Here is a 115,343-nt window from a genome sequence, read left to right as displayed (position 1 = left end):
GCCGTCACCGCGGTTTTTTTCCTCGGGCTTTCGGCGATCGTTTTCCGTGGCAGCCGCACGATTCGTTCCCAGAGTCGCTCATTGAAGCAACGCATTGCCGAGCTTTCCGATCTGCTCGCTCAAAACAGAATGCTGAGATTGCGGGTGCAGCGGGCTTCGCAGCGCGCCACGGCGCTTAACGAACGCTACCTCAGGCGGATCGGCGCGGACCTGCATGACGGGCCGGCGCAACTGGTAGCCCTGGCTGCGTTGGGGATCGATAGCCCCGTGCTTTCCGATCCTGCCACGCCGGCTGCGGCGCGTGCACGCGAATTGCAGGCCGTCAAAGCCAATTTGGACGACGCGATGCGAGAAATCAGAAACGTCAGCAAGGGCCTTGTGCTACCGCATGTCGAGAATGCCGAGCTGACCGAAATCCTCGAGCTTGCCGTGCGAGCGCACGAAGAGCGGACCGGCGTCAAAGTGATGCTGTCCATGACCGGGGGGCACACATCCTTGTCGCCAGCGGCCAAGATCTGCATCTTTCGCTTCATCCAGGAGGCTCTGAACAACGGCTTCCGTCACGCCGGAGGTGCCGGCCAATCGGTGGCGAAACATTTCGACGGGGAGCGCGTTTTTATCGAGGTTTCCGATACCGGCCTCGGTTTCGACCCGAAGATCGTCCACCCTGAAGGCTTGGGGCTCGTCGGGTTGCGTGAGCGGGTAGAAAGCCTCGGCGGCCAGTTTGCCGTAACATCTTCACAAAATGGCACGATGGTGAAAATGGTTCTCAACACAGTCGAAATGGGACAGGCGTGATGCCAGCAGCCATAAAACTCGCCGTTATCGACGACCACCCGCTGTTCAGGGAAGGCGTCGTGCGCACTCTCGAGCAGATCGGCGGCTTCGAGATCGTTGCGCAAGGCAGCAGCAGAGATGACGCCTTGCGGATATCGGAAGACCAGCAGCTCGATATTCTCCTGATGGACATCTCGGTGCCTGGAGGGGGCCTGAGCGCGATCGAGCCGGCTCTGCAGCGACACCCGGATCTGAAAATCGTGATGCTGACGGTTTCGGAGGAGAACCAGGACGTCGTGACCGCCTTGCAGAGCGGGGCACGAGGCTATGTCCTGAAAGGTGTCGGGTCGAGAACCCTGGCCGCCATTCTGCGTACAGTGGCGCTAGGCGAAAGATATGTTTGCCCGCAATTGTCGGCGCGCGTGCTGGTCGACCTGTCTACCCAATCAACTCCGACCGCCAAGGCTGACGTGCTGGCCGAACTCACCAGTCGCGAAAGAGAGATCCTGACGTTCGTTGCCGCAGGATTGAGCAACAAGCGGATTGGTCTTCAGCTGAACCTGCACGAGAAAACCATAAAGCATCACATGACGCGCATTCTCTCCAAGCTCAACGTGAGCAACCGGACCGAAGCCGCGATGACATTGCGCGACGCGACCGAGCGTCAGCATTCGCCTGTCCGCCATTCTGCATGAGGCAACGTGGCCTTGCGGCTTGTGGCTTATGAACGCGTCGTCACTCGATCATGGCGAGCAGCCTTGCCCGATCGGAGTTCGTTGCCTGGCGCCGGATGATGGTGCGGCCCCTGGCATCTCGCATTTCATAATGGCCACCGTCGATGCGCTCGCTGAGCCCGTTGGAATGCACCACACCTACGCTTGGCCCGTGCACCTCGATCCGGTCCCCAGTGGCCGCGTTGATATACAATCTTGGCTTATTGCCAGGGTTTACCGCGGTGACCGCATCTTCAGGGGTGGTGGCCGCATTTTCGGGGGGGGTGCCCTTCGGCGATTTTGATTTGCCCTTGCCCGCGTTACCACTGGAGTTGGATTTCCCGGAATTCCCAGCATTTCCGGAATTACCATCGTTTCCAGAATTCCCCGAGTTTCCAGAATTCCCGCCGTTTCCAGAGCTTCCGGAACTCCCGTTGCCATCGTTCTTTGCCCAGGCGGCGTGCTGACTGAGCGTCAGCGACAGACCGTTTAGCGCCAGGCGGTAGGGGCTCACGACGAGAATCAAGGTCGATGCAGCGAGGCATATGGCGATGCGAAGCCGTCGTGGCGACTTGGCGGGAACTCTTGTCTTACGAAGCCTCAAGCGTTGCAGCCATGTCTGTTGCGGCCATGTCTGTTGCGGCCGTGTCGCTTCTATGATCGATGAGCTTGCCAATAGCACGTTAGAATATCCTCTAACCGTAACGGCCTGGACGGCATTATGCCCTGCTGTTTCGATTCGCCCGAGCCAATCCCAAGCCAATCTTTTGTATCTGCACCGTTTATCACGCTTCCGTCATCAGCAGGCGGTGTCAAGACCCACCAGTCTCAGGGGAGAAACTGATGGGTCTCGCTAGCGCAGGAAGGGACTCATTACTGCGCAAGTGCGTTGCCTTCATCGATCGGCTCATCAGCCGAGAACAAGCCCGACGGCTGCGGCCCCGAATGCCAAGCCAAATACCGGAATAAGCAGCCAACGTGCCTGATGGATGCTGGGGTCCATTGCAGCCTCCTGTCACGGGGTCGGCACCGTAACGGCGCCTGCGGGAACTCGGTTCCTGGAAACGCCTCCACCTCAGGCTTTTGCGATAGTAGTTCCGGACCAAAGCACTGCCTGCGCCAGCCCATGGTCGGCCAGCGGGCAGACCGAAGTCCTATTCTCGGGCCTTTTGGGACATGAAGGGCAGTCCTCGCACTAGAAGCCCCGCCGGCTCGACACAGCGGCGTGCCGGCGACGTAAATGGCCGTCGCCGTTCGATGAATGGGGACTGCTCTCCAACTTTGATCGATGACTATTGAAGGGGTCCGCACAGCGGCGGACCCCCTCGCGCCGAACGAGCGCGTTAGGTCAGAATAAGGACAATCTTGAGCGTGTCCGGGTCGACGATGACGATCCGGCCATCAGCCAGCATGAAATACTCATAGGATTCGTAAGCCGGGACGATCTCGACGATACGCGGTGGCAGACGACGCAATCTGACCCTCTCCCGCGGGACCTCGATGCCCACCGAGATGTCAAAATCGACGTCGGAAACCGGTTCGACCTTCTCCTCCTTCAGAATCTGAGTGATTTCCGTTTTCTGTTCAACGGTCACATTCTCGATCGAGCCGGTCGAGGTTTCATCCTGCTGAGTGGAGGTCTTGCCCTGGGTTTGCTGCTCGGTGGTGGTGCCGGCCTCGCCTTGGGTCTGCTGCTCGGTCCGGCTCTTCGCCTTGTCCTGGGCCTGCTGCTCGGTTGTGGCGCCAGTCTCGCCCTGGGTCTGCTGCTCGGTCTGGACCTTGGCCTTATCCTGTGCCTGTTGCTCGGTGGTGGTGCCGGCCTTGCCTTCGGCCTGATCCTCGGGCTTGACCTTCATCTCGTCTTGCGCCTGCTGATCGGTGGTGGTGCCAGCCTCGCCCTGGGCTTGCTCGTCGGTCCGCATCTTCGCCTTGCCTTGAGCCTGCTCCTCGGTGGCGGTACCGGTCTCGCCCTGGGTCTGTTTGCCCATCGACGAACCGCTAGGACAATCGGCTGAGCCGGGTGCGCAACTGGTGCCGGCGCCCGATTGGCTTTCGGCCGGCTGCTGCTGTTCCTGAGCGAGTGCTGCTCCACAGCCAACGCCGATGGCCAGCATACTGGTGATCAGAACTTTTTTCACGAGGCATCTCCTTCGAAAAGTCTGTCCCTTCAGGAGGGAAACCACCTCCAGGAAATTTAGTTCCAGGCGAATTGACCGGGCGGGGCAGGGTGCACGTTCCCTGGTTGAGGGGAATTTATCGCGGCCAATCTCGAACCTGAGGCCGCGATTTTTTCCCCTCAGGATGGAACACTGTCCTGCGACAAAAGTTTAACGCGAGCAGCATGGTATTGTCCCCTCATACAGATGCTGCAAGATCGGTGGCGCCGATCAGCCCGCGTCCTCTCCCGGAGGGCGCGGGCTTTCTGCTGTTGTCGGGCACGCCAAGAATGATGCCGAGGGGTGGTCTTCGAAAGTCGCGCTTCGTTCCCGAATTGACCGTCTTCCTTGACAGCAAAAAGTGCTCTTCACATATTTCCCGCAGCCGTCGCTCACGGCTCTCATAAAAGCTCAAACACTCGTTCAGTTGAATGGAGGTTCTAATGAACGACAGGACTTTCGACCGGCCTGTTTTCGTCAGAAATGGCGAGTTTATGGTGGAGGAAATCGGATGCTTGGCTGATGCTTTCGAGTTTCTGGAGGAATGGCCGAGGAATCGCAGAGGGCCAATCTTTGACACGGCGTTGCGAGCTTGCCAGCGCGCCTATGATGGCCAAGTTCCCATCTCAGTTGCCCGCGAAGCTTTCGCGGGCTTCGCCAGATCGGCCAGGATTTTCGAGGATGTCTCTGCAGCTATGCCATGGATGACGGCACCGAAAGCCGGCCGCGGAGGTCTGTCGGCCTAACCGAGGTACCCAGCGAACGATGGCCGGCGCCACAGGGGGCGGGGAAGTGGGTTGCCCAAGGCTGGCGCCGGCAAAGCGGCATGGAACTAGCCAATAAAAAGGAGTTCGCCGGATTGATGAGGTGATCGCGGAAATTCGCCGCTCCTGTCCGCAGTAGCCGCAGATCGACATGTCCTGTCGGCGCGCTAGCCTATCGCCTGGCGGCTGTAGTGCCGGACGAGAGGTCGTGCATTACGAGGCTATAGTAAAGTGGATTAAATCGCGATTGACCATACTCGCCACTTTATCAAGGTTAAGCTATTTTCGCGGTTTTTGTCTTTGAAAAATTGGGCCGAAATAGTACGGTAACCTGCAACATTCGCTTTAGGGAACTGAGTCTCAACTTTCGATGACGGAGAAATCATGAACAAGATCATGTCGGGTTTGCTGGCGGCCGCGTTGTCGGTATCGTTCGCGGCCACCACAGCAGTGCCTGCGGACGCAGCTCAGGTATTCTTTCCGCAAGCCCCGTCCGTTTCGACTGATGTGCAGAAAGTTGACAATAATCGGTGGGTGAAGCGTCACAACCGCAAAAACCGCAGGTTTTCGCGCCACGATGGCTCGCACTGGAACGGCCATCGCGGCCATCGTAAATACCGTCGCGGCTATCGCCGTCATGGCGACTACTGGTTCCCGCTGGCTGCTTTCGCGACCGGCGCGGTGATCGGCAGTGCGATCGCCAACAACAACCAGAACCGTGTCAATCGAGGCGACGCCCATGTGGAGTGGTGCTACGACCGCTACCGGAGCTATCGCGCTTCAGACAATACGTTCCAGCCCAACTACGGACCTCGTCAGCAGTGCAATTCGCCCTACTGATCTGGCGCGCTGAAGTGTTGAAAAGTCCGTGCCGACGACGGCGTGGGCTTTTTCATATTGACGGGACCGCATCTCTGGAACCGTGCCACGTCGAGATCCTCCCGGTGACGAGTGCCCGAGGCGAGTGCCGCAACAGGAAGATTGTTGAAGCGCGTGGCCGCCCAATGCTGCGACGACAGCGCCGCCCAGAGCAATTTCAGGAAAAGCGTGAGACGGTTTTCTCGGAAAAACCCGTAGCGCCTAGGCTGTAGCGGCACGATAATCCGAACCAGACTTCGACAGTGATTTCCATCCGAGGAGCAACGAGATCAAGCAGGGACGTAGGTCAACCTGATCACGTCCTCGCCAATCCGATCATTAGTCATAAGGCGGAGCGGCGGCCGGGGTCCGGCGAAATACGGCGTGCCGTGGCCAAGCACAACGGGATGCAGGTAGATGCGATACTCATCGATCAGGCCGAGTTCGGTGAGGCTTCGCGCCAAGTCCGGGCCGGCAACTTCGATCTCGCCGGCGCGCTCGGCCTTCAGCTCGCGGATCGCGCCCTCGAGATCACCGGCAACAAGCGTAGCGTTGGGCCCCACGGATTTCAACGAGCGCGAGACGACCCATTTCGGCTGGCTCCGCCACGCTGCCGCGAACGCGTGTCGATCTGCATCCCACTCAGGATGATCGTCGTCCCAATACCGCATGATCTCATACATTTGACGACCGTACACACTGCCTGCCTGCCCCTGAGCCTCCTCGATGAAGTGGCGGAAGAGCAGGGGGCTTGGCGCAAACGCCATATGGTCGACGTAGCCGTCCAGGGACTGGTTCATTCCGAACACGAGCTTAGCCATACCCACTTCCTTTCCTTATGCGGCATATCCGTGCAGTTCTGATTGCCTTATGCAATCGGTCGCAAGCTAGATCGACTGATTTTATATCGCAATTGGTTTTTAGAGTGCGCATGAACGCCATCAGGCCACGCCGAGTTCGCCATCAGAAATCGCGCCGCTTTGATGATCTCGCCACTTAGGTCTTCGCGCAGGACTCCACTTTTTCGCGTAGACGCCTGAAGGTTTGCTGCCCGCTGCAGGGTAATGCTGCGCTAATTCGGGTTCTCCAAGCGGTTTGTTTTGCTCCACTCCTCGTACTCCCCGCGGGCATCGTCATGCAGCGGATAATAGCGCTGCAACGACCCGCCCCCCATGAGCTTCACTCGCGAGAACTCCTCCCAGTCGTGATGCTTCTGTGATTCTTCGATTACTTTTGCGGCCATTGCGACGGGTAGCACCACCACGCCATCATCGTCGGCGACGATGATGTCGCCGGGGATCACCGTGACACCGCCGCAGGCAATCGGAACGTTGACGGCATTGGGATAGATGCTGGTCTGCACATGATAATTTGGCGTCCAGCCGCGCAGCCATAGAGGCAGATCGAGCTTTTCAACATTGGGCCGGTCGCGCATGCACCCGTCGATGACGATACCCGCGCCGCCTCTGCCTTTGAAATACGTCGACATCATATCGCCGAAGACGCCCGAGCTCATGTCACCGCGCGCGTCGACTACGACCACATCGCCCTCCTGCGCGTGATAAAGCACGTGCCGGTGCAGTTGCGTCTCCGGATCGGCATATTCTCCCTCGCTGAAGAGGTCCGGCCGCTGCGGCAGGAACTGCAGCGTCAGCGCCGGCCCGACGATCGACTTCCCGTGGTTCTGCGCCACCGGTCCGACCATGTGCGGATTGCGAAAACCCATGTGGCCAAGCGTGCCGGCAACCGTCGCGGCGCCGATCTCCCTTAGCGCGTCGATCAGATTTTTTGGTGGCCGCGTGATGTCAGGAGCATGTGTCATCGTGGACTCCGGTTGAAAGAAAACTACCAGTTCGTAACAGAACCGTCGCGGCGCTTAAGGTGAGGCGCTTCCCAGAAACGGAAGCTCTCCGCCTGGATCGCCTTTTCGTCGACCTCGACGCCTAGCCCCGGCAGGTCACCGATCGGATAATCGGCGCCATCGAGTTGTGGCTGCACCGGGAAGAAGTCGGAATTGTCGAAGCCCAGCTTTCTTTCGGGCGCCCTGGTCTCCAGCCACGCGAAGTTGGCGACCGCGGCGGCGAGATGAATGGTCGCGGCCGTGCACACCGGGCCAAGGGGATTGTGCGGCATCAGGTCGACGTAGTGCGCTTCGCTCCAGCCAGCGACTTTCATTGCCTCGGTGAGCCCGCCGACATTGCAAACATCGAGCCGGTTGAACTGGTGAATGCCGCGTTCGATGTAGGGCAGGAACTGCCACTTGCTGGCAAATTCCTCGCCGATGGCAAAGGGGACGTCGGTCATCGTGCGCAGGGATTCATAGGCCTCCGGTGTCTCGTCCCGTATTGGCTCTTCGAGGAAATCGAGCACGCCGCGGCCGAGCTTGTTGCAGAAGCTCGCCGCCTCTGCCACCGAGAGCCGATGATGATAGTCGATGCCAAGGACGACGTCGTCGCCCAGCGCCTCGCGCGCCTTGTTCAGCATACTCGCGGTAGCGCCGATCGACTCGCGCGCCTCGAAGATGTCCCTGCGGTTTTGCCCGATGGGGAAGAAGCGGATCGCCTGCCACCCCTGCGCGCGGAGTTCGCGGGCTCGTTCTATGGCAACATCTCCCTCGGCCTCGTCTCCGGTCGAGGCGAAGGTGGGGACGCGGTCGCGCTGCTTGCCGCCTAGCAACTCGTAGACAGGCACCCCCAGCGCCTTGCCCTTGATGTCGTGAAGGGCGATGTCGATGGCGGAAATCGCCGCCTGCAGAACTCGCCCGCCCTCGAAGTATTGGCTGCGATAAACCTCCTGCCAGATCCGGCCAATCTGCATCGGATCGCGGCCGATGAGGAACTCGCGATAGTGCTCGACCGCGCCGGCCACGGCCTTCTCGCGGCCGCTCAGGCCGCTCTCGCCCCAGCCGAAGATGCCTTGGTCGGTCTCGACCTTGACGAGCATCTGGTTGCGCGTTCCTACCCACACTGGATAGGGCTTGATCGCGGTGATCTTAAGCTTCTCAGTCATGCACGCCCACGTTCCACACCCGCCGCCGTAACTCAGCTCGCCTTGAGGGCCATTTCAGTTTCGCCGTCGAACAGATGCATCCGCTCCTGATCGAACTCGAGCCAGATCTGTTCGTCAGGTGCGACGGCGATGTTGGGGGGCACGCTGATGTTGACGATGGCGCCGGAGAGGAACGCCTGCACGAAGGTCACGTCTCCGGTTGGTTCCACCGTAAAGGCCTTGGCCGGAATGGCGCCGGGGACCGCGCTGTTGTGCAGCTTGATCGTCGAGTGTCGTGCTCCGAGGACGACCTTCTTGGTCGTCGCCCTCTGGACCTTAAGCGCGTTGAGTTGCGACAGCTCGAGGCGCCAGCCTTCCGCGCTGGTCAACACGGCGTTGCCGTTTGCCGTCGATGCCTCCAGCGGAATAAGGCTCATCGCCGGGCTGCCTATGAAGCTCGCGACAAACATGTTCACGGGATGGGCGAAAACCTGCGCCGGCGAATCGTACTGCTGCAGGTAGCCGCCGTTCATCACCGCCATCCTGTCTGCCATGGTCACGGCCTCGAGCTGGTCGTGCGTTACATAGATGATCGTCGCCTTCAGGTCCTGATGGAACCGCTTTATTTCGGACCGCATCTGCACGCGCAGTTTGGCATCGAGGTTAGAGAGCGGCTCGTCCATCAGGAACACGGCGGGGTCGCGGACGAGGGCACGGCCCAGGGCCACACGCTGCTGCTGCCCGCCCGAAAGTTCGCGCGGCTTGCGCTCGAGCAAGTGCGTCATGTCGAGCACTCGCGCCGCTTCCTTGACCTTCTTGTCAATCTCGTCCCTGGGGAGTTTGCGCATCTGCAACGGGAACGCCAGGTTCTTGTAGACCGATTTCTGCGGGTAGAGCGCGTAGTTCTGGAACACCATTGCGATGTCGCGATCCTTGGGGTCGAGGTCGTTGACCACTCGTTCCCCGATGACGATGTCGCCCGATGTGATCGGGATCAGCCCCGCGACGAGATTAAGCGTGGTCGTCTTGCCGCAGCCTGAAGGGCCGACGAGCGCAACGAATTCGCCGTCATTGACCGTCAACGAAACGTCGTTCACGGCTTTGAAGCTGCCATAGGTCTTGACGAGATCTTTGAGGACCACGTGGGCCATCGGCAACTCCCTAATGCTTGACCGCGCCTTCCGTGAGGGCGCGTACGAAGTATCGTTGCAGGACGAGGAACAGCACCACGACGGGCACGCTCATCATGAAGCTGGCCGCCATCAGGCCCGGAAAGTCCGTCGTGTTTTCCGAGAAGAAGCGCTGGATGCCGACCGGCAGGGTCAGCTGTTCGTTCTTGGAGAGGAAGGTGTAAGCGTAAATGTACTCGTTCCACGCGCCGATGAAGGAATAGATCGCGGTGGCGATGATCCCCGGCGTCGAGAGCGGCATCACGATCAGGATGAAGGCCTGGAATCGCGTTGCGCCATCGATGCGCGCCGCCTGCTCGAGCTGCACCGGGATGTTGTCGTAGAAGCCCTTGAGCAGCCAGATCGCCAGCGGCAGGCCGAAGGTGAGATAGGTGAGGATCAGCGAGCCATGCGTGTTCACCAGCCCCAGCACGCGCATCAAGATGAAGAGCGGCACGAGAAAGATCACCGCCGGGAACATGTTGCGCAGCAGCACCGAGAAGAACAGGAAGTTTCGGCCGGGAAAACTGAAGCGCGAAAACGCGTAGGCCGCAGGGACAGCCACGATCACCGAAAGGATTGTCGTGACTGTCGACACGAAAAGGCTGTTCCAGAAGAAGCGGAGGAAGTCCTGACCGACGCTGTTCTGCGGATCGAGCAGCTTTTGATAGCTGGCGAGGGTAGGCTGGTCCGGCCACCATTGTGGCGGGAACTGCATCGCCGCGAACCCGGACTTGATCGAAGTGATCAGCATCCAGATCATCGGCAATGCCGTGTAAAGCAGCATGAAAACGAGGAAGATGCGCCCGGCCCACCGCCATCCGTCGATGCGCATGCGGCGCCGGGTCTGGCCTCGAGGGGCTGTCTCGGCAATCGTGCTCATGCGCTCCCTTCTTTCCGCTCGTTGCCGCTAAGCGCACGGACGTAGAAGTAGCCCAGCGTCATCAGGATGAGGAACAGGAGCACCGAATAGGCCGATGCCACGCCCCAGAGCTGTCGGCCGAAGGCGAGCTCATAAATGTGGGTGATCCAGATATGCGATGCGTTCGACGGCCCGCCGCCGGTCATGATCCAGGGGATAATGAAGGAATTGAAGTTGGCCACCGCGAGCAGCAGGATCGTCACTGTCGAGACGTTGCGCAAATGCGGGAAGGTGACGTGCCAGAAGCGCTGCCATGCACTGGCCCCGTCGACTTTCGCGGCGCTCAGCAACTGTTCGGGGACTGTCTGCAGGCCGGCCATCATCATGATCATGGCAAACGGAAATTCGCGCCAGATATTGACGACGATCAGGGAGGGCAGCACCGTGCTGACGCTGTCGATGAAATTCGGCGGCCGGTCGGCCAATCCGAGACCGACCAGCACTGCGCCGATGATCCCGAAGTCCGAATGGTAGATCCACCTCCAGATATAAGAGGCGGCGACCGCGCTGATGACCCAGGGAATGATCAGGATGGCGCGCAGGACACCACGGCCGATAAAATCGCGGTGGAGCGCCAGCGCGGCGGCAAACCCCAGGACAAAGGAGATGAGGGTGGATCCCAGTGTCCAGATCAGAGTGTTCCAGGTGACTTTCCAGAACACGCGACTGGCGAGGATGGTCGTGTAGTTGTCGAAGCCGATAAAGGTTTTGTCGCGGAGCTGTAGGCCGGGCGGCGTCTTAAAGAACGACAGTTCGATCGTGTAGTAAATCGGATAGGCGATGACGATGAGCATCACGGCGATCGCAGGGAGCACGTACGCGTAGTCGGCGCGATGCTCCCATATCTTCCGCAACAGGCCGGATTTACCGGGTTGCAATATTCGGCGAGCCTCGGCCTTGCCGGTCACGATCGTCACTGTGGCGTGCCCTCGTTCTTCGGAACGAGCCGGCTGCATTATCGGCGCAGCCGGCCAGATCGCAGGTCAGGCTTGGACTAGAGTCCGCCCATCAGATCTTTGACCCTTTGGGCCGCGTCGTCTGCTGCCTGGTCGACGGTCATCGCCCCGGTTAGGGCATTCTGCAGCATGTCCGGGACGATGATGTTCATGATCTCGGGGGATTGCGGCAGCGCTGGGAACGGGATGCCATATGGCAGCATCGAGGTCGTGACATCGAGGAACTCGATGTTGTCGAGGCGTTCCTTCATCCATTTGGTCTTGAAGCCGTTAAGGTTGCCCGGGTTCGAGCCGGCGTAGGCCATTTTCAGCGACCATTCAGGGCTCGTCCACATGCAGATGATAGCTTTTGCGGCCGGCTCGTCTACCTTGCCGCCCTCGACATATTCGGGCTTCAGGATGTGAATGTTCGAGCCGCCGAACACGACGGCGCGCTTGCCGTCGGGGCCAGTCGGAATTAGGCCGTAGCGCATGTTGTCGATGACGGTCTGCGCCTTGTCCTTGTCGGCGCCCGTCGCCTTCTTCTGCAGGTCGAGCATCACGTCGTAGTCCGATGGGTGCGAGATCATCATGCCAAGCTGGCCGGCGACGAACAGGGGCTGGTTATCGGCCTGCTGGTTGGTGAGTGCCGAAACCGGAACCGACTTGTCGCGAACGTACATGTCGTACGAGGCTTGCAGCGCTGCCTTGCTCTGCGGGCTGCCGAGCTGGACCTCCTCATAGGTCGGGTTCGCGGTGGCTTCGTCGAAGACGCCGCCGCCATAAGCCCATAGCTGTGGCATGAAACGGTACGGCGTATTGCCGGCATTCTTGCGAGCCACGAGGCCGTAGCCGGCAATGCCGAGCTTGTCATGGATCTGCTTGGAATATTTGACGACCTCGTCCCAAGTTGCCGGCGGCTTGTCCGGATCGAGGCCCGCCCGCTTGAAGATGTCGGCGTTCCAGATGAACGCCATCGTCTCGTTGTTGGTCGGAATGCCGTAGGTTACGTCCTCCCAGGTTACGGCCTTCATGGCACCGGGCCAGAAATCATCGGTCGAATAGCCGACATCCTCGGGTTTGAGCGGTTCCAGATAGCCCTTTGACGCGAACTCGGTACCACCCAGGATTTGCAGGCGGACCGCCATCGGCGCGGCATTGCCCAGGAGCGCAGTGCGGAACTTGTCGAGAAGGTCGTTATAGGTGAGGGCTTGTTCCTCGAGTTGGATGTTCGGATAGGTTTTGCGGAAGGTCTCGAAGAACTCCTTGTAGTACTGGCGCAGGAGGTCGGGGTCGCCCTCGAACACGCCCTGATACCAGAAAGTCAGTCGCCCCTTGTAGTCGAGCGGGGTAACCTTGCCGCAATCGGCTGCCGTGTCAAAATCCTGTGTGCCGGCAATGGAGCGCACATATTCCGGCGACCACTTGCTTAGGTCGACCGGCGGCGCAGCGAGTGCCGATGTCGACATCAGCGATGCCATCAAAGCAGTGGCGACAGTGCCGCGCAGGACCGCACTGCCGAGCGTAATCCTCGTCATAGGTATCCTCCCTGGTTCTCCACGCCGCCGTGCGCCGAGGCAAAGCGGCCTAGCTCGTTCGACCGCGGGACGCCTCCCCATATTCTATGTATCCCTTCGATCATCTTGTACGTTTTCAGATCATGGATTGCCTGTCAACGCATGGGATCGTACATTGTTTGTGGAAACCGTGTGTGATATCGGGCAGAGTATGTACTGCATAGGGGAACCGGCATTGGCCGAAACAAGTGATTTTAAAGCCAAGCCACCGGCAGAGATTGACCCCATAGGGGCCTCCAGCGAGGGCGCCTCAGTTTACGAACTGATTAGGGAAGACATCATCGAAGGACGGCTCGCCGCCAACGAACGGCTTGTGGTCACCGATCTCGCCCGGCGTCACGGCACCTCGACCAACCCCGTGCGCGAGGCCCTGCAGCTCTTGCGCGGGGAGGGGTTTGTCATCTTTCTCCCCAACCGCGGGGCGCGCGTCCGACCCATAGATCAGGATTTTGTCCGGGATATCTATGAGATCGGTGTTCTGATCGAGCCGGCCCTGACGCGATGGTTTGTGAATATGGCGACCGGCGAGGACATCGCCGAGCTCGAACGTCTCCAAGGCCTGATCGAAGAGAACAACTTCGCCGATACGTTCAGACACAGCGAGCTGGATACGGCTTTCCACACCGTGATGTACCAGCGGCACTATAACCGCCATGCCGCCGAACTTTGGTGGAAGCATCGCGAAGTGCTGCGAGCCGTGAGCCGGCGTTTCAACTTCACGCTTGCACGGCGGGCCGCGATCATTCGCGAGCACCGCGAACTCATCGCGCTCGTAAAGGCGGGAGAGGCCGACAAGGCGGCCGAACTCGTTTCTCGCCATGTCGAGGGTTCGGGCCGGCATATTCTCGAACAGATGCGAGCGCGCAACGCCGCTCGGGCCGGATAGAATGTCCAGTCCAGAACATCGTTAGGCCGACCATTTCGAAAAAGGTAGTTGAGATGAAAATCACGAGCATTCGGCCGTGGCTGATCAAGTCCGATGCTTCCTATTGGGGAGAGTTCCTGTTCGTCGAGGTGACGACCGATGAGGGAGTAAGTGGCTGGGGAGAGATCACGACCACCACAAGGCTCGCCAACCGCGCGCTCTGTACGATCCTGCGGCAGATCGGCGTCGCCGTGACAGGCGAGAATCCAGCTCATATCGAGCATCTCTGGCACAAGGTTTTCCGCAGCTTCACCTACATGGGCAGCCGCGGCGCCGCCGTCGAATGCGTAAGCGCCATCGATATAGCCCTGTGGGATATCCGGGGCAAAGTCTTGGGTAAACCGATCTACGAGCTGCTGGGCGGACCGGTACGGGATGAAATCGCACTCTATACCCATCCTAACCAGGCCAAATTCACCAGCAAGGAGGCTGTGGTCCGCGAAATTTTGGACATCGTCGAGTCCGGACACACTGCGCTCAAGTTCGATCCTTTCCCCCACCAGGGCCGTACCTCCGATGGCTTGTCCCGCGAACAGCGGGACGGTTACCTCGATGGCAGCATGACCCGCAAGGACGAGCGCGAAGCGGCCGAACTCACGACGCTGATCCGCGAAACGGCGGGGCCTGACATCGACATTCTCATCGATGCGCATGGCCGCTTCGACGTTCCCACCGCCATTCGCCTCTGTCGGAGCCTCGAGGAAGCCGGCCAGATCGACTGGTTTGAGGAGCCCTGTCCGCCCGAGAGCCTTAACGCACTCAAGCAGGTGCGTGAGAAGGTCAGTGCCGCTATCTCGTGGGGCGAGCGCGGCCACACGAAATGGGATTTCGTCCCGGTACTCGAGAACAAGCTCGCTGACTACATCATGCCTGATGTGACCTGGACCGGCGGCATTACCGAACTCAAGAAGATTTCGGCCCTATGCGAAGCCTACTACATCCCGGTCTCACCGCATGATGCCGCGGGGCCGATCAACGTGGTTGCGGGAGCGCAGGTGATGATGACCGTTCCCAACTTCTACAAGCTCGAAACGTCGGAGTGGAACCTGGGCAAGTACGATCACCTCATTGACAGACCTCTCGACATTTCGAATGGCACCCTGAAGCTGACGTCGAGGCACGGTCTCGGCATTGAAATGGACCGCGACTACCTGCAGGCCCACGAGATCGAGCTGGACTAGCAACTCGATGCCCAGAGTGCGGGGCGGCAAGCCCCGCCGACCTAGAACGAGGATGAGTCATGCCAAAGACGGGTAGTGCCGACGAGGCACTCAATCGGGTGAACACCAACTCCAAGCCGTCCGACCTTCGCATCACCGACATGCGGGTAGCCGAAATCGTCGGCGCGCCGTTCACCTCGGCGCTGCTCAAGATTTACACCAACCAGGGTATCGTCGGGCTTGGTGAGGTGCGCGACGGTGCCAGCGCCACTTATGCGCTGATGCTGAAAAGCCGGCTGCTTGGCGAGAACCCTTGCGACATCGATCGCCTGTTTCGCCGTATCAAGCAGTTCGGCGGGCACGGCCGGCAAGGCGGCGGCGTCTCCGCGGTGGAAATCGCATTGTGGGATCTCGCCGGCAAGGCCTATGGCGTCCCGATCTACCAGATGCTCGGCGGCAAGTTTCGCGACAAGGTGCGCGTCTATTGCGATACCGACGCCGAAAAACCGAGCGGCACCGAAACCGGAAAGCGCCTCAAGGAGCGCATGGACCGCGGTTTCACCTTCCTCAAGATGGACCTTGGTTTGATGCAGATCGCCCATGTTCCGGGCGTCGTGGCCGCGCCCGCCGGCGCGCTCGAAGGGTTTCACGCCAATCCACGCGGCCGTGGCGGCGCGCTCGATGAGCGCAAGGCGCGCAATCTCGCCTACGATGCGCAGAACGTGCCGCATCCCTTTACCGGCCTTCACTTCACCGAAAAGGGCATCGACCTGCTCGATCAATATATCCACGAGGTCCGCGAGGTGATCGGCTACGAGATCCCGCTTGCCATCGACCATGTCGGCCACATCTCGCTGCAGGATGGCATCCGTCTCGCCCGGCGGATCGAGAAATACGCCCCAGCCTGGCTTGAGGACGTGATCCCCTGGCAATACACCGAGCAGTATCGCCAGCTGCAGCAGGCGACGTCCGTGCCGATCTGCACCGGCGAGGACATCTACCTCAAGGAAGGTTTCGAGCCGCTGCTCAAGAGCGGCGGCCTCTCCGTCATCCACCCGGACCTGCTCACCAGCGGCGGCATCCTCGAGACCAAGAAGATCGGCGACATGGCGCAGGACCACGGCGTCGCCATGGCCATCCATATGGCGGAAAGCCCGATCGCCGCAATGGCCGCCGCACATGTCGCCACTGCGACCGAAAACTTCACGGCGCTCGAATACCACTCCGCCGATGTCGACTGGTGGGACGATATCGTCACCGGCGTTCCCAAGCCGCTCGTGCAGGACGGCTTTATCACTGTTCCGGACAAGCCGGGCCTGGGGATCGACGACGTCGTCGACGAGGTGATCTCGCGGCATCTGCAGCCGGGTGTCACGGGGATATGGCAATCCACCGAGCATTGGGACAATGAATATAGCTGGGACCGGACTTGGAGTTAGCCCTGACCCCCTTCCCTCATTCCCCACGCTCACAGGGCCAACGACCGACCATTCGTGTCGACCTCTCCCGATGGAGAGGCGAAGAAAGAAACGGACGAAACCATGATCTACGAACTGCGTATCTATGACTGCCTGCCGGGCAGGCTGCCGGCTTTGCTCAAGCGCTTTTCCGACCAAACGCTGGCCATCTGGGAGAGGCATGGCATCCGCCAAGCAGGGTTTTTCACCACGGCGATCGGCGAAAACAGCAATCGCCTCACCTATTTCCTCGCCTGGGAATCGCTGGCCGAGCGTGAGGCGAAATGGGCGGCTTTCGTCACCGATCCGGCATGGCACAGAGCCCGGGACGAGTCTGAGCGCGACGGGCAGATCATTGCCAATATCAGCAGCCAGCTGCTCACGCCGACAGCTTTCTCGTCTGTGAAATAGGACTGCCTCGTCTGTGAAATAGGACTGCGCCATGAAGATCACCGACCTGCGCTGCGCTGTGATAGGCAAGCACCCCATCGTTCGCATCGTGACCGACGAGGGCCTCTATGGCCTGGGCGAGGTCGAGTACACCAAGCCCTATCTCAAGCCCTGGGTGCTGCATTTCCGCGAGGCCTTGATCGGCGAGGACCCGACCGACGTCGAGCGGGTGATGCTGAAGATCCGCCAACGCGGCTCTTTCAAGCCCTATGGGGCGGCGGTGAGCGCTATCGAGCATGCGCTATGGGACATTGCCGGCAAGGCTGCAGGCGTGCCGGCCTACAAACTGCTCGGCGGCAAGGTGCGCGACAAGGTGCGCGTCTACAACGGCTCGATCCGTCAGAAACGCACCGGCGACCGGCCGGAGGACTACGCCGCTGATGTCAAATGGATGATGGAGCAGCCTCAGAACTTCTTCATGGTCAAGCAAGGGATCTCGTTCCACTCCAACATGAAGGACACTATCGAGGGCTTCCATTACGGCGTGACGCAGAAGAAGGCAGGCTATCACGGCGCCATGGATCAGGGCATGATCAGCGAGCGCGGTTTCAATCACATGCTCGACTGCGTGATCGCGATGAAGGAAGTGCTGGGCGACAAGGTCAGCCTGGCACTCGACTGCGGCCCGGGCTGGATGCTGCCGGATGCGATCAAGTTTGCTCGCGCGGTCGAGAAATACAATTTGATGTGGCTCGAGGACATGCTGACCGGCGACTATGTGCCGTGGGTCAATCCGCAGGCCTATCGGGAGCTGACCACCTCCACCTCAACGCCAATCCATACCGGCGAGCAGATCTACCTCAGGCACAATTTCAAGGAGCTGATCGAGACGCAGGCGGTGCGCGTCATTGGTCCCGATCCTGCCGATATCGGTGGCATAGCCGAGCTCAAATGGGTGGCCGAGCACGCCTATATGCACTCGATCCTGATGGCGCCGCACGGCACGGCGAACGGCCTGCTCGGCCTCGGCGCGCTGATCAATGTGTGTGCCACGTTGCCCGCCAATTACGTGGCATTCGAATATCCCAGCGCTTCGGACCCGTGGTGGAACGACATCGTCATTGGCCTGCCTGAGCAGGTCGTGAAGGATTCGATGATCGATCTACTCGAAGCTCCCGGGCTCGGCCTCGACATCGATGCCCAAGGCGCCAAGAAGTATCTGCTGGAAGAGGACGCCGGGTTCTTCGACTGATTGGGCATCGAGCATCGCGGTCTGCCAGACCGCGGCATCAGCGGTCCAGATGCAATCGTGTCGTGCTTGAGCTCGACATTGCCTGGCCACTTGGTCACGCGGATAAATCGGCGCGGCCCCGGCATTGTCGCTCGGCCGGTGTGGCTTTCCGTTTAGTTCTCGCGAAGCCGACGGGCCGCGATGACATTGTCGAGCCAGCCAGCGGCCATTTCGGGTACCGATGCCAGCAAGAGTTCAGTATAGGGCTTGTGCGGCGGCGCCAGCACCTCGTCCTTGGGTCCCTGTTCGACCACCGTGCCCTTGTGCATGACGACGACATCGTCGGCAATGGCGCGCACCGTGGCGAGATCGTGGGTAATGAAGAGATAGGACACGCCCAATCTCTGCTGCAGGAAGACCAGCATCTTCAAGATTTCAGCCTGTACAATCTGGTCAAGCGCCGATGTGATCTCGTCGCAGACGATCAGTTCCGGCTCGGCAGCCAGCGCCCGCGCGATAGCGATGCGTTGGCGTTGGCCGCCCGACAGCTGAGCGGGCAGCCTGTCAATGTAGGAGGCGTCGAGCTCTACCGTCTTCAGCAGCTCGACGATGCGCTGCGTCCGTGCCGCGCCGGACAGACCATGATAGAATTTCAGCGGCCGGCCGATGATCTTTCGCACTGTTTGACGGGGGTTCAGTGCCGTCTCGGCCGACTGGTAGATGATCTGGATTTTGCGCAGCGTGTCCTTTGACCGCTGGCGCACGAGCGGTGCGCACGGTTCGCCTTTGAACGAAAGTAAACCGCTTTCAGGCGCCATCAGACCTGCGATGATGCGGCCAAGCGTCGACTTGCCGGATCCGGATTCGCCGACCACCGCCACCGTCTGGCCATGGCCGACCACCACGGACACGTCACGCAACACCTGAAATGAACCGTAGGATGCACTAAGACGATCGATCCGCAAAAGCTCCGGCGCCTCGGACCTCGCCGACGTCGGAATGTCGTGAACGGCCCAGAGCGACTTCGTATAGGGATGTTCCGGCTGCGTCAGCATCTTCGAGACTGGACCCTCCTCGACCGCCTCGCCATGGCGCAGAACCATGATCCGGTCTGCCATCTGCGCGACGACCGCCAGATCGTGGGTGATGTAGAGGGCGGCAACGCCGAACTGCTGAATGGCCTCTCTGATCGAGACCAGGACCTCGACCTGGGTGGTCACGTCGAGCGCCGTCGTTGGTTCGTCGAATATGATCAGATCCGGTTTGCAGATCATGGCCATGACGACCATGGCGCGCTGCAGCTGCCCGCCCGAGACCTGATGCGGATAGCGCCTGCCGAAATGGTCGGGGTCCGGCAGTTGCAGCGCTCGAAACAGGGCACGTGCGTTGGTCTCGGCTTCCAGCCGACGCTGGCCGCCACGTGAGACGGCGGCTTCCACGATCTGATCAATCAGGCGGATGGCTGGATTGAAAGAAGCCGCGGCGCTCTGCGCGACATAAGCTATGCGAACGCCTCGAAGGCGGCGTTGGCTGGTCTCCGGCAAGTCCAGGATGTTTTCGCCGTTGAAGACGACGCTGCCCGATTTGATGCGGCATCCCTGACGTACATAAGCAAGGGCGGCAAGCCCGATCGTCGATTTGCCGGCCCCTGACTCTCCGACCAGCCCCAGCACTTCGCCGCGTTTCAAACTAAAACTGATGCCTTTGACGATCTCCGACCAGACGCCGCCAACCTTCGCCTCGATGCGGAGGTCGGAGACCGTCAGGACTCTGCTGTCGGCGCCGGCGGGCCGACTAGCGCTCGTCATCGGAAAGACCACTTGATTCATTCAAAAACCAGTCTGCAACGAAATTGACGGCGACCGTCAGCAGCGCGATGGCCGCCGCCGGGATGAGCGGTGTGATGTCGCCGCTGCTGATCAAAGCGGCGTTGTCGCGCACCATGGAGCCCCACTCGGCCATGGGCGGCTGAAGGCCGACGCCTAGGAAGGACAGCGCGGCAATGGCCAGGAAGACGAAACAGAACCGCATGCCGAATTCGGAGATCAGCACCGGCAATATGTTGGGCAGGATTTCTTGGGTGACGATCCAGGGTAGTTTCTCGCCCCTGGCGTGGGCGGCCTCGACGAATTCCAACGTCACCACGTTGAGTGCCGCCGCGCGTGACAGGCGAAAGACCCGTGTGGAATCGATCACCGCAATGATCAGCACCAGGTTGAGCACGCTGGAGCCGAAGATTGCCAGCAGCATCAGCGTGAAGATGAGGTCGGGGATGGACATGACCGAGTCGACGAAGCGGCTGAGCACCTGGTCCGCCACGCCGCGCAACGCGGCTGCTATGATGCCGAGGCTACCGCCGATGACGAAGGCCAGCAGCGTGGTGACAAAGGCGATACCGATCGAATTGCGCGCGCCGAAAATCAAACGGCTGAACAGGTCGCGTCCTAATTGGTCGGTGCCGAAGATGAACTGGCTGCTCCATGGCTCGAACGGCGTTTCCGACACGACCTGATACTCGCCATAGGGCGCGATCAGCGGCGCGAACACTGCCGCGGCAAGGTAGATGGCGAGCACCGCTATGCCGAACCATGCTGTCGGCGGCGCACGGCGCAGACGGCGCCTGGCCTTGGCGAGAAAGCCTTCTACCCGTTCGGGACGCTGGGTGTCGGACAATGCCATGTCAATCTCAGCGCGGATGGAGGAGCCTTGGATTGCTGACGATCGAGATGATGTCGGCAATCAGGTTGAGCAGAATGTAGGTGACCGAAAAGATCAGCGCGCAGGCCTGGATGACCGGGATATCGCGGTTGCGCACCGCGTCCACCATGGTCTGGCCGATGCCGGGATAGACGAACACCACCTCTATCACCACGACGCCGGCGATCAGATAGGCGAGGTTCAGCGCAACCACGCTGGCGATCGGCCCGACGACGTTGGGGAGCGCGTGCCGCACCACTACGCGAGCGGCGGACTCGCCCTTGAGTTGCGCCATTTCGATGAACGGGCGCGACATCACGCTTATGATCGCGGCGCGCGTGTTGCGCATCATATGCGCCAGGATGACAAGCGTTAGCGTCAGCACGGGCAGCACCATGCGCATGAGCTGGTCACCTAGATGCATCGACGGCCGGATACTCGACAGCGACGGAAACCAGTGCAGGTTGATCGCGAAGACCAGCATGATGATATAGGCGAAGAAGAATTCCGGGATGGAGATCGACGCAAGACTCGATGCGCTGAGAAGGCGGTCGAGGAAGCGATTGCGGTAAAGTGCGGCGACGATGCCAAGGCCAATGGCCAAAGGCACCGCGATCAGCGCTGTCAGTGCCGCCAGGTACAACGTGTTGAGGAGGCGCGGCCCGATGATGCGGCCTACCGGCCGCGACGAGAAGGACTGTCCTAAATCACCGGTCAGAGCGTGACCAAGCCACGACAGATAGCGCTGGTACCACGGCAGATTGAGACCGAGCTGTTCGCGAAACGCCGCCACGGTCTCGGGCGTTGCCGAACGACCGAGAATCGCGGTCGCAAAATCGCCGGGCAGCATGCTGACGGCCAGGAAGATCACCAACGACACGATCACAAGGCTTAGGAAGCCAAGCGCCATCCTTTGCAAAAGCATTCGCGCTACCGGATGTCTGGTCGAATTCACGGTGGTCCTTTCAACGGGGATTTATGCGGCCTTGCGGCCGCATCCGATACGCCCAGACGCCGAAGGCGAGCTGGAAGGCGCCAGCCCGCCTTCGGCACAAGACTAGACCATCCACCAGCGCTCGGTCATGCGCAGATTATCGCACGGGAAGATGCCGCCGATAGTTCCGTGGCCGAGTTTCTTCGACAGGCCGTAGTTCCAGTTGACGAAGGCAAGCGTGATCATGCCGCCATCGTCATGCACGATCTGCTGCATTTCGCCATATTGCGTCGCGCGCTTGGCCTGGTCGGTCTCGGCGCGGGCTGCAATCAGCAGCTCGTTGAAGCGGGGGTTCTTCCAGTGCGTGCTGTTCCAGGGCGCGTCGGCGGCCAGCACAGTCGAGAACAGCCAGTCGCATGTCGCACGGCCATACCAGTCCACGCCGCTGAACGGCTTCTTCAGCCAGACGTTTTCCCAATAGCCATCGTCGGCCTCGCGGATGATGTTGATGTTGATGCCGGCCTTCGCGGCTTGCTCCTTGTAGAGCACGGCTGCGTCTATGCAGCCCGGGAATGCCGCTTCGGAAACCGACAGATCGACGTCGATGGACGTCAGGCCGGCCTTCTTGAGATGTTCCTTGGCTTTCTCGATGTTGTAGTCGAATTGTGGCTGCGGGTCCTTGTAGAACGGCATGGCGGAGGCGACGGGCGTGTCGTTGCCCTTCTTGCCTTCGCCCAAGAACACCTTGCGCAGGATATCGTCGCGATCGAGCGCGTATTTCATCGCCAAGCGCACGTCGACATTGTCGAACGGCGCGACCGAGGTGTCCATGTCGAAGGTGAAGTGACGCAGGCTCGGCACGCGCTGTATTTCCAGATCTGCGTTGCGCTCGACCAGCGGCATATTCTTCACCTCGAGATCGTTCATGAAGTCGACCTCACCGGTGACGAACGCGTTGGTGCGTGCGGTGGGATCGACGATGCTGATGAACTCGAACTCGTCGAGATAAGGTTTGTTGTCCTTGTGGTAGTTAGGATTACGGGTCATCTTGATCGATGTGCCTGGCTCGAAATCCTCCAGCTTGAAGCTGCCGGTACCGACGCCTTTTTGCCAGTCGATGCCGCCCTCCGGCTTCGCCTGCATGATCGACAGATGATAGTCGGCGACCAGATAGGGGAAATCGGCGCTGCCAGATTTCAGCGCGAACACCACGTTGCCATCGCCGTCCTTGTCGATGCTGGCGACCTGCGACAGGATCGACTTGGCGCCGGAGGTGGATTTTTCGCCCATATGATGGCGAAAGGATTCCTGGACGTCCTCGACGGTCAGGCTCTTGCCGTCATGGAAGGTGATGCCCTTGCGTAGCTTGAACAGCCATTTGGTGGCGCCCTCATTTGGCTCGAAGCTTTCGGCGAGATCGCCGATGATGCTGCCGTCGGGCGCGATCTCAGTCAGGTTGTTGCACAGCGAGCCGTTGAAGGCTGCCTGGGCAAAGCTCGCCGGCCAGGTGCCCGGGTCGAGCGTATCGTTCTGCGAGGCGTCGGACATGCCGAAGCGCGCCGATCCGCCTTTCTTGGGCTCCTCTGCGAGCGCAAAATTCGCAAATGACGTGGGGCCCAGCCCGACAGCGGCAGCGAATGCAGCGGAGCGTCCGAGAAATTCACGGCGTGAGATTTGACCCTTCTTGAAGCGCTCGGCCCAATAGCTGAATTCAGACATGGTTTCTCCTCGAAACGCCTGTTCCCCTTTTTGCCGGCCGAAACACAGGCTCTTTCGACCGACGCTTGTGGCAATGCCGCTCTCGAAACGCGGCGATGTCCATTATCGGCCCAACGCTAGCCAGCCATCAAAAGCTTGTCAATGATTTCTGATTGACCAATCAATCATGATTTGTTGATATGCTCTTCCAGGCTACACGGGCTGACTGAAGGGGACATGGCTGGATGACGCTCGAGCTTTGCTATTTGACGGCCAGCGAGGCGCTGCGTCGGTTTCGCGATCGCACCCTATCGCCGGTCGAGATCGTCGAGGCGCAGCTGCAACGCATCCAGGAGACAAGCGGCACCATCAACGCAACAAGTTTCGTCTACGCCGAGGAGGCGCTTGATGCTGCAAGGAACGCGGAGCGCCGGTATGCGATGACCGACGGCCGGCTGCGGCCGTTGGAAGGCGTCGCCACGGCGATCAAGGACGAAAGCAACATCGCCGGCAAGGTCACGACATACGGGTCGTTGATCTACAAGGACAATGTCGCCCAGACCACCAGCACGGTCGTGCAACGTCTGCTCGACGCCGGCGCTGTCGTCCACAGCCGCACCACGACGCCGGAATTTTCCTGCGAGGGCGTCACCCACTCGCGGCTCTGGGGAGTGACCCGCAATCCCTGGAACCTCGACTATACCCCGGGCGGCTCTTCCGGCGGGTCGGGCGCCGCGCTTGCCGCCGGGCTGACGACGCTCGCCAACGGCTCCGACATTGGCGGCTCGATCCGCATTCCGGCTTCGGCCTGCGGGGTCGTCGGCTACAAGCCGCCCTTTGGACGCAACCCATCTTCCGCGCCCTTCAACCTGGACCCGTACAATCATCCGGGCCCGATGGCGCGCTCCGTCGAGGACTGCCTGCTAATGCAAAACGTCATGTGTGGGCCTGATCCGCTTGATATAGCGTCGCTGCGGCCCAAGCTGACGATCACTCCCGACCACAGCGGCATCAGGGGCTGGAAGATCGCGTATTCGCTGGATCTTGGTTATTTCGAGGTCGACGAGGAAGTCAGGCGCAACACTCTTGCGGCACTCGACGTCTTCCGCTCGCTCGGCGCCACTGTCGAGGAAGTCGATCTTGGCTGGACCAAGGAGAGCGAACGCGCCGCGATGAGCCATCTCAGGACCATCTTCGGTTCGTGGCTTGCGGAATATCTGGACACCAGGGGCGAGCTTCTGACCGGCTATGCCCGCCATTTTGCCGAAGGCGCGCGCGAAAACACCTGCCAGGACTTCCTCAAGTCGATGTACACGGCAGGCGACATGTATGCCTCGCTTGGGCCGCTGCTCGAAAGCCACAATGTGTTCATCTGCCCGACGCTGGCGGTCGCTGCGGTCGCCGCCGATCACGATCCGTCGAAAGACAAGGTGACGATAAACGGCAGGGACGTGCACCCCTCCATCGGCTGGCCGATGACCTATCCGTTCAACATGCTGAGCCGCTGTCCGGTGCTGAGCGTCCCATCTGGACGAGCATCGACCGGCGTGCCGACCGGCATCCAGATCGTCGGCCCGACCTACGGCGACGAGTTGGTCTTCACCGCCGGTCTGGCCTATGAGGAGGCGCTTGGCGGATGGTACACCGGGGTGCGCGACCGACCTGCGGTCGCAACCAAACAGCCCCTGCCATCGGAAACCACCCCTGCATGAAAACCGTATACTCCCCGCTACACGCGCTTCAGGACGCCGAGGCGGAATTCATTCGTGGCAAGCGCGTGCCGAGCTTCGAGATGCCGCGCCGCGCCGAACTCGTCCTGGCACGGATCAGGCATGTCTTCGGCGACCAAACGATCGAACCGCGCGACTTCGGAACGGGGCCGCTGGTCAAGGTTCATGACGAGGCGCTGGTCGCGTTTCTGTCGGCCTTCTGGGACCGGTGGTCAGCCGAGAATGGGCCAATCGATGCCTTTCCGAATGCCTGGCCGCCGCCCCGCTCGCACCGTCTGAAGACGCAGCGGATCGGCGCGGAGCTCGGCCGCTTCTGTATCGACATGAGCAGCCCGATCATGGAAGGCACATGGCGGGCCGTATCGGCATCCGCCAACGTCGCGTTAACGGCCCAAGCCCTGGCGGCAGGGCGAGACCGCACCGCTTTCGCGCTCTGCCGACCGCCAGGACACCATGCGGGCCGCGACTATTTCGGCGGCTACTGTTTCATCAACAATGCCGCGGTTGCGGCGCAGGCCTTTCGCGACCATGGCGCCGCCAGGGTCGCAGTGCTGGATGTGGACTATCATCACGGCAACGGCACGCAGGACATCTTCTACGGCCGCGAGGACATCCTGACGGTCTCCATCCATGCCGATCCGACGCTGGAGTACCCATACTATATGGGATATGCCGACGAGACAGGGCGGGGGACCGGCCTCGGCTTCAACCTCAATTTGCCCTTGCCTTGGGGAACCCAGTTCGATGTCTATGGCGAGGCACTCGACGCATCGCTGTCGCGCATTGCAAGGTTCGGCGCCGAAGCGCTCATCGTCTCGCTCGGCGTCGATACATTCGACGGCGATCCGATCTCGAAATTCAAGCTGCAGAGCGACGATTTCTCGAAGATCGGCCGCGCCGTCGCCCGTCTTGGCGTGCCGACCGTGTTCATCATGGAGGGCGGCTATGCGGTGGAAGATCTCGGCATCAATGTCGTCAACACGCTGAGCGGCTTCGAAGATGGTTTCTCCGCCTGATGCGGCTGGAGGGTGCGGGCCAGGACGATCAGAAATCGCCAGGAAAGATCGTCTTTAGATAAAACAGACAGGCCTTCTTGGCCATCTCCCGCGCCGCGGGGCCGCTCGTTCCGAAAACCTGTCCGGAAATCCACAGGCCGTCGATCATAGCGTTTAGGCTGCGCGCCACCATGGCAGCGTCGAGATCCAGACCTCGGCGCTCGGCAAGCGCGGTGATATCGGCCTTCACGACGGCATCGTAGCGCGCTTTCAACTCGGCGCAGCGCCGCTGATACTCCGGATTGCGCACCGATTCCGCCCAGAAGGCGGTGAAGACGGCTATGTGTCCCGGGTTCGACATCTCAGTGTCGAAATCGAGCGCGATCATGCCTAGCAGACGCGCCACCGGCGAATCGAATTCCGGCCGGTTCAGATTGCGGTCATATTCCTCGACCACATGATCGAGGGCGGCCAGTGTGATGCCTTCCTTCGATTTGAAGTGAAAGGACACGACGCCATAGCTGCATCCAGCCTCCCTGGCGATGTCGTTCATGGTGAAGCCGGCCAGGCCCTTGCGTGCAATGACGGTGAGGGCTGCCTCCAGCAGCGAACGACGACGTTCGAGCACCTGATCCTCGCGCGTCGGGGTGCGCCTCGTGTTGGTCCGTTTTTCAGCTTTTGCTGCGGTCTGATTCATAATGTCGCGCGGCTTCAACCGAGAATTGTTGAATCTGGATAGCAGTTTCGGCAAAGCCGGCACAAGGCTTCGTCACTCACCAATTATTGGACCTCACCCAGCCCTAGAAAACACGCTGCGTTGTCATGCAGCCATTTGCGACGCACTGCAGCTTCGATCGGCAACGCCTCTAACTCGCCGAGCGCGCGTTCGGGCGCCAGCATCGGAAAAGCGGTGCCGAAGATGATCTTGTCCTGAAGCAAGGTGCGGCCGTATTGCAAAAGCGGCTCGTAGCCGGAATGGGCCTTCGCCAACAGCGACGGCCGCACCGCGAGCAGCCCTATCCATAAATTCGGATGACGCCAGGCAACGCCGATCAACTCGTTGACCCACGGCCAGCCTGGCGGCGACGCGCAGACTTTCATCCCGGGAAAGTCGATCATAACCTCGTCGAGATATTCCGGCTTGCCAAACCGCATCGGCGTCGCTGTCGAAAAATTGATCCCGCAATGAATGTTGACGGGGATCCCCAGTTCGACGGCCTTCTCGTAAAGCGGGTAGAGCAGCCGGTCGTTGGGACAGAGCTTCAGCTCGAAACATTGCAGGTTGAGCCCGCGCAGGCCAAGTTCGCGCACGGCGCGCTCCAGATCCGCGACCGCCGACTTGCCTTTGTGGGGATCGACGCCGGCAAAGCCGATGTAGCGAGGGCCGTTCGCGGCACAGAACGCGGCAACGGTCTCGTTGGATATCTTGAAGCCGAAAGTCGTCTCCACATCTCTCGCCTTGAGCACGACATGGCTTGCGCCGAGCCTCTCGTATGTTTCGAGATAGCTTTGCAGATCCCGTGCCGCATCGGAGCCGGCGGAGAGCTTCTCGCTGGCTGCATAGACGCGGCGATAGTTCTGCAGATGTGGTGCGGCAGCGGTGAATCCGGGAGATGGTGGCCGGCTTGAGAAATCGATCCACATGATCCTATGTCCAATGCCGTCGTTCGGACAGGATGACACGCGCCGCATTGTGACCGGGTACGCCGGTGACGCCGCCGCCGGGATGGGTGGAGGCACCGCACTGATAGAGTTTGCCGATGGGTGTGCGGTAGTCGGCATATTGCGCGGCGGGGCGCTTGAAGAATATCTGATCGGTGCTGATCTCGCCATGATGGACATGGCCGTTCGGCAGGTCGAAGATACGTTCGAGATCGAGAGGCGTCAGGACCTGGCGATGCACGATCCGCTTCTCCAGGTCCGGCGAATGCAAACGCAGCACCCGCATGGCGCTTTCGTATAAGTCTTCGCCGCGGCTGTCCCAGTCACCTTCACGCAGCGCATAGGGAGCATGCCCGCCGAAGATGTTCATGACGTGATGACCCGGTGGCGCGAGCGACGGATCGACCACACTCGGGGTTTTGACGATCAGGAACGGTCGCTCGGCGATCCTGCCGTAGCGGGCACCGTCGTGCGCCATATCCATGTAATCGACGCTGTCGCCGATGGTCAGCTGGACTGGGTAGTCGAAACCAAGCTCCCTTGCCGTGAGGCGGGGGAAGCTCGGCAGTCCGTTCAGCGCCAGGTTGATGCGGAAGACAGTCGATTGCGTCCGGAAATTCTCGATCTCCTTGACGAACCCTGGCGGAAGCTGGTCCGGCGACAGCAGTTTGAGGAAGGTGGTCTTGGCATTGGCGTTGGCGACCACGATGCGGGCTTCGATCGTCTCGCCGGACATCAGCTGGACACCATGCGCGACGCCGTTCCTGACGAGGATTTTCTTTACCTCGGCGTCGGTGCGCACGGTCATGCCATGCGCCTCGCCGGATCGACGGATCGAGTTGGAGATTTCACCCATACCGCCCTTGATGAAACCGGACGGTCCTGCAGGCGTCGACTGATCGCGCACCACCGAGCGCACCAGCATGTAAGCCGAGCCGGGCGAGCGCAGGCTGGAATTGCCGCCGCCACCGCCCGCGAAGAAGCCCAGCACCAGTTTGACGACATCGGATTCGAACCAGCGGCTCAGCATGTCGTAGGCGCTGAGCGTCAGCAGATCGTATATGTCATAGAATTTCGAGCCGATCTTGCGGAAGCGCCAGGCGAAGCCGATCAGCTTCGCCAGATCCCTGGGAGTCTTGCCGCCAGGATTGATCGGCGTCTCGAACAGAAGCTGCTTGAGGGATGGCGCCACGCCCAGCAGAAATTCGCGATAGGCCGGATAGGCTTCGGCGTCCTTGCTGGAGAACTTGGCGATTTCGGCGCGGAACTTCTCCGGCGACCCCCACATTGTGAACGTCCGGCCGTCGGCGAGCGGAAATACGGTGGGCGGGGGTTCCAGAACCTCGAAGCCGTGCTTCTGCAACTCGAGGTCCAAAATGACCTTGGGCTGCATGAGGCCCATGATGTAGGAGGCGGTCGAGACCTTGTAGCCGGGCCAGACTTCTTCGGTCACCGCCGCGCCGCCGACAAGCCTGCGCCGTTCCAGCACGCAGACCTTGACGCCGGCCCGTGCCAGATAGGCGCCGCACACCAGGCCGTTGTGGCCGGCGCCGACAATGATCGCGTCGAAAGCTGTCGCCATCGTCTTGTCCCTCATAACCAGCGATTTTCGACGCGGTCGAAGCTTCCGGCGCGCAAGTCGTCGGCTTCTTTCACCAACAGCTGCTTGGCAATTTTCAGCGAGACGGTGCGCGGGAACTCGTCGCGGAAGGCGTAGAAGCGTGGCACCTTGAAAGGCGCCAACTGCCGCTTCGCAGCCTCGATGATGGCCGCCAGCGTTTCGGCGCCGGCAACGGCGTCGTCCTTCAGCTTGATGTAGGCCTTGACCTCTTCTCCGCGCAGCGGGTCCGGGACGCCGATGACGGCTGCTTCGGCCACCGCCGGGACGCCGTTCAGCACCGACTCCACTTCGCGAGCGGCGATGTTTTCGGCGCTGCGCCGTATCATGTCCTTTTTCCGGCCGACGATGGTGTGGAAGCCGTTTTCATCGACGCGGAAGAGATCGCCGGTGCGAAACCAGCCGTCGGAAAAAGCGGATGCCGTCGCCTCCGGGTTCTTGTAGTAGCCGAGCATGATGCCCGGGCCGCGCACGAGCAACTCGCCGACCTCGCCTGCCGGCAGCGTGCGGCCTTCCTCGTCGACCACCTTGCACTCGCGGAAGGGGCAGGGAATGCCGCAGGAGCCGGAGCCGACCATGTCGGAGCGTTCGATCGGCATGAACATGGCCGGGCCGATCTCGGTCATGCCGAAGGCCTCGCGCGCGTTCAAATCATACCGTTGCTCCAGGCCGGCATGCAGCTCATGCGGCACGCCGTAGACATTGGCACGGACGATCTCGTTGCGTGTGTCGTCGGGATGTACGGGCTGGCTGTGCAGCACCCAGGGCAGCAGGCAAAAATTGATACGGTGGGTGCGCACCCATTCCATGAAACGGCTGGTGCTTTGGCGGGCGGCGACGAACAGCGTGCCGCGCTGATAGAGCGTCATCAGCAAAAGCCATTGCGGATCCATGTAGAAAAAGGGCGTGGAGGCCAGGATGCGCTCGTAGCGGCGGCCGTCGCGGAAGGCGTTCACCTTGCCGCTGGCGATCCAGTAGCGCTGCGTCAGCATGCAGCCTTTTGGGAAACCGGTGGTGCCGGATGTGTATTGGATGTTGAGAAGATCGTCATGGCCGACCGGCTCCGGCGGCTCGAACGCCTCAAGCGGCCGCGAAGCGAGGTCGGACCATGCAACAGCGCCGGCGGCGTCGCCCTGCACCACGATCGTGCGGTCCAGTGGAATGCCGATCAGGCCCTCCCGGCGGCAGGACTCGATCGTCGCCATGCATTGGCCGTGCGCGATGACGAAGGAAGCGTCGGCGTCGTTGACGACATGGGCGAGCTCGCGCTCGCGATAGCTGACATTGACAGGCACCATCACCGCGCCGATCCGCCCCAGCGCCAGCCAAGTCAGCGGCATTTCCGGGATGTTCGGCAGCATGACGGCGACATGTGTGCCCTTGGTGATGCCAACCGCGATGAAACGCGATGCAAGCCCGTTCACCGCATGGCGCATCTGCTCGTAGGTGATGGCCTGGCCGGTCTCGAAGAAATTCCACAGAAGCCGATCACCGGCGGCCGCGGCCGCTTCGTCGATCAGGGCGCCTATATTGGCAGGCAACGGCTCGGCCTCGATACGCCGCCGTCGCTCGGCGACGTCGGGAACCGTCTCGGCAAGAACGTCCAGCCGGCCCATCAGTGGGCGAACCACATCGCCTTGAGGTCCGTGTACTTCTCCATCGCATGGATCGACTTGTCACGGCCGAAGCCCGATTGCTTGAACCCGCCGAACGGCACCGACATCAGCCCGCGGTCGAAGCAATTGACCCATACCACTCCGGCCTTGATGGCCTTGGCCGCCCGGTGCGCCTTCTTGACATCGTTCGTCCACACCCCGGCGGCGAGCCCATAGATCGTGTCGTTCGCCACGATCATCGCCTCGTCGAAGTTGCGGACCGTGATGGTGGCGAGCACCGGGCCGAAAATCTCCTCGCGTGCGATCTTCATCTGGTTGGACACACCGTCGAAGATCGTCGGCTCGACGAAGTACCCACCGCTGTCCTGGCGCACGCGATTGCCGCCGGCCACGATCCTGGCGCCACCGGCGACGCCGTCCTCGATATAGCCCATGACGCGCGACAGCTGTTCCTCGGTGACGATCGACCCTAGTTTCGTCGAGGCGTCCAGAGGATCGGCCGGCGTCAGCGCCGCTGCCTGCTGAAGCACCTTTTCGAGGAACCTGTCCTTGATCTTGTCCTCGACGATCAGGCGTGAGCCTGCGTTGCAGACCTGGCCGGAGTTGGCGAAGATGCCGGCGGCGACGGCGCGCGCCGCGCCATCGAGGTCTTCGCAGTCGGCCAGCACCACTTGCGGCGACTTTCCGCCGAGCTCCAGCCCGATGCGCTTGATGTTCGACTGGCCGGAATACTGCATGAAATAGCGGCCAACCTCGGTGGAGCCGGTGAAGCCGACGCAGTCGACATCCATGTGAAGCCCGAGTGCCTTGCCGGCGACGTGGCCGAGGCCTGGCACCACATTCAGCACCCCGGCCGGCAAGCCGGCATCGACGGCAAGCTGCGCGATGCGAAGGGCGGTGAACGGCGACTGTTCGGCCGGCTTCAGGATAACGGAATTGCCTGTCGCAAGTGCCGGCCCGAGCTTCCAGGCGGCCATCGAAAGCGGATAGTTCCACGGCACCACGGCGGCCACGACACCGACTGGCTCGCGCACGACGATCGTCGTCACATCGTCGGCCGTCACGGCAACTTCGCCGTAGACCTTATCGATGGCCTCGGCGTACCAGGCGATGCAGTTCGCGGCGCTCGGAATGTCGCCGTTGGTGCTGTTGGCGATCGGCTTGCCGACGTTCAAGGTCTCCAGGAGGCCGAGCTCGTCGCGATTCTGCAACAGCAACTCGGAAAAACGCAGCAGCACTTTCTTGCGTTCGGCGGGGGCGGCACGAGACCACGCGCCCGATTCAAAGGCTTTGCGGGCCGAGATGACGGCGGCGTCGACATCGGCCTCGCCGCAGGCGGCGACTTTCGCGATGATCCTGCCATTGCCCGGATAGATGCAATCAAAAGTCTCGCCCGAGACGGCATCGACATAGGCGCCGCCGATAAAGGCCTTGCTCGGCAGATGCACCTGCTCGGCGCGCTGATGCCAGTCCGGTTTGAGTTCAAGGTTCATGATCGTCTCCTTGGCATCGTTCACGTCGAACGAGATACTTTACTTTTTCGATTGACTGGTCAATCAGAAATTAAGCAGGCAACCTCTATACAAGTTCGCCTCTTTCTACCTCGCCGGCAGTGCGCACGATGCCTTCGTGCAGAATGGCGATCATGTCGTCGATCTGCTCCTTGGTGATGATCAGCGGGGGGGACAACACGCACATATTGCCGAGCGGCCGTACGATCAGGCCGAGTTCAGCGCAATGGGCATCGATGCGCGCGCCGATCCTCTTATCGAAATCGGTGACATGCGGCGACGAGCTGTCGATCAGGCATTCGACGCAGCCGACCAGTCCGGACGACCGGACATCCGCGACAAGAGGAAGGTCGGCAAGGCTGTGGAGACCCGCTGCGAAATAAGCGGAGATCTCTCGCACATGGTCCAGAAGACCATCCTTTTCGATCACGTCGATGTTGGCGAGCGCCGCGGCGCAGCTCACGGGGTGGCCGGTGTAGGTATAGCCGTTCGAATAGTGGCTGCCCTTGGCGTTGTCTCCACTGACCCTTTCCAGCAGGCTCTCGGAGATGGCAAAGCCACCAAGCGGCACATAGCCTGATGTGACGCCTTTGGCGAAGGTGATGATGTCGGGCACGACCCCGAAGACCTTTTCGGACGCGAACCACTCGCCGCAACGGCCGAAACCGGTCACCACCTCGTCGGAGATGTAGACGATATCGTGCTCCTCGCAGACCGCCTTGAAGCGGGCGTGATAGCCCTTAGGCGGAATGATGACACCGCCCGATGCCAGCAATGGCTCGGCCAGGAACACCGCCACCTTGTCGGCGCCGACGCGTGCTATCTCCTGCCGGAATTCGTCCACCAACCAGTCCAGAAACCGGGCTTCGTCCTTGCCGCCGGCAAAGCGGATGTTGGGGCTCGAAATGAACGAGATCCGCTCCGAGACGATGTCGAAATTCGGCCAGTTGCCGGCGCGGCCCGAGCAGGCCGCGGTCAAGGCTGTACTGCCGTGGTAACCCTCGCGCCGTACGATGATGTGCTTTTTTTCCGCTCGCCCGAGCACATTGTTGTAAAATTCGACGAAGCGCAGCGCGGAATCGACCGCGGTCGATCCGCCGGTGGTAAAAAAAACGCGATTGAGATCGCCAGGCGTCAGCGCAGCGATCCGCGCCGCCAGTTCGGCTGCCGGCGAATTCGTCGTGTACCAGGGCGAGTTGTAAGCCAGCCGGAGCGCCTGCTGCGCAATCGCGTCGGCGATCTCGTGACGGTTGTAGCCGATCTGTGTGCACCACATGCCGCCGGGCCCGTCGATCATCCGGCGCCCTTTCGTATCCATCACATAGATTCCCTCGCCGGAGGCGATGACCGGGCGTGAGGATTGTCCGAGTTTTTCCATGGCTTCGGCCGGCGACAGCAGATGCAGTCGGGCGGCGTCTTCGGCTTCGCCGGCATTCCATTGCGAACCAGGTACCTTACTCATAAAACCTCCAGGGCTCCGCAGCCCTGTCCCTGCACTTCGGCCGACAACTGCTCCTGATAAGCTGAGGGCCATCGGGAAGTCAACGAATTGATTGACTGGACAATCAATTTTTTGCCAGGCGGTTCACATCAGCCAGGCCGTTTGTCTGCCTTGGGTCAGCTCACAACGGAGCCGAGCGTGGTATCGCCATCCTGCTCGCGGTGCGCGCCGCGGCGTCGATGCTCTCGCGGTTCTTCTTTGGGCGCGACAGGCTGCTGATTCTGACCTTATGCTTTCCGGCCTTTCCATCGCGGCGTCCGAAGATCGCCAGCAATCGCTGGCGTTGACGAGCAACCCCGCGATCATGGCAGCGATGCTGTTTGTCGCCGGGCTCGGACTCGGGGTGGGCGTGCCGCTCACACTCGCCTGGATAAGCGATATCGTTCCGAACGGGGTGCGGGGAAGCGCGTTATCGTTGCACCTGTCGGCCAATCGAGTGGGCCAGGCGGCGCTGCCGGTTGCCGTCGGCGCTGTTGCCGCAGGCGTCGGCGCCGGCGGCGTCATTCTGACGACGTCCGCAGCCCTCCTGGCAAGCGCGACATTTTCTGCCCACCGTCTGGGCCTGTTGCGTGGAAGGGGCGGGGGCTCCCGTCCTTAGACCTTTGGAGAGCTGAACCAGCTTGTCAGTTCGCGGATTCCCGATGCTGGAAGAACTGCAAAAACAGTTCCCGCTCGGTGGTGATGTCGAGCTTTTCGTAGATGCGCCGGCGATGGTTCTTGACCGTACCGACGGTGATGCCGAGACGCTCGGCGATGTTCGCCGTCGGGTGACCGGCCAGGACCAGCTGGACAAGTTCCCGCTCTCGAAGCGACAGCTCGGGCCACAGGCTTGCCGGGATCGTCGGCTCCTGCCGCGGCGAGGCACCGGGGCCTGTCGGCGCCGACGTGCGGGAGAACTCGGCCCCGCGCGCCTTGATGTCCAGTGCGTGCAACGCCTCGAACACCGGTAGCCGCTCATCCAGCAGGGTGATCTCGCTGTCCTTGAACGACATCTTCGACCGGTCGAGGAAGATACCGAGGCACCAGTCGCCGCCATCCGCCAGCATGATGCCGACTTCATCGCAGATTTCGGACTGCGCCAGGAAGCCGGCAATGTATTGGCCGCGCTTGGCCTCGTCGTCGGCAAGCCGCTTCAGCGGCATGATGCCCAGCCGTCGCTCGCGCCGCCATGAGGCATAGAACGGATCGAAGACATAATAGCTGGTGAGGTAGCGCTGGACCATCTCGTCCGAGAAGCGTCGGTGCTTGACGAATTCCGGCGTTTGGGTCGCCGAGTAGCGCGTCACGGTGACGAGGTCGTGTTCGATGTCCGCGCCGATCAGGTCGATCAGGCAGTCGACATGCCTGTCCGTGCCTGTGGCGGCGATCGCTTTGGCGAGCGGCGCCCAGATATTGCCCATGCGCATGCCCTTTTCTCGGCGATGTCAGTCCAGCCGTCATTGTGTCTTTAGGCATATGGCGCGATGCCGCCGGTCGAATCTAGCCTAGCGTCAACTTAGACCAGATCCCGAGGCGACCGTGACTCAACCCAACCTCACTCCCATTGTTGGCAACCCACCAATCATTGGCAATCCGATCGTCATCGGTATCGACGCCGGCGGCACCATGACCGACACGATCCTTGTCGATCAGGACGGCCACTTCAAGATCGGCAAGTCGGCAACCACTCCGAAGAACGAAGCCGAGGGTTTTCTGGCCTCGGCCGAGGACGCGGCAGACGCCTGGGGCATATCGCTGGAATCGCTGTTTTCCGGCGTTAATGTCGTGCTCTATTCCGGCACCGGCATGCTCAACACGCTGTTGTCGCGCACCGGCCGCCGGCTCGGGCTGATCACCACCAAGGGCCTCGAGGATATGATCCTGATGGGCCGCGGGCTGCAGGCCTGGGCCGACTATTCCTATGCCGACCGGCTGCACGCGGTCACCCATCATCATCCCGATCCGCTGGTGCCGCGCCGCCGCACCCACGGTGTCACGGAGCGCATCGACCAGTTTGGCGACATCGTGTTGCCGCTCTACGACCATGAGGTTTCCGCCGCCGCCAAGAAGCTGATCGCCGACAAGGTCGAAGCGATCTGCATCATGACCATCTTCTCGCACGTCAATCCGGTGCATGAGAAACGCATCGCCGATATCTGCCGCGAGGAGGTCGAGAAGGCCGGCGCCGACATCATCGTCTACACCAGCCACGAGGTCCGCCCGGTCATTCGCGAACAGTCACGGTTGAATTCGGTGCTGATCGAGGCCTACGCGACCTCGCGCGGCCGCAAGCAGCTCAAGGGGATCGAGGACGTCTCGAAGAAATACGGCTTCAAATATGGCGTCCAGACGCTGCTCTCTTTCGGTGGCCTGACCTCGATCAACCATCCGCGCCTGCATGAAACCATGATCTCCGGCCCCATCGGCGGCATCCTCGGTGCTGCCTATGTCGGCAAGCTGATCGGCAACGATTCGCTGATCTGTTCGGATATGGGCGGCACCTCCTTCGACATGGGCGTCATCACGCGCGGCCAGACACGAATCGAGAACGAGCCGTTGATGGACCGTTTCAAGCTCAACGTGCCGACGCTGCATCTGGACACTATCGGCGCCGGCGCCGGCATGATCCTCAAGGTCGATCCGCTGACCAAGAAGATCAGCCTTGGGCCGGAAAGCGCCGGCTCCGACCCCGGCCCGATCTGCTTCGATCGCGGCGGCACGGAGCCGACCATCGCTGACTGCGATGCCATCCTCGGTCGCCTGAACCCGCATTACTTCCTTGGCGGCAAGGTCGTGCTGCAGGTCGAAAAGGCCCGCCGCGCCTTCCAGGAGAAATGCTCCGACATATTGGGGGTCGGGCTGGAGGAGGCCGCCGAAGGCATGATTGACATGCTGGAGTCCGATGCCAACAACGCGCTGCGCCGCGTCATTTCCGGGCAAGGCATCCACCCGTCGGAGTTCACACTGCTGTCCTATGGCGGCTCCGGTCCGCTGCATCTTGCCGGCTGCTCCAGGGGCATCGGTTTCAAGGACATCATCACCTTCCAGTTCGCCGCCGCCTTCTCGGCCTTCGGCTGCACCACCGCCGATTTCATGCGTCGGCATTCCGTGTCGACGCAGCACGACATCCCGTCGCGCGCCGACGAGACGACGCTTGCCAGCTTCGGCGCCAAGGTCACCGCGGTCTGGAACGATCTGACCAAGGCAGCGGTCGACGAAATGATCGCCGACGGCCATGCCCGCGAAAAGATCAGGACCGTGCCGTTCCTGATGATGCGCTACACCGGCCAGCTCGAGGACGTCGAGGTCATGGCGCCGCTCGCCGAAGTCAACTCGGCTGATGATATGCGCAAGGTCCTCGACGAGTTCGAGGCGGTCTACGCCAAGGTCAATCACCGTGTGTCGCGTTATGGCGAGGCCGGGTTCACCATCACCGAACTCGGGCTGATCGCCACCGCCGATAAGGTCAAGCCGGTATTGCTCAAGCGGCCGCTCGGTGCCTCCAATCCGGCGTCCGCTCACAAGGGCGTGCGCGAAGCCTATATTGGCGGGCGCTGGCACAAGGCCGATCTCTTCGAGATGGACCTTCTGCAGCCAGGCCATGAAGTGATCGGCCCGGCTATAATCGAACATCCCGCCACCACGCTCGTCGTTCATCCGCAAGACCGCGTCTTTGTCGATGAATGGACGCTGCTGCACTACACCCACGCTTGAGAGGGCGATCGCTATGTTGGACAAACCTGCTTCGGCCCTGCGCCTTCGCGAAAGACTGCTCGATTCCGAGCGACTGATGGAGGAGACCGGCTGCTATGACGGCATTACGGAACTCACGCTGCGCAACCAGGATCCGCTGAAATTCGAGACGCTGCATACCAAGCTGCGCGCTTATTGCGTCTCGGCGCGCGAAATGGCCCGCCGCATCTCGGCTTCGCCCGGCGTGCGCGAGGTCGGCGAGATGGTGGTCGCCATCTACACCCCCGAAGGCGATGCCATCGCCCTCTCCAACGGCATCATGGTGCATGTCCATACGATGAGCCGCTTCATCAAATGGATGATCAAGAACAACTACGAGGAAAATCCGCGCATCCGCGAAGGCGACATCTTCGCCAACAACGATGCCTTCATCGGCACCGTGCAGGTGCCCGATGTCATGGACGTGGTGCCGATCTTCCATGAAGGTACGCTGGTCGGCTGGGCGGGTGCTGTCTGCCATGAGCTGGAGGCTGGCGGCATAACTCCAGGCGGCGACGTATGTCTTGCTCAGGAGCGCTTCACCGAAGGCCTGTTCGTCTGCGCCGAAAAGATCGGCGAGAACGACGAGATCCGCCGCGACTACGTCATCCGCTGCGAGCGCAATCTGCGCATGCCGATCTACTGGGTGCTCGACGAAAAGGCCAAGGTCGCATCCTGCATCGACATGCGCGAGAGCGTCAAACAGCTCATTTCCGAAATCGGCCTCGACTACTGGATGAAGGTGTCGAAGGAGTTCATCGAGGAAGGCCGCAGGGCCCAACTTGCGCGCACGCGCCAGCTCACCGTGCCGGGCATCTATCGCGGCCACACTTTCTATGGCCATGTCACGGCGGGCAAGCCCGGCTTCCAGCTGCTCGGCGATCCGGACTGGCTCTATAACATCCCGATCGAGATGGAGATCACCACCGACGGCAAGATCACCATGGACTTCGAGGGCACACAGCCCTGGGGCTACCATTCGATGAACTGCACGCCGGCCGGCATGGATGGCGGCATGTTCGTGACCCTGACCCAGCACATGAATTTCGAAGGTCTGGTCAATGACGGTGCCTGGATGGCGACCGAGCTGAAATTGCCGCATGGCACCTGGACCAACCCGGACAATGAGATGGTGGCCACCGCCACCTCATGGGCGCTGCTGCTGCCCGCCTATGGCGTCTTCCAACGGCTGCTGTCGCGCAGCTTCATTGCCCGTGGTTTCGTCGAGGAGGCCTTCGTCGGACAGGTCAACAGCCCGATGATCGAGATGGGCGGCGAAAGCCAGTACGGCACCCCATTCGGCATGGCGCATTTTGAATGCGCCGCCGCCGGCTCCGGCGCGCTGGCCGTCAAGGACGGCCTAGACACCGCCTATGTCGGCTGGAACCCGGAATCCGACATGGGCAATATCGAGGTCTGGGAACAGTCGATGCCGATGGTCTATATCGGCCGCTCGATCGTGCCGAATTCCGGAGGCGCCGGCAAATATCGCGGCGGCTGTTCCTTCGTCTCGACCTGGCTGATCAACAAGACCCCGCATCTCAGGCTCCACACCTCGGAGCACTCGTCGCGCGTGTTCGACAATGGTGGCATGTGCGGCGGCTATCCGGCGCCGACCTGCCAGAAGCACCGCGCGGTGCGCAACTCCAACATCCACGAATTGGCCGCCAGAGGCGAACCGCTCGCGCATGCGCCCGGCATCGACCCGCACGTCTCGGACTATGAAAAGAACATTGGCGGCGACCATGTCGTGGTCGAGGGCCCTTACATCACCTCGCCGCACAAGTCCGGCGATATCTTCAGCCACTCGTACAATGGCGGCGGTGGTTACGGCGACGTGCTGGAGCGTGATCCGATCAAGACGGCCTGGGATGTCGAGAACGGCTTTCTCACCCGAGAGGCGGCGGATCAGGTTTTCGGCATTGTGCTGAAGGATGACGCCGACGGCTATCCGGTTGCCGATATCGACGCCACGGTCGAACGCCGCGCCGCCATGCGCAAGCAACGTCTGGCAAAAGCAATACCAGTGGTGGACTGGATTGCCGCCGAGCGTGGTCGGGTCGAAAAGGCCGACTTCGCGCCGGAGGTGAAGAAAATGTATGCCAGCGCGATCAAGCTGTCGTCGCGCTTCACCAAGGATTTCAGTGATTTCTGGCACGTCGATGCCAGGTCCATATTCGCGCCGGGAGCAAAGCCATGACCTCGTACAGCAAGGAAGTCATTCGCGATCTAGCCAGCGGCCAGCTGCCGTGGCCGCAGACGCGGCGGATCATGAGCACCTACAAGGACGAAGACCGCTTCTTCAAGATGGTCGCCGTCTACCAGGATCGTGTCGCCTGGAAAGACCCGATCCTGCTGCCCGTCTCCGATCATCTGTTCATCTGCCAGCACGGCGATGATCGGATAACTCGCTGCGAATGTGGCCACTCCTTCGGCGACTACCGCAAGAACTGGAAACTCAACGCCGCGATCAACGTGCGTAACACCGAGGAATCGTTGCGCGAGATCTATCCGAACAGCGATCTTCCTGATCCCGAATGGATGGAAATCCGCGAATTCATTTGCCCGCAATGCGGCACGCTGCATGAGGTCGAGGCGGCGGCACCCGGCTATCCGATCGTACATGATTTCGAGCCCGATCTAGAAGGCTTCTACCGCGAATGGCTGGGCAAGCCGCTCGAGGAAGGTTGATGTCGTGAACCGTGTTGAAGGCAAGGTAGCCCTCGTCACCGGGGCCGGAATGGGTCTCGGGCGGGCGGCCGCGATGCTGCTTGCGGCCGAGGGGGCCAGGCTCGTCGTCACCGACATCAATGCGGCAGCCGTCGGAGAGACGGCCGACCTGATCGCGAAGGAAGGCGGCGAAAGCTTCTCGCTTCGCCACGACGTTTCGAACCCCGACGACTGGCCGCCAGTGATGGAGGCGGTGGCAAAAAGATTCGGGCGGCTCGATGTGCTGGTCAACAATGCCGGCATCGCCATCGCCAGGAACATCGAGGACACCTCGCTGCAGGAATGGCGGCGCACCATGGCCGTCAATCTCGACGGCGTCTTCTTCGGCTGCCAGCAGGGCATCGCTCTGATGAAGCAATCTGGCGGCGGCTCAATCATCAACCTGTCCTCCATCGATGGCATCATCGGGGAGGCTGATCTTGCCGCCTATTGCGCCTCCAAGGGCGGTGTGCGCACGCTGACCAAGGCGGTCGCCGTGCACTGCGCCGAGAAGCGCTACGGCATTCGCTGCAACTCCATCCATCCCGGTTACATCTGGACACCGCAGACCGAGAACTATCTGCGCGATCTCGGCACGCTAGAGCAGGAGAGGGCGCGGGCACTCGCTCGCCACCCGATCGGCTTCCTCGGCGAACCCAACGACATCGCCTACATGGTCCTCTACCTCGCCTCGGATGAATCGAAATTCGTCACCGGCTCGGAGATGGTTGTCGACGGAGGCTATCTTGCCGTTTGAAGTTCAAATCCTCTCGGGCCTAGTTGCGCGCACCAAACCGTTCGGAAACCACAGCCGATGAAAAACCTCTCCGGCCGCAGTGCGATCGTAACAGGCGGGTTTTCAGGCATGGGTTTTGCCATCGCCGCGGCATTGGCCGAAGCCGGCGCCAATGTCGCCGTCGGCTCCTACGTCGCGCCCGCCGGTGCCGACAGATCCGATGCCGCCTATTATCCTGGCGCGGAAGAGATCGAGCGCGTGCGTTCGGCCCTTGCTGCGCATGGCACCAGCGTCCACGCCGCTCATCTCGACGTTCGCGACAGCGATGTCACCAATCGTTTCGTAGCGGACGCCGAAGCGGCCGTCGGCCCCGCCGACATTCTGGTCAACGCCGCCGGCACCACGGCCGAACAGCCGGTCTGCGGCCATTCCGACGCGCTGTGGGACAAGATCGTCGACACCAACCTGACCGGCGCCTTCCGCGTCACGCGCGCCGTGCTGCCCGGCATGATCGAGCGCGGCTGGGGCCGCATCGTCAATATCGGCTCGACGGCGGCTTCCGTCGGCTGGAAGGACAATCCGGCCTATTGCGCTTCTTTCTCGGCCTGACCCGCTGCGTGGCGCTGGAAGGGGCAGCACACGGCGTCACCTGCGTGATGATCAGCCCGACCTGGGTCGAGACCGAACTGATGCGCCGCAATGTGGCGCAGGTCGTCGAGCGCGAGGGCAAGGGACGCACTGCAGAGGAGGCCATGGCCGACATTGCCAGGGGCAATCCCCAGCAGCGCATGCTGCAGCCGCAGGAGATCGCGGCTTTGGCCGTCTTCCTGTGCTCGGACCTGGCCAAGGGCATTACCATGGAAAACATACAAATCACCGGCGGAGCACTGTGGTAGCGTTCTTGCGGGATGGTTGCGGCCTCAACGGAGGAGGCCGGCATGACAAAAGGAAAGTCCAACCAACAGGGGAACTGATATGAAAAGGACCATTGCCTTGAAAGGCGCCGGCATCGGGCTGGCGCTTCTGCTTGCAGCCAATGCTCAAGGGGGAGCCGCCGAAATCGGCGCCAAGGATGAGCCGATCAAGCTCGCCATGCTCGAATGGACCGGCGCCCATGTGTCCACTCACATCGCCGGCCAGTTGCTCGAAAAGATTGGCTACAAGGTCGAATACGTCACCGCCGGCAACTTCCCGCAATTCTCCGGCCTTGCCGATGGCTCGCTGAGCGCCTCGGTGGAGATCTGGCTGAACAATGTCGGCGACATCTATCCGAAGGTGCTGGCCGAAAAGAAGATCGAGGACGTCGGCAAGCTCGACCTCGAGACGCGCGAGGGCTGGATTTATCCGAAGTTCATGGAGAAAATCTGCCCGGGCCTGCCCGACTGGTCGGCGTTGACCAAGCCCGAATGCGTGCAGGCGCTGTCGACGCCCGAGACGGCGCCAAATGGCCGCTTCCTTGACTATCCGGCCGATTGGGGCTCGCGCGCAGCGACCATCCTGGCCGACAACGACATGCCTTACACTGCCGTGCCGGCGGGGTCGGAAGGCGCGCTGGTCGCCGAGCTCCGATCCGCGGAGGCCGCCAAGTCGCCGCTGGTCATGATGTTTTGGGGGCCGCACTACGCGCTGGCGGAAAACGACGTCGGCTGGATCAAGATGCCGCCCTGCAAGGACCAGAGCAACGAACATTGCATCACGCCGCCCGACGTCGTCAAGATCGTCTGGTCCGGCTTCGGCGCCAAATGGCCAGCCGCCCTTGCTTTCCTCAAGGCGTTCAAGATGGACGCCACCGAGCAGCAGAAGATGATGCTGGCCGTCGACAAGGACGGCAAGGACCTCGACGCCGTCGTCAAGGAATGGGTCGACAAGAACGAAGCGGTCTGGAAGCCCTGGGTCGACGCGGCCAAGGGGTAAGCACCTCGATGTCGCGCCGCTCGAGCGGTGGTCGATTTACCAACCCGGCTTCGCATCGATGCGTGGTCGGGTTCTGGCCGCATGAGAGCTTCACGCAATGAACGCCGCCGCCCGATCAATCAAGCTGGCCTGCCGCAATGTCTGGAAGGTCTATGGGCGGCGCCCAGCCTACTATTTCGACTCGCGCGGCTACATCATCGAGCCGGACGCGCTGGCCGAGCGGCTGCGCTCGGAAGCGCATCTGCCAGCCGTGGTCGACGCGACGTTCGAGGTTGCGACCGGCGAGATCTTCGTCATCATGGGGCTCTCCGGCTCTGGCAAGTCGACGCTGGTGCGCTGCCTGTCGCGGTTGGTTGAGCCGAGCGCCGGTGAAATCCTGCTCGACGGCCAGGACCTGCTGAAAGCCACCGGCAAGGAACTCATCGAATTGCGCCGTCATGCCATGGGCATGGTGTTCCAGAATTTCGGGCTGCTGCCGCATCTTACCATCCTTGGCAATGTAGCGTTCCCGCTCAAGATCCAGGGCAAGCCGGTGAAGGAGCGCGAAGCCCGTGCTCGCGAGATGATTGCGCTGGTCGGGCTCGAAGGCCGCGAGGCCTCGTTCCCACATCAGCTTTCAGGCGGCCAGCAGCAGCGTGTCGGCATCGCCCGCTCGCTCGCCGTCGGCCCGGAGCTGTGGTTTCTCGACGAGCCGTTCTCCGCACTCGATCCGCTTATCCGCCGGCAGATGCAGGACGAATTCCTGCGCCTGCAACGGATGCTGAAGAAGACCATCGTCTTCATCACCCACGACATGGCCGAAGCCTTCCGGCTGGCCGACCGGCTCGCCATCATGCGGGCCGGCAAGATCGTGCAGATCGGTCGCCCTGCAGACATCGTGCTCAACCCGGCCGACGACTATGTCGCGCAGTTCACCGAGGACATGCCACTGCTGCGCGTCATCAGGGCCGGCGATCTCGCGACGCCGCTGAATGGAGTGGCGGTGCCCGAAGAAGCCATTGCCGCCGATGCCAGCCTGGAGGAGCTCATTCCACGGCTGGCCTCAGGCGTCCGCGCGTTCAGCGTGCCGGGTCACGGTGCTCGCCCGCCGGCGCTGCTGACCGCAAGTGCTGTCCTTGCCGTGCTGGAGCGGGAACAGATAAGGCGAACCCGCTCATGACGGCGCCGGCCGCATCGGTTCGATCTTCGCAGAGGGTCGCAATCGAGCCGGCCCTTCTACCATGGTGCGCGCTGATCGTGCTGACCGTGCTGTGCCTCGCCCTGAAGGCCGATTTCCCCTGGCTGCTGACGTTCCCCAAGCAGTGGACCCTGCCGCTCGCGGCAGCCGTGAACACCGTCACCGACGCCGTCGTCACCGTCGTCCAGCCAGCGTTCCGAGCACTTTCGGCCGCGCTCGAAGCGCCGATGCGCGGCGCGCGTCTCGTCCTGGTCTGGCTGCCATGGCCGGCGGTAATGCTGGCTGTGGCGGCGCTGGCGCTGAAATCGAGCGGGATCCGGCTTGCAGTCTTCGCGCTGCTGGCGCTGACCTATATCCTCTTGGCCGGCTATTGGCCGCAAAGCATGAGCACGCTGTCGCTGGTGTTGCTCGCCGTGCCCATCGCCACAGTGCTCGGCTTCGCGCTTGGCGGGCTCGGCCACATCAGGTCCGGCTTGCGCCCGGTGCTGCTCGGCGCGCTCGATCTGATGCAGACCGTGCCGGCCTTCGCCTATCTCATTCCGCTGCTTCTGCTGTTCGGCTTCGGGCCTGTGGTCGGGCTGATTGCCAGCGCCATTTATGCGACACCGCCAATGGTGCGCAACACCATGCTTGGCCTCGATCGCGTGCCTTCCGATATCAGTGAGGCCGGTTTCATGAGCGGCTGCACGCGCCGCCAGCAATTCTGGCATGTCGAGGTGCCGACAGCGTTGCCTCAGATGCTTGTCGGTTTTAACCAGACGACGATGGCCGCGTTGTCGATGGTGATTGTCGCCGCCATCATTGGTGGGTTCGAAGACATCGGCTGGGAAGTGCTGTCGTCGATGCGCAAGGCCGAGTTCGGCCAGAGCATCCTGTCAGGCCTTGTGATCGCGCTGCTAGCCATCCTCATCGACCGGCTGACAATCGGCTTTGCCAATGAGCGCCGGGCGGGGCCGACACCAGCCATGGCATGGATGACGGCCCGCCGTCTGGCGATGTTCATGGTTCTTGCGCTCGGCCTGGCGATTGCGATCCGTGTTCTGTGGCCGGCTCAGGCACTGCTGCCGAGCACCGGGCTGCGCATGCAAATGGGCGCCGTCAACCAATGGCTGCTGGGGCTCGTGCGCGACTATGCCTGGTTTTTTGACGGAGTCCGCAACAGCGTTCTCTATTGCCTGCTGTTGCCGCTGAGAATCGGCATTTCAGGCTCCGCGACGCCGGCGATCTGGGGTTTTGCGCTGACGCCGCTGGCAAACGCAATCTATGTCGCGCTCGTCTTATCAGTCTCGGCATTGCTGATGAGCCGCTTCGGCTGGCGAACTGCGCTGGCCGTGCTTGTCGCCGGTATCCTCCTCTACACCGGCTTTCTAGGTCTGCCCTGGCCGGTCTTTATCCTCGGCATCGCACTTCTCGCCTGGCAGGTCGCCGGTGTGCGACTTGCATTGTTTGCCCTGGCCGGCTTTTTTCTGATCCTGCTCAACGGATTGTGGGCGCCGCTCGTCCAGTCGCTCTATCTCTGCACCCTCGCGGTTCTGCTCAGCCTTTTGATCGGCGGCATGCTGGGCGTGTGGGCTGCCCATAGCGAGCGCGTGTCGCGTGCGCTGAAGCCGGTCTGCGACGCGCTGCAGACGATGCCGCAATTCGTATTCCTCATTCCGGCACTGATGTTCTTCAAGGTCGGTGAGTTCACCGCGCTGATCGCAATAATGCTTTACGCGATCGTGCCACCCATCCGCTATGTCGAGCACGGGCTTCGGTATGTGCGGTCCGATGTCGTAGAGGCGGTCGAGCAGATGGGGGCGACGCCTGCGCAAGCCCTGCTCCAAGCAAAGCTGCCGCTGGCTTTGCCGGTCGTAATGCTGGGACTCAACCAGACCATCATGGCGGCATTGTCGATGCTCGCCATAGCGGCACTGGTCGGCACACGCGATCTCGGTCAGCAGGTCTATGTCGCGCTGGGCAAGGCGGATGCCGGCATGGGGCTGATTGCCGGGCTATCGATAGCCTTCCTGGCCATTCTCACTGATCGCTTGGTGCAAGCAGCAGTAGCGGGGCGGACATCGGATCTGTGATGCTTGAGACGCTGCTCGCGTCGATGCCGAGCGTGCTGAACGGCGCAGGGAAAGTGCAAAAATCAGGAATACCCCGGAATTGCTTCACCGCTTTGGCATTGAGGCGCGAAAGAAGATTAGAACGGATGGCGGTTTCAGCCATCGCTATGTACGGGCGCTCGTGCAGCGGATTAAGGCGAGCGGTGCCGAAATACGGATCACTGGCTCCAAAATCAAACTATTACACACTCTCGCCACGGATGAAGGCGGCTCTGGAGCGGAACCGCGTGTAAGTGGCGTTCGCAGTTTTGTACTGAAATGGCTCCCCTACCAGCGATGGCGTGATACCCGAGGACGCTGACGTGGAGCGCCTGATCAAGTTCTTGGGCCGTCCGCTGCACTCGTACCGCGACTTCGCAACCGGCGTCGCACCCGCGCCCGACGGCGCCGTTTAATTAACCATGACATCGTTCCGGCAGCCGATCCCGGCGCAACCAAGCGTTTGAGCGGCCGAATAGCGAGCCTGTGTGACATACATTGCAGACACCCCACCTCTGATGTAATTTAGCAATTGATCAGGTGAGGGCTTGTCCGCTGTCGTGGCGGCTTTTCTCCCGGGTCCTATCTCGGCAGGTTGCATGCTCTCTAACGGACCTTCAAACCGCAAGTTGTATTCTTGTGGTCATGAGGTGACAGCGGTTAAGGGATTTGACATGCTCCGACGTTGCGGCTTCGTTGTAGCCCTCATCCTCGCAAGCCTTGCGGCCTTCGACGCGTCCGCGCTCGAACGAAGGGTTGCCTTTGTCATCGGCAATTCCGACTACCGGGAAATCTCGGCCCTCAAGAACCCGGCCAAGGATGTTTTGGACGTATCCGATACGTTTAGGCAGGCAGGCTTCGAGGTGTTCGTTGCGAGCAATCTCACCAAGCTGCAGTTCGAGGACCAGTTCCGCAACTATCTGGCCGCCGTGGACGGCGCCGATATCGCAGTCGTCTACTATTCCGGTCACGGCTTTCAGATTGGCGGCGAAAATTTCCTCATCCCGGTAGACGCCTCGTTGAAACAGGCGGCCGACGTCGAGGTCCAGGCAATCAAGCTGAACGACGTGCTTCAGCAGATGCGTTCGAAGTCGAAAATCCAGGTGATCATTCTCGATGCCTGCCGCAACAATCCATTCCCGCGCAAGGACTATTGGCTAAGGGACCAGCTTGTTGTCGCAAGCGGCACCGGCCTTGCACAGATAAAAAGTTCGCTGAACACGCTGATCGCGTTTGCCACCGAACCCGGTGCGGTTGCCTATGACGGCGCCGGCGACCTCAGTCCTTTTTCGTCAGCGTTTGCCCGTCGTGCGCTGGCCCCCAACCAGGAGATTCGCACCGTTATGTCGGCCGTGCGCCGGGATGTGGTTGAGGCTACAAAGGGCCTGCAGGTCCCCTGGGAGAACTCTTCGCTGATCGACGACGTCGTTCTGATGCGCCGCAGCAGCCGCCCATCACTGCCGCCGGTGCTGGAGAAGGTCGTGCTGTCGGGGGCCGGCCCCGTCGATCTGGATCTCGCGGAACCGGTCGATGTCGACGGCGGGACAATCACCGTCAGCATCGAAAGACCGCCCACGCTCGGCCGCCTGATGCTGGACAGCAAGGTCGTCGAGGCGGGAGAACAGATCCAGGGCAAGGACCTGCCGCGTTTGCAGATGGATGTCCCCAAGGGAATCGGCGAGCCGGAAGAGATGGACATGCTGGCCTATGCCGCACGCGATAATTGGGGCGGCGAAGCCAGGGGCATGCTGGTGTTCCGAATCAAGAGCGGCGAAGGCGCCCAGGGCGAACAGGTAATGGCCTCGCTCGAAGCCGAGCAGAAGCAGCAGGTACTGGAGCGTGGCATTCATATCACCGGCGCCGCCGAGGCGATCGAAAACCGGGAGATCGACATTCCGGTCGGCGTCGGCCCGATTCCGTTGAAGCTGAATTTCCCGACACAGGACCCTGCGGTCAGCCTGAAAGTTGCGAGCTATCCGGCAACGGGAACACTCTCCCTGCCGGATCGGATCCTGTCGCCCGACTCCAGCCTGATGGCCGATGAGGTCGACCGGTTGCGCTATGAGCCACAGATCGGAGCCGGCAAAACGGTCGAGGTCGCCTTCGAAATTCGGGCGGGTAGTGCCGCATCCCAGCCGGCGACGATGAAACTATCACCTACCGTCGATCCGTGCGACTCGGCTGCCGGCGAACCGCTCGACCTGCAAGGCGTCGTCCCCGGTCTGCTGCCAAACGAAATCGGCGCCGACGCGGTGAAGCTCTGCGAGGCTGCGGTCAAGGCATATCCCGATGTCGCCCGCTTCCGCTATGAACTGGGGCGCGCGCTGCTTGCAGCAGGCAAGGTCGACCAGGCCAAGAAAGCCATCCAGCAGGCTGCCGACAGGGGGCACGTGCGCGCCGTGTTCGAACTCGGCTACCTCTACGCGACCGGAACCGGTGTGGATGTCGACCGCAAGCAGGCCAACACCTTCTACGCGGCCGCGGCCGACAAGGGCGATCCCTACGGGATGACGTCGTGGGGCCGTGCCTTGTTCAACGGCTACGGCGTCGAGCGCGACACGGCCAAGGGGCTGGACCTGCTGCTTAAAGCGGCGGCGATGGGGCACACCTATGCCATGAACGATCTCGGCGCGATCTTCACCGAAGGCCGCAACGGCGTGACCGCCGATCAGGCCCGCGCCGTTGCCTTCCTGGAGGCCGGCGTGCAGCGGCAGGACATGTATTCGATGAATCTGCTCGGCCGGAACTATCTGTCGGGCGCGGGCGTCGAGAAAAATCCGGAAACCGCGCTGGCGCTGTTTCAGAAAGCCACCGAACTCGGCCAGCCCTACGCTCCGGGCAGTCTCGCGCGCATGTATCGCGACGGCGTGGGCGTGGAGCGCAACCCGGCGGAAGCGCAAAGACTGTTCGAGATGGCGACCATGCGGGGCGACCCGTCCAGTGCATTCGATCGCGCGGTTCTTGAAATGGAAAAGGGCGAAAATGCCGATCAGGCCACGGCCGTCCGTTTTCTGGCATTCGCGGCCGCACTGGACACCCGCAACGAGATGCCGGAGGCCCGGACGAACCTCGCGAAATTCGGCACGAAGGTGAAAGCGACGGCGTTGAAGCAACTGCGCCAGGAGCTCAAGTCGAAGCTCCCCGCATCCGGTTCTCTGGACAATCAGTTGGTCGGCGTGGCCAGGCGGGTCTGGGAAGAAGCCAACCCGCGTCGGGACGTGTTTTAATCAATCAGGAGGCAAATGGTGCGCAGGACATTCAAGCAAGCAATCGTGGGAACAACCCTGTCCGGCATCCTGGCGGCTGTCGCAGGCTGCACGTCCTTGATGCCACCCGAACCGGCGCCGCTGGTGGAGGAGACGTCACCGCCGAAGGTCGTTCGCAGGGTACCTGTTGAGCAAAGGGTCGTTCGTAGGACACCTGTGCAGCAAAAGGTCGTTAAGGCCGCTCCCAAACGGGTGGTCAAGAAAAACGTGATCAAGCCGATTGCGGAAGAGCCTATCGAGGAGCCTGTTGCCCCACCTCCTGTGATCGTTCCTGCGGGCGGCGGAAACGGCGGGAGCAGCGGAGGAGGCGGCTGGGGATAAAGTTGACGGATATCCTTGACGCACGTCAAGGAGGCGTTGGCCAGATGGCCTCGATGCGGCTGCTACTCGGGCAGGCAATCAGGTTTAATATGCATCCGCTGATTGGCGCAGCGCCTCGATCTCTGCCATCTGGATGCCCATTTCGACAAATGCGGAAAGAACCGAAAAGCGGTCCGCCAACGCAACGCGCGCCAGTCCGGCCAGAACTCCCGCATTGACCGCATGGGCGGCGGGAAATGATCGCAAATGCGATGCCGCGGCCATGTCCGTAGCCGTGGCGTTGCCGCGCCATCCTGCGGCCAGGGCAATCCAGGCAGCCGGCGTTGTCGGCGGCATTGCCGCGGCCTTGCTCACTTCCGCGCCATGGTAAGGACTATCGGGTTGGCTGACCCAGTCGTGAACAAGCGCGAGCAACTCCTGATCCCCGCTGTCGAGCAGATCGGTCAGGTGGCTCAGGCAATCATGCGCCCACCAGACCGCAGCCCGCTCAGGCAGGAGATAGGCACAGAACGTAATCGCCTCCTCGGGCACTCGTCCGGCAAGGAGAGCGCGGCAAAACTCGATTGAAGGCTGTTCGGTTGGAGGGGCTACCATGTCTCCGGCAACAGCGGGACAGGCCATGAAAAGATCCCGCGCCGTTTTGAATCGAAGCTCATAGGCCATGGCCGCCACGCTTTCACCTGGGGAACAATTGGTACTGAAGCGCTGGACGGGGCGCGGGTCAAGCCTCAGTCCTGGGCAAGGTGGCAACCGCCGTTCATCGCCGATATGATCAACGTTTATAACAGACAGTTGCTTCGCAATTTGATATAGTCCGGGCTGGCGAAATCGAATGCTCAAAACAGGAGTAACGTTGTGAAGTTGTGGGGTTCAACCTTCGTGTTGGCGGTCGCGCTTTTTTCGACACATGCTTCCGCCGATCCGCTTCAGAAATCAGAAGACATCGTGAAGTTTTTTGCCGAGGCGAGCGAATTCGGCCCGTCGCGTGGCGTTTGTGTCGGCACCGAAGACGAATGCAAGAGCAACAAGAAGAAGGAAGCGCCCGCCGAAAAAACCAGCCTCGATATGCTGATCAATTTCGGCTTGGATTCCGCGGAACTCGACACGACTGCGCGCGCTGAACTCGGCGAGTTCGCTAAGGCGCTCAATGATAACCGGCTGAGCACATTGAGTTTTGTCGTGGAAGGCTACACCGACGCTTCCGGCTCGGCTCACTACAATGATGGGCTGTCGGAACGAAGAGCACAATCGGTGACCGCCTTCCTGATGTCCAATGGCGTCGACGCTGCCCGCATCAAGGCGATCGGCCTGGGCGAAACGCGTCCACGCAACCCCGACCCCTACAATCCGGCCAACCGCCGGGTGGAAATGCGGATAAGCACCGAGTAGGCGGAGCCGGGTGCGCCAAGCCCCGGCTCAGATGTCGAACACGCTTGAACGCAGGCTTGTCAGTTGTTGTTGAGCACGCCACCCACCGCAACGCCAGTGCCGAAAATCAGCGCCTTGGTCAGGAAGTCGTTGTTGTCTGGTGGCGGAGGGACGTCCCGCCGAACCACCTCGCGGTAGCGCTTTTTCTGCACGACCTGCTGTTGTTTGAGGGGCTTATGTGCCACCGGCTTTTGTGTCCGGGCTTTCTGTGCCACCGGTTTTTGTGTGCGGGCCTTGTGTGCCGCGGGCTTTTGTAGACGGGCCTTCTGCACCTGTTTTTTCGGCTGCACTGCTCGAGCCTGATCGGCAGCATGCCTGGCGCGCACCGGCTCCATCATTGGATCCGTCTGGATCACCAGGAACGCCAGTTGCTCGCGTGTCAAGAAATTGGTCCGCGGCAGACCGTTCTTTGCTTGCCAGATGCGGATCGCCTGGCGGGTCTTCGGACCCATGTTCCCGTCGATACGGCCAAGTTCGTTGCCCAAGGCTTCGATGCGCAACTGCAGATCGATGCGGGCCTCGCGATCGAGACCGATCGCACTTTCTGTCAACTCGGTACCCGGAGTCTGTTTCGCCTCGTCTGAAACACCAACGGAGGTGCGGACGGCTGAGCCGGTGCTGGCATTCGCCTCGTCCTCGTCGACTGCTGCGACCTGCCGGTTTTCGGCTTTCGGTTCTTTCAACTGGTCGATGTTCAGCCGTGCCACCGTGGCGAAGCGACCGTCCGGAAACTGGCCGAGATAGGCTTCGTAGAACGGAACGGAATGGCGCTTCGAAGCTTCATCCCACAGACGCTGCTCGACCTCCCAGGAAGGAGGCTCGCTGGTTGCGGGGGCGGGGATTGCGGTCGCAGCGGCGCCGGATGCGTCGGCGACAGGTTTCGCGGCAGGCACGGCTTGCGCAATGGATTGTCCGATGAACACCTCGCGCCCCAGCGATGCGTTGTGCCAGGGTCTCTGGCGACCCTGCGTCGCTTCGGTGACCTGACCGCGTACACGCGTCAGCGCGCTCTGGATTTCAACGCCGGGTTCAGTCAGGTGCCTCGCGAGCGCCGTGGAATAGGGACTGTTGACGCCGTTGCCGTCGAAAGCGATGGCGCCTGGATCCGTCGCATAGGCAATCAGAATGCCGCCGGTTCCAACGCCGTCCGATTTTGCTTCAACCGGCGCCAGACCGGCGCCGAACGAGGTGGAACGGCTCTTGGGCATCGAGGCCGCCAGTGTTCTTGCCAGCGGATTGTCGCGGCAGGCATCGAGGACAACGACGCCAACCGCCGGCTCGGGCGGTAAGGCTGCCATGAAGTCATCGATCTGAATGGTGCGGGTCTTGAGATAGGCGGGCGATGTCAATTCGGCGTCGACCGGAATCAGGAAATTCTTGCCGTCGACCTGCATGCCGTGGCCGGCATAAAAGATGACGGCGAGATCGGCGTCGTAGGACTGCTCGGTAAACCGACTGATGAGGCTGTGCATGCCTGCATTGTCCTGATCGACTCCCTCGATCACCTGGAAGCCGGCATTGCGCAGGGTGGATGCGATGAGACGCGCATCGTTGGCGGGATTGGGCAGGGCAACGGCATGGATATATTTGCTGTTGCCGATGACCAGTGCCACGCGTTTGGCGGCCGGCGTGGCAGCCTCGGCGCCAAGCGAGGCGATGACGAACAGGATGAACCCGCTCAGAAAGACAGCGAATGCTTTCATGGACCAACCCTCCGCGCTTTTCATCAGCGACATAGTCGCTTCTGCCATAATGGCTCTTAGGCGTATGTGACCCAGGTCATAGTTCTGGTTCACAAAGGCCCGAAAAAATTGGCAACAGTGACCTTTGGCGCGCAACTAAACGGCGAGCCCGCGAGAAGCACGTTCAAAGGGTATTCTGAATCGAGCTTATGAGGGCGGTGATCGCCTGTTTGTACTTTTCGAACTCCGGCGATGTCTGGCGGACTTCCGTCGTCGTCGTCTGCTGGCTTACGGCAGTCGTCGGCGGGCTCAGCTTCCGACCCATTTTCCGTTCGGCCCAACTCACGACATAGCTGGCGGTCTTGCCGGTGAGAAACGGGTTGGCTTGAATGACGGCCGACCCGAGGACGGCGCTCAATTGCGCCGAACCCGGCGCCGACAACGCTTGATGCGCGCCTTCCATTCCCAGGAAATGGCAGAGATAGAGCCGGCCGGCTGTGATCTGGTGGCCGCGCGCCCGAAGATAGGCTTCACCTTCGCGCGCCAGGTTGCTCACCATCTCGCGCGATATCGTGGCGTCGTAGCGCAGGGCGAGCAGGTCGGCGGTCGACAATGTCCGCGCAAGTTCGGGGCGGTATGTGTTCATCATCCTGATCCAGGTCTTTGTTATGAACTGGCCGGCGCCGGTCGCTGAAGAATTGGGGTTCTTGGCACGGGCGCTGCCGCCACTTTCGACATGAACGATACGGTCAGTCAGCGTTTCGACAGCGGAATTGTCCGTGGCGATTGTTGTAACCGTGCCCAGGGGATTGACGGCCTCGCCACTCCGATAGAGTTCGAAATGCAGGTGCGGCCCAGTCGAGAGGCCGGTGGTGCCGATATAGCCAATGATATCGCCTGCCTTCACCTTCGTGCCGACACCGTCCTTGATCGCGAACCTCTGCATGTGCGCATAGCGCGTCTCGCTCCCGTTTCCGTGCGAAATCTTCACCAGATTGCCGTATCCCTTTCCATCATCCTGAAAGACGATTTCGCCGTCGAAAGCGGCTGCAATCGGTGTACCCAGGGGTGCCGCCCAATCCACACCCTTATGGATCCGAACGGTTCCAAGGATCGGGTGTTTGCGTGGACCGAAGGTGGACGTCATGACCCCGTTGACCGGCGTGACCATGCCGTTGGTGACCGTCAGCGAGCGAACCTGATCGTCACCGCTAACGCATGCAAACTGGCCGTCGCTCTGCTGGAAGACGAAACAGTCGAGGCTCTTTTCGCTACCCTGGACGCCTACATACAACACCCGCCCGGCAGTTTCTTCCTTGCCACGTGGCCTTTGGGAATAGATCAGGACCAGACGCTGGTCTTGGCTGGCGAAGGCATCCAGATCCTGTCCTCTGGAGAGGTACATGATCGCCTCTCCGATCACCCCGGTCGGAACATTATTACGTGCCGCCGTGGAATAGATTGCGTCGAGTAGCCGGTATTGCCTCTTGTACGTGCCTTCCACCTGTGCGCCCGAGTAATTGAACAGATCTTCACGGACCCAAGGGTCAACGCCCGACACAAATGCACCGGCGGCATTGCGCGTCAGCGTGCCGACAAATGTGTTCTTGGCGTAGATCGAAACCTGCATGAGGGACATTGTTGTCGTCTCGCGCGCCGGCCTGAAACCGCGCATCGCGACGACATAACCCGGCTCAAGGCTTTCCCGATTGAAAAGCGACCTCAGGGCTTCGCCTGCCAGCTTGGCATCATCGGCGGAGAAATGCGCGTCCAGGGCAACGCTGTCCAAACTGCGGTCGTTGAGAATCTTTACGAACGTGTCTGCGGTAGCCTCGAATCGCTGATATTCGCTCATGACAATTGCGACGCTTGTGTTGTTTTCTATCTGGGTCTTCTGGAACGCGGGAAGGGCTGCCTCGCCTGCAGCGATTGTTTCGCCCCAGCCCGCTTCGGGATCATCGGCGCCCGCCTGCGGACCAGAAGCAAGCGGAGCTTCACCTGGAGCGAGTAGCTGGGGATCGTCTTGCAGATCGCTGGATGGCGCCGCCGCGGTCTGCCGCTGTGCCTGGAAAAATGCGAAATCTTCTTGCGTGGACGGGATCGTCGTCATGAATTTTTCGCTGGCGCTAAGCATCACGTCGGACAGAATCTCGATCTGGGGAGAAACTCCGGCCTGATCGAGTTCCACCGGTCGCGCGACCACTTTGCCTTTCGTTGCGGCGCCCGCGTCGGGCGCGAGGGTGATCCACATAGGATCCCCCGCTAGCTCGATAATGGCAGGTACATAGATCGATGCATCGGCCGGCACATCGTCCGTTCCCTCGACCGCCTGCAACTCCTCGTCTTCATCGCCGAACGACCAATAGTTCGCGGTGAGATAAAAGCCGGTGGCGATCGACAACAGGACAATCGCTGCAAGACCGGCAAGGAGCCTGCGCCACAGCCTGCGTCTGCGAAGGGCAGCGCGCGCCTGCTTTTTCAGCCTGAAGCTCGTATCGATACTGTGCGTCACGGATTGCTTCCGGTCAGGAAAAAGGTCCACCGCACCTGTTCGAGCGTATCGACTTCGAGAAATCGCGCGGCAATGCGGCCGCGTTGCCAGCATTCATCGATGCCGCGTATCGAGAAGCGCCGCCGGTCGATGCACATTTCGGTCGACCCGGTCAGGATCGCGTGACCAAAAACGTCCGTCGCATAGATGTAAATGTAGCGGTTCGTCAGTTCCTCGCGGACGACGTTTACGCACTGATTTGCGCCGATCGTCCACCAGCCGTCGGTCTGGTCCGCATTCTCGACCTTCTGGCCAACGGCGAGATTGACCACGTCGAGCGTCTGATTGCAGACGGTAAATTCGGCACGCGCCTCGGTGGTCGAGAGGAAAGCCAGCAGCGCAGCACCTGGGATAATCGAAATCCTGACATAGTCTCTCAGGGCAAGCAGGGCTCGAACCAAGTCACCCGGCCTTTTGGGCGGGTGAGCGGGCAGGGAGGAAAAACGCGGGCGGCGGAGATCCATGGGCGTCCATGCTATCCGCCGAGCCGGAAGTATTGTCCAGTTGCGGAGAATTCAGATCCGCTGGTCTCGATTTCCTCGAGAATTTTGGGCAGCAGCACCGAGACCGGGGTTGGCCCGGAGAACGCCGCAGCCTGAATATCCTGTCGACCTGTGATGACCATTATGATCTGCGGCACGGGCTTGCCGGCCGCCTTGTCGGCGGGGTCGAGACTGGTCGGGATGTTGAAAATGGCCTTGTCCGATTGCACCACGATACGATCGTCGAGGCTGAATGCCATGCCCTCGTGGTCGATCAGCAGCACGCTGGAAATGAGGCCGCCATGCGTCACCAGCGTACCGCTGATCGGCGAACCGCTCGGCACCGACGTCCGATCGAGAACAAGCCGCGGCTTGTCGGCCGCTGTCTGATCCAGAAAGCGCAAAAAGTTGGTGACTTCGCATTGGGCGGGTTCAATGAGGCGGACGCTGATGTCCGGTTCGACATGGAATCTTGCCTGGAAATCGTACATCATTCGCTCGAATGGCGGGACCTCCGTTCCAAATCCCTCGATCGCGGCAGCCTTGTCGGTTGCCGACGTCAACGCCGCATAGAAACAATCGCCGCCGCTGAAGTCGCGCACCCAGGAGACCCGTTGCGCCATCGCATCGACGGGAGGAGCCGGCGGAGCTTCCGGTCGGGGCACATTCAAGGCGACGGTGCCGTCGTCCGGCGACTCGCCTGCCTGCTGTTGCGGCGCACGCCCCACCTTTAGCGCCTGCTCTGCGGCCCTGCGCGCGGCGTCGAGCTTGGCCCTCTCCGAAGCGAGCCGCGTCGCCTGCTCCGCCTTCTGACGCTCTTCCTCTTCGGCTTGTGTCTTCGCCGCCGCTTCGGCCTCTCGCTCCGCTTTGGTCCTGGCTTCAACATCAGCCTTGGCTTCCTCCGCAGCCTGTCGCTCGGGCTTCCGGCTCTCCACGGCATCGGGCTGGACCGCTGGCGCCTGGGCTTTTTCGGCTGGTGCTACAGGCGCTACCTCGGCGGCCGGCGGAGCTGCCTGCTGGCTGTTGCCGGTCACCGCATCAGGCTGAATTGCCGGCGGAACCGCTTCGGGTGGTATTTGCACCTCGACTGCAGACGGCTCCAAGATTTCCTCGGTGGGCGGGGGGACTTTGGCCGGCTGTATCGGCTCCGGCTGCTGTCTGGCCTCGGCATCGGCCCGATTTTCGACGGGCGGCGCAGCGCCGTCCGGTTTTGGCTGCTGGGCTGGAATCCGCTTTGCCGGCTCATTGCCAGGCGGGCTCGCAGCGTCGTCCGCCGGGGCCGGCTTTGGTGCTTCTGGTGCCAAAAGCGGTGTATCGCCGGCGACCGGCGTGGAAGGTGTCATCAGGCCGCTCAGATAGACGCCTGCGCCGGAGACCACAGCCAGCGCCGCCAAGGCAGCGATTGCGATGTTGCGGGTCTTTGCAGGCTTCTGGGGGGCATCATGCGTGACCGCGCGCGAAGGAGGGGCGACCTTCGAAGGCCGCGGTGCGGACAGATGCGCCGGCCGGACATGCGGGACGAAGCGCTGCTCCCCCGATTTCGCAGCAGTTGGCAAGCCGTGCCCGGCGGCTTTGGAACCGGGCGCGACGGTTTCGCCGGTTCGCGGCAGACCAGTCCGGGCGCGAGGTGTGATGGACGGCGGAGGCGTTGTCTCCTCGCTGTCGTCACGCGTCAGCCTGGCGATGTCTGCCATGCTGACTGGCCGATCCCGCGGGTCCGGTTGCAGCATGGCTTCGACAATGTCGCGAAAATCGGCATCGATGTCGGACAGGTCCGGCACGGTTCGGCGCTTTTCAACGATCTCAAACTGGGAGCCGCCCATATCGATCGGCTTTCCGCGCAACGCAGCGGCCAGCACCAATCCCAGGCTGTAGATGTCGGACTGCTCGCTGACGTCGCCGCCAAACAGCCCGAGCTGTTCGGGAGAAACGTAGCTGTACTTCCCTGCGAACTTTCCGCCGATCAGGGTCTCTCCACCGACGGTCGCCGATCGCGCGATGCCGAAGTCGATGATCTTTGCACGGTCGACCCGGCCTCCTGGCAGGATGATGTTATCCGGGGAAAGGTCGCGGTGTATTGCTCCTGCCTGGTGCACAGCGCTTAGACCGGATGCAAGGCGGTGGCAGAGCTTGCGCACGTCTTCCGTCCGCATCGCGCCACGCCGCATGACGTCGAACAGCGATTCACCGTCGACGAATTCCATGGCAAGGTAGGGCCGGGCGATCCCGGGATCGATCGTGAAGACGTGATATCTGACGACCGCGTCGTGCGACAGGTGGTTGAGGATCGAGGCTTCCTTGCGGAACAGAGACAGGATCGTCTGGTCACGGGCGAACTCGGGCAGGACGATCTTGATCGCGACGTGGTCACCGGTCTGGATGTTGTGGCCACGGTAAACTTCACCCATGCCCCCGGACGCGATCCGCTCGTCAAGTTCGTAGATGCCGCTGAGTTGCGTGCCGACGGCGGTGTTTGCCAGGCCAGGCGATATTCGCGTCTTGTCGTCGGCGCTCATCAGCCTCCAACCTCCGCGGATGGATCAGGACGGGACCCGTTGCTGCCGTCTCCGATCTTCACCAGCACAATCGTGACATTGTCTGTCCCGCCGCGCGCCAGCACCGTCTGCAGCAGGTTTTGGCACGCCGCCTGAGGTGTCGCGGACACCGCTGCCGCCTCGATCTCGGCGTCGGTGACGTGCGCCGTCAGCCCGTCGGTGCTCAACACGAAAATGTCCCCCGTCATGATTTCGCCTTGCTGGAAGTCGATGACGATCTCGTCGCTGACACCAACCGCATGTGTGATGACATTGCGGCGCGGCCAGGTGAGCGCTTCGGCCGCGCTGATCATGCCTCTGTCGAGAAGTTCCTGAACTTCGGTATGGTCCCTCGAAATCTGCGAGATCGAGCCGTTGCGGATCAGATAGACCCGGCTGTCGCCCGCCCATAGGCAGGCAAACCGCCCATTCATAGCCAGCAAGGCAGCGACGGTGGAGCCTATGGTTACGCCGCGGGACTCCGATATCCCGCGGATCTCGGCATTGGCCCGACTCAGCCGGTCCTCGAAGCGCGCGCGAAGATCCGGTGCCGAACTTGCGATGCCGATCGTTGCCAGATGATCGACGATGCTGGCCGAGGCGACTTCTCCGGCATCATGTCCGCCCATTCCGTCGGCCACGACCCAGAGGCCGGTTTCCGGCTCGACCAGATAGCTGTCCTCATTGAGCTCGCGGACACAGCCTCTGTGGCTAACGCCGAAGCTTTCAAAGGGAAGGGCGACATTGTTCATTTGCCACCAAGCGCTTCGCAAGCGTCCTCCGCGGCGCATTTTCCCGCGCTCGCTCGCGCCAGTTTGCCACAGGCGCGGATATTAGAATATCGAAATCAACGTCCGAGCGTCTGCGGCCCCTGGATGGCGTCATCATGCTGGAAAGCCCGAAGGCCATCTCAAAAGGCCTTTGGGCAGCTGAACCCGGAAAGCGCGGGAAGGAGGAGGGGGTTGGGGTCCGAACCGGTCTGGATCCTATAGGCGACATCGCGCCCGCCGATCACGAAGCGGGCTTCCGTATTGCCGCCGGTGCTGGTGATATCAGCCTTGTCCAGCAATCGCTTCAGCGCCCACGGACCGTCGAACTTGATGGCGGACTCGCGGCCTGGCATTTCCGGCGTCAAGCTCAGGCTGGCGGACGCCGAAGTCCCGCTGCTCGGCCAGGTCACAGTGCTTGGCGCGTTGCCTGCCTGGTTGCTTTGGACGATCTGGCCGTCGACGTCGAGATTTGCCGCATCGGCATCGCCATGCAGTGAAACCGGCGTAAAGGTGACGCTTACCGACGGGACAGAACCACCGGAGGGAAAGAAGGCGTTGCGGATTTCGGCAGCAAGCTGGAAGTCCTTCAAGGTCGACTTCGGAAGGTCGCGCCCCAAGCGCGCATCCTGTTTCCAACTCCAGTCCTGGCCGGTCATGTCGATCAGCGATGCGAGATTCTGTGCGAAGAACCGGTCCATCAGCCCGCCCGGAGCGAACAGTTTCGAGAAATCCGCCATTGCGATGTCCTCGGTGCCATTGCCGGCGAAGGGATAATGTCCGTTGACCGCCTCTTCGCAGGCGCGCGTCACCGTCTGGTCGAGCATCTGGTTCAGATTCGCTACCGAGGTTTCGGCGACGTTGCCCTCAAACTCGTCGGCCGTCGCGTTGACCATCCGCGCGAGCTGCTTGGGCAGACGCGAGACATTGGCGCGAAGGGTGGATATCTGCAGTTGCAGATTGATGTTGACGCGTTCCGTCTGCGAAGGAACGTCTGCCGCCAGTTGCAGGCTCTGGTAGATGTCACGGAAATTCTGGGTCAATGCATCTATCGGGCGGCGTCCGGCAGGACCGTTCACCAGCGTCTGGAATGACCTGAACTGCGCTTCGATCTTTGCTCCGGGATGCTGTGCGCTCGAGGACCCTGCGCCGGCGCGGCTTTGCGATTTGCCTGTGGCAATCTGTATGCCGATGCGCGCCAAGCCCTTGGCGATATCTGCAGACGTCTGCGGCTGGTTCTGAACCGCGCCGGATTCTAGCTCGGAGGCTCTGTTGCCTCCGGCTTCCCGCGTCAGGGCTGTCTCGTCCGCTATCGCCGTAAAAAGCTGGTCGATCGGCGAGGTTGGCGACGCGGCGGCGGAAAGCGCGAAATAATGCGGCTTGTCCTTCAGCATCGCTTTGAACCTCAATTCATCGAGAACGGCGTTCCAGGCCGCGGTGAAATCGTTTCCGTACCGATCGAGAAGTTCTGGACCGAGCTTGAGCAGTTCCTGATCGATGCCGCCTTGCTCGCCGCCACCGCCGAGGACCCATTGGTCGTCGACCAGCATCTGCGCGACGCGCGAGAGTTGCCCGAGGTAGAAGTCGTTGAAGCCGGCATGGGTGTAGATGCCGGGAACACCAACATCAGCCAGATCGCTGCCGTCTATGCGCTCGAACAGCAATTTCGCTTCCGGGCCACCTTTCGTTGAAACAGAAAAATCGTCCAGCGCTGCCGCGTATACAGCCGACTTGATCAATGCGGAGGCGCGATCTGCCAGGCTCATCCGCCCGAGCGAGCGCTGGGCGGATTCGACAAGCGGTCGGTTGAGTTCGAAAACCGGATCATAGGCGTCGTCCAATGCAAGCATGGCGCGCAAATGCTTTTCGAGCTGCGCCCGTCCCTCGCGGTTGTTTTCGCCCGGATACCGGTTCTGCTCCCAATCCTGTCTCATCCAGGAAACGATCAGCGCGTCGTCGACCTTTGGCGCCTTGCCGCCAAGCATCAGATAGATTTTCAACGGTTCGTAGAGCGCGGCGGGGTCAGCCATCTTGGCCTGGATCGTCCGCTCGGCCTGTATCAACAGGCGCGCGCGGAACGTGCGCTCCAGCGCTTGGCGGTATGCGGTTTTGGACGCCGAAAGAAGTCTTTCCCGCTGGCTGAGGCCGAACGTCTCCTCGACCGGTGTTGGCAAGTCGCCGGTTTCGAACCCTGCCGGCAGATTGCGCAACTGGTCGAGCGGGCCAATGACGTTTTCGAGATCGACATCGGTGACCTCAGTACTTTTGAGCAGCGGGCCCGCTGTCTCGCGATACTGGTTCATCGCCTGGGTGGTGGCGGCAATCAGCGACCTGTTGGCTGTGTAGCTCATGGCCAGGGTGCCCAGGGCCGCCGCGGCGATCAATGCGATTATGCCAAGGCCGCCATATCTGGCGATCGCCGCACGCCTTTCAGCCGATTTGTCGTGTGAAACCCACCCGGCCTCCGCAAAAATGACGCGGGTGAGAAGGTCGTGCAAAAAGAAGCTCTTGCCGGTGCCGGACAGATGCGTCCCGGGACTGCCGCCGAAACTGCGGCCGATTGCGCCGAGCACCTGGTCAATCGGTGTTCCTTCCTGCGTGCCTGATGAAAAATAAAATCCACGCAGACTGACATTCACCTGGCTGCGGGCCGGATCGAACAGGCTAGCGACGAACGTGGCAATCCGTCCCTTCAGCGCGCCAAATTGCGCCGGAAAGCCGAAGAGGGCTATGCGCGCGACTGGATCAGTCTCTTCCTGCAGGCGGTCGGGGACCTCCTCCGCCAGCCGTCTTGCCAGTGCTTCGAACTCGGCCGGGGCCGCGCCGACCATGTTCTTGCCGCGATCCGTGGTCTGGAATGTCGCGCCCCACACCTTGCGCCGGCGCTGTTCGTCGAACCCGCCGAAATAATCCATGAACCCGGAGACAAGGTCCGCCTTGGTGAAAAGCAGGTAGACCGGGAACTGGACTTTCAGCGTTTCGTATGTTTCCCGCAAGCGGCTGCGTATTTCGACGATATGGGCGTTCAATTGCTGATCATCGAAGCTGATGAGGTCGGCAAGGCTGATGGCCAGGATGACGCCGTTGATCGGTTGCCTGGTGCGGTATCTCTTGAGCAGCGCTAAAAAGGCAAGCCAACTTTTTTTGTCGCTCTCGGCCTGCGAATCCTGCGTTGTGTAGCGTCCGGCGGTGTCGATCAGCACGGCCTCGTCGGTGAACCACCAGTCGCAGGACCGTGTGCCGCCGATACCGGCTACCGGCTGGGCGTCACCCGACCCGGCAAGCGGAAATTTCAGGCCCGAATTAACCAGTGCCGTCGTCTTGCCTGCGCCCGGCGGGCCGATGATGATGTACCAGGGGATCTCATAGAGGAAGTTGCCCCTGCCGCTCGACCGCTTCAGCGTCGCAATGGCCTCCTTCATGCGGGCCTCGAGCATCTGCGGCTCGCCATCTCTGTCGTCGCTGCGGACGATTGCCGCCTCGAGCGCTTTTTGCGCCTTTCGCATTTGCCAGAAACGGAAGCCGTAGAAGAGCGCCGCGATCGCCAGGGTGACCCCTATAATCGTGCCACGCAGCCAGACGGAGCCGAGCGGGCGGGTGTCGGCAAAGCGGATCAATGGCCCGGCAAACCAGACGGCTGCTGCGAAACCGGCCAGCGCGATGACGCTGAATATCTGCAGCAGCCAACGCGTCATGGGCGCTTCCAACCGGCCGCGATCACAACGTCTCCTCCTTTGGGATCATCACGTCGACACGGCGATTCTGAGCGCGGCCTTCCGGGGTCGTATTGTCGGCGATCGGCTCGTCCTCGCCCTTGCCCTCGACCGTGATCCGCGAAGGCTGGCTGAATTGCGGCGCCATCATTGCTTCGACAGCCTTCGCCCGGGCGACGGAAAGGTCGAAGTTGGATTTGAACGCGCTCGATTTTCGCGGTTTTATATTGTCCGTATGGCCGACGATCCGGATCGGTCCGGGCTCGGATTCCAGCGCGGCGGCGATGTCCGCGGCTATCGGTCCAAACTCTGGCTTTATCTCGGCCCTGCCGGATTGGAACAGCAGGAGATTGTTGATCTCCACGACGATGAACCTGCCTTGCGTGCCGACGATCAGCCCGCCGCGCGCGATATCCTTGGCCAGTGCGGTACGGATGCGATCGATCTGGGTGGCGGGGGCGGCGACAGGCGGGGCGACTTTCACCGGTTCGGCCAACGGCGCCACGCTGGCGCGTTCGATGGTGACCGGCGTCGATGGATTGAGGGCCAGCAGTTGGCCGGCAACGGCTTCGCCCTCGTTGGTGATGAAGACCCGCAACGTGAAGAACGCTGCCGTCAGCAGCGCCGATGCAGCTGCCGCAACGGCCCAGAGCGGCAGCCGGGTGGACGATTTCGTCATTGTCGCCACCATGCCCTGCCAGTGCGGCGAGACCTCTTCGTTGGTGCGAGCCCTGAAGTAGCGAAGCGTCTCGTAGACGTCGCGTCGGACGCGTTCGAGGTCGGTGTCCTCGCGCGCCAGGCCTCGATATTGGCCTTCGAACCCCAATGACAGGCAGGCATGCATCAATTCGAGCAAATCGTAGTGTGCCTCCGGCGTGGCCAGCACCTTGTTCAGCGCTTCAAAAAAGCCCGTACCGGTGGGTTCGACGTGAAAGAACCGCGACAGCATGCCGTGCTGCGCCCAGTCGTCACTCTTCGGCCAGGGCAGGTTGCCGATCAGATCGTCAGCGGTTTCGCAAAGGGCGAATATTGCGATCCGGGCATCCTCTTCGGGAACGCCTGACTTCTCCATTGTCCGGTCGAACTTTTCAATCGTATCGGCGACATGCTCCGCCAGTGGCTCCGCCTGTCTTTCGACTGACAGGAGCCTGAGCTGGCCGAGCAGCATCAGCAAGGGCGCGGCCGCGGCGAGGATCGGGTTTGCGGCGGAATAGCTGACGCTGTCCGCGGCATCGAGCAGAACATCCTGCTGCATGGCTGGCGTCGCCGCGGAAGAACCGGTTGCCATCGCGGCATCGGAAGATGCGCCTTGATAGATCACAGTTCCGGATATCCAGCCCGGGGGCGCATGCCGGCCAACACCTGGATCGAAAATTGTTGAATCCTTGACTGGGGAGGGATCGCGCTGCCCGCCGCCAGTAACAGGCCCCTGAGCAGCTGGCGCCGATTTTTGCTCGCGTCGTGGATTTGCGCGAATGACCGTTTTGCCCGCCGGGCCGAAAGGATTGTCCTTCGAGCTCATTGCAGGTATTCCGTCCAGCTGCGATGCCCGCGTTTGCGCCAGATGGGCGCAGAGCGGTTCCTGGTCATATGCAGGAAGTGCAGGCGCTGCTGACGAGGGCAGTGTCTGGAAGAAAGTCGGCTACAAAACACTATCCCGCCGTAACATGACATTTGCCGCAGACCCCTAGGTCAATCAGCCTTACCCGCTGGCGAACTGTCGTATGTGATCGTAATCTCAGAAGCTGTCGATTGGAACCTAAAGCAGTGCTGCCAAAGGATTTTTCTTTGTCAACTTAAGCGCCGCGCGTCCTTTTGGACCGCAAAGGACTTTCCAGTTGCCGCCTAATTCGTTTCGCAACCAAAGGTCAACGCAGCAAACGATCCGATTTCCGGGCATGCGCCCGTTTTAGTCTTCCAGCCTATTTTTGCTTGTCGGCCTTGGCATAGGCTTCGCTGAAATAGGACAGGAATATATCCAGCATGCCGTTTTCGTGGGCTTCCTCCATGGTCCGCCATTTCGCGACAAAGGCATCCCAGGCCAGGCCCTTCTTCGAACTGAACGAGGTCGGCGGTAGCTTTTTGCCGATCGCCTCGGGCGACAAGTCGTCAAGCAGCCGGGAGAGAGCAGCTTGCATGGCTGCGTAGGTGGCAAATTCGTGCGTCTTGAGATCACGGAATGCGTCTTCGATGCTGCGCTTGGCATCGAGATAGCCGGCTCTGCGCCGTGCGAACATGATCTCAAGGATGTCGTCGGTTCCCGGGACGAACTTTAGGGGATTGTTGTCCTCAGCACTTATCATCGTCCGGTGTGTGCTCTTGGCCAGTATCTTCGCAGCCGCCCGTGCTTTCAGCAGCAAGGCCAGCTCCTCGACCATCGTCCGCAGCACCGCGCCGATTTCGGCAGCAACTTCATGCTTGTCACGCGATTGAAGCAATTCCGGTGAAATGCCGGCTGCGATCGCGATTACCCGCAGCACCTCGTCTGCGTCAGGGCGGCGGGGTGCGGACCCCGCCGAGGGCGGAGGAATGGGCTGCAGCAAGGAAGACGTCGATGCTGGCGCCTGCTGCCCGGCCCGTTGCTCCGCCGGACTGAAGAAAGGCTCGTTGCCGAAGTCCAGCGGCCGGCCCGTGGCAACCGGCATTTCCCGTTGCGTCGAACCGCGGTTGCCTTGAGCTTGGCCTGTCGCAGCTCGCTCGTCGTCAATCGCTACGGAGATGACGTAGCGGCCAATCAGCAGCCGGTCGCCATGACCGAGCCGATGCGGGCCGGCCATGCGCTGGCTCGATCCGTTGATGAAAGTTCCATTGCGCGAGACATCGTGCAGCCAGAACGCGCCCGCGTCGTACCTGATCTCGCAGTGCCGGCCGGAGATGAATTTGTCCGGGTCGGACAAGGTCCAGTCACAAGCCTCGCGTCCGATCTCGAAGCTGCGGTCACGGGCTGCATAGCCGGTTGAGATGCCAGCGGGCAGGGCGTCGATATTGTTGATCTGCAGCCTGATGAACATCCAAAATCGCCGTCGATCGCCGATCGATACGCTACCATTCTAGCAGCTTGCAAGTATAACAGGACAGCAGCGTTTCAAGTCGATGAAATCCATAAGGCAAGGTTTAACTGCCGCTCGTTCTTTTTGGTCGGCAGGAAAACTTGTGGTAGGCTCAACATGGCGTGGCGTTCCTGAAGGTGATGCTGATCACATAGCAGGAACTCCAAATCCGCTACACTGGCGGCGGCGTCTAGGAGGGGCACGACCCATGCCGAACGAACGTGCTACGGTTGTGCAGACACCGGTTGGCGCCGAGTTGTTGACCTTCACCCATCTTGTCGGGCGCGACGAGATCAGTCGTTGTTTGGCCTATACTGTCGGGTTCGTCAGTAGCAGCCCCGATATCGACCCGCTCAAGATGCTGGGCGGTGCTGTCTCGATCGAAGGTGAATCCGATCCGAAACGCTGGTTCAGCGGGCTGATCTCGGAATTTCGGCTCACCAGGATCGAGGATAGGCTGGCATATTACGAAGCGGTCATCAGGCCATGGCTCTGGTTCCTCGGCAACACGACTGATTGCCGCATTTTCCAGAACATGAGCGTCATCGAGATCGTCGAGGAGGTTTTCTCGAAATACAGCACGGCAAAATTCGAGAAGCGCCTGCAAGGATCCTATCCGCCGCGCGAATACTGCGTGCAATATGACGAGACCGATCTCGATTTCGTGCAGCGGCTGCTCGAGCACGAAGGCATTCTGTATTTCTTCGAGCATGACGATGGCAAGCATACACTTGTGCTCGCCGATGCGATGAACAAGCTGAAGCCCGCGCCGGGCTATGAGAAAGTACCCTATCACTTTGAAGGGCAAGGCTCCCGGCGCGATGTCGAGTATATAACGGAATGGATACCGGGGAGTTCGGTGCGGCCGGGCGCCTATGCGCATACCGACTATGATTTCCAGAAACCGGGCGCCGACCTGATGGCCAAATCCGCCCAGCCGTTCGGTCACAAATTGGCGGCGGGCGAAAACTACCGCCAGCCCGGCGCGCATCTTGACGTTGGCCGCGGCGATAGCCTGGCTGCGATCCGCCGCGAGGAAATCCAGGCCGTGCACCAGCGTATCGCTGCTGTTGGAACCGTGCGTGGGCTGTATTCGGGCTGCACGTTCCAACTGGACGGCTTCCCGCGTGAGGACCAGAATCAGGAGTACCTGGTGGTCAGCGCCGAATATAGGCTGTTCGATCCGGGCTACAGGGCCCTTGCCGACGTCGGCAGCGAGAACTTCAAGGTGATCCTCGGCGTGGCGCCGGCTGCCTTGCCCTATCGTCCGCCACGGATCACACCACGACCGATCATGCGCGGTCCTCAGACGGCGACGGTGGTTGGCCCATCCGGTGAGGAGATCTTCACCGACAAATATGCCCGGGTGAAGGTCCAGTTCCATTGGGATCGTCTGGGCAAGAAGGACCAGAACAGCTCCTGCTTCGTGCGCGTCTCGCAGACCTGGGCCGGCAGCGGCTGGGGGTTCATCCAGATACCGCGCATCGGCCAGGAGGTCATCATCGATTTCATCGAAGGCGACCCGGATCTGCCGATCATCACCGGCAGGGTTTACAACGCCGCCCAGATGCCGCCGTACGGTCTGCCGGGCAGCGCCACGCAATCCGGCTGGAAGTCGGACTCCTCCAAGGGCGGTGGCGGCTATAACGAGCTGATGTTCGAGGACAAGGCCGGCTCCGAACTGGTCAATTTCCAGGCGCAGAAGGACCACAACCTGCTGATCAAGAACGACCGCACCAAGCTGGTGCAACACGACCAGTCCGACCGCATCGACCACGACGCCAAGCACTCCGTCGGCCACAACCTCGACGAGGACGTCGGCAACAACAAGACGGTCAAGGTCGGGGTCGACCAGACCACCGACATTGGCAACAACGATACCGAGACGGTGGGGGTCGATCGCTCGCTGACGGTGGGGTCGAACGAGACGATCAATATCGGGTCGAACTCGACGGAGACGATCGGCATAGCACATACGCAGACTGTCGGCGCCGTCCAGACGGTGACGGTCGGCGCGGCTCGGGTCGATTCAGTTGGCGCATCCGAGACCCGGACCGTGGGCGGCCCGCAAGCCAATACAATCGGTGCGACACGGTCGGTCACGGTGGGTGCGGCGCAGAGTCACGATATTGGTGCGGACGACAGTTGGCAGATCTCTGCGGCGCAGAGCATTCAGATTGGTGCTGATCAGGGGATTAAGATTGGTGGGGCGCATAACACCGAGATAGGAAAGACACGGACGACCAAGGTCGGCGGCGATCAAACGGGCGAGGTCGGCGGAGGCCACCTGTTGAAGGTGGCCAAAAAGAGCCTGACTCAGGTCGCCGACGACATGACGATTGCCGTCGGCAAGAACATGACGATCGAGGTGAAGGACAGCATCACGCTCAAGTGCGGTAGTGCGATGATCATCATGAAGAAGAATGGTGAGATCTTGATCAAGGGCAAGGATATTTCTGTCACCGCTTCAGGCAAGATCAACGCGAAAGCATCGAATAATATCACCATGAAGGGCTCGAAAATCCTCCAGAACTGAGGCTAGGCATGAGCACTGTTGTAGAACGGATCGACGGCGTGGTTATTGGCGTGTTCCTTGGCTTTGGAGAAAGCGGACCGTTGGTCGTATTTCAGGGCAATCCGGAAGAGGCGGCTTTGTCCGCGCGCAGCTTGGCCGAACTGCATTTCGACATGATTGGCTCGGAAGTGGCGCTGCTGTTTGAGAATGGTGACCCACGCAGACCGCTGATTGTCGGCAGGATTGTAGAGCCGGCGAAGAAGCAGGCGGACACGCATGTAGTCCGCGATGGCGAGACGGTAAAGATTACAGCGAGCGAGCGGCTGGAACTGCGTTGCGGCAAGTCGGTTATCATTATGGAAAAAGACGGTCACCTGACCATCCGGGGAACCTATCTCGTCAGCCATGCCAGCGCGGCCAATCGCATCAGAGGCGGTTCGGTGAACTTGAACTGATGGCGAAGGCTCCCATTATCAAAAACATTGTACGCCAGCACGCGGAAATGGCGGCGCACCTTTGGAATATTTACGATCAACACTTACTTCACCCGGGCGATAACCCGGACATGGACGAGGAGCGCCTGTCGCGGCTGGTCGAGCGTCTGGAGGCGCACCTTGATGGGCTTCGCACTGCGGAAGACGCAGGCCGCGAGATCGCACAGGCGCTTTATGCCGAGTTTCCCGAGGCGGGGGAACTGTTCGTGGTGAGGATGCTGAGCTCAAGCCAGCCGCTCAAGATTGCGAACCTCGATCTGGAGCGGGTTCGAGCGTACTTGGCCACTACTCTACCGCAGCATTCTAGCTAAAGGACAGGCGTCAAACGGCTCCAGGAAGCGCCGTCATACAGTTGGACGGCGCTCCGGTGCATGGCGGCAAGTCCCGCCGCCGAGGGCGAGACACTGAGGCAAGACGTGTCCAGCGCCGGAAGCGGATCAGGAAAATCCACAAGCGCGTTGCCTTGCAGAACGTAGAGGGAGTTATCGTTCAGCACGAGTGGACGCCCATTCCACTGTTTGACGTCACCCCATCCGTCCTGCGGTTGCTCTGTGGCCAAGACTTCGTCGAAAGAGCGAAAATCGCTCGTGCGCCAAATGGTGCCGGTAGAGACGAAGATCAGCCAGCTTGACGCACCTTCGACGAGAATCGGCGCCGCTATGCCCTCAACGTCGAACTCGTTCTCGGTCCATGTTCCATCGAACATGCGAATGGTCAGAGTGTCATCGCCGACTGCAGCCAAGATGAGGTCGGCCAAACGGTCAGAATCACCCTCGTCGTCAGCAGCTTCGATCTCGTCGGTGTCCTCGTACTCGGAAACATTCAAGCCTCCGAAGATGAAGCTGTCGGCGGCAGGGCCCGGAGCCACCGTGAGGAGTGAGGGCGGGCTCGGTGGCGCGTCGGATGACGGAGGCGCGCTAATGTCTTCCCACCCCGAATCGACCCGCCGACGGTAGACTTGGCCGCCGAATCCCATTGCAAAAAGCCAACCGCTCGCCTCCCCCAAAGTGGTCATCCTGCCGAGACCGCGGGAGTCGTTTCGTGAGTATCCGGACCCGGGAACGATCTCGGACTGCGCGCTTGACGGTGTTAAGAAATAGACGAGTCCTTCCGCTGTAAGGCATGCGGCTTGACCCAGTGCTGCCCAGTCGGCGGACAAGCAGATCATGGACGCTATCTCCTCAAGGCCGGTGATTTCCTTCAACACGATCTGGTCGCCCTCGGCGCGTCCAACAGCGACCACGGATTCGTCCTCGTCGGCGTCGTCGGTTTCAACGAGCAGATAAAACGTGCCGCTGTCATGCAGGACACCGCCAATGAGGGGAGCTTTCTCGGTCATTGATTGTTCATCCTTCCGGCAGCGCTGCTGCTTACGTTGGACAGGCTCTTTTCCGCCCTGATATCGGCGTTTTCGATGTCTTTCGTTGCTTTCGTCACTTCCTCGACCGCCAATTTATAGCACTCTTCATCCAGAACGCCCTTCTTCACAAGCTTTGCCAGCGAAGCAAAAGATTGCCGTCGAACTTTTTTGAGTTTGGCGAGGCCGCGATTTCTGGATCCTCTGTTACGGCTGGTTCCAAGCTTGGTGAGCTTGTCGTCCAGGTCTGCGTGAACCGCAAAGTCCCCCGCCGCTTTGCCGGCCTTCGTCCCGCAATGGTTCTGCGGCGGAAGGCAGATACAGATACCTTCGCCGTGCGACGGGAAACCGTTGTCCTGATTCATTCGGACGTCGCGCGGGGTCTTCCGTCCACGGACTTTCTTACGTCCCGAACGGAAGCAGCGATCAGGAATGACATGATGGAACTGCCCGGGTGGTTTCTGTGCGGCACATTCCGCCTGCTTCTCTTCATATTTGCCGACAATGCATTCAATCTGGTTTGGTGCAGCCGGCGCACCTGGTTTTCCGATCTTTACGCTAGGAGCACCACCTGCCGTCGGAGAGGCATGGTCGTTGCTTGAGAGGTCTGAGAACCGACTGATCGGCTCGGCATCCATCTTAACGTTGCCAGACCACGCATGGGCATATTCCTTGCCTTTGTTCACCGATGTGATGAGATTCTTCTTCGGCGCACAGCCGGCTTCATTGCCTGTGCATTGGGTGTAGTAGGACTTGTTCTTCTGCGTGACGGTCTTGCCGCCGATCTTGACCGTACCGGTGCCCTTGTCAGTATCTCCGTCCATGCCGAATGTCGGATAAGGAACAGGAACGCCGGGGGGCGTAGCCGGCGTCTGGGGCGGAGTCATGCAGACATAGGGGAACGCTGCGATCACTTGGTTTGCCTGCGCCTTGCAAGCAATCTCGAGCCCGTTCGCGAACACCGTCATCAGGAAGCTCTCGCCCCCAGCAATGCCGCGCCACAGGCACCGGCATCGTTGGACGCTTCCACAAGAACCGGGTTTCCAGCTTCATAACCTTTCTTGGCTGCCATCCATGCCATGCCAAGCATCAGCGGCACCACGGCCGCACCAATATTCCCAAGAGATTCCGCAGGCGACCATAAGTCCTGGAACTCGTGCCGCTCTCGCAGCAGCCGGATGCTCGCCAGTGCCGTTTGCTTGAACCAGTACTGCTCGCCTATCAGATCCGAGATCCGGTATCCGAGGCGGTTCAACTCTATGCCGGCCTCGCTGAGCGCCGCGCGATAGGCGGTCGTCATTCCGTCCGCGCGGAACGGCAGCTCGTGGGGATCGTAGATAGGGGCCGGATCGCGTGACAGGCCTAGACCATACAGGCTAAAGCCGCGGCCTTGGGCACGCGTGCAAAGCACGGCGGCGGCCGCTTCCCCAGGGATGAAGCCATTCGGATTGTTGGAAATAAGCAGGCGATTCTGGCTGAGGTAATGATCGATTGACAATGATGTCAAATAGCTGTCGACGCCGGCGATCATGACATAGGACGCTTCGCCGGCAGCAATCAGCCGTCGTGCCCGGTCAAGCGCGACATGCCCGGAGGGACGGCCGTAGGCTACGACAGCCGGCCGCGGACCGGCATTGAACTCGGCGATTTCGGTGATTCGGCGCACCAACGCGGAGGGTTCCTTATAGGGGCACCCGGGACGTTCCGTTTCGGGAAGACACAGGATTAGCGCTGTAGCGCCGCGCGCCTCGGGCACCGCCTCGAAGGCTTCACAGATGGCCCCCGCCGCCAGATGTGCGATGCGGTTTTCGCCGATCCAGTTGCGAGGCAGAGGTACCGGTGCTCCGACCAGCCATTCTCCGCCTGCATCGACAAATCTGGTTTCCTGAAATCCGTCCAGCCTTGCCCGCATCGCGGCGCAACTGGACGGCGCGTCCAGTCCGACGGCCGTTACCATTCCGACCGAAACGATGTCGAGGCTGGCGCTCATGCGGCATCGGCCTCCCTATCGTCATCCCGTGCCGGTAGATCGAAGGTGCGGATGTAACGCTTGCCAGTTGCTTTGGCGCGTAGCATTCCCCTGGTCGGTGGGCCGACCCAACCTTCAGAGAAATCGAGGATCGTTCGATGAATCCGCTGCGACACGCGCCACACCAATGAGAAGCGTCTGTTTTCCGGGTCGAACAGGATGGTGTCAGGGTGAATACTCCCTTCGAAAACCTTCGCGCGACGCTTGAACAGAGTCATCGGCAGTGCGGTGTCCGGCAACCTGAAACTCACCCGGCCCTCAGACGTAAGGTTGACCAGTTGTACCTCCTCGCCACCCCTTGGGTGGTCGATCTGCTGGTCGAGCGGCGCCATCTGGAAATAGCGTTCGTCGAAATCGGGCGGCAGGAACGGAAAGGTGTTTTTCGTCCAGTTGTCGTCATAGGTGCCGCCATATTCGATGCGTCCCGGCCAGCCACGCCCCATCGGTCCGAAGCTCATCGGCTTGTAGTCGCCGAAGGGCGAACGGATTTCTTCGCCGACAGCTTGCGTATTCGGCAGCCGCAAGCCGGGAATGAGGCGCTGGTTCTTGGTCCGTGACCAGCCGGTTCCGACCGGATTGTACTTATAGCTGGCGGGAAGCTTGTCCTCCGGGTCCAGTCTGTCGACGCCACCCCAGGCAACGTCATAAGAGATGGGCAGTTTCAGGAAGGGCTGTGGCGACGTGGCGGTAAAGACCGGGCCGATGGAGCGCCATTCGCGGTGACCGACGACCTCGAACAGTTTTGACCAATTGCTGACCTTGATACCGACCGGCACGCGCTCCGCCGGGCGTCCGCCCGGCGCATACGCACAGCCATTGGCAATCACGTCGCAGCGCGGCTTGCGGAAGGCGAAATCGGTTTCCCACAGCGTGGCCGAATAGCCGGGCACGCCGGTTTGCGTGTCGGCCATGACCAGTGGAATCTGCTCCGCCGATTTCTTCACCGGTCCGCCGGGTGATGCGGGAAAGTCGAATGTGCCCTTGACCACCACGACGATCCACTCATGGCCGGCCTTGTCCATGCCCATGGTGAATTGGTGCGGATACCCCATCTGGTTCCAGATCTGCATCAGCTGGTCTCCCAGTTGCCGGCGAAGATTTGTTCAAGCGTCGCTTGCGGCGATTGCGGGTCGACGTCGAAAATGTCCGAGTGGGCGGTCCACATCACCATGTCGTCGATGACATCTCCGTCCTCCTTAATGGATGGCACCGGCAGGGCGGTCAGTGCGGCATCCAGTTCGTCGGGTGTGAGCTCACCGCGTTGGGCGGCGAAGGCCGCAGCCTCGATGCTGTCGAACCAACCGTCGCCATGAGTAAGCTGGAAGGAAGCATCGGAGAGCTGCGCGACGACACTCAGCGGAAACTGCCTCCCGACCCTGTCGGCGCTCTGCAGAACAATGCCTGCCGATGCGCCGAAGCAAGCCGGGCCGGCCAGGAAGCGCAACGCGGTGCTGCCGGGCCACCCATCTCGGCCCATCAGCGGGACGATGTGGAGCGCCAGCCAGCGGTCCCAGACGCGCACAAAGTCCCCCGGCAGCCGCCGCGTGACGAAATCGCCGGTGGCAGGCATTTTGCCGTAGAAGCCGGGCAGGATCATATCTGGGGCGGACATGAGAACTTCTTGAACATCTGAAGATTGTAGGGGTTCTCGACGCTTGCCGCCTTGAGTTCGAAATCGGCGTACATGCCTTGCGTCCCCAATCGCAGGCTATAGACATCGGACAGCGACGTACCGGTGAAGCGGCCGCTGCGCAGCATCCGCAGCCATGCCCAGCTGCCGGTCTCGTTGAGCATGATTTCGGGTGAGCCGTCGATCGGCTGGAAGGCAAGCGAGATGACGCCGGTGCCGTCCTTGCCGGGCCAGGTCATCGGCTGCGGACGCGTCGCGTTGTTGAAGTAGACGAGGTTCTGGCCATCGAGATTGAGCGTGACGCGTGTGACGTTCGGAGACAGATCCTTGGGCTCGAGCGTGAAGTTCATCACCGGGCCGGTACCGCCGGGAAAGAGGTCGTCGCGAATCCGCCTGGCCTGTTCGAACGCCGCCAGAGCCGCCGGGTCCAGGCCGAAGTCGGCACGCCATTTCCATGGTTGGCTCGCGGTGTCGACATAGCTGATCAGGTGGTCATTGATGAAGGCGTCTATCATCCCGGCGGGCCCGAATAGGCGAGAAAAATCGCGGACGTTGACGTCGACCGCGCTTTCAGGACTGAAGGGATAACGGTCGTTCAGCGCCGCCTGGCAGAATGGCAGGATGTCGGCGCGCCAGATGGCGTTAAGCTCCGAGGTGACCGCCTTCTGCGTTAGGCCGCTTGTATCGCCGGCGATGCCGCCGAGCCAGTCGTCGACCGGATCGGGCAGGATCTGCGCTTGCCTGGCGACCGCTCCCGTCAATTCGGCGAGGCCGCCCTGCTTTTTGATGGCGTCCTGGGGGTCGGGATTGGCCGTGACCGTCTGCAGCACGTTGGACAGGGCGGTCAGGGCCACCACCGCTGCGTCGAGTGCCGGCGGCTGGCCGTCAACTTCGGCGATTGCGCCCTTGAGCGGCTTGAAGTGTTCGGCCACAAGATTGCCGGTAAGATCCACTTCGTCGGGGGAGCCGGCGCGTGGCAGCAGTTTTGCGCCCGTCTTGACGATCTTTCCCAGCTTCCCCAGCTTGCCGAGCAGTTTCGAGCCGCCCTTGGCCGCTGCCTTGTTATCGGCGGGTGCTTCGTCGGATCGGGTGAGGTCGGTCTCCTGAATGACTGCCGTAAGCAGGCGTTTCAGCGCGGAATCGGCGCTTGAAAGGTCCTTGAGATTCTCGCTGGCGACATTCAGGTCGGTCAATGGCGCGAGCGTCATATCGCGCAGGAAACTGTCCCATTGGGCGATGTAGTCTTCGTAATAGAGCTTCAGAATATCCTCGGACAGCGCCGAGACAGAGGTTTCGGAATTTTCCGAGCAGCCGCCGGCGAAGACCGCCCGATCCAGCGCCGCCTGGGCGGCGACATCCTCTACCCGGTCGAGAATGGCATCGTGAAAGCCGGAATAGGTGAATGCTCCCGAAATGCCGACGCGAAGCGTCTTGTCGGAACGCCGCGCAAAAACCTTGCCGCCGTTGGGTCCGGCGAAATTCGCGGGGATCCATTCCTTGAGCCCGGCCACCGCCGGGTCGGCCAGCAGCTGCCTGTAGGCACGCGCCGGCAACGAAATCGTGCAGACTGTTTTCAGCGCCTCGGCAACCAGCGCCTGATCCGGCGCGATATAGCTGTCGTCGACCGCCATGCGGCGGATCGCGGCAAGCTGATGCTCCTCCGCGTCGGCGGTCGGGAAGGGCGCCGCCGGTGCGAATTCGGGCAAGTCGTTCACCCACCAGTTCTGGACGAAATCGGGATCCATCTGCGACAGGCCTGTCATCATGCGATAGGTCTTCAGCGCGCCCAGCATGAAATCCGGATCGCGGATCTGCCGCCACATGGTTGCCTCGAGCAGAGCGATCATGTGCGGCTCGAGAACGTTGCGCAGAGCGTGGTCGTAGGTGTCGGCCTGCGCGCGCAGCAGCTCCGCCGAGGCGGACGGTCCGAGCAGATCCTGGGCGCTGCCAGGCGGTGCGGTTCGGGCATTTGCGACCTCGGCCATTGCGTTCAGCGCGCCATCGATGGCCGGCTGCTGCACCGACGCCGGGGTTGCCGCGACCGTGGTCAGAGGCGTCTGCAGCGCCTCGAACTGGCTTGCCTGCGCCGCGATCGCATTGCGATTGTCATAATAGGACCAAGTGAACATTGCGCCGGCCAGCAGCGCCGCGGCGGCACATGCGGCTGCGGCGCCACGCCAGATCCAGGTGCGGCGGCGCTGCGCCAGCGGATCGAATGTCCCCAGGCCCGCTTCCCTGAAGATGACCTCGGTCAGCAGGTTCTTCAGGAAAAAGCTGCGTTTTTCGACGCGCTGCGCCGGCATGGCCCGTCGCGGCGGAAGGCCGAAGGAAGAAGACAGCGCCGCGGCCAGCCGGTCGATGGGCGCCCCTTCCTGTGTCGCTGACGTCAGATAGAGGCCGCGCAGCCAGGCGGCTTCCTCGTACCGGCTTTGGCCGAACATTGCCTCGATCAGCACCTGGATTGGTTCGGACAGGCTCGCGAGCTGGGCGGGAAACCGGAAGATCTCAGCGCGGGCGGCGAGTTTGTCCTCGTCCTCCAGGCGCGGCACCAGCCGCCGCTCGAGTTCCGTCGCCAGCGTGGCGATTTCCCGCTCTATGGTCTTTGCGTCGACACGCGCATCCAGCGCGAAGGTCGTGCCCCAGACCTGCTCGCGCGAGGCCGTCGAAAGGCCGCCGAAGAAAGCCTCGAAACCCTTGATCAGGTCGGCCTTGGTCAGCATCAGATAGACAGGAAGGCGGATTTCGAGCCGGTCGTTGAGCTCAGCCAGCCGACGGCGAATCTTGCGGCCATGTGCCTTGATGGCTTCGTCGCCCTCCGAAAACACGTCGATCGATAGCGCGACGATCACCCCGTTCAGCGCCCGGCGACCCCGGTGTTTCTTCAAAAGGTCGAGGAAACCCAGCCATTCCGCCGCATCGACGTCGGGCTGGCTCTCCTGCTGGACATAGCGGCCAGCCGTGTCGATCAAAACCGCGTTCTCCGAAAAGAACCAGTCGCAGTTACGCGTTCCACCAACCCCCTGCAGGTCGTCGGTGAGGTCTATCGGGAAGTTCAGCCCGGACTGCCGCAGGGCCGTGGTCTTGCCTGTGGCCGGCGGCCCGACGATCAGGTACCAGGGCATCTCGCGCAGGAACTTGCGCCCGCCCAGCTTGCGGCGCTTCAGTTCGGCCATCACTTCGGCGAACTTGGCACCGACGGCGGCGACGTTCTCCTCGCCTGGGCTGAGCGGCTTTTCCACCGCTGGCGCGGCGATCTCGGCGACGAACATGCGGTTGGCGCGGATCGCCCGGCGCTGGGCGACGATCAGCCAGATCAGCCAGAAGATGACCAGCAGCGCAATGATGACGATGCGTACATTTTCCGAGGCGAAGGGTTCGTAGGCGCCAACCCTGACGATCGGACCGAATACCCAGATAACCAGGGAAAGCAGCGTGATGCCGATCAGCGTCCAAAGCCAGCGCGATGTCAGAACCGCCCAGAGAAAGCGCAGGATGAACATCTCACAGCCTCTTTTCGACCAGCACCTCGACCCGGCGGTTGAGGGCTCGGCCTTGGCGTGTGCTGTCTTTGGCTACGGGATCGGTGGCTGCGCGGCCTTCGGAACGAACGCGGTCCCGCGGCACTCCGTTCTGAACCAGCATGTCGGCAATGGTCGCCGCGCGCGCTTCGGACAGCCGCTGGTTGGTGGAGAGCGGATTGGAGCTTTGCAGCGGAACGCTGTCGGTGTGACCGACCACCGTGATGTCGCCGATCAGTTCCTGATTGGCGAGGATCACCTTGGCGATAGAATCGATCAGCGGCTCGAAACCTTCTGTCAGTTGTGCTCGCGACGACTGGAACAGTTCGGGGTTCGAGGCCTGAACGACCAGCTTCGCCAGCGAGACGCTCTCGGTGCCTCTGAGGGCCGACTTGAGGTTGGCCGGCGCCCCGGCCTGAAATTCCGGCAACAGCGCAAAATCCACAGCCTCCGGCGGTGGCGCGTCGACCTGTGGCGACGTGCGACTGATATCACCGCGGGTGGGAGGCGGCAGGGCGCGAACAAGGGCGGAAAGCTCGACCGCCTGGCTGCTCAGTCCCATCGAGAGCCCGATATGGATTGCGGTGGCGACAACGGCGGCGGCGAGCGCCATCACCCAGATCGGAACGATGAAGCGCTGCGGCTCGTCAGAGGCGATCACGCCTTTCCAGTTGGGCGATAGCGGCGCGGCTTCGGCGTCGGTGTCGCGCAGGAAGCGTGCCGCCGCCACGCGAACGGCATTGAGCGAACGGTCGCCCGACCGGCCGGGCACGCGATATTTGCCCCGGAAGCCGAGCGCCAAGCAATGGTATTGCAGTTCCAACAATTCCCGATCTCGGTTCGGGTGACGCTCCAGTTCATCAAGCCGGGTGAAGAACTGCGTGCCGGCATCGACATCGCCACGAAGCATGACCACAAGCGGCTGACGCGGCCATGCGCTTGCACCGCCCCATGGCGTGTTCAACGCCAGATCGTCGAGCAGCGCCGCCACCACCCAGGCTGCCTGATCGGCCCGCTCCAGCGAGGATCCCGCCGCCATTGCCGTATCGCGTGCCCGAACCAGTTCGTCGAGCAGCCGGGTGCGCAGCGCTTCCGGATTCTCCGGCGGCAGCGCGCTTTCAAGTTCGGGCGCGAACTCGAGCAAAGGTGCGAATGCATTCACAAGTGCGTTCGGATGGGTGCGGGACCGTTTTATCGGCGCGCCTGGCAAGAGCGGCGCCATCGGGCGCGGCATCGGCGCGCCGGTCAGCCGTATGCGAGTGCGTTCACGATCCTCCGAAAGCCCGAATGGATCATCCCGACTCATGATTTCACCTGTTCACCGAATAGCAGTCCACCTGCGGCTCGCTCGGCAACACGCCCGAAACGCCGATGACGAAGCCTGGGGCATCGAGCAGCGAGGCCCAGTGCTCGCTCTTCTGGTCCAGCTCAAGGCACAGCCGATCGCCATCGTAGGGGATTTCGCGGGGTTGCGAATGCAGCGGTTTAAGCGGGATGCCGGGCAGGCGGGACTTCCATAAGCCTTCGAACTGATCGGCTGCGCCGACAGTCGCCTGGTTGACGAATATCTTGCGCAGCGCGTCCTCCGACAGCTCGGACCCGACCCGGATGACGATCCGGCTGGCCACCAGAAGCTTCGGGTTGTCGATGCGGATTTTCCAGACATTGGTCGAATGCCGCATGACGGGCAGGGCGCGTGATTTCGGCTCGATGTAGCGCAGGCTCAGGATGAGAGAGCGCAGCGCATCCGCAAGCGCTGAATATGCGGGGCCGGGTGACATGTGATCGTAAGCCGGCAATTCGCCCAGCCGCCGCGCGCTGGAGCCATAGGTCGCCATCGAGCCGGCGAGACCCGCAAGCTCAAGATAAAGTTCGGCCGGATGGAAAACATCCTGCGCCAGCATGTGGGCCAGTCGGGGACGCGCCGCATTGGCGAGATTGAGCATCAACAAATCTTCGACGCTGCGGCCTGGCCCGCCCATAACCATCTTGCCATGCGCCTCGGCGATCTGGTCGAGGCCCGTAACGACTTCCAGAAGCAATTGCCGATACCAGGCCACCGCGCCAGTAACCAAGGTCGGGGGCAGGAACGTCTCATCCAGGGACACCCCACCGTCGGCTCGGACGCCCTTGATATCGGCTATGGGCAAGGCGGTGTAACCGCCAACCGATTTTCCGGGGGCAAGCAGCAATGCTTGAGGACGAGCGATTTCGATCTCTTCAGCGTCCGAACCGCCCTGGACAGCGTCGCGGACCGAAACGATCTTTCCGTGATAGCGCGCGCCCGTGGACGCAGCATGCGCTGGATCGAAGCCGACGCCGCCGGGAGGTTCGAGCGGCAAGGCGACCAGCACCGCTCCGGCGCCCGTATCCGGCGTCACCGGCAGCGGTCGCGGCGCGTCCATCAGGTCCGGGATCGAAAAGGGGGTTCCGTCCGGAAAGATGCCCCGTGCCGACAGGATCGAGACCTGGCCGGCATCGAGCATTGCCTGGTCCAGCGTCAGCTGCTGAAAGCCGAACGTGTGCAACTGCCCGGCCTGCAAAGCGCCGCGCACAGTCGCCTCGAAAAAACGATCCTGCTGCTGGAAATGCTGGGTCCGCAGAAACAGTCCTTCGGACCACAGCACCCTGTTTGCATCGCTCATGCCGCCACTCTCTGCATCGAGCACCCCTTGCCTCGGCCGCTAGGCGGAAATTCCGCCGCTACCGAGCGTTACATTGACGGTAAATTGTGATCCGGGCGAAACGGACTTGGTTGTCCGCCAGTTTCTGCCGCCGGGCTCGCGGATCAGCGCAACGAAGCCCAACGTAGTTGCGTCCGGCTCGACGGTAATGATCTTGGTCGCGGTCTTTCCCGGCGCGACTGACATCTGGTCGGATCCGATGAGATCGCCTGCGAGCGCGGAGCCGGCATCGCCCTGCAGCGCGAAATAATCGGCCGAATTGAATTTACCGGTGCTGCGCAACCGCATCACCAGGACCGTCACCGGCCGGTCGCCGCCACCTGGTCCCGGGTTCATGCCGGCCGCGCCGGTCAGGTTGACCGTGATGGCCGACGGCTTTGGCGGACCGCTCTGGCAAGCGGTAAGCAGCCCCGTCGCGCCCAGGGCAATGACGAATTCGCGTCGATCGATCATGTCTCACTCCTCCTCATATGCATCCCGAAAATCCGCGCCAATTTCACCAAGAAAGCTCGTCTCCGCGCTCTGGGCGATTTCACGATGGCGTTTCTGGTAGAGCTCCCACAGCTTGGCGCCACGTCCGCCTGAAAGCAGGGTGCCGATCGCGGAATTCGATTTCAGCTCTTCCTCGATCGCCGCCGGGTCAAACCGGTCAATCATCCGCCGCAAGGCGGTCTGCACGCCGCGCCAGGCGCGCACGTGATGTTGCGCGAGATCGCGGACCGCGTCGGCGATTGCTGCTTCGCCGGCGAGAAATCCGGGGCTGCGCTCGGCGATAATGGTCACGATGGCATCGTCGACCGTCGGCAGAAACTTGAGCGGATTGACCTCAGAGGCCCCGACCATCGTCTGGGCGACGCGAGCGCTTCCCTTTTCCTCTGCTCGCTTGCGCAGAAGCTGCATCAGGCCTTCCATCATCAGCCGATATTCGCGACCGAACTTCTCCATTTCCGCGGCGGTGTCGCGCCCTGGAAAATCGGCTTCCTCGATCCCCATGCCACGCAGGAACGCCGTGCGAAGTGCCGTGTCATTGAGCCCCGCCGCTTCCGCCCGGGCAACTTTGGCAGCAGCGCCCGTTTTTGGTGGAGGAGGCGCCTTAGCCGGTTGCGCGGGCAGGTCCCACGGATTGGCGGATTGCGGCTTTACGGCGACACGTTCGCGCTGATCGGTCGAGCCGTCGCCGTTTCTCAGATCGGGCGTCGCTGCCGGCCCGAAACCGAAATCATCATCGAATTCGGATGGCTTTCCTGGAAAGGACTCGGTTGCACCGTTGCCGGATGGCGCCGGATCGAGGCTGAATGGGTCAGCGGGGCCCGGCGCACCACGTGGTTCGGGATAGGCTGCGCCGTTCGGCGCCGGCGTTGCTACCGGGTCGAGGCTGAACGGGTCGTCGAAGGCAGGCGAACTGCGCTGGTTGGCACGCTCGAACGCCCCCGGCACCGGTTGCTCGAACGGGTTCGGCAGATCGGCCGGCCTCGGTCGCCGTGGCTCCTCTTCGATCTTGGCTGAAAAAAAGTCGTCGTGGCCGATGCTGATCGGTACACGAGACGCTGGCGGCGAGCGTTCCGCGACCGACTGACTGCTTGCCGGTGCCTGGGCTACCGGCGACTGCAGGTCGACGCATACGACGTAGTCGCCCAGTCTGAGTCGCATGCCGCTTTGCAGCCGCGCGGACTGGCCAGCGCCGAGCGGGCTGTGGGAGTCGTTTATGAACAGCCCGCTGCTCGACGTGTCGGTAACGAAGTATCCATCCCGCCCGCCGGTGATCTTGCAATGGGCGCGCGAAACGAACATGTCGGGATCGTCGATCTGCCAGCCCGCGTCCGCGCTGCGGCCGATCACCAACTCACCCTCGTCCAGCCGGGTCTGCCTAACCGCCTGGGTACGGGGTCCTTGCTCCAGCGTCAGCAGCAGGCTCATGCCGCGACCTCCGCCAATTCCGGCCGCCATCCGACGATCGTCCGCAGCCGCATATCGTCAGCATCTCCCCTTTCGGGGGGCCGCGCAAGCCAGGCGGTCCGGCCAAGCTGTATCGTTCCGATACGCGACGGCGGCACGGCGTCGCGCGCGAGCACGATCCGCAAATCGACGTCGAGCGCTTCCCCGACCATGTCGCGAACGGCCTGCTTGAACAATTTCAGACGCTGACCACCCGGCAGGAACGCCTTGAAGTCCTCATATCCGAGCGGGCCGACGCGGAGTTCGATCCGGCTTTGACGGCTGAAGACGCGCGGGCCGATCGTCGCCCCGCGACCGAGCGCAGCGTAGGCTTTGCCAAGGCCAGTCTGAAGCGTGGCCGGTATGGTTATCCAAGCGGCGACGAACTCCTTTATCTGGACCGGCACTTTGAACGCTTCCGCCAGGAACAGCGTCAGCCGCTCCGGGCCGTCGACTTGGCTAGCGAGCGAAGCGGCCTGGCGAAGCTTCACCGTGTCGAGATCGGGATTCCCAGTACCAGGCAAGCCGATCCCGGCCATGGCTTCAAGCATGGCGCGAACGCGGCCGCCGACCGCGCGTTCCACCTGTACCGCAGGATGAGCATCCGCCCAGGCCCGATAGTACAGGGCGATCATGCGGTGCTGAAGAATATTGACGAAATCCACGAAGGTCGTGTCGCTGGTCTGCCGCGCGTCGGCGCCGGTGAACCAGCGCTGCGACAGGCGATCGAGCACCCAACGCGTCAGATGCAGCGGCAAGGGGCCTTCAGGTCCCATCAGCCCGAGATTTGCAACCGTGACCCGGGCCGGGGCCCTGTCGTTTCCGAAGGACTTGTCCTTCCCCGAGGACTTGTCGTTCCCTGGGGTCTTGTCCTTTGCGTCGCGGAACTCAACCACGTCCTTGGCGGTAAAGCTGAGACGCACATGTTGTCCGAGCCTTGCCGGCTCGCGACCCGGCTGGCCGGAATAGCCGAACAGCCCGCCTCTCCGTTCGAGCCGGCGCAACAGTTCGAAGAAGTCGAACGTTTCAGACAGCTCCTCGGTCCGGTCCGGGTCGAATGTGTCTAGATCAGGTAGCGATTGCCGGGCGTCATCGGCCATGGCACATCCTCCTGTTTCTGCAGCAGCCGCGTGCGGGTCCGCACAAAGCCGTTTATTCCGGCGTGGCGGGCAAACAGCCGCGCGAGCAAGGCCGAAAGCAGCAATGTGCTTTGCCCCGCCAACACAGACTGGTCCACATGCAGCGTCACTTCAGTGCCCCGTCCGAAGCACATCGGCCCATCGATCTGCAGCCGTTCGATGACCGGCCGCGAGTCGATGCGAACGATCGAATGCACGTTGCGGGCGAGGCTTGGATCTCCCCGATCGGCGTAAAGATCGAGCAGCGCATGCAGCGGGTCGACTCCGCGACCTTCCTTGGCAAGGCTGAGAAAGTTGAGCGCGAGTTGCGCCACCAGCCGCCAGGCGAGATTGTCGGCGCGGGACTCGTGCTCGGCGCCTGACGGCAGCGCTGCGGGGATAGCCGGCTGGGGCGGGCGCAACGCGCCGAGAAGCCTGACCGCTTCGACCGGATCGCCTGTCTCCAGCGTCAAGGTAGGGTTGTCGTCGAGTATCGGCAGATCGCGATTGGTGCAAAGCGCCATAACGTCGAGACGTTTCAGCGGCCGGTTTACCGGGCTTGCGACCGGACGTGAAATCGCCAGGAAGACATCATCCCCGGTGTATGAAGTGCGGGTCAGGCCGTCGCGCCGTTCATCTTCGGTGGCCCGGCGAGGGCGCCGTTCGGTTGAATAGACCCAGCCACTGCCGCGGTTTTGCCCGAGGCTGAAGAGTTCGGGAATTTCGGCTTCGTTGCCTTCAGTATCGGCATCCTCGACGCGGGTGACCCGGTAGATTTCGAAATCCCGCGCTCGGGTACGGTCGGCGTGCAGCACCTGGCGCGTCCTGCGGGGGTCGAGCTCGATGACGTTGCACTCACGTTCGAACAGATTGATGATCGGGGTTGCGAAGAGCTCGAAATCGGCCGCCGTCACGTCCGCCAGCTCAGGCACCGGACGCCGGAACATGAAGAGGATCTCGATCCCTGCCTCGCATTTGCGGATGACGGGTCGCAGCCCCGAAACCCGTACGTAGTGGAAGCGCTCGGGCATCATGAAATATTCGCGCAGCAGACGGTACCCTTCGAATGTCGGACGGGTACGAGGCATCAACGCCTCGTCGTCGCCGATGCCAACCATTTCGGGTCCCGGCAGGGCAAATAGCGGGTTGGTCTTGCCTTCGGCGCGTGCGCCAACAGCCGAGCACGCGCCGAAGATTGCGTCAAACAAAAGCGGCGCCTTGGTGCGCCCGGCAAAATAGAGATCGAGCCGGTCGAGCGCCAGTTCGTTGAGCTTGCCTTTTCCGGTTCGAGCCAGCGTGATGCGGAGCGCGGCCTCGCCGCCCACACCGCCGATCGGTGTTATGCCGGCCGCTGCCAACCCGCTGCGATCCTGGAAATAACTGACCGACGTGATTGTTATCGGCCACAGCGTCATTTCCTGCGCGGTGGTGAATGTGCAGCGCGTCGACAGGCCGGGTTGCAGGCTGGAGACCAGCCGCGTGTTCCGCTTGATGACATGGCCGGCAATCATCGACTGGACCTGCTGGCCGGGCTTCAGCACGGCCATCGCCGTTGCCGGCGCCGGCGAAACCAGATCGGGATAGAGGACATCGAGCACGCTGCGTGAAAACCGTGAGCGCTCCGCATCGACTTTCAGCCGGGTGCGCGCGGCAAGGAAAGCAACGCCGTCAAGCAGCCGCTCGACATACGGATCCGGACACGGGACCGTATCGAGCGAAAGATTGCGCGCCACAGCCGGATGCATGTCGGCAAATTCTGCCGCGAGTGCACGGATATGGGTCAGTTCCTCCTCGTAATATTCTACGAAGACCCGATCCATCTCAGGCTTCCCTAAATTCGGTCCGCGCCAAGCCGTTATCGAGATTGATCGTGGTGCGCAGGCGCATGCGTTCCGGCGTCGGCGTCATGATCAGCACAGCGTCTATCTCGATCTTCAGCCCCACGGTTCTGTCGCCAAGGGTCACCGTAACCTTTGTTGCGCCCTCCTTGAGACGTGGTTCGAACGTGGCGAGGATGGAACGGATCTCGCGTGCCAGGGCTTCGCGATCAAAGTCGCGGGAGGATCGGCCTGAAAACGAAGGCACGCCGTAGTTGACCACACTTCGGCGAACCTCCGGAAAATCGGCAAGCGATGGTGGGTTATCGGCGGCCTGTTCGTTTTCGAGATCGGAAAGAAGTGGAACAGCCTCGAAGCGCTCGGTGTTGAACAGCGCCTCGATGTCGCGTCGCACGGCCTCCCTGAGCACGCGGGCGGATACGACCACGCCGCGGCTTTCGATCTCCGCGCGGTGCTGGGTTTGAAAGATCAGGCGGTGCAGACGCTGCTTCTGATCGGATGTGAGCTCGGCGTCGGCGTCGATGATCCGCGGGGTTCCCGCAACAAGGATGTCCAGCCGGTCCGCGCCAAGCTCGTCGTGCAAGACTTGGCGCAGTCCGTCTATTTCCGAGGTCACGCCCGGCAGGTCGTTGACGAGGCGGTCCCAAAGAGAGGGCTGGACCGCTTCGCGTTTCGCTCGCGAACTGCCGGTAACCTGTGGCTTGTCGGCGACGGGCCGCCGGGCCTCACTTGCCGACATAGACATCCATTTCGATTTCGTCGTCCTTGTCATAGACGAACTTGATCTTCTTGTAGGCGAAGCTGACCTCCTCCTGGATCAGGTCTTCCTCGTCCTCGGCCTGCGACATGTCGTATTCCATGATCGAGGCGTCGGTCAGGGTGACGACCAGGTAATCGCTGGTCTCGCCGTCGATTGTCCGGCGGGCGGAGAACACAACTTCGTCCAGCGCCTTGTTGTCGAACAGCGCCTTTTTCAAATAAGGCGACGACTTGTCATAGTGCTTGGTGAACTTGATCATCCCGAGGGACACACGACCGCGACGCGAGAGCGAATTCGGATCGTATGGCGCGACTATCTTGTAATCGACACCGTGGACTTCGATTTCATCTTCATGGCCGTCTCGAACGCTTGGGCCTTTGATGTCCGGAACCTTTAAAAAGCCATCGATCTTCACTGTTGTAGGCATTGTCTTTCTCCACCGCTTTTAATCAAAACAAGATGATGTTGCTGCAAATCAAGACTTCACGGACGGTAGTTCCGACACCAGCCGCAGCGAGGCGTTGATGCCCTCCAGCTGGTAGTGCGGACGCAGATAGAAACGGGCATTGTAGTAGCCCGGCCGCCCCTCGACGCTGTCCACCTGGACCTCCGCGGCGGCAAGCGGGCGCTTGGCGCGCGCCTTGTCGTCGGCAAAGGCCGGGTTGGCCAGCACGTATCGGTTAATCCATTCGGTCAACCAGATCTGCATATCCGAGCGTTCCTTGAACGACCCGATCTTGTCGCGCGCGATCGCTTTGAGGTAATGCGCGAAGCGCGAGACCGGGAACAGGTAGGGCAAGTTCGCGCTCAGCCGCTCGTTCGACTGGGCATCCGGGTCGACCAGCCGCCCGGCGCGTGTCTCGTCATCCTGCAACGAATGCGCGCCGATGAAGGCTGCAAGATCGGTATTCTTCCGGTGCAGGATCGGCATCAGGCCAAGCTTGGCGAGTTCCGCCTCGCGCCGGTCGTCAATGGCGACCTCCGTCGGGCATTTCATCGCGATCGACCCGTCGTCGGTCGGGAAGCTGTGCACCGGCAGGTTGAGCACCGTGCCGCCATTCTCGACGCCGCGGATCTGCGTGCCCCAACCATAGAGCTTATGGCTGCGGTTGATGTTGACGCCCATCGGGAAGGCGGCATTCATCCAGACATACTTGTTGTGATCGCCCTGCACCTCTTCCTCGAAGGTAAAGCCCTTCACCGGAACGGTGTCGGTGCCGTAGGGCAGACGCGCCAGCACACGCGGCATGGTGAGGCCGATATAGCGTGCATCCTCGCTTTCGCGAAGCGATTGCCAGGAGGCATAGGCCGGGTTCGACACGATCATCTGCAGGTCCTGCGGGTTGGGCAGTTCCTGCCAGCTGTCCATGCGGAACAGGCGGGGCGAGGCGGCTGCGATGAACGGCGTATGCGCGGAGGCACACACACCCGACATATTGCGCAGCAGGCCGACGTCGCGCGGATGGTTCGAGAATTCGTAGGCGCCGACCAGGCAGCCGATCGGCTCGCCGCCTAGCATCGAATACTCGTCCGTGTAGACCTTCTTGAAAATCGGGCTCTGGTCCCACATCTGGCCTTCATAGTCTTCGAGCGTGTCGGCCAACTGTTCCTTGGAAATGTTCATCACCCGGATCTTCAGCTTCTGATCCGTCTCGGTGTTGTTGATGAGATACCAGAGGCCACGCCACGTGCCCTCCATCTCGCGCACTTCCGGCGCGTGCAGAATCTCGTTGACCTGCGTCGTCAGCATCTTGTCGATGCCTGCGATCAGCGACTTGATTGACTTGATCGCATTGGACGAAATGGTGGTGGTGTCGGAACGGGCTTGCGCGGCCAGTGCCAGGTTGCGCACGAGTTGCTGCAGCTTCTCGCTGTCGTCCTTCTTGACCTTGAAATCCTTCTCCAGCAGCCCGCTGAATTCTCCGAGGTCTATTGCTTCCGCCTCAGCGGTGACGGCTGCGGTTTTTTGCTGTTCGGCCATGACTTACTCCCCAGCCTTGTCGTCGTCGGATAGTGCCTGGTTGGCGATCTTGCCGAGAAGCGGCTCGTTGTTGAGAAGTTGCGCTATCCGTTTCTCGGCATCGACCCGACCATCCATGAAGCCGAGCAGTTCCTCGAGCTGACGACGCATTTTGAGGATCTCGGCCAGTTGCGGAACCTGCTCCGCGATCTTGTCGGGGGCGAAATCGCCCATCTTGGTGAAGGTGAGGTCGAGCGCCAGTTCCTCGTCGCGCTCCTGGCCTTCGGCTTGCGGCAGCGTGTTTTTCACCCGCGCCTTCACCCGCGGCCCGAGCGCCTCCATGAACTTGGGAAAGCGGTTCGCATCGGTCTCGACGAAGGCGCGGTCGAGCACCGACTTCATCGCTTCCTTGGTCTGCGAGGCGCCGGAAAGATCGGCCATCACCCCCATGACGAACGGCAATTCGATTGTCGTCGGGCTGCCGTAGGTTTCAACGTCGTAGGCGATCTGTACGCGAGGGGCGCGATTTCGTTCGATGACCTTCGCTTTGCTTTCGGCTGGCATGTGTTGTTACCTTTCATCCTTCTGGGCCGCCTTCTTGGCATCGGGAACGCCGGCCAGGAGCCGGAATTCCTTCAACCCCGACGGGGCGAGGTCTTCCATCAGTTCAACGAAATCCATGTGCACCATTCGGCGCACGCGCCGGGCCAGATGCGGGATCGGGCTCGACGGTTCGGTGCGGTCATAAAAGGCGACGACGAGGTCGAGGCATTTGACGACGTCGTCGCGGGACGAGATCCGGTCGGGCAGGCCGCTGCTGCCGGGCTCCGCGTAGCTTGCCACACTTCCCATCGTATCGGCTCCATGACCGTTTCGAACAGACGTTGCCGGTTCTGCAGGTGCCGAAACTGGCTTTGCGGCGCCATTCGGTGTGCCGCCGGCGACCGAGTTTCGTTCGAGGGTCGCCAGCAAACGCTGGAGAAATCGTTTTAATTCCGGAACGGTGGCGCCGCTGCCCTCGATACGGGCATTGAGGGCGATCTCCACCGCCTCCAAGGCCGCGATCGCGGCACGTGCATCGCTGACGAGCGATGTCATCTCCGCGCCGGCCTGGTCGATTTGTGCGGCGCATGCGCTGCGCACCCGGTTCACCAACTGGCTGTGCGCGCCCGCCAGAGCCGCTTTTTCGGTCGCGTTCAGTCCCGAGGACGCCTCCTGAAGCACGACACGCTCGTCGAGCGCGCCCTTCTCCAGGTCCTCGCCGAGGATCGGACCGATTGCACGCGGCGCGAAAAACGTCAGTTTCCGCAGATCCTTGAGCAGGCCATCCTGGCTGTTCTGGAGGTCAGCCAGCGCATTGATGCGGCGCAGGGCAGCGTCGCGCGGGGTAGCACCGAGCCGCAGGGCCGGATGCATGGTTGCCCAATGCTGGTCGAAGGTCTGCGCTATGAGGGTCAGGCCGTCAGCCAGCCCGGCCAGCCGATACTCGTTGGCCAGAGCACGCGTGACGATGACGAGCAGGCGCAGGTCCCGGCCGTGTGGGCGCAGCTCCTCGGCCTTGGCGAGCACGGCCGGCCAGTCGATCGGAACGTCAACTTCTGTGTTCTTGCTTCCTTGAAACTCGACCTTTTTCTGCTGCTCCGTGAGGCGCTCCAGCTCGTGGAAAGCCGGGTCGTTGCGCAAATCCTCCCCGGACGGATTCTCACCGTCGACAGGATTGAGCCAGAGTGCGAGATCAATCACACCAACCCCCAACTAGCGGCCCTTGGACCCCTAAGTGACCCAACGTTATCACACGCCATCACTTTATCACAATTAAGCAGTTGCTCAAAAACTAACAGAAGCTAAACACGGCTGTTTACCTTCGCCGAAACAGTCGCGCGATCGCCGGACCGTGTATGTGAAATGCTTCGCATAGCGGGGAGGCAATCGGGTGTTTGTTGCGCTGGAATACGGCATGTCACCTGACCGGGAGATGCCGGGTGGGTCGGCATCCGGGCGGCTCATCCCATCACATGCTTTGTCAAGCAGCGGCTTATGTGGCAGGGTATCGATAGCCAGATCTCGGGAGCACGTTCAATGGAACAGCGCCGGTCATCGCAGAGCGTCAAACGCAAGGAACTGGTCGGTAAGCTAAATCCTGTCTGTGTGCGCGCCTTCAAGGCCGCGGCCGATACCGCAAAGCTGCGCGGCAATCCTTACGTCGAACTCGTCCATTTCATCGAACAACTGGTGCTTTCCGATCGCTCGGATGTGCAAATGATCCTTGCCCATGCGGGAGTGGACGCAAGCCGGCTTACCGCCGACTTGACCCGCGCCGTCGACAAGCTGCCCTATGGCGCGACTTCGATCGAGGAATTCTCCGACCATATCTTTCATGCCATCCAGGAGGGTTGGAACCTGGCGGGGCTGGAGTTCAACGTTGAGGAGGTCCGCAGCGCCTATATTCTCCTCGCTTGTCTGAAGACGCCTGTGCTGGAAGGCCTGCTGTCGAAGATCAGCGGAGAATTCGACAAGATCGACGCCGACGGGGTTATCGCGCGATTCACCGACGTGGTGGAGGGGTCGCTCGAAGCTGGCGCCCCCTCAGCAGCCCCCGCCGTCGAGACGCCTCGGCGGGCCCCGGGAGGCGACTCGGCGCTGGCGAAATATGCCACCGATCTGACCCAGCGCGCCCGCGACGGCAAGATCGATCCGGTCGTCGGCCGTGATCCGGAGATCAGGCAGATCGTCGATATCCTGATGCGACGCCGGCAAAACAACCCGATCCTGACCGGCGAGGCCGGCGTCGGCAAGACAGCTGTGGTCGAGGGGTTTGCCTTGCGCATTGCCGAGGGCGACGTGCCGCCGACGCTGCAAGGCGTCAGCGTGCGCATGCTCGACGTCGGATTGATGCAGGCAGGCGCAAGCGTAAAGGGCGAGTTCGAAAAGCGGCTGAAGGCGGTCATCGACGAGGTTCAATCTTCCGAGACGCCAGTCATCCTGTTTATCGACGAGGCCCATACCTTGATCGGCGCGGGCGGGGCGGCCGGAACGGGCGATGCTGCCAATCTGCTGAAACCGGCGCTGGCGCGCGGCGAACTTCGCACCATCGCGGCAACGACATGGGCCGAATATAAGCAGCACATCGAGAAAGACCCCGCGCTGACACGCCGCTTCCAGGTGGTCAAGATCGACGAGCCGTCTGAGGCGGTGGCCGTTCTCATGTTGCGCGGTGTGGCCGGCGTGTTGGAGCAACACCACAAGGTGCAGATACTCGATGAGGCGATCGAGGCGGCGGTCGGCCTGTCGCACCGCTATATCCCGGCGCGGCAATTACCGGACAAGGCGGTGAGCCTTCTCGACACTGCCTGCGCCCGTGTCGCGATTTCGCAGCATGCCACCCCGGCCGAGGTCGAGGATATTCTGCGCCGCCGTCAGGCACTGGAGGTCGAGCGCGGCATCATCGGCCGCGAGGCGGCGATTGGTATCGAGGTGACCGACCGGCAGGCTCGGGTCGACGTCGGACTTGCCGAAACCGAAGGCACGCTTGCCGCCGCGCAGGAACGCTGGGATCGGGAAAAGGCGCTGGTTGGCGAGATACTCGAATTGCGCGCCAGGCTGCGCGGCGAGGGTGTGCCGCTCGATGCGGTGGAGACTCCGGAGGCGGTCGTCGAAACAGCAGGCGCCGATGCGCCTGAGATCGGAACACCTGAAACTGATGAGGGTGCAACGGCCACTGCCGGTCCTTCTCCACCCGATCCGGCTGCTGACCTCGCGCGGCTGCGGGAACTGATGGCCGAACTGGCCGAAGCGCAGGGTGAGACGCCGCTGATCCTGCCGTCAGTCGACCGCAACGCTGTGGCTGCCGTGGTCCAGGACTGGACTGGGATTCCCACTGGCAGGATGCTGTCGAGCCAGACCGAAAAGGCGCTACGGCTCGCCGCCACTCTGTCCGAACGCGTGGTCGGCCAGGATCACGCCATGGAGATGATCGCCAGGCGCGTGCAGACCAGCCGCGCCGGGCTCGGCGCGCCCGAAAAACCAGTGGGGGTCTTTCTGCTCTGCGGTCCATCGGGCGTGGGCAAGACCGAGACCGCGCTGGCCTTGGCCGAGACGCTTTACGGCGGCGAGCAGAACCTCATCTCGATCAACATGTCCGAATTCCAGGAGGCGCATACGGTCTCCACCCTGAAAGGCGCACCGCCCGGATATGTCGGCTATGGCAAGGGTGGCATCCTGACCGAGGCGGTGCGACGCAAGCCCTATTCGGTGATCCTGCTCGACGAGGTCGAGAAGGCGCATCCGGACGTGCACGAAATCTTCTTCCAGGTTTTCGACAAGGGAATGATGGACGACAGCGAGGGCCGCCGGATCGATTTCAAGAACACGCTGATCCTGCTCACCTCCAATGTCGGCTCCGAGGTCATCATGGATCGGACCAGGAACGGCACCGTCCGCTCCGGGCTCCAAGATCTCGACACCGCCCTGCGCAGCCCGCTGCTGAAGGTCTTCCCGGCGGCCTTCCTTGGCCGTGTCGTGACTATTCCTTACTACCCGCTTTCGGACACGATGATCGAATCAATCACCCGGCACCAGTTTGCCAAGATCGCCCGCCGGCTGCGGGCAACCAACGATGCCGAGTTGGTGATCGGCGACGGTGTCATGGACCTGGTCAAGGCCCGCTGCACCGAGATCGAATCCGGCGGCCGCATGATCGATGCCATTCTGACGAACACGCTTCTACCGGAATTAAGTCGCGGGGTGCTGAACCGGTCGCTCGAGGGCAAAAAAATGACAAAGGTGACTGTTGGTGCCTCCGAAGGCGGTTTCACCTATTCTTTCGAATAGTTGAGGAGCGACTCTGACAAAACATCTCGACGGCTGCTTCAGCCGACGCGTTGGCGCGCTAGATGCGGGCGTGTGCGGCAGTCAGCCTGTAGAGTTGGGGTTGGCTGGATCTACCCACGGGCGGCCCAATCGTGTCACCATCGCCGCGTATCCAATGGCACCTGCCGCCCAAAGGAAGATCCCAAGCTCTTTAACGGCGTCTTCGGCGATGGCGACCGCCGAACCCGGGGTAGGAAACAGTTCTCCCAGCTGGTCGATCGATGCTGACATCGCGAGTAGGAAGCCTGCAACTACAAATACGATCGTGCCGTCGAATGTCTTCCGTCGCAGCCGAAAGAACCAGAACAACCCGGCGGCGGCGTAGGCAATCATCGCAACGATCTCTGGTACCGCAACAATGGGCAGCACCTCCTCGTGGATCAACAACAGGTCATCAAGGCCCAAGAGCAGGGTAAGGCCGCCGAGAAACGTGCAATCCCATCGGTGCGTGAGCAGGCCAGCAAACAGGGTCGCCGCGCCGGAGCCGATCCATAGTGAAGCGCCTAGGGACGAAATCCACCCCGTATAGAAGGCGACTTCGGCGGCTGCAGATGGATCTCGATAAAAGATCCAAGCGTCCAGACCACGAATTTGCGCGACGAACAGCGCGGCTAAGAGCATCACAACTTTAACCGCCGCCGCCGCCACTATCACCAAGCGCCAGGGTATTGTCCATTCGCCGCCATCCGTTGTGTTCAGCGCGTTCTTGTCTGGCATTATCAATTGTCATTGAAAACTGGAGAGGAATTACATTCTGACCCAAATGATTAAGAAGTACTAAGCTGGCTTTTAAACACGTTCAAGCACGCTCAAACCGTGGAGGCGATGCCCTGTTCCATTAAACTTTAACGACTGGGAAAGCGCACTGGAAAGCACGTGCGGTAACAGTTGGTTGAACCATTGGTGGTATTCTAAAAGGGTAGTGTGGAAGCGGCTCCGGCAGTGAGGCGGGTTGCTGAATTGCCGGAGCCGCCTGCGCAGCCTTTGGGGTTAACCGCGCTGTCCCAGAATAGGACAGCGCGGTCAACGTTTCGTTAAAATTGGAACTAATTAAGCGTCAGCTAATTGAAATCGCGGTTTTGCGAGCCAATGCATGCGCATCAGTCTCAAAGGCGACCAAAGCGCGCGTTTGCTCAGGCCTATCATGCTTCAGCCAGTCACGCGTCTCGTTGAGAGGCCGGATCCAGACTTTGTTTTCCTCGATAGGCGAGATGGGTTGTCCCGAATGGAAGCCCAAAGGCAGCCCGTCTTCTCAGGCCCGTGTCGTCGGCAGCTCCTGCCAGCGTCACAGTGACGGCAAACTGCCCAGCGTGAAACGCAGCAATCGCGGCTTCGATCTGTTGAACAGCCGCTTCGTGCTTGGTGGCGATGAAGACCCGGTAGAACGGCCGATTCCCTCTAGCCATGTTGCCCAGATGCTGCCCCGAAAGGGATGGGCAATTTCTTCGGAAAGCTAAGTCTTTGAAATTGTTGGCTCCCCGGGCCGGATTCGAACCAGCGACCAACCGGTTAACAGCCGGTTGCTCTACCACTGAGCTACCGGGGAACAGAGGCTCTCATGTGAGTGGCGCAGCCTATAGCAAACCCGTTTCGGCTTTGCAAAGAAGCATTTCGTTTTTTTCGGCGCTTTTTCACGCCCCGATTTCTGGCAATCATGTGCGGGCGGCCTCATATGAGCCGTCTGACAGGAAGCGCGGAACCGAAAAGCGGTTGCGGCTTTTGTTAGCTGGTGCTTTTACTTTGCCCGAACGGACCCGCCAACCAGACATGAGCGCAGCAAGCCACAACCATCCACCGGCACGCAAAATATCGATCTTCGGCCGTCAGTTCACGATGCCGCGCTCGCGCGGCCTCAGGATTGCGATCGGCGCCGTGCTGATTTTCGGCGGCATTCTTGGCTTCCTGCCGCTGCTGGGCTTCTGGATGATACCGGTTGGGTTGCTGGTGCTCTCCTACGAGTTTGCCCTGGTGCGCCGTCATCGGCGCCGGCTCGTCGTGTGGTGGGAACGGCGGCGGCGGCGGCCGAACTGACGGTTTGCACCGCGTGGTAAGCCTCCGGGATGGGGCGTCTTTCCGGCTCGACCTAAACCCGGCTAATGCCCGGAGCGCTGTCCCAGCTGGCGCAATTCTCCTTCAGAACGGCGGAACCTTCTGCTTACCCATCGTAAGATCCGGGCACCAGACTTTCCTTTGCCATATTCCGTACTTAACGCTTAACTAATGTACTAGATGCAGCATGTATGTCGACGATTCGACACGTGGCAACATGGCCCAGGGGAAACCGTCCGGAATGCACCATGGCCGCTTGACGGCATTTTCGCCGCAACCTATTGGAACCGGGTGGAACGCCGGGAGCAATGAGGCCTCGTGGCGGAGTGGTTACGCAGAGGACTGCAAATCCTTGCACCCCGGTTCGATTCCGGGCGAGGCCTCCAATTACCCAAGCTCCCGCGCACCAGCGCCAGGGAGCTTGAGTTCCGGTCGAAATGAGCCGCGGTCTTGGCGCGGCAAGCAGATTGGTTTTGGGCGGATTGGTTGGAACATGAGCGCTGATTTTGCCGAACGCCGGGTAAAAATGGTCGATGGCCAGGTCCGCACCACCGACGTGACCAGCGCACCGTTGCTCGACGCAATGCTTGCCGTGCCGCGCGAGGCCTTTGTCGCCCCCGGCCAGCGCGATCTCGCCTATATCGACGAGGACATTCGCATTGCCAATGGAGCGGATGGCCCACGCTATCTCATGGAGCCTTCGCCGCTGGCCAAGCTGATGCAATTGGCCGAAATTGACCCGGGCGATTCGGCGCTCGATGTCGGCTGCGGCACCGGCTATGCTGCGGCGATCCTGTCGCGGCTGGCAAAGTCGGTCGTTGCGCTGGAAAGCGATCCTGCATTGGCCGAGACCGCCATGTCGACGCTTTCGGCGCTGGGCTGCGACAATGTCACCGTGGTCAAGGGATCGCTGCCAGAGGGCCATGCCGCGGGGGCGCCCTACGACGTCATTTTCATTGGCGGCAGTGTCGAAAAGGTGCCGGCGGCGCTGCTCGACCAGCTTGCCGAAGGCGGCCGTCTCATCGCCGTCGAAGGACAGGGGAATTCGGGTGTAGCCCGATTATTTTTTAAGACAGGGGGGGTTGTAACCGGAAGAGGCGCATTTAATGCGGCAATTAAGCCACTACCGGGATTTGAACGTATCCGTGCGTTTGAGTTCTGAATGATTTTGGCTTGCAGCAAAGGCGTTGTCATGTTCGCTTGCGTTTGAACAATCGTTGCTGATCCGCATGACTGGGGTACTCTTGGGGGCTGACAGCAGGGAACCTGAAACACATCGCGCCGGCTGCTCGAATGGCAGGAGCCGGCGCGGTGTGGTTCCCATGCAAAACGAATGAGGGAATAACGTGCCGTCTTTACGCAAGAGTCTTTTTACCGCCGTCCTTGTCTCCGCGACCGCGCTTTCTCCAGTGGCCGCCTCGGCGGAAACCATTCTTGGCGCACTTTCAAAAGCCTACCAGAACAATTCCCAGCTCAATTCAGCCCGCGCCGGCGTCCGCGTTACCGACGAGGGCGTTGCCATCGCCAAATCCGGCTGGCGCCCGACCATCAACGGATCCGCGGACATCGACTTCTCCAGAAGCCATTTCGATGCCCGTAGGGGGTCGAACCGAAACATCTCATTGACCACCGGTAACTTCGGCGTCCAGATCGACCAGACCCTGTTCGATGGCTTTCAGACCAGGAACAATGTCGCCGCCGCCGAATCGCAGGTCCGCGCCTCGGTCGAGAGCCTGCGCAACACCGAAGAGAACATTCTGTTCAACGCGGCAAGCGCCTACATGGACGTGATCCGCGACCGCCAAGTGGCGGTGCTGACGGAGCAGAACCTGCAGTTCCTGACCGAGCAGGCGCGCGCCGCGCGTTCGCGCTTCGAGGTCGGCGAAGGCACCCGCACCGACGTGGCTCAAGCTGATGCCGAGCGTTCCTCCGCCGTGGCGGAACTGGCCGCCGCCCGCGCGCAGGCACTGGCAAGCGCTGCGACCTATCGCCAGATCGTCGGTGACGAGCCGGGCAGGCTCAGGGCCGCTTCGCCGCTGTCGAAGCTGTTGCCGTCGAACCTCGATGCGGCAATCGCGATCGCATCCAGCGAGCACCCGGCCATCCTCGCCACCCAGCATCTGGTCGACGCGGCGGCGTTTTCGGTGAAATCGGCGGAAGGCGCGCTGCTGCCGCAGCTTTCGGCTTCCGCCGGCGTTTCCAGCGCCTTTCGCAGAACGGCTCCGGGCTCTGCCGATACAGGGCAGGATGGTACAACCAATTCGGCCAGCATCGGCGCCACGTTGACTATACCGATCTATTCGGGCGGCCGGACCTCGGCGATAGTGCGTCAGAACAAGGAATCGCTCAGCCAGGCCCGGATAGAGGTCGATGTCAGCCGCGACACTGTGCGGCAAGCCGTGACCTCGGCATGGACGCAATATACTGCCGCTCAGCAGACCGTGGTGGCCAACAGGCAGGTGATCGCCGCCGCGCAGCTTGCCTTGAGCGGCGTCATCGAGGAGCGCAATGTCGGCCAGCGCACCACGCTCGACGTTCTCAACGCCCAGGCCACTCTCATCACCGCCAAGATCAACCAGGCCAGTTCCGAACGCGATTTGGTGGTGGCGAGCTATGCCATCCTGTCGGCGGTCGGTCGTCTGTCTGTCGATCGTCTCGCCCTTAAGGTGGCGAAATACAAGCCCGAAGAACATTACAATGCGGTCAAGGACAAGTGGATCGGCCTGCGCACGCCAGACGGCCGCTGATCGCTCCACCAGTTCCAAATTCCGTCCAATTTCCGGCATTAGAGCCCGCGCGTTCCCAAGGAATGCGCGGGCTCTAATCTGTTGAAATCCGATACGCCCTCAGTTTGGGGATTCTCGTAGGGCGATCCGTGGGTTACGCTGTCGCCATGATTCGAATCCGGCTTGGCCGGACAGGAAATCTGCAACGAGTCACAAGGGCGGCGGATGTGACGATGGCAACGGCAAGCAGCGTGCAGCGCGAACCTTCCATGGAAGAAATACTGGCTTCCATCCGGAGGATTATCGAAGACAACGATACCGGTCGCAAGCAGCCGGACGAGGCGGACGATCTGCTGCAGGATCTTGCGTCGGTTGCGATGCCAGCGTCGGCGACAGGCGGCGCGGCACGGCAGGCAGGCAAGGCGCTGCCGGAGGCAGGCGAGGCGCAGCCGGAGGTGGGTGCGTTTCACGCCGAATTGCGTCCGGGATTTGACGCGAGAAAGCCGGCCACGCTGGCCGAGGTGCAGGCGCTATCGTCGGCCGTCGAGCCCGCCGTCGCGCGCATGCAGCCGCCAATGCGTTCCGATACGGATCCGCTCAAAGCTCCGGTGACGCTTGCCGGGGGCGCCGTCGATCCGGCGCCGGCCGCCAAGCCGGATGCGCCTGCGACAGAGACCGCTGCGGAGACGACCGACAGGATCGTTTCCGACTGGCGGCGTGAGATCGCCGCAGTCGGCGAGGCGATGAGCGTGGCCAAGCCGGACAGGACCCCAGACAGGGCCGAGGCTATTGGGGATGCGGCCGAATCTGCTTTCGAGCCGGAGCCGCCACGAAGCGGGTTGACGCGTCCGGCGGCAAACGAGGCATCGTCCACTCGTCCGGCAATCCTTTCCGAACATACGGGCCGGCAGGTTGCCGCCGCCTTCGGCGAGCTTTCCGATGCGTTCGCCAGCCGCAGCAAGAAAACCTTCGACGAGATGGCCGAAGAGATGCTCAGGCCCATGCTGCAGGATTGGCTGGACAACAATCTGCCAACGCTGGTCGAGCGGCTGGTGCGCGAGGAAATCGAGCGCGTGGCGCGCGGCGCGCAATAATTTCAGAGACCAGTCTAGGACAAAACGCCGCCTCCGGGCGGCGTTTTATTGAACTGCCCTTCATCGCCTGCGGGCTTCTTTCTCCCGTCACTATGCGGGGGAGAGATGCCCGGCGGGCCAAGGAGCAGCGCAAACCTGAAGCGATTGCCCCGCGATGATCACTTCGGTGAGTTGTCTCGAACTATCCAGGCGCTATCTATTAGCCACCGCTGTCTGCCGCTCGCTTGCGGTTGACTTGCCAACTGCCTTCCGATTTACACCGAACCAACATCTCCCGACAGCTCGGACCTCTTTCCATGCTCGAAAAAACCTACGACGCCAAAATCGTCGAGCCGAAGATCGCCAGAATCTGGGAGGAGGCCGACGCCTTTCGCGCCGGCGCAGGCGCCGAAGAGGGCGCGGAAGCCTTCACCATCGTCATCCCGCCGCCGAACGTCACCGGCTCGCTGCATATGGGCCACGCGCTCAACAACACGCTGCAGGACATTCTGGTGCGCTTCGAGCGTATGCGCGGCAAGAACGTGTTGTGGCAGCCCGGCATGGACCATGCCGGCATCGCCACCCAGATGGTGGTCGAGCGCCAGCTCATGGAAAAGCAGATCCACCGCCGCGACCTGACGCGCGATGAGTTCATCGACAACGTCTGGGAGTGGAAGGCTGAATCCGGCGGCGCGATTTTCAACCAGCTGAAGCGGCTCGGCGCCTCGGCCGACTGGAGCCGAGAGCGTTTCACCATGGACGAGGGCCTATCCAAGGCGGTGCTCGAGGTGTTCGTCACGCTCTACAAGGAAGGCCTGATCTACAAGGACAAGCGCCTTGTGAACTGGGACCCAAAGCTGCTCACTGCGATCTCCGACCTTGAGGTCGAGCAGCAGGAGGTCAACGGCAATCTCTGGCATTTCCGCTATCCGGTCGAGGGCGTGGCCTTCGATCCGGAAAACCCTGAGACCTTCATCACTGTGGCGACGACGCGTCCCGAAACGATGCTCGGCGACACCGCTGTGGCGGTGCATCCAGAGGACGAGCGTTTTCGGCATCTGGTCGGCAAGAACCTCGTCTTGCCGATCGTCGGCCGCAAGATTCCGGTGGTGGCGGACGACTATTCCGATCCTGAAAAGGGTAGCGGCGCGGTCAAGATCACGCCGGCGCATGATTTCAACGACTTTGAGGTCGGCAAGCGCCACAGGCTGCCGGCGATCAACATTCTCACCGTCGAGGCGGCGGTGAACCTGACCGACAATGAGGATTTTCTCGCCGGGCTGGAGGTGACGCCCGAGCGCCAGGCCGTTTGGGATGAACTCAACGGCCTCGATCGTTTCGTGGCACGCAAAAAGATCGTCGAGCTGATGGAGGCGGGCGGTTTCCTCGAAAAGGTCGAGCCGCATCGTCACGCCGTGCCGCATGGCGATCGCGGCGGCGTGCCGATCGAGCCGCTGCTGACCGACCAATGGTATGTCAATGCGGCCGAACTCGCCAAGCCGGCGATCGCATCCGTGCGCGAAGGCCGCACCAAGATCATACCCGGCAGCTGGGAGAAGACTTACTTCCAATGGATGGAAAACATCGAACCCTGGTGCATTTCGCGCCAACTCTGGTGGGGACACCAGATTCCGGCCTGGTACGGGCCGGACGGGCATGTCTTCGTCGAGAAGACCGAAGAGGAGGCGCTCGGAGCCGCGGTTGAATATTATCTGGCTTTGGAAGGGCCGTGGAAGGCCTGGGTCGAGGACAAGCTTGAAAACTTCAAGCCGGGCGAGATCCTGACCCGCGACGAGGACGTGCTCGACACATGGTTCTCGTCGGCGCTGTGGCCGTTCTCGACGCTCGGCTGGCCGGAAAAGACGCCGGAGCTGAAGACCTACTACCAAACCGACGTGCTGGTGACCGGCTTCGACCTGATCTTCTTCTGGGTCGCTCGCATGATGATGATGGGCCTGCATTTCATGGACGAGGAGCCGTTCCATACCGTCTATATGCACGCGCTGGTACGCGACAAGAACGGGCAAAAAATGTCGAAGTCGAAAGGCAACGTCATCGACCCGCTCGATCTCATCGACGAATACGGCGCCGACGCGCTGCGCTTCACGCTGACGGTGATGGCGGCGCAAGGGCGCGACGTGAAGCTCGACCCGGCCCGTATCGCCGGCTACCGCAACTTCGGCACCAAGCTGTGGAACGCAACGCGCTTTGCCGAGATGAACGAGGTCGCGAGAAACGACGATTTCTGGCTGAACGATGCCAAGCTGGCGGTCAACCGCTGGATCCTGACCGAACTGACGCGGGCCGCACGCGAGATCACCGATGGCATCACCTCATACCGCTTCAACGAGGCGGCGGGTGCGGCCTATCGCTTCGTCTGGAACCTGTTCTGCGACTGGTACCTGGAACTGCTGAAGCCGGTCTTCATGGGCTCGGACGAGGCTGCCAAGGCCGAGAGCAGAGCTTGCGTCGCCTTCGTGCTTGACGAGATCTACAAGCTGCTGCACCCGATGATGCCGTTCATGACCGAGGAACTTTGGGCTGAGACATCAGGCGAGGGCAAGCAACGGCCGTCGCTGCTTTGCCATGCCGCTTGGCCGTCGCCCGATTTCGAGGACGAGGCAGCGGCCGCCGACATCAACTGGCTGATCGACCTCGTCTCAGGTATCCGCTCCGTGCGCTCGGAGATGAACGTGCCGCCGGCGGCGATCGCGCCCTTGATGGTGATCGGCGCCAATGTCACGACCCGGGAAAGGCTTGAACGCCAGGCATCGGCTATCAAGCGGCTGGCGCGGGTCGGCGACATCTCGCTGGTCGATACGGCGCCCAAGGGCTCCGCGCAGATCGTGCTCAACGAGGCGACAATCTGCTTGCCGCTCGGCAGCCTGATCGACCTTGCTGCCGAGGCAGCACGGCTGCAGAAGGAATTGGCCAAGGTGACCGAAGAGATCGCCCGCCTGCACAAGAAGCTGTCCAACGAGAAGTTCGTCGCCAACGCACCGGAAGATGTGGTGGAAGCCGAGCGCGAAAAGCTCACCGATTATCGCGAAGCGCAAGAAAAACTTTCCGTGGCGCTGACACGAGTGCGCGAAGCCGGTTGATCCTGTCTTTAGGTTCGGGCACCGGATTGTCTGAGCATCGAACTGTCCCAAACCGGCGTTCCGGTTTGGTCCGTTGCTCCGGATTCGCGAGTCCTTTGATCTGCGGATTCGCGAGTCTTTTGATCTGCTTCCGGACAGGGCTTTCTGCCACGAAAATAGGCATTCCGCGGCGTAAATCTTGACGTAAACGGAATCTTTTGGGCCCATTGTTGCCATAATGTAACAATGGGTCTGGTTTTCGCAAAATGGCCCATTTTTGCCTCGTTCTGTGCGAGTTTTCCGAATTTTTTCGTCGATTTATGTCCAAACAGGCCGTTTTCCGGCTTTGCGGCGAAAGCTGCAACTTTGTCGAAAATGCGGTCGGCCAAGGCGTACGTGTACACATCGAGAATTCATTGTTGCGCCGTTAACCTGAATTGGTTCTAGCTTGATCCACTCGTATTCGGGGAGGACATTCATGAACAATTTGCGTCTGAAAGCGCTGCTGGGGGCAGGGTGCTTTTCGCTGGCTTTGATCGGGGCGGCGCATGCCGGCGGCCTCGAGCGCAGCGGCTACAACATCGATCTGCTTTTCGATCCGGCGCCTGTCGCCGGGGAGCTTTCGGGCACTTATGTGATGCCGGAACGGAAGATCAAGAATGCCGTAGACACAGATACTAGCAGTGGTTTTCCACCACCCGGTACTGGTCCTGGCGGTGGCGATTTGAACTCTCGGTCCAGTTCTGCCGATGACTCGGAGAGCTATTTTGTTCCCCGCATGGGAATCAAGGTTGGAGTCGGCCCCCACCTCGATTGCATGGGCGATTATTCTCAGCCTTGGGGGATCCATTCGGCCCCCGGTCTGAATTGGGCAGGCGCCAACAGCAATATCGAAACCAAGATCAAAAGCGAAAATTTTGCAGGCACCTGCTCCTACAAGATGGATGTGGGCAAAGGTCAGTTTCGCTTCATTGGCGGTGTGTTCTACCAGGATATCAGTGGCTTCAAGGAGCGGTTAGTCCAAGATTTTACTGGCCTTCCTGTGCCCCTCTCCGGCGTAGGTCGGATCGACCTCGAAGGCAACGGGGTTGGCTGGCGCATCGGCGCCGCTTATGAGATTCCGGAAATCGCGCTCCGTGCCAGCTTGGTCTACAACAGCGCCGTTGATTTGGGAGACGTGACCGGGGACGTCGATCTTACGCAGGTTGGCCGGGGTGTAATTCCTGTGATCGGTACGGCGAGCATGCCGCAGTCGGTCGAGTTCAAGGTCCAGTCGGGCATTGCTCCGGACTGGCTTGCCTTCGGGTCGGTGAAGTGGGTCGACTGGAGTGTGCTGCAGATTGTCAATTTCTGCGCCGTCGGCGCTCCGGTTCCCTGTACCTACGGGGGGCCGAGCTTCGTCACGTCTCTGGATCTGCTCTATCGCGACGGATGGACCGTCTCCGGCGGTATCGGCCACAAGTTCAACGACCGCTGGAGCGCTGCAGCGACGCTTACCTGGGATCGCGGAACGACCACGGGCTTGAGCACCCAAACCGATACCTGGACGGTTGGTGCCGGCGCGTCCTTTTCGCCCAACAAAAACGTCGAAGTCCGCTTCGGCGGTGCCGTCGGCATACTGACCAGTGGATCGGTCGGCGTGGTCCTTGATAAGGACGGCATTCCTCACGGCACAGACGTCTCATACGATTTCGGCAACGATCTCGTGACCGCCCTTTCAGCTTCCTTCAAGGTCAAGTGGTAGGCTACTAAAATTAAACGATAAAAAGGCCGGGCACTGCCCGGCCTTTTTGGTTGAATGGGCTTTCTGGCTGCCGGTCCCAAGCCGATGGCATCCGTCAATCATTGCAAACACGCGGTATCCCGCTGCCTTCTACCATTGTGACGTTTCGGCAACAGTTCCTGCGCATCGGTCGCGCCACAGTGGTGCCCGGGAACATTGCCTATTTCCCGCCATAAACCCGGCGCACCTCGAATTCGTCTCGGGCCAAAAGGCAAAGGGGCAGGCCGCACCGCCAGCGGCAAGGAAGAGCATGGACGTCAAAGTCATCTCCAAGGCCAAGCTGCCCAGCCGCTATGTGACCGTCGGTCCGGCGCGCGCGCCGCACCGCTCCTATCTCTATGCGATGGGATTATCGGCGGCCGAGATCGCACAGCCGCTGGTCGGCGTCGCGAGTTGCTGGAACGAGGCGGCACCCTGCAACATCTCGCTGATGCGTCAGGCGCAGGTGGTCAAAAAGGGCGTCGCCGCGGCTAACGGCACGCCGCGGGAATTCTGCACCATTACCGTCACGGACGGCATCGCCATGGGCCACCAGGGCATGAAATCGTCGCTGGTGTCGCGCGAGGTCATCGCCGATTCCGTCGAACTCACCATGCGCGGCCACTGTTACGACGCGCTGGTCGGCCTTGCCGGTTGTGACAAGTCGCTGCCCGGCATGATGATGGCCATGGTGCGGCTCAACGTGCCGTCGATCTTCATTTATGGCGGCTCGATCCTGCCCGGTTCCTACAAGGGCCGGCAGATCACCGTGCAGGACGTGTTCGAGGCTGTCGGCCAGCACTCGGTCGGCACGATCGGCGACGCTGAACTGCTCGAAATCGAGCAAGCCGCTTGTCCGTCGGCCGGCTCTTGCGGTGCTCAGTTCACCGCCAACACCATGGCCACCGTCGCCGAGGCTATTGGCCTGGCGCTGCCTTATTCCTGCGGGGCACCGGCGCCCTACGAGATGCGCGACCGTTTCAATTTCGCCTCTGGCGAAAAGATCATGGAGCTGATCGCAAAGAATATCCGTCCGCGCGACATCGTCACGCTGAAGGCGCTGGAGAATGCGGCAACCGTGGTTTCGGCCACCGGCGGCTCGACCAACGCTGCGCTGCATTTGCCGGCGATCGCGCATGAGGCCGGAATAAAGTTCGACCTCTTCGACGTGGCCAGGATCTTCGAGAAGACGCCTTACATCGCCGATCTGAAGCCGGGCGGCAAATATGTCGCCAAGGACATGTTCGAGGCCGGCGGCATTCCGCTTTTGATGAAGACGTTGCTCGACCACGGCTATCTGCATGGCGACTGCCTGACAGTGACCGGCCGCACTTTAGCCGAAAATATGGAGCACGTAGCCTGGAATGATAGCCAGGATGTGGTCCGTCCAGCCAATCGACCAATCACCCAAACGGGTGGTGTCGTGGGTCTGAAGGGAAACCTTGCCCCCGAAGGCGCGATCGTGAAGGTCGCAGGCATGTCGGAGCTGAAATTCTCCGGCCCGGCGCGCTGCTTCGATTCGGAAGAGGAATGTTTCCAGGCGGTTACGGATCGCAGCTACAGCGAGGGCGAAGTCCTCGTCATCCGCTACGAGGGGCCGCGCGGCGGTCCGGGCATGCGGGAAATGCTATCGACGACGGCGGCTCTCTATGGACAGGGCATGGGCGGCAAGGTGGCTCTCATCACCGACGGACGCTTTTCGGGCGCGACACGCGGTTTCTGCATCGGCCATGTCGGGCCGGAAGCCGCCGTGGGTGGTCCCATCGGGCTGCTCAGGGATGGCGATTTGATCTCGATCGACGCGGTGAACGGCACGATCGAGGTTGATCTGTCCGACACCGAACTGGCGACCAGAGCAAAGGCATGGAAGGCGCGCGCAACCGACTATCAGTCGGGCGCGATCTGGAAATATGCACAAACGGTAGGGCCTGCCCGCGACGGCGCGGTTACCCATCCCGGTGGTGCCAAAGAAACACATTGTTATGCGGATATCTGAGTTGCTGAGGTTGTCTGTCTTTTCGGCACTGGTCGCGATCGCCACTTTTGGCGCGACCTTGGGCGCCGCGGGCCAGGCCATGGCCTTCGACGACAAGGTGTTCGACGACAAGACCGGCGTGAAGCCGCAGTCTAGCCCGTGGGCGGTGTTCCAGTTCGGCTTCTCCGCCTACAAGAACGGCCGCAAGGAACAGGCTGCGGAGGCTTATAAATACGCGGCCGAAAACGGCCAGATCGGCGCCACCTGGAAGCTTGCGCGTATGTATGCCGAGGGCGACGGCGTAGAGCGCGATGACTACGCGGCGTTCAAGTTCTTCTCGGAGATCGTCGATCAGGACGTCGAGCCCGGTTCGCCGGAAGAGAGCTATGTATCGGATGCGCTCGTGGCGCTCGGCGATTATCTGAGGAAGGGCATCCCCGGCAGCCCCATCACAGAGAACGAGGTGGCGGCCCAAGAATATTACATGCGCGCCGCCGCCAACTACCGCAACCCGAATGCGCAGTTCGAGATGGGCCAAATCTTCCTGAACGGCAAGGGCGGCGTCAAGGCCAGCATCAAGCAGGCCGGACGTTGGTTCCAGCTCGCTGCGGAAAAGGGCCATGCCGGCGCGCAGGCGACGCTCGGTAACCTGCTCTTCCAGAGCGGCAAGATCGTTCGGGGGCTGGCAATGATGACCGCGGCACTTGAGCGGGCTTCACCTTCGGACCAGCCATGGATTCGCGGCATGCAGGAAGAAGCGTTTGCCGCCGCGGGCGAGGCCGACCGCCGCACCGCGATTTCACTGGCCGATGACATCCTCACCAAAGGTAGCGGCGACCAGTAGGATTGGCGCTCGCTGAGGATTGAACTGGAACTCTTTAAAGTGGCGAGTTTCAGTTTCCGAAGCTTTGCGCCGCGCAAATAATCAGTTCTCGATGGGCTCCGCCGGCACCGGGCTTGGCGCCGGTGTCGAGATTGGCGTCGCGTGCGGACGCGGCGGCGTATTTTCCGGACAATCGTCCCGAATCTTTGTCCACGACGTGTTGTTGAGAACCATGTCGCAACGGGCGAGGTGGCTCTGGCCGGAAAGCGTCAGGCAGGCGACCTGGCCGATCTGGAATGATTTTCCGTTGGCCAGGCATTCCGCATTGGCAAAAGCAGGGGTCGCCGCGAGGACGAGCGCCGCAGCACATGGGCAAAGCGCAAACCTGATCGTCATCCTGAATCCCAGCCGAACCCGAATTGCAGCGGAACCCTGGATTGTGGCGATATGACGGTCTATCGGCCGTAAATCCGGGCGATTCGAACCTCGAAATGATCAGATTGGCGCAAAGGCCAGTTCGACGGCCACCGGCACGTGGTCGGAGGGTTTTTCCCAGGCGCGCACGTGCTTTTCGATCGAGGCTGAGGAAAAGCGGTTGGCAGCTTCGGGCGAAAGCAGCAAGTGATCGATCCGGATGCCGTTGTTCTTCTGCCAGGCGCCGGCCTGATAGTCCCAGAATGTATAGGTGTCCGGCGCGTCGGTGACTGCGCGCACGGCTTCGGTGAAGCCGAGATTCTTCAGCCGTCGGAACGCCTGCCTCGTCTGCGGCTGGAACAGCGCATCGCCCAGCCAGTTCTCCGGAAATTTTGCGTCGGTCGGTTCCGGTATGACATTGTAGTCCCCGGCCAGCACCAGCGCCTCTTCGAGCGCGAGCCGTTCTTCGGCCCAACGCTCCAGCCGCGCCATCCAGGACAGTTTGTAGGAGAATTTCTTCTCGTCTTCGATCGGGTTGCCGTTCGGCAAATAGAGCGAGGCAACGCGTAACGCGCCACTGTCGGTCGAAAACACTCCCTCGATGAAACGCGCCTGCTCGTCGGCATCGTCGCCCGGCAGGCCTCTGATGACTTCGTCGAAGCGCAGCTTTGACAGGATGGCGACGCCGTTGAAACCCTTTTGGCCGTGGGTTTCGACATTGTAGCCAAGCGCTTCGATCTCGGCCCGCGGAAACTGCTCGTCGACCGTCTTGATCTCCTGCAAGCAAGCGATATCGGGCGCGCTTTCGGTCAGCCAATGGGTCAAGTTGCCAAGGCGGGCCCGAACGCCGTTGATGTTCCAAGTGACGATTTTCATGACGGCCTCATTGCTGTTCCGGCTTCCGGCGTTCGACGAGGCCGATCGTATTGCCTGCCGGGTCCTTTAGGAAGGCCATCCATTCGCTTTCCCCTGCCGGCCCGAACAGGCCTTCGGTATCGCGATGGACGAGCATCGGCGGCGCAGTGAAGGGGACACCGGCGGCTTTTGCCGAGGCGTGGAAATCGTCGATACCTGATATGTCGAGATAGACGGTGCCGGCCGGTAGGCCATCGGTGAACAGCAGCCGCACGTCGCCGGCCATGATGAAGGCGATGCCGGGCGGATCGAAGCGCACGTGGACTGCCATGCCGAGCACGTCGTGCCAGAACGCCAGCGTTGCATCGAGGTCGCGCCCGGCTGAAAGCGCGACCTGACGGACCGCGCCAATGGCAGGCATTTCTAGATGCTGAAGCTGGTGCCGCAGCCGCAGGAGGCGACCGCATTCGGGTTCCTGATCTGGAACGACTGGCCCATCAGATCGTCGACGAAATCGATCACCGAGCCGCCCATATAGATCAGCGAGAGGTCGTCGATCAGCACGGTGGCGCCGTCTTTCTCAATGGCGACGTCGTCATCGTTGCGGGTGTCGACCAGGTCGAACTTGTAGGAAAAGCCGGAGCAGCCGCCGCCCTCGACCGAAACGCGCAGCGCCTTCTTGCCGGCTTCGCCAGATACGATCTTGGCGATCCGACTGGCGGCGGCGTCGGTCATCTCGACTTTCATAGCAGTCTTGGCATCAGCGCCCATGGGCGTCACCTTGCTTTCGGTTTCACATGATAGGTATGAAGCGCGAGGGGGCAAGTCAACTGCGGTATCGGCGATGACCAAGGAGTTGGGCGACATCGGGTTCGGCTATCGGCCGCGTGCAGCCTATGCCTGCGATCCGGCAAAGTCGCGCGGGCGGCTGTTCGATGAGGTGGAGAGCCCGACCCGAACGCCGTTCCAGCGCGACCGCGACCGCATCATCCACTCGACGGCGTTCCGCCGGCTGAAACACAAGACGCAGGTGTTCGTCGCGCATGAGGGTGACCATTACCGCACCCGGCTGACCCATTCGATCGAGGTCGCGCAGATTGCGCGCGCCCTGGCGCGGGCGCTACGCGGCGACGAGGACCTGGCTGAGGCGGTGGCGCTGGTGCATGATTTCGGCCACACGCCCTTCGGCCATACCGGCGAAGACGCGCTGAACGAGAAAATGGCCACCTGGGGCGGCTTCGACCACAATGCGCAATCGCTGCGCGTGGTGACGCGGCTGGAGAGCCGCTACGCGGAGTTCGACGGGCTTAACCTCACCTGGGAAACGCTGGAGGGATTGGTCAAGCACAACGGACCGCTGACCGACGCCAGGGGAAAGGGCCTGAAGGGGCCGGTGCCGCAAGCGATCCGCGACTATTCGGAGTTGCACGACCTCGAACTCGACCGCTTCGCCGGCATCGAGGCGCAGTGCGCGGCGATCGCCGACGACATCGCCTACAACACCCATGACATCGATGACGGCCTGAGATCAGGGCTCCTGACGCTGGACATGCTGGAGAAGATCTCGTTGCCGGGGTCGATTCTGGCAGGCGTGCGCCAGCGCTATCCGGCGCTGGACGATGTGAGGACGGGGCACGAACTGATGCGACGGCAGATCACGATGATGGTCGAAGATGTCATCGTGTCGACCACCGCCAACCTCGCGCGCATCAAGCCGGAGAGCGCCGATGCGGTGAGGGCGGCAGGCGAGACGATGGTGACCTTTTCCGCCGAAATGGCCGCCGCGGAAAAGGAATTGAAGGCCTTTCTCTACAAGCATCTCTACCGGCATAGAGAGGTCATGCGCGTGCGCACCGAGGCCGAGCAGATCGTCAGGGACCTGTTCGACGTCTATTTCGCCGATCCGCGCGCCATGCCCGATGGCTGGCGCGAAGGGCTCGACCGGGCCGACGATCGCATCAAGGCGCGCAGCGTTGCCGACTTCCTGGCGGGCATGACGGACACCTACGCTTTGAAGGAACACCGCCGTTTGTTTGACCATACGCCTGAATTGAGCTAGGGCGGGCTCGATTTTGCCGGCCGATGAGCCGGATCCCTGCAAAGCCGCCAGAGCCACACCAATGAACATCTTCGCCGATTTCAACGCGCGAATCATAAAAGCCGTCGAAGCGCTTGATTTGAAAGACAAGGACGGCGGTACGCTGGACCTATCGCGCATCGCCGTCGAGCCGCCGCGCGACGCCAGCCATGGCGACCTGGCGACCAATGCGGCAATGGTGCTGGCCAAGCCGACCGGCCAGTCGCCACGCGTATTGGCTGAAAGGCTGGCGCAGGCGCTGCGCACCGACACCGACATCGCCGCCGCCGAGGTTGCCGGTCCGGGCTTCGTCAACCTCAGGCTCAAGGATGCGTTCTGGCAGGTGCATCTGACCACGCTGCTCGGCGAAGGCCGCAACTACGGCCGCTCGACGGTCGGCGGCGGCAGGAAGGCCAACGTTGAATATGTCTCGGCCAATCCGACCGGACCGATGCATGTCGGCCATTGCCGCGGCGCCGTGGTGGGTGATGCACTCGCCAATCTGATGGCCTTCGCCGGTTATGAGGTGACCAAGGAATATGTCATCAACGACGCTGGTTCGCAGATCGACGTGCTCGGCCGCTCGGTCATGCTGCGTTACCGCGAGGCGCTCGGCGACGAGATCGGCGAGATTCCGGCCGGGCTTTATCCAGGCGATTATCTGATCCCGGTTGGCCAGGCATTGGCAGGCGAATTCGGCCGCTCCTTGCTGCAGATGCCTGATGAGGAAGCGCTTGCCATCGTCAAGGACAGGACGATCGACGCGATGATGGCGATGATTCGCGAGGATTTGGCGCTGCTCAACGTGCATCACGACGTTTTTTTCTCGGAACGCACGCTGCATGCGGACAATGCTCGGAAAATCCGCTCGGCAATCAGCGACCTGACGCTCAAGGGCCATATCTACAAGGGCAAGCTGCCGCCGCCCAAGGGCGAGAAGCCGGACGATTGGGAAGATCGCGAGCAGACGCTGTTCCGCTCGACGGCGGTCGGCGACGATCTCGATCGGCCGCTGGTCAAGTCCGACGGCACCTTCACCTATTTCGCCGCCGACGTCGCCTATCTGAAGGACAAGGTCGATCGCGGCTTCGTTGAGCTGATCTATGTGCTTGGCGCCGATCACGGCGGTTATGTGAAGCGCCTGGAAGCGCTCGCCCGGGCGATTGCCGGCGACGAGGTGAAGCTTACCGTGCTGCTTTGCCAGTTGGTGAAGCTGTTTCGCGACGGCGAACCGGTGCGCATGTCGAAACGGTCGGGCGATTTCGTGACGCTGCGCGAAGTGGTGGAGGAGGTCGGCCGTGATCCGATCCGCTTCATGATGCTCTACCGCAAGAACGATGCGCCGCTCGATTTCGACTTCGCCAAGGTGACCGAGCAGTCGAAGGACAATCCGGTGTTTTACGTGCAGTACGCCTCGGCGCGCTGCCATTCGGTGTTCCGGCAGGCGAGCGAACAGTTGGGCGAGGCCAATTTCGACCGCAATCGGCTGGCCGCCGCCACCGCTTCGCTGACAGACGAAGGCGAGATCGGCCTGATCAGGAAGCTTGCGGAATATCCACGGCTGATCGAATCCGCGGCCCTTGCGCTCGAGCCGCACCGGCTGGCATTCTACCTCTACGACCTCGCCTCCAGCTTCCACGGACATTGGAACCGCGGCACCGAAAATCCTGACTTACGTTTTGTTAAGGTTAACGACCGACAATTGACGCATGCCAGACTAGGGCTGGTGCAGGCTGTTTCGGACGTTTTGACGTCCGGCCTGACGCTGATCGGAGCCGATGCGCCGACCGAAATGCGTTAGGTTTGACTAAAAAACCTGTCACCTTTTGCCCACATTGCGCTGGTAAGGGCCAACCCTACGCGACGTTCATGGCGTCCGAATGAGTGCGAGTTCGGGAACAATAATGGCAGACAGAACCCAGCTGAGAGCAGCCGCCCAAAACGATATCGCCGACGATGATCCGTTCGCGGAATTGACCAGGATCATGGGGTTCGACCCGCGCCAGCCGGTCAAGCCGCAGGCTCAGCCGAAGGCAGCTCCCGGCAGCCAGCCGGTCGACGAGGGCAATTTCGACATCGATCTCGAGAAGGAGTTGATGGGCGAATTCGGCGCCGACGACGATGATCGCGCCGCCGAGGTCCGCGAGCCGGCTTTCGAAGCCGCTGACGCATTGGCTGACGAGCTTGGGGACGACGAGCTTGGGGACGACGAGCTTGCTGCGTCGCTCGAACAGGATTTCCTGCTGGAGGACGATGCGGCGGATGAAGCCGCCCATGCCGTTGCTGCCGACGACCCGCGTTCCGGTGTTGCCGAAACATTCGCGCCGGCTGCCTTCGATGACGATCTCGACGATGCACTCGCGAGTTCGCTCGATGATGTGTCGCCGTTCGAAGACGATTTGGTAATGGACGACAAGTTTGGGGACGACGAGCTTACCGCGTCGCTCGAACAGGATTTCCTGCTCGACGACGATGTGGCGGACGAGGCCGAACAGAAAACCGCCGCCGCCGGTTCGGCGTCGACCGCAGCCCCCATCCTCGACGATGACTTCGATAACGCGGTCGCAAGCTCGCTCGAAGACGAACTGATGCTGGACGAGCACGCGCCGATGGGGCACGCCGCTGCCGTAGCCGCCGCGCCGGCTGCCGAACCCGCTTTCGACGATGGCTTTGACAATGCGGTCGCAAGCTCGTTGGAAGACGAGTTGACGCTCGACGAACATATGGCGACGGACCATGCCGCTGTTGCCGAAGCCGCCGTGCCGGTCGCCGAAATCGCCCTCGACGATGACTTCGATAATGCCGTCGCAAGCTCGCTCGAAGACGAGTTGATGCTCGACGACCATGCGCCGATCGAGCAGGCCGCGGTTGAAACTCCTGCCGCGCCTGTTCAGGCCGTTTCGGAAGAATCCGAAGAGGAATTTGTCGGCCATTTCGAAGACGCCATGGCCGATATCGACATGGATTTCGACGTTCGCACGGCTGAACCAGTCGAAATTGACGCGTCTGACGAACCGGAGGCGATCGCCGCCAATGACGAGCGGTCCGCCGGGATCACGGAAGACGCGTTCGACGACGATTTCGACTTGAATTTCGATGACGCGCTTGCCGAGGAGCCGGTTGCTCAGGCGCCCGTCGTCGCAATCCAGCCGACGGTGCCAGCTGCCGCGGTCCAGCCGGCCGCGCCAACCGCTGTCGCTGACGAGCGGAGCCTTGAAGACGAATTGAACGCGCTGTTGGGCACGATGAGCGCACGGGCTGTCCCCGCGGCGACATCGGCGGCCAGCGGGCCCGCCACGGTTCAGCAGCCTGTGGCCGCCGCTGAAAAGGGCGCCGGCAAACCAGTGGTCGACGAACTGGACTGGAGCCTTGACGAGCAAGAGCTTTCGGAGCAGCCGGCGGATAGCGCGGTTCAGGTAGCCGATGCCGATCTCGACACCGTCCTCTTCGATGAACTCGAGGGCCAGGATTTCAGCGCTGAAGATTCCACCGGACCGGCCGATGTCGATTTCGACGACGATGCATTGCATGCTGCCTTTGCCAAGGACATCGGTCTGGATCATGGCGACGACGATAGTGCTGCGGTGGCCGCTCCCAGGGACGACGCGCTCGACTGGCTGGCGGCACGCTCCGCCACGCCGGAGCCGGCCCGTTCGTGGAGCCGCGTAACGCCAGTCGCACAGTCGCAGCCTACCTTTGCAACCCAGCCGACGGCTTCGGCAAGGACCGCGGAAGTGGCCTCGGCAACGCCGCCAATGGCTGCGGCGCCGTCTTATCAGGATGAGCCGGCGCAAGACGATGCCGCCAATGCAGCATCTGCGCCAGCGCAAAGCGAGCAGTCTTCGGCGTATGACGAGATGCCCGATGTCGAGACGGTCGATGTGCCCGAGCGCGTCGTGGCGCTGGCGGACGACCTCGATATTCCGGAACTCGACTTCAACGAAGACGAACCGGCGGCGCCTGTTTATGACGATCTCGATACCGAGTTCGCCAGTCTTCTCACCGAAATGAACACCGTGGACGTCGCTGCCGCCCCGGCGCGCAGCGCGGCGTATGACGACGAATCCTACAATGCTGGCTTTCAATCGGCCAGTGGGTTCCATTCGGCGGCTGCGTTCCAATCAGGGACTGGGTTCCCATCGGGCTATGAGCCCGACCGCGTTGAAACGCGGACCTACGCGGCGAGACCCGCGGAAGCCTCCGTCAGTGCGGCTTATGCCGATGCTGCCAGCGGCTTCGACCTGCCGGCCGGCCGGCCGGTTTCGCAGGCCGACGACTTTGGCTTGGACGAACTTGACTACGATCCCGAATTGGATGAGGCCATGTCGGTTCCAGGCCTTGCCGAGCACGAGGCCGGGAGGCCCCGGAGCCGCGGGCTGCTGATCGCCGCGGTCGTAGGCGCCGTGGCGATCGCCGGCGGTCTCGGCGCCTTCGCGCTGTCTTTTGGTGGCAACGGCGGCAGCGCTGCGCCGGTCATCGTCAAGGCGGACAACGCACCAATCAAGGTCAGGCCGGAGAATCCGGGCGGCACCGTCGTGCCGAACCAGGACAACAAGGTCTATGACGCCGTGGCCAAGGGCGGCGCGAAGCCTGCCGAACCGGTCCAGGAAAAACTGGTCACCAACACCGAAGAGCCGGTGGATGTGACGGCCAAGGAGCCGCCGCAAAGCCGTGTGGTCGATCTTTCGCCCGACGATGTCGCCGCCGCTGAAGGCGCCGATGCGGCTGGCGGCACGCAAGCGGCCGGAAATACCGCCATCGCCAGCCCGACACCCAAGTCCGAGGATCGTATAGCCCAGGTTCTTGAAGAGGCCGACAACGGCATCGAACCCGATGTCGTCGCCGTTGCGCCGCGCAAGGTGAGAACCATGGTCGTCAAATCGGACGGTTCACTGGTTGCGCGGGAGGATCCGGCGCCTGCGACAGCGCAGGTGGCCGCCATCGATCCTGTCGATCCGGCGCCGCAGCACGTGGCTCCAGCCGGTCAGGTTGGCGAGGCGGAGCAGACCGGTACGGTGCCGCCTGTTGCCGACCGGGCTAGTGGTAGCCCACTGGGTGGTGACCAGACTGAAACCGCCAATCCGGCAGCAGCAGCCGATCCGGCGGCCGCGCCCGCGCCTGAAGCCCAAGCCGCTGAAACTCAAGTCGCTCAGCCTGCCAATACACCGGCCACGGTTCCGGTGGCGCCGCAACGTCCGTCCGACCAACCGGTCGATGTCGTCGGCGAGGTCAAGCCCGATCAGGTGGCATCCATCGATCCAGCGACAGCCTCTACCGGCGGTGGCTCATGGTCGATGCAGATCGCCTCGCAGCCGACTGTCGAAAGCGCGCAGTCCAGCTATGCGGACCTGCAGCGCCGCTACGGCAGCGTGCTTTCCGGCCGCACCGCCAACATCGTCAAAGCCGAGATCGCCGGCAAGGGAACATTCTACCGCGTCCGCGTCCCGGCGAAGTCGCGTAATGACGCGATCGATTTGTGCACCAGCTACAAGGCTGCCGGCGGCAACTGCTTCGTGTCGCGCTAAACATTCCAAATGTCCCCGCCCTTGGGCGGAAGAAACGGGGGGGGGGGGGGCCCCGCCCCGGGGTTATGGTTTGATGAGTTTTGTGGTTTATATTTTTTTGGAACCCCCGGGGGGGGGATGGAGTGTCAGGTGTTGGGGGGGGGGGTGTAATAAAGAGGATTT

Annotated in this window: 88 protein-coding genes, 2 tRNA genes and 1 pseudogene (1 of these 91 running past the window's edge); 39 read left to right on the top strand and 52 right to left on the bottom strand. The window is 61.6% G+C overall.

The window, feature by feature from the left end:
• A protein-coding gene (locus NKH73_RS12465; protein ID WP_352931730.1) for a sensor histidine kinase crosses the window boundary here: on the top strand, positions 1-798 show its 3' portion. 612 nt of this gene lie to the left of the window's left edge; the window shows 798 of its 1,410 coding nt (coding positions 613-1,410); the start codon falls outside the window, past its left edge; its stop codon occupies positions 796-798.
• Complete coding sequence (locus NKH73_RS12460; RefSeq protein ID WP_352931728.1) at positions 798-1,472, top strand: LuxR C-terminal-related transcriptional regulator; 675 nt, start codon at positions 798-800, stop codon at positions 1,470-1,472. The genes NKH73_RS12465 and NKH73_RS12460 overlap by 1 nt, the downstream gene beginning before the upstream one ends.
• A gap of 40 nt (positions 1,473-1,512) precedes the next feature.
• Here NKH73_RS12460 and NKH73_RS12455 read toward each other — a convergent pair whose 3' ends face one another.
• Both NKH73_RS12455 and NKH73_RS12450 read right to left on the bottom strand, forming a co-directional pair.
• Positions 1,513-2,016, bottom strand: a complete 504-nt coding sequence (locus NKH73_RS12455) for a hypothetical protein (RefSeq protein ID WP_352931726.1) — start codon at positions 2,014-2,016, stop codon at positions 1,513-1,515.
• A gap of 817 nt (positions 2,017-2,833) precedes the next feature.
• Positions 2,834-3,628 (bottom strand): DUF1236 domain-containing protein, encoded by a 795-nt coding sequence (locus NKH73_RS12450; RefSeq protein ID WP_352931724.1) that lies wholly within the window; start codon positions 3,626-3,628, stop codon positions 2,834-2,836.
• Between the two features lie 461 nt (positions 3,629-4,089).
• On the opposite strand from NKH73_RS12450, the gene NKH73_RS12445 reads away from it, so the two are divergent.
• Positions 4,090-4,392 carry a DUF982 domain-containing protein gene (locus tag NKH73_RS12445; protein ID WP_352931722.1) on the top strand — a complete coding sequence of 101 codons (303 nt, stop codon included), beginning with the start codon at positions 4,090-4,092 and terminating at the stop codon, positions 4,390-4,392.
• Positions 4,393-4,794: 402 nt separating this feature from the next.
• The gene (locus tag NKH73_RS12440) at positions 4,795-5,250 is read left to right on the top strand and encodes a BA14K family protein (protein WP_352931720.1); all 456 of its coding nucleotides are present in this window, start codon (positions 4,795-4,797) and stop codon (positions 5,248-5,250) included.
• Positions 5,251-5,558: 308 nt separating this feature from the next.
• Here the strand turns inward: NKH73_RS12440 and NKH73_RS12435 are convergent, their stop codons facing one another.
• The 7 genes from NKH73_RS12435 to NKH73_RS12405 all read right to left on the bottom strand — a co-directional run bounded on the left by NKH73_RS12435 (position 5,559) and on the right by NKH73_RS12405 (position 12,820).
• Positions 5,559-6,089, bottom strand: coding sequence for a dihydrofolate reductase family protein (locus NKH73_RS12435; RefSeq protein WP_352931719.1), 531 nt, complete (start codon positions 6,087-6,089; stop codon positions 5,559-5,561).
• A gap of 251 nt (positions 6,090-6,340) precedes the next feature.
• Positions 6,341-7,090, bottom strand: a complete 750-nt coding sequence (locus tag NKH73_RS12430) for a ribonuclease activity regulator RraA (protein WP_352931717.1) — start codon at positions 7,088-7,090, stop codon at positions 6,341-6,343.
• A gap of 23 nt (positions 7,091-7,113) precedes the next feature.
• Entirely contained in the window at positions 7,114-8,277 is a 1,164-nt protein-coding gene (locus tag NKH73_RS12425) for a mandelate racemase/muconate lactonizing enzyme family protein (RefSeq protein WP_352931715.1), read from the bottom strand.
• A gap of 32 nt (positions 8,278-8,309) precedes the next feature.
• Complete coding sequence (locus tag NKH73_RS12420) at positions 8,310-9,407, bottom strand: ABC transporter ATP-binding protein (RefSeq protein WP_352931714.1); 1,098 nt, start codon at positions 9,405-9,407, stop codon at positions 8,310-8,312.
• 10 nt (positions 9,408-9,417) lie between these two features.
• Positions 9,418-10,308 carry a carbohydrate ABC transporter permease gene (locus tag NKH73_RS12415; protein WP_352931712.1) on the bottom strand — a complete coding sequence of 297 codons (891 nt, stop codon included), beginning with the start codon at positions 10,306-10,308 and terminating at the stop codon, positions 9,418-9,420.
• Complete coding sequence (locus tag NKH73_RS12410; RefSeq protein ID WP_352931710.1) at positions 10,305-11,264, bottom strand: carbohydrate ABC transporter permease; 960 nt, start codon at positions 11,262-11,264, stop codon at positions 10,305-10,307. The genes NKH73_RS12415 and NKH73_RS12410 overlap by 4 nt, the downstream gene beginning before the upstream one ends.
• Positions 11,265-11,341: 77 nt before the next feature.
• Complete coding sequence (locus NKH73_RS12405) at positions 11,342-12,820, bottom strand: ABC transporter substrate-binding protein (protein ID WP_352931708.1); 1,479 nt, start codon at positions 12,818-12,820, stop codon at positions 11,342-11,344.
• Positions 12,821-13,034: 214 nt separating this feature from the next.
• On the opposite strand from NKH73_RS12405, the gene NKH73_RS12400 reads away from it, so the two are divergent.
• The 5 genes from NKH73_RS12400 to NKH73_RS12380 all read left to right on the top strand — a co-directional run bounded on the left by NKH73_RS12400 (position 13,035) and on the right by NKH73_RS12380 (position 18,043).
• Positions 13,035-13,745, top strand: a complete 711-nt coding sequence (locus NKH73_RS12400) for a GntR family transcriptional regulator (protein ID WP_352931706.1) — start codon at positions 13,035-13,037, stop codon at positions 13,743-13,745.
• A gap of 53 nt (positions 13,746-13,798) precedes the next feature.
• Positions 13,799-14,965, top strand: coding sequence for a mandelate racemase/muconate lactonizing enzyme family protein (locus NKH73_RS12395; RefSeq protein ID WP_352931704.1), 1,167 nt, complete (start codon positions 13,799-13,801; stop codon positions 14,963-14,965).
• A 59-nt stretch (positions 14,966-15,024) separates the two neighbouring features.
• Positions 15,025-16,383, top strand: a complete 1,359-nt coding sequence (locus tag NKH73_RS12390) for a mandelate racemase/muconate lactonizing enzyme family protein (RefSeq protein ID WP_352931702.1) — start codon at positions 15,025-15,027, stop codon at positions 16,381-16,383.
• Between the two features lie 102 nt (positions 16,384-16,485).
• Positions 16,486-16,812: an NIPSNAP family protein gene (locus NKH73_RS12385; protein ID WP_095486584.1), complete on the top strand. Its 327-nt coding sequence runs from the start codon at positions 16,486-16,488 to the stop codon at positions 16,810-16,812.
• A gap of 31 nt (positions 16,813-16,843) precedes the next feature.
• The gene (locus NKH73_RS12380) at positions 16,844-18,043 is read left to right on the top strand and encodes a mandelate racemase/muconate lactonizing enzyme family protein (protein ID WP_352931699.1); all 1,200 of its coding nucleotides are present in this window, start codon (positions 16,844-16,846) and stop codon (positions 18,041-18,043) included.
• 152 nt (positions 18,044-18,195) lie between these two features.
• On the opposite strand, the gene NKH73_RS12375 is transcribed toward NKH73_RS12380, so the two are convergent.
• From NKH73_RS12375 to NKH73_RS12360, 4 genes are all read right to left on the bottom strand, one after another.
• Entirely contained in the window at positions 18,196-19,830 is a 1,635-nt protein-coding gene (locus tag NKH73_RS12375; protein ID WP_352931697.1) for an ABC transporter ATP-binding protein, read from the bottom strand.
• Positions 19,817-20,701, bottom strand: a complete 885-nt coding sequence (locus NKH73_RS12370) for an ABC transporter permease (RefSeq protein ID WP_352931695.1) — start codon at positions 20,699-20,701, stop codon at positions 19,817-19,819. The genes NKH73_RS12375 and NKH73_RS12370 overlap by 14 nt, the downstream gene beginning before the upstream one ends.
• A 7-nt stretch (positions 20,702-20,708) precedes the next feature.
• Positions 20,709-21,644, bottom strand: a complete 936-nt coding sequence (locus NKH73_RS12365) for an ABC transporter permease (protein WP_352931693.1) — start codon at positions 21,642-21,644, stop codon at positions 20,709-20,711.
• A 132-nt stretch (positions 21,645-21,776) separates the two neighbouring features.
• Positions 21,777-23,372: an ABC transporter substrate-binding protein gene (locus tag NKH73_RS12360; protein ID WP_352931691.1), complete on the bottom strand. Its 1,596-nt coding sequence runs from the start codon at positions 23,370-23,372 to the stop codon at positions 21,777-21,779.
• Positions 23,373-23,596: 224 nt separating this feature from the next.
• On the opposite strand from NKH73_RS12360, the gene NKH73_RS12355 reads away from it, so the two are divergent.
• Positions 23,597-25,063 (top strand): amidase, encoded by a 1,467-nt coding sequence (locus NKH73_RS12355; RefSeq protein ID WP_352931689.1) that lies wholly within the window; start codon positions 23,597-23,599, stop codon positions 25,061-25,063.
• Positions 25,060-26,097, top strand: coding sequence for a histone deacetylase family protein (locus tag NKH73_RS12350; protein ID WP_352931687.1), 1,038 nt, complete (start codon positions 25,060-25,062; stop codon positions 26,095-26,097). Before NKH73_RS12355 ends, NKH73_RS12350 begins: the two co-directional genes overlap by 4 nt.
• A 28-nt stretch (positions 26,098-26,125) precedes the next feature.
• On the opposite strand, the gene NKH73_RS12345 is transcribed toward NKH73_RS12350, so the two are convergent.
• The 6 genes from NKH73_RS12345 to NKH73_RS12320 all read right to left on the bottom strand — a co-directional run bounded on the left by NKH73_RS12345 (position 26,126) and on the right by NKH73_RS12320 (position 33,945).
• Entirely contained in the window at positions 26,126-26,773 is a 648-nt protein-coding gene (locus NKH73_RS12345; protein ID WP_352931685.1) for a TetR family transcriptional regulator C-terminal domain-containing protein, read from the bottom strand.
• Positions 26,774-26,856: 83 nt separating this feature from the next.
• Entirely contained in the window at positions 26,857-27,720 is an 864-nt protein-coding gene (locus NKH73_RS12340) for an amidohydrolase family protein (RefSeq protein WP_352931684.1), read from the bottom strand.
• 4 nt (positions 27,721-27,724) lie between these two features.
• The gene (locus NKH73_RS12335) at positions 27,725-29,320 is read right to left on the bottom strand and encodes a phytoene desaturase family protein (RefSeq protein WP_352931682.1); all 1,596 of its coding nucleotides are present in this window, start codon (positions 29,318-29,320) and stop codon (positions 27,725-27,727) included.
• 11 nt (positions 29,321-29,331) lie between these two features.
• A complete protein-coding gene (locus tag NKH73_RS12330) occupies positions 29,332-30,972 on the bottom strand; it encodes a class I adenylate-forming enzyme family protein (RefSeq protein ID WP_352931680.1) in 1,641 nt (546 codons plus the stop codon).
• Complete coding sequence (locus tag NKH73_RS12325) at positions 30,972-32,465, bottom strand: aldehyde dehydrogenase (RefSeq protein ID WP_352931678.1); 1,494 nt, start codon at positions 32,463-32,465, stop codon at positions 30,972-30,974. The genes NKH73_RS12330 and NKH73_RS12325 overlap by 1 nt, the downstream gene beginning before the upstream one ends.
• Before the next feature lie 85 nt (positions 32,466-32,550).
• Positions 32,551-33,945, bottom strand: coding sequence for an aminotransferase (locus NKH73_RS12320; RefSeq protein ID WP_352931676.1), 1,395 nt, complete (start codon positions 33,943-33,945; stop codon positions 32,551-32,553).
• A 268-nt stretch (positions 33,946-34,213) separates the two neighbouring features.
• Between NKH73_RS12320 and NKH73_RS12315 the strand changes: the two genes are divergently transcribed.
• Positions 34,214-34,582, top strand: coding sequence for an MFS transporter (locus NKH73_RS12315; RefSeq protein WP_352931674.1), 369 nt, complete (start codon positions 34,214-34,216; stop codon positions 34,580-34,582).
• A 25-nt stretch (positions 34,583-34,607) separates the two neighbouring features.
• On the opposite strand, the gene NKH73_RS12310 is transcribed toward NKH73_RS12315, so the two are convergent.
• A complete protein-coding gene (locus tag NKH73_RS12310) occupies positions 34,608-35,390 on the bottom strand; it encodes a helix-turn-helix transcriptional regulator (protein WP_352931672.1) in 783 nt (260 codons plus the stop codon).
• Between the two features lie 157 nt (positions 35,391-35,547).
• Here NKH73_RS12310 and NKH73_RS12305 point away from each other — a divergent pair, with 157 nt between their 5' ends.
• The 9 genes and pseudogenes from NKH73_RS12305 (at position 35,548) to NKH73_RS12265 (ending at position 49,548) form a co-directional block, all read left to right on the top strand.
• Positions 35,548-37,677 (top strand): hydantoinase/oxoprolinase family protein, encoded by a 2,130-nt coding sequence (locus tag NKH73_RS12305; protein ID WP_352932239.1) that lies wholly within the window; start codon positions 35,548-35,550, stop codon positions 37,675-37,677.
• 13 nt (positions 37,678-37,690) lie between these two features.
• Positions 37,691-39,895, top strand: a complete 2,205-nt coding sequence (locus NKH73_RS12300; RefSeq protein WP_352931670.1) for a hydantoinase B/oxoprolinase family protein — start codon at positions 37,691-37,693, stop codon at positions 39,893-39,895.
• Positions 39,892-40,386 carry an acetone carboxylase subunit gamma gene (locus tag NKH73_RS12295; protein ID WP_352931668.1) on the top strand — a complete coding sequence of 165 codons (495 nt, stop codon included), beginning with the start codon at positions 39,892-39,894 and terminating at the stop codon, positions 40,384-40,386. The genes NKH73_RS12300 and NKH73_RS12295 overlap by 4 nt, the downstream gene beginning before the upstream one ends.
• A 4-nt stretch (positions 40,387-40,390) precedes the next feature.
• The gene (locus NKH73_RS12290) at positions 40,391-41,161 is read left to right on the top strand and encodes a glucose 1-dehydrogenase (protein ID WP_352931666.1); all 771 of its coding nucleotides are present in this window, start codon (positions 40,391-40,393) and stop codon (positions 41,159-41,161) included.
• Positions 41,162-41,218: 57 nt separating this feature from the next.
• Positions 41,219-42,036, top strand: a pseudogene (locus NKH73_RS12285) (SDR family NAD(P)-dependent oxidoreductase).
• A gap of 79 nt (positions 42,037-42,115) precedes the next feature.
• On the top strand, positions 42,116-43,054 hold the full coding sequence (locus NKH73_RS12280) for an ABC transporter substrate-binding protein (RefSeq protein ID WP_352931664.1): 939 nt from the start codon (positions 42,116-42,118) through the stop codon (positions 43,052-43,054).
• Between the two features lie 97 nt (positions 43,055-43,151).
• On the top strand, positions 43,152-44,213 hold the full coding sequence (locus NKH73_RS12275; protein WP_352931662.1) for a quaternary amine ABC transporter ATP-binding protein: 1,062 nt from the start codon (positions 43,152-43,154) through the stop codon (positions 44,211-44,213).
• Positions 44,210-46,303 (top strand): ABC transporter permease, encoded by a 2,094-nt coding sequence (locus NKH73_RS12270; protein WP_352931660.1) that lies wholly within the window; start codon positions 44,210-44,212, stop codon positions 46,301-46,303. The genes NKH73_RS12275 and NKH73_RS12270 overlap by 4 nt, the downstream gene beginning before the upstream one ends.
• A gap of 692 nt (positions 46,304-46,995) precedes the next feature.
• Complete coding sequence (locus NKH73_RS12265) at positions 46,996-49,548, top strand: caspase family protein (RefSeq protein WP_352931658.1); 2,553 nt, start codon at positions 46,996-46,998, stop codon at positions 49,546-49,548.
• Between the two features lie 444 nt (positions 49,549-49,992).
• Here NKH73_RS12265 and NKH73_RS12260 read toward each other — a convergent pair whose 3' ends face one another.
• Positions 49,993-50,571, bottom strand: coding sequence for a DUF6931 family protein (locus NKH73_RS12260; protein WP_352932237.1), 579 nt, complete (start codon positions 50,569-50,571; stop codon positions 49,993-49,995).
• Between the two features lie 192 nt (positions 50,572-50,763).
• On the opposite strand from NKH73_RS12260, the gene NKH73_RS12255 reads away from it, so the two are divergent.
• The gene (locus tag NKH73_RS12255) at positions 50,764-51,297 is read left to right on the top strand and encodes an OmpA family protein (RefSeq protein ID WP_352931656.1); all 534 of its coding nucleotides are present in this window, start codon (positions 50,764-50,766) and stop codon (positions 51,295-51,297) included.
• A gap of 59 nt (positions 51,298-51,356) precedes the next feature.
• Here NKH73_RS12255 and NKH73_RS12250 read toward each other — a convergent pair whose 3' ends face one another.
• From NKH73_RS12250 to tagH (NKH73_RS12215), 8 genes are all read right to left on the bottom strand, one after another.
• Positions 51,357-53,039: a caspase family protein gene (locus NKH73_RS12250; RefSeq protein ID WP_352931654.1), complete on the bottom strand. Its 1,683-nt coding sequence runs from the start codon at positions 53,037-53,039 to the stop codon at positions 51,357-51,359.
• A gap of 163 nt (positions 53,040-53,202) precedes the next feature.
• Positions 53,203-55,530, bottom strand: a complete 2,328-nt coding sequence (locus NKH73_RS12245; protein WP_352931652.1) for a M23 family metallopeptidase — start codon at positions 55,528-55,530, stop codon at positions 53,203-53,205.
• On the bottom strand, positions 55,527-56,033 hold the full coding sequence (locus NKH73_RS12240; RefSeq protein WP_352931650.1) for a DUF1036 domain-containing protein: 507 nt from the start codon (positions 56,031-56,033) through the stop codon (positions 55,527-55,529). The genes NKH73_RS12245 and NKH73_RS12240 overlap by 4 nt, the downstream gene beginning before the upstream one ends.
• Positions 56,034-56,044: 11 nt before the next feature.
• Positions 56,045-58,567, bottom strand: coding sequence for a serine/threonine-protein kinase (locus NKH73_RS12235; RefSeq protein ID WP_352931648.1), 2,523 nt, complete (start codon positions 58,565-58,567; stop codon positions 56,045-56,047).
• Entirely contained in the window at positions 58,567-59,337 is a 771-nt protein-coding gene (locus NKH73_RS12230) for a PP2C family protein-serine/threonine phosphatase (protein ID WP_352931646.1), read from the bottom strand. The genes NKH73_RS12235 and NKH73_RS12230 overlap by 1 nt, the downstream gene beginning before the upstream one ends.
• Positions 59,338-59,495: 158 nt before the next feature.
• The gene (gene tssM / locus NKH73_RS12225; protein WP_352931644.1) at positions 59,496-63,047 is read right to left on the bottom strand and encodes a type VI secretion system membrane subunit TssM; all 3,552 of its coding nucleotides are present in this window, start codon (positions 63,045-63,047) and stop codon (positions 59,496-59,498) included.
• 22 nt (positions 63,048-63,069) lie between these two features.
• Entirely contained in the window at positions 63,070-64,587 is a 1,518-nt protein-coding gene (gene tssL, locus NKH73_RS12220) for a type VI secretion system protein TssL, long form (protein WP_352931643.1), read from the bottom strand.
• Between the two features lie 400 nt (positions 64,588-64,987).
• Positions 64,988-66,076, bottom strand: coding sequence for a type VI secretion system-associated FHA domain protein TagH (gene tagH / locus NKH73_RS12215; RefSeq protein WP_352931641.1), 1,089 nt, complete (start codon positions 66,074-66,076; stop codon positions 64,988-64,990).
• A gap of 247 nt (positions 66,077-66,323) precedes the next feature.
• Between tagH (NKH73_RS12215) and NKH73_RS12210 the strand changes: the two genes are divergently transcribed.
• Genes NKH73_RS12210 through NKH73_RS12200 form a run of 3 tightly spaced genes read left to right on the top strand, consistent with a single transcriptional unit; the run spans position 66,324 to position 69,435 of the window.
• Positions 66,324-68,651, top strand: coding sequence for a type VI secretion system Vgr family protein (locus tag NKH73_RS12210; RefSeq protein ID WP_352931639.1), 2,328 nt, complete (start codon positions 66,324-66,326; stop codon positions 68,649-68,651).
• Between the two features lie 8 nt (positions 68,652-68,659).
• Positions 68,660-69,085, top strand: a complete 426-nt coding sequence (locus NKH73_RS12205) for a DUF6484 domain-containing protein (protein ID WP_352931637.1) — start codon at positions 68,660-68,662, stop codon at positions 69,083-69,085.
• Complete coding sequence (locus NKH73_RS12200; protein ID WP_352931635.1) at positions 69,085-69,435, top strand: hypothetical protein; 351 nt, start codon at positions 69,085-69,087, stop codon at positions 69,433-69,435. The genes NKH73_RS12205 and NKH73_RS12200 overlap by 1 nt, the downstream gene beginning before the upstream one ends.
• Here the strand turns inward: NKH73_RS12200 and NKH73_RS12195 are convergent.
• The 17 genes from NKH73_RS12195 to tssA are packed head-to-tail and all read right to left on the bottom strand — an operon-like array spanning position 69,432 to position 89,696.
• Positions 69,432-70,463 carry a hypothetical protein gene (locus tag NKH73_RS12195; protein ID WP_352931633.1) on the bottom strand — a complete coding sequence of 344 codons (1,032 nt, stop codon included), beginning with the start codon at positions 70,461-70,463 and terminating at the stop codon, positions 69,432-69,434. The genes NKH73_RS12200 and NKH73_RS12195 overlap by 4 nt on opposite strands.
• On the bottom strand, positions 70,460-71,449 hold the full coding sequence (locus NKH73_RS12190; RefSeq protein WP_352931631.1) for a PAAR-like domain-containing protein: 990 nt from the start codon (positions 71,447-71,449) through the stop codon (positions 70,460-70,462). The genes NKH73_RS12195 and NKH73_RS12190 overlap by 4 nt, the downstream gene beginning before the upstream one ends.
• Positions 71,449-72,471: a beta-ketoacyl synthase N-terminal-like domain-containing protein gene (locus NKH73_RS12185; RefSeq protein ID WP_352931628.1), complete on the bottom strand. Its 1,023-nt coding sequence runs from the start codon at positions 72,469-72,471 to the stop codon at positions 71,449-71,451. Before NKH73_RS12185 ends, NKH73_RS12190 begins: the two co-directional genes overlap by 1 nt.
• Entirely contained in the window at positions 72,468-73,580 is a 1,113-nt protein-coding gene (locus tag NKH73_RS12180) for a DUF2169 family type VI secretion system accessory protein (RefSeq protein WP_352931626.1), read from the bottom strand. The genes NKH73_RS12185 and NKH73_RS12180 overlap by 4 nt, the downstream gene beginning before the upstream one ends.
• Positions 73,580-74,107, bottom strand: a complete 528-nt coding sequence (gene tagF, locus NKH73_RS12175) for a type VI secretion system-associated protein TagF (protein ID WP_352931624.1) — start codon at positions 74,105-74,107, stop codon at positions 73,580-73,582. Before tagF ends, NKH73_RS12180 begins: the two co-directional genes overlap by 1 nt.
• Positions 74,104-77,640 carry a type VI secretion system membrane subunit TssM gene (gene tssM / locus NKH73_RS12170; protein ID WP_352931622.1) on the bottom strand — a complete coding sequence of 1,179 codons (3,537 nt, stop codon included), beginning with the start codon at positions 77,638-77,640 and terminating at the stop codon, positions 74,104-74,106. Before tssM (NKH73_RS12170) ends, tagF begins: the two co-directional genes overlap by 4 nt.
• A 1-nt stretch (position 77,641) precedes the next feature.
• Positions 77,642-78,964 (bottom strand): type IVB secretion system protein IcmH/DotU, encoded by a 1,323-nt coding sequence (gene icmH / locus NKH73_RS12165; protein WP_352931620.1) that lies wholly within the window; start codon positions 78,962-78,964, stop codon positions 77,642-77,644.
• Positions 78,965-78,968: 4 nt separating this feature from the next.
• Positions 78,969-80,303, bottom strand: coding sequence for a type VI secretion system baseplate subunit TssK (gene tssK, locus NKH73_RS12160; RefSeq protein WP_352931618.1), 1,335 nt, complete (start codon positions 80,301-80,303; stop codon positions 78,969-78,971).
• Between the two features lie 39 nt (positions 80,304-80,342).
• Complete coding sequence (gene tssJ, locus NKH73_RS12155; protein ID WP_352931615.1) at positions 80,343-80,795, bottom strand: type VI secretion system lipoprotein TssJ; 453 nt, start codon at positions 80,793-80,795, stop codon at positions 80,343-80,345.
• Positions 80,796-80,798: 3 nt separating this feature from the next.
• Positions 80,799-82,259, bottom strand: coding sequence for a type VI secretion system-associated FHA domain protein TagH (gene tagH, locus NKH73_RS12150; RefSeq protein ID WP_352931613.1), 1,461 nt, complete (start codon positions 82,257-82,259; stop codon positions 80,799-80,801).
• Positions 82,256-83,377, bottom strand: a complete 1,122-nt coding sequence (gene tssG / locus NKH73_RS12145) for a type VI secretion system baseplate subunit TssG (protein ID WP_352931611.1) — start codon at positions 83,375-83,377, stop codon at positions 82,256-82,258. Before tssG ends, tagH (NKH73_RS12150) begins: the two co-directional genes overlap by 4 nt.
• A complete protein-coding gene (gene tssF, locus NKH73_RS12140) occupies positions 83,341-85,215 on the bottom strand; it encodes a type VI secretion system baseplate subunit TssF (RefSeq protein ID WP_352931609.1) in 1,875 nt (624 codons plus the stop codon). The genes tssG and tssF overlap by 37 nt, the downstream gene beginning before the upstream one ends.
• A gap of 1 nt (position 85,216) precedes the next feature.
• A complete protein-coding gene (gene tssE / locus NKH73_RS12135) occupies positions 85,217-85,972 on the bottom strand; it encodes a type VI secretion system baseplate subunit TssE (RefSeq protein WP_352932235.1) in 756 nt (251 codons plus the stop codon).
• Complete coding sequence (locus NKH73_RS12130) at positions 85,959-86,420, bottom strand: Hcp family type VI secretion system effector (RefSeq protein WP_008875170.1); 462 nt, start codon at positions 86,418-86,420, stop codon at positions 85,959-85,961. Before NKH73_RS12130 ends, tssE begins: the two co-directional genes overlap by 14 nt.
• Before the next feature lie 48 nt (positions 86,421-86,468).
• Complete coding sequence (gene tssC / locus NKH73_RS12125; protein ID WP_352931606.1) at positions 86,469-87,974, bottom strand: type VI secretion system contractile sheath large subunit; 1,506 nt, start codon at positions 87,972-87,974, stop codon at positions 86,469-86,471.
• Positions 87,975-87,977: 3 nt separating this feature from the next.
• On the bottom strand, positions 87,978-88,517 hold the full coding sequence (gene tssB, locus NKH73_RS12120; RefSeq protein WP_352931604.1) for a type VI secretion system contractile sheath small subunit: 540 nt from the start codon (positions 88,515-88,517) through the stop codon (positions 87,978-87,980).
• 6 nt (positions 88,518-88,523) lie between these two features.
• Positions 88,524-89,696, bottom strand: coding sequence for a type VI secretion system protein TssA (gene tssA / locus NKH73_RS12115; protein WP_352931602.1), 1,173 nt, complete (start codon positions 89,694-89,696; stop codon positions 88,524-88,526).
• Between the two features lie 336 nt (positions 89,697-90,032).
• On the opposite strand from tssA, the gene tssH reads away from it, so the two are divergent.
• Entirely contained in the window at positions 90,033-92,783 is a 2,751-nt protein-coding gene (gene tssH, locus NKH73_RS12110; RefSeq protein WP_352931600.1) for a type VI secretion system ATPase TssH, read from the top strand.
• Positions 92,784-92,864: 81 nt separating this feature from the next.
• Here the strand turns inward: tssH and NKH73_RS12105 are convergent, their stop codons facing one another.
• Entirely contained in the window at positions 92,865-93,539 is a 675-nt protein-coding gene (locus NKH73_RS12105) for a DUF8692 domain-containing protein (protein WP_352931597.1), read from the bottom strand.
• Positions 93,540-94,012: 473 nt separating this feature from the next.
• Here NKH73_RS12105 and NKH73_RS12100 point away from each other — a divergent pair, with 473 nt between their 5' ends.
• Positions 94,013-94,279, top strand: a complete 267-nt coding sequence (locus NKH73_RS12100) for a hypothetical protein (protein WP_352931595.1) — start codon at positions 94,013-94,015, stop codon at positions 94,277-94,279.
• Between the two features lie 14 nt (positions 94,280-94,293).
• Here the strand turns inward: NKH73_RS12100 and NKH73_RS12095 are convergent.
• Positions 94,294-94,368 (bottom strand) — tRNA-Asn (locus NKH73_RS12095).
• Positions 94,369-94,589: 221 nt separating this feature from the next.
• Here NKH73_RS12095 and NKH73_RS12090 point away from each other — a divergent pair.
• The 9 genes from NKH73_RS12090 (at position 94,590) to NKH73_RS12050 (ending at position 106,331) form a co-directional block, all read left to right on the top strand.
• Entirely contained in the window at positions 94,590-94,853 is a 264-nt protein-coding gene (locus NKH73_RS12090; RefSeq protein WP_352932233.1) for a hypothetical protein, read from the top strand.
• Between the two features lie 330 nt (positions 94,854-95,183).
• Positions 95,184-95,257, top strand: a tRNA-Cys gene (locus tag NKH73_RS12085).
• Positions 95,258-95,364: 107 nt separating this feature from the next.
• Positions 95,365-96,033 carry a protein-L-isoaspartate O-methyltransferase family protein gene (locus NKH73_RS12080; RefSeq protein WP_352931593.1) on the top strand — a complete coding sequence of 223 codons (669 nt, stop codon included), beginning with the start codon at positions 95,365-95,367 and terminating at the stop codon, positions 96,031-96,033.
• Between the two features lie 184 nt (positions 96,034-96,217).
• Positions 96,218-97,618 (top strand): TolC family outer membrane protein, encoded by a 1,401-nt coding sequence (locus NKH73_RS12075; RefSeq protein WP_352931591.1) that lies wholly within the window; start codon positions 96,218-96,220, stop codon positions 97,616-97,618.
• Between the two features lie 212 nt (positions 97,619-97,830).
• Complete coding sequence (locus NKH73_RS12070; RefSeq protein WP_352931589.1) at positions 97,831-98,691, top strand: PopZ family protein; 861 nt, start codon at positions 97,831-97,833, stop codon at positions 98,689-98,691.
• A 296-nt stretch (positions 98,692-98,987) separates the two neighbouring features.
• Positions 98,988-101,771 (top strand): valine--tRNA ligase, encoded by a 2,784-nt coding sequence (locus NKH73_RS12065; RefSeq protein ID WP_352931586.1) that lies wholly within the window; start codon positions 98,988-98,990, stop codon positions 101,769-101,771.
• Positions 101,772-102,228: 457 nt separating this feature from the next.
• Positions 102,229-103,494, top strand: a complete 1,266-nt coding sequence (locus NKH73_RS12060; RefSeq protein ID WP_352931584.1) for an OmpP1/FadL family transporter — start codon at positions 102,229-102,231, stop codon at positions 103,492-103,494.
• A 289-nt stretch (positions 103,495-103,783) separates the two neighbouring features.
• Positions 103,784-105,508 (top strand): dihydroxy-acid dehydratase, encoded by a 1,725-nt coding sequence (ilvD, locus tag NKH73_RS12055; RefSeq protein ID WP_352931582.1) that lies wholly within the window; start codon positions 103,784-103,786, stop codon positions 105,506-105,508.
• On the top strand, positions 105,495-106,331 hold the full coding sequence (locus NKH73_RS12050; RefSeq protein ID WP_352931580.1) for a tetratricopeptide repeat protein: 837 nt from the start codon (positions 105,495-105,497) through the stop codon (positions 106,329-106,331). The genes ilvD and NKH73_RS12050 overlap by 14 nt, the downstream gene beginning before the upstream one ends.
• Positions 106,332-106,412: 81 nt before the next feature.
• Here the strand turns inward: NKH73_RS12050 and NKH73_RS12045 are convergent, their stop codons facing one another.
• The 4 genes from NKH73_RS12045 to erpA form a co-directional block, all read right to left on the bottom strand.
• Positions 106,413-106,706: a hypothetical protein gene (locus NKH73_RS12045; RefSeq protein WP_352931578.1), complete on the bottom strand. Its 294-nt coding sequence runs from the start codon at positions 106,704-106,706 to the stop codon at positions 106,413-106,415.
• A 99-nt stretch (positions 106,707-106,805) separates the two neighbouring features.
• On the bottom strand, positions 106,806-107,600 hold the full coding sequence (xth, locus tag NKH73_RS12040; protein ID WP_352931576.1) for an exodeoxyribonuclease III: 795 nt from the start codon (positions 107,598-107,600) through the stop codon (positions 106,806-106,808).
• 7 nt (positions 107,601-107,607) lie between these two features.
• The gene (locus tag NKH73_RS12035; RefSeq protein WP_352931574.1) at positions 107,608-108,000 is read right to left on the bottom strand and encodes a VOC family protein; all 393 of its coding nucleotides are present in this window, start codon (positions 107,998-108,000) and stop codon (positions 107,608-107,610) included.
• 2 nt (positions 108,001-108,002) lie between these two features.
• Positions 108,003-108,350: an iron-sulfur cluster insertion protein ErpA gene (gene erpA, locus NKH73_RS12030; protein ID WP_352931572.1), complete on the bottom strand. Its 348-nt coding sequence runs from the start codon at positions 108,348-108,350 to the stop codon at positions 108,003-108,005.
• 73 nt (positions 108,351-108,423) lie between these two features.
• Here erpA and NKH73_RS12025 point away from each other — a divergent pair, with 73 nt between their 5' ends.
• The 3 genes from NKH73_RS12025 to NKH73_RS12015 all read left to right on the top strand — a co-directional run bounded on the left by NKH73_RS12025 (position 108,424) and on the right by NKH73_RS12015 (position 115,181).
• Positions 108,424-109,638 carry a deoxyguanosinetriphosphate triphosphohydrolase gene (locus tag NKH73_RS12025; protein ID WP_352931570.1) on the top strand — a complete coding sequence of 405 codons (1,215 nt, stop codon included), beginning with the start codon at positions 108,424-108,426 and terminating at the stop codon, positions 109,636-109,638.
• 61 nt (positions 109,639-109,699) lie between these two features.
• On the top strand, positions 109,700-111,457 hold the full coding sequence (argS, locus tag NKH73_RS12020) for an arginine--tRNA ligase (RefSeq protein ID WP_352931568.1): 1,758 nt from the start codon (positions 109,700-109,702) through the stop codon (positions 111,455-111,457).
• A gap of 103 nt (positions 111,458-111,560) precedes the next feature.
• Positions 111,561-115,181 carry an SPOR domain-containing protein gene (locus NKH73_RS12015; RefSeq protein ID WP_352931566.1) on the top strand — a complete coding sequence of 1,207 codons (3,621 nt, stop codon included), beginning with the start codon at positions 111,561-111,563 and terminating at the stop codon, positions 115,179-115,181.
• Positions 115,182-115,343 lie beyond the last annotated feature (162 nt).

It is taken from the genome of Mesorhizobium sp. M0938 (assembly GCF_040319125.1).
Taxonomy (GTDB): Bacteria; Pseudomonadota; Alphaproteobacteria; order Rhizobiales; family Rhizobiaceae; genus Mesorhizobium; species Mesorhizobium robiniae.
The sequence above is the reverse complement of the archived record's forward strand: the minus strand, read 5'-3'. Positions and strand labels throughout refer to the sequence as shown.

Bases quoted from the DNA above. Each gene is read 5' to 3' on its own strand.
- NKH73_RS12420 (WP_352931714.1), bottom strand. From the start codon at position 9,407: ATGGCCCACGTGGTCCTCAAAGATCTCGTCAAGACCTATGGCAGCTTC.
- NKH73_RS12280 (WP_352931664.1), top strand. From the start codon at position 42,116: ATGAAAAGGACCATTGCCTTGAAAGGCGCCGGCATCGGGCTGGCGCTT.
- xth (WP_352931576.1), bottom strand. From the start codon at position 107,600: ATGAAAATCGTCACTTGGAACATCAACGGCGTTCGGGCCCGCCTTGGC.
- NKH73_RS12380 (WP_352931699.1), top strand. From the start codon at position 16,844: ATGAAGATCACCGACCTGCGCTGCGCTGTGATAGGCAAGCACCCCATC.
- NKH73_RS12195 (WP_352931633.1), bottom strand. From the start codon at position 70,463: ATGACCGAGAAAGCTCCCCTCATTGGCGGTGTCCTGCATGACAGCGGC.
- NKH73_RS12310 (WP_352931672.1), bottom strand. From the start codon at position 35,390: ATGCGCATGGGCAATATCTGGGCGCCGCTCGCCAAAGCGATCGCCGCC.
- ilvD (WP_352931582.1), top strand. From the start codon at position 103,784: ATGGACGTCAAAGTCATCTCCAAGGCCAAGCTGCCCAGCCGCTATGTG.
- NKH73_RS12425 (WP_352931715.1), bottom strand. From the start codon at position 8,277: ATGACTGAGAAGCTTAAGATCACCGCGATCAAGCCCTATCCAGTGTGG.
- NKH73_RS12325 (WP_352931678.1), bottom strand. From the start codon at position 32,465: ATGAACCTTGAACTCAAACCGGACTGGCATCAGCGCGCCGAGCAGGTG.
- tssB (WP_352931604.1), bottom strand. From the start codon at position 88,517: ATGCCAGCCGAAAGCAAAGCGAAGGTCATCGAACGAAATCGCGCCCCT.
- NKH73_RS12080 (WP_352931593.1), top strand. From the start codon at position 95,365: ATGAGCGCTGATTTTGCCGAACGCCGGGTAAAAATGGTCGATGGCCAG.
- NKH73_RS12445 (WP_352931722.1), top strand. From the start codon at position 4,090: ATGAACGACAGGACTTTCGACCGGCCTGTTTTCGTCAGAAATGGCGAG.
- tssJ (WP_352931615.1), bottom strand. From the start codon at position 80,795: ATGATCGATCGACGCGAATTCGTCATTGCCCTGGGCGCGACGGGGCTG.
- NKH73_RS12440 (WP_352931720.1), top strand. From the start codon at position 4,795: ATGAACAAGATCATGTCGGGTTTGCTGGCGGCCGCGTTGTCGGTATCG.
- tssM (WP_352931644.1), bottom strand. From the start codon at position 63,047: ATGACGCGTTGGCTGCTGCAGATATTCAGCGTCATCGCGCTGGCCGGT.
- tssL (WP_352931643.1), bottom strand. From the start codon at position 64,587: ATGAGCTCGAAGGACAATCCTTTCGGCCCGGCGGGCAAAACGGTCATT.
- tssF (WP_352931609.1), bottom strand. From the start codon at position 85,215: ATGGATCGGGTCTTCGTAGAATATTACGAGGAGGAACTGACCCATATC.
- NKH73_RS12405 (WP_352931708.1), bottom strand. From the start codon at position 12,820: ATGACGAGGATTACGCTCGGCAGTGCGGTCCTGCGCGGCACTGTCGCC.
- NKH73_RS12295 (WP_352931668.1), top strand. From the start codon at position 39,892: ATGACCTCGTACAGCAAGGAAGTCATTCGCGATCTAGCCAGCGGCCAG.
- NKH73_RS12180 (WP_352931626.1), bottom strand. From the start codon at position 73,580: ATGCAGATCTGGAACCAGATGGGGTATCCGCACCAATTCACCATGGGC.
- NKH73_RS12355 (WP_352931689.1), top strand. From the start codon at position 23,597: ATGACGCTCGAGCTTTGCTATTTGACGGCCAGCGAGGCGCTGCGTCGG.
- NKH73_RS12105 (WP_352931597.1), bottom strand. From the start codon at position 93,539: ATGCCAGACAAGAACGCGCTGAACACAACGGATGGCGGCGAATGGACA.
- NKH73_RS12275 (WP_352931662.1), top strand. From the start codon at position 43,152: ATGAACGCCGCCGCCCGATCAATCAAGCTGGCCTGCCGCAATGTCTGG.
- NKH73_RS12435 (WP_352931719.1), bottom strand. From the start codon at position 6,089: ATGGCTAAGCTCGTGTTCGGAATGAACCAGTCCCTGGACGGCTACGTC.
- NKH73_RS12270 (WP_352931660.1), top strand. From the start codon at position 44,210: ATGACGGCGCCGGCCGCATCGGTTCGATCTTCGCAGAGGGTCGCAATC.
- tagF (WP_352931624.1), bottom strand. From the start codon at position 74,107: ATGATCCTGCCCGGCTTCTACGGCAAAATGCCTGCCACCGGCGATTTC.
- NKH73_RS12330 (WP_352931680.1), bottom strand. From the start codon at position 30,972: ATGGGCCGGCTGGACGTTCTTGCCGAGACGGTTCCCGACGTCGCCGAG.
- NKH73_RS12375 (WP_352931697.1), bottom strand. From the start codon at position 19,830: ATGACGAGCGCTAGTCGGCCCGCCGGCGCCGACAGCAGAGTCCTGACG.
- NKH73_RS12320 (WP_352931676.1), bottom strand. From the start codon at position 33,945: ATGAGTAAGGTACCTGGTTCGCAATGGAATGCCGGCGAAGCCGAAGAC.
- erpA (WP_352931572.1), bottom strand. From the start codon at position 108,350: ATGGGCGCTGATGCCAAGACTGCTATGAAAGTCGAGATGACCGACGCC.
- NKH73_RS12460 (WP_352931728.1), top strand. From the start codon at position 798: ATGCCAGCAGCCATAAAACTCGCCGTTATCGACGACCACCCGCTGTTC.
- NKH73_RS12090 (WP_352932233.1), top strand. From the start codon at position 94,590: ATGAGCGCAGCAAGCCACAACCATCCACCGGCACGCAAAATATCGATC.
- NKH73_RS12190 (WP_352931631.1), bottom strand. From the start codon at position 71,449: ATGACGGTGTTCGCGAACGGGCTCGAGATTGCTTGCAAGGCGCAGGCA.
- NKH73_RS12235 (WP_352931648.1), bottom strand. From the start codon at position 58,567: ATGAGCGCCGACGACAAGACGCGAATATCGCCTGGCCTGGCAAACACC.
- NKH73_RS12345 (WP_352931685.1), bottom strand. From the start codon at position 26,773: ATGAATCAGACCGCAGCAAAAGCTGAAAAACGGACCAACACGAGGCGC.
- icmH (WP_352931620.1), bottom strand. From the start codon at position 78,964: ATGAGTCGGGATGATCCATTCGGGCTTTCGGAGGATCGTGAACGCACT.
- NKH73_RS12210 (WP_352931639.1), top strand. From the start codon at position 66,324: ATGCCGAACGAACGTGCTACGGTTGTGCAGACACCGGTTGGCGCCGAG.
- NKH73_RS12395 (WP_352931704.1), top strand. From the start codon at position 13,799: ATGAAAATCACGAGCATTCGGCCGTGGCTGATCAAGTCCGATGCTTCC.
- NKH73_RS12415 (WP_352931712.1), bottom strand. From the start codon at position 10,308: ATGAGCACGATTGCCGAGACAGCCCCTCGAGGCCAGACCCGGCGCCGC.
- NKH73_RS12390 (WP_352931702.1), top strand. From the start codon at position 15,025: ATGCCAAAGACGGGTAGTGCCGACGAGGCACTCAATCGGGTGAACACC.
- NKH73_RS12065 (WP_352931586.1), top strand. From the start codon at position 98,988: ATGCTCGAAAAAACCTACGACGCCAAAATCGTCGAGCCGAAGATCGCC.
- tagH (WP_352931641.1), bottom strand. From the start codon at position 66,076: ATGTTCATCAGGCTGCAGATCAACAATATCGACGCCCTGCCCGCTGGC.
- tagH (WP_352931613.1), bottom strand. From the start codon at position 82,259: ATGAGCCTGCTGCTGACGCTGGAGCAAGGACCCCGTACCCAGGCGGTT.
- NKH73_RS12035 (WP_352931574.1), bottom strand. From the start codon at position 108,000: ATGCCTGCCATTGGCGCGGTCCGTCAGGTCGCGCTTTCAGCCGGGCGC.
- NKH73_RS12340 (WP_352931684.1), bottom strand. From the start codon at position 27,720: ATGTGGATCGATTTCTCAAGCCGGCCACCATCTCCCGGATTCACCGCT.
- NKH73_RS12265 (WP_352931658.1), top strand. From the start codon at position 46,996: ATGCTCCGACGTTGCGGCTTCGTTGTAGCCCTCATCCTCGCAAGCCTT.
- NKH73_RS12230 (WP_352931646.1), bottom strand. From the start codon at position 59,337: ATGAACAATGTCGCCCTTCCCTTTGAAAGCTTCGGCGTTAGCCACAGA.
- NKH73_RS12315 (WP_352931674.1), top strand. From the start codon at position 34,214: ATGCTTTCCGGCCTTTCCATCGCGGCGTCCGAAGATCGCCAGCAATCG.
- NKH73_RS12185 (WP_352931628.1), bottom strand. From the start codon at position 72,471: ATGAGCGCCAGCCTCGACATCGTTTCGGTCGGAATGGTAACGGCCGTC.
- NKH73_RS12300 (WP_352931670.1), top strand. From the start codon at position 37,691: ATGTTGGACAAACCTGCTTCGGCCCTGCGCCTTCGCGAAAGACTGCTC.
- tssM (WP_352931622.1), bottom strand. From the start codon at position 77,640: ATGTTCATCCTGCGCTTTCTCTGGGCGGTTCTGACATCGCGCTGGCTT.
- NKH73_RS12335 (WP_352931682.1), bottom strand. From the start codon at position 29,320: ATGGCGACAGCTTTCGACGCGATCATTGTCGGCGCCGGCCACAACGGC.
- NKH73_RS12430 (WP_352931717.1), bottom strand. From the start codon at position 7,090: ATGACACATGCTCCTGACATCACGCGGCCACCAAAAAATCTGATCGAC.
- tssG (WP_352931611.1), bottom strand. From the start codon at position 83,377: ATGGCCGATGACGCCCGGCAATCGCTACCTGATCTAGACACATTCGAC.
- NKH73_RS12350 (WP_352931687.1), top strand. From the start codon at position 25,060: ATGAAAACCGTATACTCCCCGCTACACGCGCTTCAGGACGCCGAGGCG.
- NKH73_RS12045 (WP_352931578.1), bottom strand. From the start codon at position 106,706: ATGACGATCAGGTTTGCGCTTTGCCCATGTGCTGCGGCGCTCGTCCTC.
- tssC (WP_352931606.1), bottom strand. From the start codon at position 87,974: ATGGCCGAACAGCAAAAAACCGCAGCCGTCACCGCTGAGGCGGAAGCA.
- NKH73_RS12070 (WP_352931589.1), top strand. From the start codon at position 97,831: ATGGCAACGGCAAGCAGCGTGCAGCGCGAACCTTCCATGGAAGAAATA.
- NKH73_RS12260 (WP_352932237.1), bottom strand. From the start codon at position 50,571: ATGGCCTATGAGCTTCGATTCAAAACGGCGCGGGATCTTTTCATGGCC.
- NKH73_RS12060 (WP_352931584.1), top strand. From the start codon at position 102,229: ATGAACAATTTGCGTCTGAAAGCGCTGCTGGGGGCAGGGTGCTTTTCG.
- NKH73_RS12385 (WP_095486584.1), top strand. From the start codon at position 16,486: ATGATCTACGAACTGCGTATCTATGACTGCCTGCCGGGCAGGCTGCCG.
- NKH73_RS12240 (WP_352931650.1), bottom strand. From the start codon at position 56,033: ATGGATCTCCGCCGCCCGCGTTTTTCCTCCCTGCCCGCTCACCCGCCC.
- NKH73_RS12370 (WP_352931695.1), bottom strand. From the start codon at position 20,701: ATGGCATTGTCCGACACCCAGCGTCCCGAACGGGTAGAAGGCTTTCTC.
- tssH (WP_352931600.1), top strand. From the start codon at position 90,033: ATGGAACAGCGCCGGTCATCGCAGAGCGTCAAACGCAAGGAACTGGTC.
- NKH73_RS12200 (WP_352931635.1), top strand. From the start codon at position 69,085: ATGGCGAAGGCTCCCATTATCAAAAACATTGTACGCCAGCACGCGGAA.
- tssE (WP_352932235.1), bottom strand. From the start codon at position 85,972: ATGTCGGCAAGTGAGGCCCGGCGGCCCGTCGCCGACAAGCCACAGGTT.
- NKH73_RS12050 (WP_352931580.1), top strand. From the start codon at position 105,495: ATGCGGATATCTGAGTTGCTGAGGTTGTCTGTCTTTTCGGCACTGGTC.
- NKH73_RS12365 (WP_352931693.1), bottom strand. From the start codon at position 21,644: ATGCTTTTGCAAAGGATGGCGCTTGGCTTCCTAAGCCTTGTGATCGTG.
- NKH73_RS12015 (WP_352931566.1), top strand. From the start codon at position 111,561: ATGGCAGACAGAACCCAGCTGAGAGCAGCCGCCCAAAACGATATCGCC.
- NKH73_RS12205 (WP_352931637.1), top strand. From the start codon at position 68,660: ATGAGCACTGTTGTAGAACGGATCGACGGCGTGGTTATTGGCGTGTTC.
- NKH73_RS12250 (WP_352931654.1), bottom strand. From the start codon at position 53,039: ATGAAAGCATTCGCTGTCTTTCTGAGCGGGTTCATCCTGTTCGTCATC.
- tssK (WP_352931618.1), bottom strand. From the start codon at position 80,303: ATGAGCGATGCAAACAGGGTGCTGTGGTCCGAAGGACTGTTTCTGCGG.
- argS (WP_352931568.1), top strand. From the start codon at position 109,700: ATGAACATCTTCGCCGATTTCAACGCGCGAATCATAAAAGCCGTCGAA.
- NKH73_RS12130 (WP_008875170.1), bottom strand. From the start codon at position 86,420: ATGCCTACAACAGTGAAGATCGATGGCTTTTTAAAGGTTCCGGACATC.
- NKH73_RS12025 (WP_352931570.1), top strand. From the start codon at position 108,424: ATGACCAAGGAGTTGGGCGACATCGGGTTCGGCTATCGGCCGCGTGCA.
- NKH73_RS12360 (WP_352931691.1), bottom strand. From the start codon at position 23,372: ATGTCTGAATTCAGCTATTGGGCCGAGCGCTTCAAGAAGGGTCAAATC.